Origin of the sequence: Paenibacillus sp. OK076 (genome assembly GCF_900110055.1) — a bacterium.
Lineage (GTDB): Bacteria > Bacillota > Bacilli > Paenibacillales > Paenibacillaceae > Paenibacillus.
The window spans coordinates 1-115,343 of the sequence record NZ_FOCH01000006.1 but is presented as its reverse complement, the minus strand read 5'-3'; the positions used below and the strand labels follow the sequence as shown (position 1 = coordinate 115,343).

At 47.0% G+C, this 115,343-nt stretch carries 108 protein-coding genes, 11 tRNA genes, 1 rRNA gene and 1 riboswitch (1 of these 121 running past the window's edge); of the genes, 32 read left to right on the top strand and 88 right to left on the bottom strand.

Translation table 11 applies throughout. From position 1 onward, the window contains the following. The 5 genes from BMY78_RS28880 to BMY78_RS28860 all read right to left on the bottom strand — a co-directional run. Positions 1–68, bottom strand: the 5' portion of a protein-coding gene (locus BMY78_RS28880; RefSeq protein ID WP_090904675.1) for a carbohydrate ABC transporter permease. It extends 835 nt beyond the left edge of the window; 68 of the gene's 903 nt are visible here — the first part of the coding sequence; its start codon is at positions 66–68; its stop codon lies off the left edge, out of view. Between the two features lie 15 nt (positions 69–83). After that, the gene (locus tag BMY78_RS28875; RefSeq protein ID WP_090904674.1) at positions 84–1,067 is read right to left on the bottom strand and encodes an ABC transporter permease; all 984 of its coding nucleotides are present in this window, start codon (positions 1,065–1,067) and stop codon (positions 84–86) included. A gap of 357 nt (positions 1,068–1,424) precedes the next feature. After that, entirely contained in the window at positions 1,425–3,029 is a 1,605-nt protein-coding gene (locus BMY78_RS28870) for a response regulator transcription factor (protein WP_177185908.1), read from the bottom strand. Continuing rightward, entirely contained in the window at positions 3,022–4,812 is a 1,791-nt protein-coding gene (locus BMY78_RS28865) for a sensor histidine kinase (RefSeq protein ID WP_090904672.1), read from the bottom strand. Before BMY78_RS28865 ends, BMY78_RS28870 begins: the two co-directional genes overlap by 8 nt. A 158-nt stretch (positions 4,813–4,970) precedes the next feature. Next, positions 4,971–5,429, bottom strand: a complete 459-nt coding sequence (locus BMY78_RS28860; RefSeq protein ID WP_090904671.1) for an Lrp/AsnC family transcriptional regulator — start codon at positions 5,427–5,429, stop codon at positions 4,971–4,973. Positions 5,430–5,570: 141 nt separating this feature from the next. On the opposite strand from BMY78_RS28860, the gene BMY78_RS28855 reads away from it, so the two are divergent. Then, entirely contained in the window at positions 5,571–5,996 is a 426-nt protein-coding gene (locus BMY78_RS28855) for a carboxymuconolactone decarboxylase family protein (protein ID WP_090904670.1), read from the top strand. A 43-nt stretch (positions 5,997–6,039) separates the two neighbouring features. Here BMY78_RS28855 and BMY78_RS28850 read toward each other — a convergent pair whose 3' ends face one another. Beyond that, positions 6,040–7,218: an MFS transporter gene (locus BMY78_RS28850; protein WP_090904669.1), complete on the bottom strand. Its 1,179-nt coding sequence runs from the start codon at positions 7,216–7,218 to the stop codon at positions 6,040–6,042. Positions 7,219–7,361: 143 nt separating this feature from the next. Here BMY78_RS28850 and BMY78_RS28845 point away from each other — a divergent pair, with 143 nt between their 5' ends. Further along, positions 7,362–7,973 (top strand): TetR/AcrR family transcriptional regulator, encoded by a 612-nt coding sequence (locus tag BMY78_RS28845; protein WP_090904668.1) that lies wholly within the window; start codon positions 7,362–7,364, stop codon positions 7,971–7,973. 93 nt (positions 7,974–8,066) lie between these two features. Here BMY78_RS28845 and BMY78_RS28840 read toward each other — a convergent pair whose 3' ends face one another. The 5 genes from BMY78_RS28840 to BMY78_RS28820 all read right to left on the bottom strand — a co-directional run bounded on the left by BMY78_RS28840 (position 8,067) and on the right by BMY78_RS28820 (position 11,590). Further along, entirely contained in the window at positions 8,067–8,489 is a 423-nt protein-coding gene (locus BMY78_RS28840) for an OsmC family protein (protein ID WP_024631426.1), read from the bottom strand. Positions 8,490–8,507: 18 nt separating this feature from the next. After that, the gene (locus tag BMY78_RS28835) at positions 8,508–9,254 is read right to left on the bottom strand and encodes an amino acid ABC transporter ATP-binding protein (RefSeq protein WP_090904667.1); all 747 of its coding nucleotides are present in this window, start codon (positions 9,252–9,254) and stop codon (positions 8,508–8,510) included. Between the two features lie 16 nt (positions 9,255–9,270). After that, positions 9,271–9,915 carry an amino acid ABC transporter permease gene (locus BMY78_RS28830; RefSeq protein WP_090904666.1) on the bottom strand — a complete coding sequence of 215 codons (645 nt, stop codon included), beginning with the start codon at positions 9,913–9,915 and terminating at the stop codon, positions 9,271–9,273. A 31-nt stretch (positions 9,916–9,946) separates the two neighbouring features. Next, the gene (locus tag BMY78_RS28825; protein ID WP_090904757.1) at positions 9,947–10,780 is read right to left on the bottom strand and encodes a substrate-binding periplasmic protein; all 834 of its coding nucleotides are present in this window, start codon (positions 10,778–10,780) and stop codon (positions 9,947–9,949) included. A 177-nt stretch (positions 10,781–10,957) separates the two neighbouring features. Then, positions 10,958–11,590 (bottom strand): TetR/AcrR family transcriptional regulator, encoded by a 633-nt coding sequence (locus BMY78_RS28820; RefSeq protein WP_090904665.1) that lies wholly within the window; start codon positions 11,588–11,590, stop codon positions 10,958–10,960. 239 nt (positions 11,591–11,829) lie between these two features. On the opposite strand from BMY78_RS28820, the gene BMY78_RS28815 reads away from it, so the two are divergent. Then, complete coding sequence (locus BMY78_RS28815; RefSeq protein ID WP_064641143.1) at positions 11,830–12,618, top strand: undecaprenyl-diphosphate phosphatase; 789 nt, start codon at positions 11,830–11,832, stop codon at positions 12,616–12,618. Between the two features lie 460 nt (positions 12,619–13,078). On the opposite strand, the gene BMY78_RS28805 is transcribed toward BMY78_RS28815, so the two are convergent. The 5 genes from BMY78_RS28805 to BMY78_RS28790 all read right to left on the bottom strand — a co-directional run bounded on the left by BMY78_RS28805 (position 13,079) and on the right by BMY78_RS28790 (position 16,372). Next, positions 13,079–13,405 carry a thioredoxin family protein gene (locus BMY78_RS28805; protein WP_024631432.1) on the bottom strand — a complete coding sequence of 109 codons (327 nt, stop codon included), beginning with the start codon at positions 13,403–13,405 and terminating at the stop codon, positions 13,079–13,081. An 85-nt stretch (positions 13,406–13,490) separates the two neighbouring features. Beyond that, positions 13,491–14,399 (bottom strand): aldo/keto reductase, encoded by a 909-nt coding sequence (locus tag BMY78_RS28800; protein ID WP_090904663.1) that lies wholly within the window; start codon positions 14,397–14,399, stop codon positions 13,491–13,493. A gap of 153 nt (positions 14,400–14,552) precedes the next feature. Continuing rightward, positions 14,553–14,726 carry a hypothetical protein gene (locus BMY78_RS33010; protein WP_167434840.1) on the bottom strand — a complete coding sequence of 58 codons (174 nt, stop codon included), beginning with the start codon at positions 14,724–14,726 and terminating at the stop codon, positions 14,553–14,555. A 245-nt stretch (positions 14,727–14,971) separates the two neighbouring features. Beyond that, the gene (gene gpmA, locus BMY78_RS28795) at positions 14,972–15,715 is read right to left on the bottom strand and encodes a 2,3-diphosphoglycerate-dependent phosphoglycerate mutase (RefSeq protein WP_090904662.1); all 744 of its coding nucleotides are present in this window, start codon (positions 15,713–15,715) and stop codon (positions 14,972–14,974) included. A gap of 72 nt (positions 15,716–15,787) precedes the next feature. Next, complete coding sequence (locus BMY78_RS28790) at positions 15,788–16,372, bottom strand: DUF420 domain-containing protein (protein WP_177185907.1); 585 nt, start codon at positions 16,370–16,372, stop codon at positions 15,788–15,790. Between the two features lie 376 nt (positions 16,373–16,748). Between BMY78_RS28790 and BMY78_RS28785 the strand changes: the two genes are divergently transcribed. Then, on the top strand, positions 16,749–17,939 hold the full coding sequence (locus BMY78_RS28785; RefSeq protein ID WP_090904661.1) for a cation:proton antiporter: 1,191 nt from the start codon (positions 16,749–16,751) through the stop codon (positions 17,937–17,939). A gap of 141 nt (positions 17,940–18,080) precedes the next feature. Here the strand turns inward: BMY78_RS28785 and BMY78_RS28780 are convergent, their stop codons facing one another. From BMY78_RS28780 to BMY78_RS28735, 10 genes are all read right to left on the bottom strand, one after another. Next, complete coding sequence (locus BMY78_RS28780; protein ID WP_053780148.1) at positions 18,081–18,566, bottom strand: DedA family protein; 486 nt, start codon at positions 18,564–18,566, stop codon at positions 18,081–18,083. A 13-nt stretch (positions 18,567–18,579) separates the two neighbouring features. Beyond that, entirely contained in the window at positions 18,580–19,125 is a 546-nt protein-coding gene (pssA, locus tag BMY78_RS28775) for a CDP-diacylglycerol--serine O-phosphatidyltransferase (RefSeq protein WP_090904660.1), read from the bottom strand. Positions 19,126–19,145: 20 nt separating this feature from the next. After that, positions 19,146–20,951: a sensor histidine kinase gene (locus tag BMY78_RS28770; protein WP_143067094.1), complete on the bottom strand. Its 1,806-nt coding sequence runs from the start codon at positions 20,949–20,951 to the stop codon at positions 19,146–19,148. After that, positions 20,900–21,580, bottom strand: coding sequence for a response regulator transcription factor (locus BMY78_RS28765; protein ID WP_090904658.1), 681 nt, complete (start codon positions 21,578–21,580; stop codon positions 20,900–20,902). The genes BMY78_RS28770 and BMY78_RS28765 overlap by 52 nt, the downstream gene beginning before the upstream one ends. A gap of 243 nt (positions 21,581–21,823) precedes the next feature. After that, positions 21,824–22,636: a bifunctional hydroxymethylpyrimidine kinase/phosphomethylpyrimidine kinase gene (gene thiD / locus BMY78_RS28760; protein ID WP_063567104.1), complete on the bottom strand. Its 813-nt coding sequence runs from the start codon at positions 22,634–22,636 to the stop codon at positions 21,824–21,826. 104 nt (positions 22,637–22,740) lie between these two features. Next, positions 22,741–23,439 (bottom strand): ABC transporter permease, encoded by a 699-nt coding sequence (locus tag BMY78_RS28755; protein ID WP_177185906.1) that lies wholly within the window; start codon positions 23,437–23,439, stop codon positions 22,741–22,743. Further along, positions 23,432–24,355, bottom strand: a complete 924-nt coding sequence (locus BMY78_RS28750) for an ABC transporter ATP-binding protein (protein WP_090904656.1) — start codon at positions 24,353–24,355, stop codon at positions 23,432–23,434. The genes BMY78_RS28755 and BMY78_RS28750 overlap by 8 nt, the downstream gene beginning before the upstream one ends. A 128-nt stretch (positions 24,356–24,483) precedes the next feature. Next, positions 24,484–25,416: a sensor histidine kinase gene (locus tag BMY78_RS28745; protein WP_090904655.1), complete on the bottom strand. Its 933-nt coding sequence runs from the start codon at positions 25,414–25,416 to the stop codon at positions 24,484–24,486. Beyond that, the gene (locus BMY78_RS28740) at positions 25,413–26,132 is read right to left on the bottom strand and encodes a response regulator transcription factor (RefSeq protein WP_090904654.1); all 720 of its coding nucleotides are present in this window, start codon (positions 26,130–26,132) and stop codon (positions 25,413–25,415) included. Before BMY78_RS28740 ends, BMY78_RS28745 begins: the two co-directional genes overlap by 4 nt. A 134-nt stretch (positions 26,133–26,266) precedes the next feature. Next, positions 26,267–27,109, bottom strand: a complete 843-nt coding sequence (locus BMY78_RS28735; protein ID WP_090904653.1) for a DegV family protein — start codon at positions 27,107–27,109, stop codon at positions 26,267–26,269. 305 nt (positions 27,110–27,414) lie between these two features. On the opposite strand from BMY78_RS28735, the gene BMY78_RS28730 reads away from it, so the two are divergent. The 4 genes from BMY78_RS28730 (at position 27,415) to BMY78_RS28715 (ending at position 30,752) form a co-directional block, all read left to right on the top strand. Next, positions 27,415–28,191, top strand: a complete 777-nt coding sequence (locus BMY78_RS28730; protein WP_024631448.1) for an ABC transporter permease — start codon at positions 27,415–27,417, stop codon at positions 28,189–28,191. After that, positions 28,188–28,988: an ABC transporter permease gene (locus tag BMY78_RS28725; protein WP_090904652.1), complete on the top strand. Its 801-nt coding sequence runs from the start codon at positions 28,188–28,190 to the stop codon at positions 28,986–28,988. Before BMY78_RS28730 ends, BMY78_RS28725 begins: the two co-directional genes overlap by 4 nt. Positions 28,989–29,010: 22 nt before the next feature. After that, positions 29,011–29,979, top strand: coding sequence for an ABC transporter ATP-binding protein (locus BMY78_RS28720; protein WP_090904756.1), 969 nt, complete (start codon positions 29,011–29,013; stop codon positions 29,977–29,979). A gap of 95 nt (positions 29,980–30,074) precedes the next feature. Beyond that, positions 30,075–30,752, top strand: a complete 678-nt coding sequence (locus BMY78_RS28715) for a succinylglutamate desuccinylase/aspartoacylase family protein (RefSeq protein WP_090904651.1) — start codon at positions 30,075–30,077, stop codon at positions 30,750–30,752. A 118-nt stretch (positions 30,753–30,870) separates the two neighbouring features. Here the strand turns inward: BMY78_RS28715 and BMY78_RS28710 are convergent, their stop codons facing one another. The 10 genes from BMY78_RS28710 to BMY78_RS28665 form a co-directional block, all read right to left on the bottom strand. Then, entirely contained in the window at positions 30,871–31,275 is a 405-nt protein-coding gene (locus BMY78_RS28710) for a MerR family transcriptional regulator (protein WP_090904650.1), read from the bottom strand. 24 nt (positions 31,276–31,299) lie between these two features. After that, positions 31,300–32,781 (bottom strand): alpha/beta hydrolase family protein, encoded by a 1,482-nt coding sequence (locus BMY78_RS28705; RefSeq protein ID WP_090904649.1) that lies wholly within the window; start codon positions 32,779–32,781, stop codon positions 31,300–31,302. Between the two features lie 216 nt (positions 32,782–32,997). Then, positions 32,998–34,617, bottom strand: a complete 1,620-nt coding sequence (locus BMY78_RS28700) for a glycoside hydrolase family 32 protein (RefSeq protein WP_090904648.1) — start codon at positions 34,615–34,617, stop codon at positions 32,998–33,000. A gap of 45 nt (positions 34,618–34,662) precedes the next feature. Next, the gene (locus BMY78_RS28695; RefSeq protein ID WP_090904647.1) at positions 34,663–35,490 is read right to left on the bottom strand and encodes a carbohydrate ABC transporter permease; all 828 of its coding nucleotides are present in this window, start codon (positions 35,488–35,490) and stop codon (positions 34,663–34,665) included. Further along, positions 35,490–36,374, bottom strand: a complete 885-nt coding sequence (locus BMY78_RS28690) for a carbohydrate ABC transporter permease (RefSeq protein WP_090904646.1) — start codon at positions 36,372–36,374, stop codon at positions 35,490–35,492. The genes BMY78_RS28695 and BMY78_RS28690 overlap by 1 nt, the downstream gene beginning before the upstream one ends. A 203-nt stretch (positions 36,375–36,577) precedes the next feature. Further along, a complete protein-coding gene (locus tag BMY78_RS28685) occupies positions 36,578–37,897 on the bottom strand; it encodes an ABC transporter substrate-binding protein (RefSeq protein ID WP_218152289.1) in 1,320 nt (439 codons plus the stop codon). Between the two features lie 168 nt (positions 37,898–38,065). Beyond that, positions 38,066–39,046 carry a LacI family DNA-binding transcriptional regulator gene (locus BMY78_RS28680; RefSeq protein ID WP_090904645.1) on the bottom strand — a complete coding sequence of 327 codons (981 nt, stop codon included), beginning with the start codon at positions 39,044–39,046 and terminating at the stop codon, positions 38,066–38,068. Between the two features lie 89 nt (positions 39,047–39,135). Next, positions 39,136–39,579, bottom strand: a complete 444-nt coding sequence (locus tag BMY78_RS28675; protein WP_090904644.1) for a FixH family protein — start codon at positions 39,577–39,579, stop codon at positions 39,136–39,138. Positions 39,580–39,596: 17 nt separating this feature from the next. After that, positions 39,597–40,049: a disulfide oxidoreductase gene (locus BMY78_RS28670; protein WP_076291195.1), complete on the bottom strand. Its 453-nt coding sequence runs from the start codon at positions 40,047–40,049 to the stop codon at positions 39,597–39,599. Between the two features lie 310 nt (positions 40,050–40,359). Further along, a complete protein-coding gene (locus BMY78_RS28665) occupies positions 40,360–41,994 on the bottom strand; it encodes a copper amine oxidase N-terminal domain-containing protein (RefSeq protein ID WP_256222500.1) in 1,635 nt (544 codons plus the stop codon). 327 nt (positions 41,995–42,321) lie between these two features. Here BMY78_RS28665 and BMY78_RS28660 point away from each other — a divergent pair, with 327 nt between their 5' ends. From BMY78_RS28660 to BMY78_RS28645, 3 genes are all read left to right on the top strand, one after another. Next, positions 42,322–42,528 (top strand): hypothetical protein, encoded by a 207-nt coding sequence (locus BMY78_RS28660; RefSeq protein ID WP_090904643.1) that lies wholly within the window; start codon positions 42,322–42,324, stop codon positions 42,526–42,528. A gap of 485 nt (positions 42,529–43,013) precedes the next feature. Next, positions 43,014–44,117, top strand: coding sequence for a stalk domain-containing protein (locus BMY78_RS28650; protein WP_090904641.1), 1,104 nt, complete (start codon positions 43,014–43,016; stop codon positions 44,115–44,117). A gap of 226 nt (positions 44,118–44,343) precedes the next feature. Continuing rightward, positions 44,344–44,619 carry a WXG100 family type VII secretion target gene (locus tag BMY78_RS28645; protein ID WP_090904640.1) on the top strand — a complete coding sequence of 92 codons (276 nt, stop codon included), beginning with the start codon at positions 44,344–44,346 and terminating at the stop codon, positions 44,617–44,619. A 92-nt stretch (positions 44,620–44,711) separates the two neighbouring features. Here the strand turns inward: BMY78_RS28645 and BMY78_RS28640 are convergent, their stop codons facing one another. The 9 genes from BMY78_RS28640 to BMY78_RS28600 all read right to left on the bottom strand — a co-directional run bounded on the left by BMY78_RS28640 (position 44,712) and on the right by BMY78_RS28600 (position 55,937). Further along, the gene (locus BMY78_RS28640) at positions 44,712–44,981 is read right to left on the bottom strand and encodes a DUF4176 domain-containing protein (RefSeq protein WP_090904639.1); all 270 of its coding nucleotides are present in this window, start codon (positions 44,979–44,981) and stop codon (positions 44,712–44,714) included. A gap of 18 nt (positions 44,982–44,999) precedes the next feature. Further along, complete coding sequence (locus tag BMY78_RS28635; RefSeq protein WP_090904753.1) at positions 45,000–45,686, bottom strand: hypothetical protein; 687 nt, start codon at positions 45,684–45,686, stop codon at positions 45,000–45,002. Positions 45,687–45,737: 51 nt separating this feature from the next. Next, the gene (locus BMY78_RS33560; protein WP_256222499.1) at positions 45,738–46,700 is read right to left on the bottom strand and encodes a hypothetical protein; all 963 of its coding nucleotides are present in this window, start codon (positions 46,698–46,700) and stop codon (positions 45,738–45,740) included. 42 nt (positions 46,701–46,742) lie between these two features. Next, on the bottom strand, positions 46,743–47,555 hold the full coding sequence (locus BMY78_RS28625) for a hypothetical protein (protein WP_090904638.1): 813 nt from the start codon (positions 47,553–47,555) through the stop codon (positions 46,743–46,745). 187 nt (positions 47,556–47,742) lie between these two features. After that, entirely contained in the window at positions 47,743–48,795 is a 1,053-nt protein-coding gene (locus BMY78_RS28620) for a hypothetical protein (RefSeq protein ID WP_090904637.1), read from the bottom strand. Between the two features lie 69 nt (positions 48,796–48,864). Continuing rightward, positions 48,865–50,553 carry a DUF6138 family protein gene (locus BMY78_RS28615; protein ID WP_090904636.1) on the bottom strand — a complete coding sequence of 563 codons (1,689 nt, stop codon included), beginning with the start codon at positions 50,551–50,553 and terminating at the stop codon, positions 48,865–48,867. A gap of 304 nt (positions 50,554–50,857) precedes the next feature. Beyond that, positions 50,858–52,510 (bottom strand): extracellular solute-binding protein, encoded by a 1,653-nt coding sequence (locus BMY78_RS28610; RefSeq protein ID WP_090904635.1) that lies wholly within the window; start codon positions 52,508–52,510, stop codon positions 50,858–50,860. Between the two features lie 99 nt (positions 52,511–52,609). Beyond that, on the bottom strand, positions 52,610–54,202 hold the full coding sequence (locus tag BMY78_RS28605) for a response regulator transcription factor (RefSeq protein WP_177185905.1): 1,593 nt from the start codon (positions 54,200–54,202) through the stop codon (positions 52,610–52,612). Beyond that, on the bottom strand, positions 54,177–55,937 hold the full coding sequence (locus BMY78_RS28600) for a sensor histidine kinase (protein WP_090904633.1): 1,761 nt from the start codon (positions 55,935–55,937) through the stop codon (positions 54,177–54,179). Before BMY78_RS28600 ends, BMY78_RS28605 begins: the two co-directional genes overlap by 26 nt. Before the next feature lie 264 nt (positions 55,938–56,201). Between BMY78_RS28600 and BMY78_RS28595 the strand changes: the two genes are divergently transcribed. Together BMY78_RS28595 and BMY78_RS28590 are read left to right on the top strand one after the other, a co-directional pair. Next, positions 56,202–57,161: an ABC transporter permease gene (locus BMY78_RS28595; RefSeq protein ID WP_024631474.1), complete on the top strand. Its 960-nt coding sequence runs from the start codon at positions 56,202–56,204 to the stop codon at positions 57,159–57,161. Positions 57,162–57,173: 12 nt separating this feature from the next. Beyond that, positions 57,174–58,052 (top strand): carbohydrate ABC transporter permease, encoded by an 879-nt coding sequence (locus BMY78_RS28590; protein WP_090904632.1) that lies wholly within the window; start codon positions 57,174–57,176, stop codon positions 58,050–58,052. 68 nt (positions 58,053–58,120) lie between these two features. On the opposite strand, the gene BMY78_RS28585 is transcribed toward BMY78_RS28590, so the two are convergent. Beyond that, entirely contained in the window at positions 58,121–58,303 is a 183-nt protein-coding gene (locus BMY78_RS28585; RefSeq protein WP_076291186.1) for an aspartyl-phosphate phosphatase Spo0E family protein, read from the bottom strand. Positions 58,304–58,585: 282 nt separating this feature from the next. Beyond that, positions 58,586–59,299, bottom strand: coding sequence for a MarR family transcriptional regulator (locus BMY78_RS28580; protein WP_090904631.1), 714 nt, complete (start codon positions 59,297–59,299; stop codon positions 58,586–58,588). Between the two features lie 177 nt (positions 59,300–59,476). Here BMY78_RS28580 and BMY78_RS28575 point away from each other — a divergent pair, with 177 nt between their 5' ends. Further along, on the top strand, positions 59,477–61,024 hold the full coding sequence (locus BMY78_RS28575) for an FAD-dependent monooxygenase (RefSeq protein ID WP_256222498.1): 1,548 nt from the start codon (positions 59,477–59,479) through the stop codon (positions 61,022–61,024). A gap of 186 nt (positions 61,025–61,210) precedes the next feature. Here the strand turns inward: BMY78_RS28575 and BMY78_RS28570 are convergent, their stop codons facing one another. The 5 genes from BMY78_RS28570 to BMY78_RS28550 form a co-directional block, all read right to left on the bottom strand. Next, the gene (locus BMY78_RS28570; RefSeq protein ID WP_090904630.1) at positions 61,211–62,227 is read right to left on the bottom strand and encodes a hypothetical protein; all 1,017 of its coding nucleotides are present in this window, start codon (positions 62,225–62,227) and stop codon (positions 61,211–61,213) included. A gap of 19 nt (positions 62,228–62,246) precedes the next feature. Then, the gene (locus BMY78_RS28565) at positions 62,247–63,245 is read right to left on the bottom strand and encodes a BtrH N-terminal domain-containing protein (RefSeq protein WP_256222497.1); all 999 of its coding nucleotides are present in this window, start codon (positions 63,243–63,245) and stop codon (positions 62,247–62,249) included. Positions 63,246–63,275: 30 nt separating this feature from the next. After that, on the bottom strand, positions 63,276–64,190 hold the full coding sequence (locus BMY78_RS28560) for a helix-turn-helix transcriptional regulator (protein ID WP_090904628.1): 915 nt from the start codon (positions 64,188–64,190) through the stop codon (positions 63,276–63,278). An 84-nt stretch (positions 64,191–64,274) separates the two neighbouring features. After that, on the bottom strand, positions 64,275–64,463 hold the full coding sequence (locus BMY78_RS28555) for a hypothetical protein (protein WP_076291183.1): 189 nt from the start codon (positions 64,461–64,463) through the stop codon (positions 64,275–64,277). Positions 64,464–64,605: 142 nt separating this feature from the next. Beyond that, the gene (locus BMY78_RS28550; protein WP_079350162.1) at positions 64,606–64,929 is read right to left on the bottom strand and encodes an ArsR/SmtB family transcription factor; all 324 of its coding nucleotides are present in this window, start codon (positions 64,927–64,929) and stop codon (positions 64,606–64,608) included. A 211-nt stretch (positions 64,930–65,140) separates the two neighbouring features. On the opposite strand from BMY78_RS28550, the gene BMY78_RS28545 reads away from it, so the two are divergent. After that, the gene (locus BMY78_RS28545) at positions 65,141–66,517 is read left to right on the top strand and encodes an MFS transporter (RefSeq protein ID WP_090904627.1); all 1,377 of its coding nucleotides are present in this window, start codon (positions 65,141–65,143) and stop codon (positions 66,515–66,517) included. Positions 66,518–66,725: 208 nt separating this feature from the next. Then, positions 66,726–67,940, top strand: a complete 1,215-nt coding sequence (locus tag BMY78_RS28540; RefSeq protein ID WP_090904626.1) for a sugar efflux transporter — start codon at positions 66,726–66,728, stop codon at positions 67,938–67,940. Positions 67,941–68,070: 130 nt separating this feature from the next. Here the strand turns inward: BMY78_RS28540 and BMY78_RS28535 are convergent, their stop codons facing one another. The 3 genes from BMY78_RS28535 to BMY78_RS28525 form a co-directional block, all read right to left on the bottom strand. Next, positions 68,071–68,520, bottom strand: a complete 450-nt coding sequence (locus tag BMY78_RS28535) for a nuclear transport factor 2 family protein (protein WP_090904625.1) — start codon at positions 68,518–68,520, stop codon at positions 68,071–68,073. A 215-nt stretch (positions 68,521–68,735) separates the two neighbouring features. Beyond that, positions 68,736–69,143: an Rrf2 family transcriptional regulator gene (locus tag BMY78_RS28530; protein ID WP_090904624.1), complete on the bottom strand. Its 408-nt coding sequence runs from the start codon at positions 69,141–69,143 to the stop codon at positions 68,736–68,738. A gap of 109 nt (positions 69,144–69,252) precedes the next feature. Beyond that, on the bottom strand, positions 69,253–70,089 hold the full coding sequence (locus BMY78_RS28525; protein ID WP_090904623.1) for an AraC family transcriptional regulator: 837 nt from the start codon (positions 70,087–70,089) through the stop codon (positions 69,253–69,255). Positions 70,090–70,207: 118 nt separating this feature from the next. On the opposite strand from BMY78_RS28525, the gene BMY78_RS28520 reads away from it, so the two are divergent. Together BMY78_RS28520 and BMY78_RS28515 are read left to right on the top strand one after the other, a co-directional pair. After that, positions 70,208–71,212, top strand: a complete 1,005-nt coding sequence (locus tag BMY78_RS28520) for a Gfo/Idh/MocA family protein (RefSeq protein ID WP_090904622.1) — start codon at positions 70,208–70,210, stop codon at positions 71,210–71,212. A 21-nt stretch (positions 71,213–71,233) separates the two neighbouring features. Continuing rightward, the gene (locus BMY78_RS28515; protein WP_090904621.1) at positions 71,234–72,181 is read left to right on the top strand and encodes an aldo/keto reductase; all 948 of its coding nucleotides are present in this window, start codon (positions 71,234–71,236) and stop codon (positions 72,179–72,181) included. A 246-nt stretch (positions 72,182–72,427) separates the two neighbouring features. Here BMY78_RS28515 and BMY78_RS28510 read toward each other — a convergent pair whose 3' ends face one another. Further along, positions 72,428–73,447: a Gfo/Idh/MocA family protein gene (locus tag BMY78_RS28510; protein ID WP_090904620.1), complete on the bottom strand. Its 1,020-nt coding sequence runs from the start codon at positions 73,445–73,447 to the stop codon at positions 72,428–72,430. 27 nt (positions 73,448–73,474) lie between these two features. Next, positions 73,475–74,251 carry a sugar phosphate isomerase/epimerase family protein gene (locus BMY78_RS28505; protein WP_090904619.1) on the bottom strand — a complete coding sequence of 259 codons (777 nt, stop codon included), beginning with the start codon at positions 74,249–74,251 and terminating at the stop codon, positions 73,475–73,477. A 143-nt stretch (positions 74,252–74,394) separates the two neighbouring features. Here BMY78_RS28505 and BMY78_RS28500 point away from each other — a divergent pair, with 143 nt between their 5' ends. The 6 genes from BMY78_RS28500 to BMY78_RS28475 all read left to right on the top strand — a co-directional run bounded on the left by BMY78_RS28500 (position 74,395) and on the right by BMY78_RS28475 (position 81,787). Next, the gene (locus BMY78_RS28500) at positions 74,395–75,213 is read left to right on the top strand and encodes a helix-turn-helix domain-containing protein (RefSeq protein ID WP_090904618.1); all 819 of its coding nucleotides are present in this window, start codon (positions 74,395–74,397) and stop codon (positions 75,211–75,213) included. Positions 75,214–75,426: 213 nt separating this feature from the next. After that, on the top strand, positions 75,427–76,125 hold the full coding sequence (locus tag BMY78_RS28495; RefSeq protein WP_090904617.1) for a response regulator transcription factor: 699 nt from the start codon (positions 75,427–75,429) through the stop codon (positions 76,123–76,125). A 20-nt stretch (positions 76,126–76,145) separates the two neighbouring features. After that, entirely contained in the window at positions 76,146–77,588 is a 1,443-nt protein-coding gene (locus BMY78_RS28490) for a sensor histidine kinase (protein WP_090904616.1), read from the top strand. Positions 77,589–77,729: 141 nt separating this feature from the next. Then, positions 77,730–78,488: an ABC transporter ATP-binding protein gene (locus BMY78_RS28485; RefSeq protein WP_177185904.1), complete on the top strand. Its 759-nt coding sequence runs from the start codon at positions 77,730–77,732 to the stop codon at positions 78,486–78,488. Positions 78,489–78,491: 3 nt separating this feature from the next. Next, positions 78,492–80,894 carry an ABC transporter permease gene (locus BMY78_RS28480; protein WP_090904615.1) on the top strand — a complete coding sequence of 801 codons (2,403 nt, stop codon included), beginning with the start codon at positions 78,492–78,494 and terminating at the stop codon, positions 80,892–80,894. Positions 80,895–80,929: 35 nt separating this feature from the next. Then, positions 80,930–81,787, top strand: a complete 858-nt coding sequence (locus BMY78_RS28475; RefSeq protein ID WP_090904614.1) for a hypothetical protein — start codon at positions 80,930–80,932, stop codon at positions 81,785–81,787. A 162-nt stretch (positions 81,788–81,949) separates the two neighbouring features. Here the strand turns inward: BMY78_RS28475 and mmuM are convergent, their stop codons facing one another. From mmuM to BMY78_RS28440, 7 genes are all read right to left on the bottom strand, one after another. Further along, positions 81,950–82,981, bottom strand: coding sequence for a homocysteine S-methyltransferase (mmuM, locus tag BMY78_RS28470; protein WP_090904613.1), 1,032 nt, complete (start codon positions 82,979–82,981; stop codon positions 81,950–81,952). Then, entirely contained in the window at positions 82,959–84,371 is a 1,413-nt protein-coding gene (gene mmuP, locus BMY78_RS28465; RefSeq protein WP_090904612.1) for an S-methylmethionine permease, read from the bottom strand. Before mmuP ends, mmuM begins: the two co-directional genes overlap by 23 nt. Positions 84,372–84,465: 94 nt before the next feature. After that, positions 84,466–84,568: riboswitch (SAM riboswitch) on the bottom strand. Between the two features lie 97 nt (positions 84,569–84,665). Further along, the gene (locus tag BMY78_RS28460; protein WP_090904611.1) at positions 84,666–85,868 is read right to left on the bottom strand and encodes a Ger(x)C family spore germination protein; all 1,203 of its coding nucleotides are present in this window, start codon (positions 85,866–85,868) and stop codon (positions 84,666–84,668) included. Then, positions 85,865–86,962 carry a spore germination protein gene (locus BMY78_RS28455; protein ID WP_090904610.1) on the bottom strand — a complete coding sequence of 366 codons (1,098 nt, stop codon included), beginning with the start codon at positions 86,960–86,962 and terminating at the stop codon, positions 85,865–85,867. The genes BMY78_RS28460 and BMY78_RS28455 overlap by 4 nt, the downstream gene beginning before the upstream one ends. A 27-nt stretch (positions 86,963–86,989) precedes the next feature. Continuing rightward, positions 86,990–88,684 carry a spore germination protein gene (locus BMY78_RS28450; protein ID WP_090904609.1) on the bottom strand — a complete coding sequence of 565 codons (1,695 nt, stop codon included), beginning with the start codon at positions 88,682–88,684 and terminating at the stop codon, positions 86,990–86,992. Positions 88,685–88,831: 147 nt separating this feature from the next. Beyond that, positions 88,832–89,782 carry a methyl-accepting chemotaxis protein gene (locus BMY78_RS28445; RefSeq protein ID WP_371129202.1) on the bottom strand — a complete coding sequence of 317 codons (951 nt, stop codon included), beginning with the start codon at positions 89,780–89,782 and terminating at the stop codon, positions 88,832–88,834. A 305-nt stretch (positions 89,783–90,087) separates the two neighbouring features. Then, positions 90,088–90,921: a MurR/RpiR family transcriptional regulator gene (locus tag BMY78_RS28440; protein WP_090904608.1), complete on the bottom strand. Its 834-nt coding sequence runs from the start codon at positions 90,919–90,921 to the stop codon at positions 90,088–90,090. A 204-nt stretch (positions 90,922–91,125) separates the two neighbouring features. On the opposite strand from BMY78_RS28440, the gene BMY78_RS28435 reads away from it, so the two are divergent. From BMY78_RS28435 to BMY78_RS28420, 4 genes are all read left to right on the top strand, one after another. Next, positions 91,126–92,013 (top strand): DUF8171 family membrane protein, encoded by an 888-nt coding sequence (locus BMY78_RS28435; protein WP_090904607.1) that lies wholly within the window; start codon positions 91,126–91,128, stop codon positions 92,011–92,013. After that, positions 92,006–93,892 (top strand): ABC transporter ATP-binding protein, encoded by a 1,887-nt coding sequence (locus BMY78_RS28430; RefSeq protein ID WP_090904606.1) that lies wholly within the window; start codon positions 92,006–92,008, stop codon positions 93,890–93,892. The genes BMY78_RS28435 and BMY78_RS28430 overlap by 8 nt, the downstream gene beginning before the upstream one ends. Then, entirely contained in the window at positions 93,867–94,694 is an 828-nt protein-coding gene (locus tag BMY78_RS28425; protein ID WP_090904605.1) for an energy-coupling factor transporter transmembrane component T family protein, read from the top strand. Before BMY78_RS28430 ends, BMY78_RS28425 begins: the two co-directional genes overlap by 26 nt. Before the next feature lie 64 nt (positions 94,695–94,758). After that, positions 94,759–95,538, top strand: a complete 780-nt coding sequence (locus tag BMY78_RS28420) for a PHP domain-containing protein (protein ID WP_090904604.1) — start codon at positions 94,759–94,761, stop codon at positions 95,536–95,538. A gap of 89 nt (positions 95,539–95,627) precedes the next feature. Here BMY78_RS28420 and BMY78_RS28415 read toward each other — a convergent pair whose 3' ends face one another. Next, entirely contained in the window at positions 95,628–96,071 is a 444-nt protein-coding gene (locus tag BMY78_RS28415) for a VOC family protein (RefSeq protein ID WP_090904603.1), read from the bottom strand. Positions 96,072–96,159: 88 nt separating this feature from the next. Between BMY78_RS28415 and BMY78_RS28410 the strand changes: the two genes are divergently transcribed. After that, positions 96,160–97,164, top strand: a complete 1,005-nt coding sequence (locus BMY78_RS28410; protein ID WP_090904602.1) for a helix-turn-helix transcriptional regulator — start codon at positions 96,160–96,162, stop codon at positions 97,162–97,164. 115 nt (positions 97,165–97,279) lie between these two features. On the opposite strand, the gene BMY78_RS28405 is transcribed toward BMY78_RS28410, so the two are convergent. After that, entirely contained in the window at positions 97,280–98,443 is a 1,164-nt protein-coding gene (locus BMY78_RS28405; protein ID WP_090904601.1) for an MFS transporter, read from the bottom strand. 161 nt (positions 98,444–98,604) lie between these two features. On the opposite strand from BMY78_RS28405, the gene BMY78_RS28400 reads away from it, so the two are divergent. Both BMY78_RS28400 and BMY78_RS28395 read left to right on the top strand, forming a co-directional pair. Beyond that, complete coding sequence (locus tag BMY78_RS28400; RefSeq protein ID WP_090904600.1) at positions 98,605–99,486, top strand: LysR family transcriptional regulator; 882 nt, start codon at positions 98,605–98,607, stop codon at positions 99,484–99,486. 22 nt (positions 99,487–99,508) lie between these two features. Then, positions 99,509–100,183 (top strand): VOC family protein, encoded by a 675-nt coding sequence (locus BMY78_RS28395; protein WP_090904599.1) that lies wholly within the window; start codon positions 99,509–99,511, stop codon positions 100,181–100,183. A 119-nt stretch (positions 100,184–100,302) separates the two neighbouring features. Here the strand turns inward: BMY78_RS28395 and BMY78_RS28390 are convergent, their stop codons facing one another. Together BMY78_RS28390 and BMY78_RS28385 are read right to left on the bottom strand one after the other, a co-directional pair. Continuing rightward, positions 100,303–100,605, bottom strand: a complete 303-nt coding sequence (locus BMY78_RS28390) for a monooxygenase (RefSeq protein WP_090904598.1) — start codon at positions 100,603–100,605, stop codon at positions 100,303–100,305. 17 nt (positions 100,606–100,622) lie between these two features. After that, positions 100,623–101,540: a DsbA family oxidoreductase gene (locus BMY78_RS28385; protein ID WP_090904748.1), complete on the bottom strand. Its 918-nt coding sequence runs from the start codon at positions 101,538–101,540 to the stop codon at positions 100,623–100,625. 287 nt (positions 101,541–101,827) lie between these two features. On the opposite strand from BMY78_RS28385, the gene BMY78_RS28380 reads away from it, so the two are divergent. Continuing rightward, complete coding sequence (locus tag BMY78_RS28380; RefSeq protein ID WP_090904597.1) at positions 101,828–102,181, top strand: winged helix-turn-helix transcriptional regulator; 354 nt, start codon at positions 101,828–101,830, stop codon at positions 102,179–102,181. A gap of 282 nt (positions 102,182–102,463) precedes the next feature. On the opposite strand, the gene glmS is transcribed toward BMY78_RS28380, so the two are convergent. The 20 genes from glmS to rrf all read right to left on the bottom strand — a co-directional run. Further along, the gene (gene glmS, locus BMY78_RS28375; protein WP_090904596.1) at positions 102,464–104,296 is read right to left on the bottom strand and encodes a glutamine--fructose-6-phosphate transaminase (isomerizing); all 1,833 of its coding nucleotides are present in this window, start codon (positions 104,294–104,296) and stop codon (positions 102,464–102,466) included. A gap of 168 nt (positions 104,297–104,464) precedes the next feature. Continuing rightward, entirely contained in the window at positions 104,465–104,722 is a 258-nt protein-coding gene (locus tag BMY78_RS28370; RefSeq protein WP_090904595.1) for a hypothetical protein, read from the bottom strand. Between the two features lie 315 nt (positions 104,723–105,037). Further along, entirely contained in the window at positions 105,038–106,378 is a 1,341-nt protein-coding gene (gene glmM / locus BMY78_RS28365; RefSeq protein WP_090904594.1) for a phosphoglucosamine mutase, read from the bottom strand. A gap of 74 nt (positions 106,379–106,452) precedes the next feature. Then, entirely contained in the window at positions 106,453–107,934 is a 1,482-nt protein-coding gene (locus tag BMY78_RS28360; protein ID WP_177185903.1) for a CdaR family protein, read from the bottom strand. Continuing rightward, a complete protein-coding gene (cdaA, locus tag BMY78_RS28355; RefSeq protein WP_063567044.1) occupies positions 107,927–108,766 on the bottom strand; it encodes a diadenylate cyclase CdaA in 840 nt (279 codons plus the stop codon). The genes BMY78_RS28360 and cdaA overlap by 8 nt, the downstream gene beginning before the upstream one ends. Before the next feature lie 426 nt (positions 108,767–109,192). Continuing rightward, positions 109,193–109,807, bottom strand: a complete 615-nt coding sequence (locus BMY78_RS28350; RefSeq protein WP_090904592.1) for a zf-HC2 domain-containing protein — start codon at positions 109,805–109,807, stop codon at positions 109,193–109,195. Positions 109,808–109,942: 135 nt separating this feature from the next. Further along, positions 109,943–110,509, bottom strand: coding sequence for an RNA polymerase sigma factor SigW (gene sigW, locus BMY78_RS28345; RefSeq protein WP_017692117.1), 567 nt, complete (start codon positions 110,507–110,509; stop codon positions 109,943–109,945). Between the two features lie 256 nt (positions 110,510–110,765). Then, positions 110,766–113,558: a phosphoenolpyruvate carboxylase gene (gene ppc / locus BMY78_RS28340; protein ID WP_090904591.1), complete on the bottom strand. Its 2,793-nt coding sequence runs from the start codon at positions 113,556–113,558 to the stop codon at positions 110,766–110,768. 573 nt (positions 113,559–114,131) lie between these two features. After that, positions 114,132–114,202 (bottom strand) — tRNA-Gly (locus BMY78_RS28335). A gap of 9 nt (positions 114,203–114,211) precedes the next feature. Further along, positions 114,212–114,285, bottom strand: a tRNA-Pro gene (locus BMY78_RS28330). A 16-nt stretch (positions 114,286–114,301) separates the two neighbouring features. After that, positions 114,302–114,378, bottom strand: a tRNA-Arg gene (locus tag BMY78_RS28325). 7 nt (positions 114,379–114,385) lie between these two features. After that, positions 114,386–114,460: transfer RNA gene (locus BMY78_RS28320), tRNA-Gly, on the bottom strand. Between the two features lie 10 nt (positions 114,461–114,470). Next, a tRNA-Leu gene (locus tag BMY78_RS28315) sits at positions 114,471–114,551 on the bottom strand. 6 nt (positions 114,552–114,557) lie between these two features. Further along, a tRNA-Lys gene (locus BMY78_RS28310) sits at positions 114,558–114,633 on the bottom strand. 16 nt (positions 114,634–114,649) lie between these two features. Then, positions 114,650–114,724: transfer RNA gene (locus tag BMY78_RS28305), tRNA-Gln, on the bottom strand. Positions 114,725–114,734: 10 nt separating this feature from the next. Beyond that, positions 114,735–114,810: transfer RNA gene (locus BMY78_RS28300), tRNA-Val, on the bottom strand. Positions 114,811–114,933: 123 nt separating this feature from the next. After that, positions 114,934–115,005, bottom strand: a tRNA-Glu gene (locus BMY78_RS28295). Between the two features lie 10 nt (positions 115,006–115,015). Continuing rightward, a tRNA-Thr gene (locus BMY78_RS28290) sits at positions 115,016–115,088 on the bottom strand. Between the two features lie 3 nt (positions 115,089–115,091). Further along, positions 115,092–115,167 (bottom strand) — tRNA-Asn (locus BMY78_RS28285). Positions 115,168–115,251: 84 nt separating this feature from the next. Beyond that, positions 115,252–115,343: ribosomal RNA gene (gene rrf / locus BMY78_RS28280) — 5S ribosomal RNA — on the bottom strand; the annotation flags it as partial.

Here is a 115,343-nt window from a genome sequence, read left to right as displayed (position 1 = left end):
ATCGCGAGGATGTTGAATATATCGAACAGCTTATCGCCCCGAGTAGCATTGAATGCTTTGTTCGCCATAATGTCGTCCCCTCCCTACATGATGCTTTCTTTGGTGAATTTTTTGAACAATCCGTTCGCTGTAAACAGAAGGATAATACTGACAACGGAGTTGAATATGCCTATGGCTGTACCATACGAGAATCGTCCCATATTTAAACCATAATTGAGCGCGTATAGATCAAGGACTTCAGAGTAATCTAGCACCAGACTGTTTTGCAGCAAAAATTGCTTCTCAAAACCGATACTGATCAGATGCCCGATCGACATGATGAAAAGTACGGAAATCGTGGTCCGTATGCCTGGCAGTGTAATGTGCCACATCTGTCTCCAGCGGTTTGCTCCGTCTACACGGGATGCTTCGTAAAGCTCCTGGTCAATACCGGTAATGGCCGCCAAATAGATGATGGCATTCCAACCGGTTTCCTTCCACATATCTGAAGCGGTTACAATGTACCAGAACAAGTTCCCCTTCGCCATGAACTGGATCGGCTGATCGATAATGTTTAGGTTTACCAAAAGATCATTGATAATCCCGCCATCGGTGGAGAGCATCTTGGTAATAATCCCTGCCACTACGACCCAGGATACAAAGTGAGGCAGATATGATACCGTTTGCACGGCGCGCTTAAAGAACATGCCTCTCATCTCATTCAAGAGAATCGCAAAGAAAATCGGCACGATAAAACCGACAACCAGTCCCATCAAGCTCATTGCGAGCGTATTTCGAAGTACCAGATAGAAGCGATCATCGCTGAACAGCTCTGCAAAGTGTTTAAAACCAACCCACTGTTGATCGCCGAACGATCTGGCCGGTTTATAGTTTTGGAAAGCCATCGTCCATCCCCATAGTGGCAGATAGTTAAATACAAAAACCCAAGCTACGAATGGCAATGACATGAGATAGAGATACTTTTGCTGTTTCATACTGTCCCAAACTCTGTTCCGCCGTTTTTGTGTTGACGGATTGGGGCCACTGCTTTTTTTCGCGGAAGCGGATTTTTCTGTTAGCGTTTCCATCTCCGTTCCCCCTCCTCTGATTTATAAAATAATCATACCTGATAGAGCGTTTTCAAAATACCATCTGGATTTTAGAGAAAATCATATAAAAATTAGATATACCCTTATAAAATCCGATATTATATCTATAAAATTAGTGATAATGACGCTGTCTATTATTAATTAATGAAATTAAAAGGGAATTTAATTTGAAAATGGTAATTTTCGAAAACGTTTTATAGAAACCGTTTACTTCATCTAAAATTAAAAAAAGGACCTCAAGGGTCCTTTAAATAAACGACAAGTCCGAAAACGTTTTATAATAATGTTAAAACAGGAGGAATGCCACACGATCAAGTAACCCATCTGAACTATGGGCTACTCCCGTTCGGGCTCTCCTGAAGAATCCTTGGACTGTGATCTGGCAAGCTCTCTCGCATGTTTGTAAGCGGAAGGTGATTCCCCTACATACTTTTTGAATTTGCCGTGGAAGTAATCCACGTTGGCATACCCTACTCTTGCGGCAACCTGATGTACCTTTAAGCCTTCATCGAGCAGTTCCTTCGCCTTCTCCATTCGTACCTTATCGAGAAATGCATTGAAATATTCCCCGGTATGGTTTTTGAACAGCTTGCCCAGATAACTGCTATTGTAGTTAAATACCTCAGCGAGTACCTCCAGCTTGAGATTTTCACCCGGATTACGACGGATAAATTCAATCATCTGTTTCAGTACCGTATCTTTGCTGCCTCCACCCATGCGTTGAATAAGCCGGTTCAGGTGTTCAGCGGCCATCACTTTGAGATCCATCAACGTTAATTGATGGTAAACCTCAGTAATGAGAACGGAATGCTCCTGCATAATGGATTGCATATGCTGATTGGCTGCCGCAAGTTTGTTAATCGCCAATGAAAACACTTGGGAGAACGCCGTTTTAATCGCCTGTTCTGTCTGATGATGAAGAATCAGGCGTTCCTCCATCTCGGTCAACACACGCATCACGGACTCGCTGCTCCGAATATCGAGCGCATAATACAGCTTGTCCGCCAGTTCTGCTTCATCCGGTTCACCACTTTCTTCCCCTATCGCAATAACAGGTTCTGAAGCACTTTTGCTCTTTTCGCCTTCGTTCCATAACATCACACGTTGTTCCGCAAACAGGAAACGTCCGCCCAGTACACCGTTGGCCTGGTTATAGGATTGGGCGATGTCTGCGGTGGAGTTTACAGGTTGACCTGCTGCCGCGTACATATGAATATTCCATTCTCCCAGCAGCCCTTCCAACTCATCATATAAACGCTGCGCAGATTGTACAGTCAGAATAGGGTCTTTACATAACAGTCCAAGTCCGGAATGGAACGAAAACACAATGCCCCGATCTTTCTGGTCAAAAGCTTCCGCCAGTCTGCGTTTCACCACACTGCCACGCTGTAAATCAGGTTCGGCATGCATCTCCAGCAGCACAACCTGATACTGCGACCAATTCAATCCTAGCGCATTTGCTTCCATTGTTTCCGTACCTTCCAGGCTATCCAAAAGCAACGCTTCAATCTGGTGCTCCCGGTAGGCTGTATCCTCACCAGCATGACGGGCCAGTGTCTCCCGTTCCCGTGTCAGCATCACAGAGATCCGCTCTAGCTCACTGATAATCTCCTCTTCATCCACCGGCTTGAGCAGATACCCATCCACGCCAAAGCTAATAGCTTTCTTGGCATAATCAAAATCGGCGTACCCGCTCAGAATTAGAAAGTGCGAACCCGGATGGTGCTGCCGCACTTCCTCAATGACATCCAGTCCGGTCATGCCGGGCATGCGAATATCGATGATTGTCAGGTCCGGTTCCAGTTCTTCGAAGCGGGTGATGGCCTCTCGCCCGCTCGCAGCTGTACCAAACACCTGAAAGCCGTATTTTTCCCAATCAATGATTGTTGTCAGTCCTTCACGTATGCTCGGTTCATCATCTACCAATAACACTTTATACATGCTGGTCTCCTCCTGCTGGCAAGGTGAAAGAAACCTCTGTTCCTTCCCCATACACACTCTTAATCTGTAATCCGTATGGCTCGCCGTAAGTCAACGTTAAACGTTGATGTACGTTACGCATGCCAATCCGGCTCTTCTCCTGTTCTTCCGGTCCACAGATGAACTGCATCACTTCAGCCAGACGCTCCGGCGTAATGCCTGCCCCATCGTCATCCACACACACCTGGACAACATCCTTCACCAAATGAATATTTATATTCACACGGACTGTGCCCTCTTTATTTTCCAAACCATGCACAATCGCATTCTCAACCAGAGGCTGAATGATCAAAGGAGGGATGTACATCTTCTCCACCTCCGGATCGATATGGATCTGGAAAGCAAGTCGGTCGCCGTAACGGAATTTCTGGATTTCCAGATAAGAACGTACCATCTCCAGTTCGGCTCTGAACGTCGTTTTGCCGCTGCCAATCTCAAGGCTCTTGCGCATCAGTTTGCCCAGCAGCCTGACGATATTGGCAATCTCCGCCTCACCTTTGATATGGGCTTTCATGCGGATCGACTCCAGCGCATTAAACAAAAAATGAGGATTGATCTGGCTGGCCATCATTTTCAGTTTAATCTCTTTCTGCGCGATTTCCAATTGATTGTTCTGTTCCGTTGCCTCCACGACCTGGGTCATCAGTTCATTAATGCTCTTCACCATGTAATTGAACTGCCTCGACAGTTGCCCGATCTCATCATTCCCGTCAATGCGGGAGGTGACATTCAGATCACCCAGTGCGAGCTTATTCAGGTGTTTGCTAAGGCGTAACAATCGGTTCGACGTGAGAAATGAAATGATATATACAAGCAACAATGCAATGACCAGCACAAGCGTAATAAAAAGCATACCGATCATGCTGATGGTATTGGCGTCCTTGACGATATTTTTGGTGGCAAAAACGGATATGATTTTCAGCCTATTCATGCTCGATCCAGGACTGATCTCATCAATGATAATGTTGGATGGCTCACCCTGAAAATCAGCTTCAAGTGTACCTTTGGCCTGGTTTTGCAGATCTACACCAAAATCAAGCTCGTTCAGCGTCTTGCCCACAAGTTCGGTATTCTTGGCAGCAACCACATAACCCTGTTCGTCCGTAATCAACGTCTCGAACGGTTCCTGACGTAACAATCCATTCAGCTCATCCTGATTGATTTCAATCATCAGTACACCCTCAGTCCGATATTCGGCAAAAGGCACTTTGCGAACCAGACTAAGCTTGTGCACCGGATTATCTCCCTTGTCAGGAATGTAGAACCAACCGATGCTCGTCGTTTGCAGCGCTTTCTGGTACCAGTAGCTCTCCTTGGTCTGCTTATCCACCGGAATGAACTCCAGATTGTTGATCAGCGTTGGATTGGTCGAGTAAAACCGGATGCCCGCAACCTCACGATACAGACGCTTATATTCCTGAAAATCTTTGTATGCGAGGTAAGCTGAGGTAAGCTCCACAACGCTTTGATAACGCTTGTTCACAATTTCCTTCAGTTCATTGTTGAACATCAGAATGTTGGAAATATCTGTGGGTACACGCAGCAGTGTGGCGGTCTGGCTTTTGACTTTATCCACGTTGTTGATCGTCTGTCCAATGGCATTGTCCAGCGCCTGCTTCCGAAAGTATCCGGTTACAGCAAGTCCAATAATCAGTACCGGAATCATGACGACAAGTACATAGGATATGAGCAATTTATGCTTTAATTTAAGATTGTTGGATGTTCGTATGAGCCTTCTAAACATATCTGCACCTTCCGCCCGCTTATAAGCGCTTACATATAAAGGTCAGTACATATTACGCCTGCCCTTCCAATTCATCATACCACATAACAGCAAAAGCCCTGCAAGAGGGCGCGGAAAAAGAGGGCAGATATGAACAGTGGACAAGGGACTGAAATGCTCTATATCTCTGGCTGATCATTGGGATCTAAAATAAGCATTGGCAGATCTACCTGTGAAAAAACAACATGAGTTACTGTCATTGCATACGGGGTCAACTCGGTAATACAAGATTCGATTTCAGACATCCCCGGTGCTGACAGCATCACCATAAAACAGGCCTTGCCTGCTACACGATAAGCAAATTCCGCCCAAGGCAATTGACGGATATAATTAGCAAAACGTTCATGCTCCCCATTTCGCAAAGTCACCTCGATCATACATCGAACCCCACAGCCCAGCTTGGAGCGAGCAATGTCTGCCCGGTATCCACGTATTATTCCCGTATCTTCCAGCTTGCGTACTCTTTCACTGACCGATGACGGCGAGAGGTTTACCTGCCGGGCCAATTCACGCATGGACAGACGGGCATCGTCGTGTAACAGTCTCAAAATATGATAATCCGTTCGATCCAGATTCATTTGTCTTCCCAGACTCCTTTTTTCAGCGCATATGTTTTAGATTAGCATACAATTTAATTCATTTGCAGTGGAGGTCAAGCGGATGATTTAGATAGAATTGGTTGTATCAGATTCCATATCCCTCAGAAGGAGTAAACCACGATGCCCATCATTTCATTTTCAACTCATGGGAAAACCCCATTCCAACGTCTGCTCGGCCATCAGCCTTCCCTGATGCAGCACTGGAATGCTTTAGGCGATGCGCTTGCTGGTGACAGCCTTTTATCAGCTCGGCTGAAAGAAGAAGTCAGACGCACCCTTGCTCAGCGAAACGGATGCATGTATTGCCGGGCCAAGGGACAGCCTGACCCCAAACCGGAAGAGGCCGCCATTAGTATGGCGACCGGACTTGCGGAATTATTTTTGCAGACGGGCGGCAATGTGGACTCTGCCGTCTTCCCTGTTCTACGGGAACATTTTTCTGATGCACAGCTCAGCGAGCTGTGTGCCTGGATCTGTTTCACCATCGCATCCCAGTGGTTTGGTGCCGCACTGAGGCTTGAACCTGAGAACGACGAGAGGAGATAAATAGATAGATTTTACTTGCTGACAAGAAAAAAAAAAAGATGGCTTAACGACTGCGTGCTGAGCGGAAACCATGTCCTTTGGCACGCAGCGCAACAATCAGAGCTACAAGTGATAGGAGCAGGATGGCCCAGGTAAAGGACGATGCTCCCCATTGATTCAGAAGCACACCTCCCGCCAATCCACCAATGGCAATAGCGAGATTCCACACGGTCGTATTAATCGGCATAACGATATCCACACCCTGCCCCCCCGCAGCTTGGGCAAGGGCGGTCTGCAACAGTGTAGCCGCACCACCAAAGGTCAGCCCCCACAGTGCAACAGAACCAAAGACAACGGCAACATGCTCGCTCCAAAGACCCAATACCAGAGAGATCAAGGCAAAGCCCGCAAGACTGATGAGAACCAACATTCGCAACCACCGATCAATAAAAATACCTGTAATCCAGATGCCCACCAATGCCATCAGGCCAAACACGAGTAACATAAGTCCAACCTTTGATTCCAGACCGACATTGGCGAGGAAAGGGGCGATATAGGTGTACAAAATATTATGAGCCAGCATCCAGGCCAGAACGACAGCCAGAATGGGGATTACGCCAGGGGTGAGCAGCACTTTTATCGAAGAAATCCGCTGATCAGCGGACTGCCCCGGGTAATCAGAAACTTTCCAGAGCACCCAGAAAATCAGTACAAACGCCAGCAGCGACATCAGCCAGAATACCGAACGCCAGCCCATAAAGGAACCCAGCAGCGTACCTGCAGGAACACCGAATGATAAGGCAATCGGTGTACCGATCATCGCAACAGCCATGCCCCTGCCCTTGAGATGATCAGGCACCATCCGTAGTGCATAACTACCAATGAGGCCCCAGGAGACACCGGCTGCAACACCGGCAAAAAACCGAGCGACAAGTGTAAGTACATAGTTTGAAGAGAGCGCTGTAATGGTATTGAAGACCAGAAAACCGATAATCGCCAGAAGTAAAAGCGGACGGCGTCGCCAGCCCCTTGTCAGCACAGCCACAGGTATGGCAGCAATCAGAGAACCTACTGCATAAAATGTAACAAGCTGCCCTGCCCCTGCCTCAGAGACCTGCAGTCCTTCCTTGATTTGCGGCAGCAACCCCGCGGGAAGAGTTTCAGTCATAATAGCTATAAAACCAGCCATAGCCAAGGCCAGCAGCCCCAACCATGGGAATCGTTGAGAAGATTTATCGGACATCGTTGCAGCTCCTTTTTAGATAATATATAATGAATAACCGAATTATGGATCGATCATTCCTTATATTATCCACCCTCTCCCACCTTGTCAACGACTTTTGGATCGATTAGTATATAATTAAGAAAAACGAGGGGGAATCTCTTATGGCAAGAACGGGACGTCCACGCATTTTTGATCGGGATGAAGCCCTGTTGCAGGCAATGATGCTCTTTTGGGAACAAGGATTCGAAGCCACCTCATTGCTTCAACTTCGAGCGGTTATGGGGGATATTTCAGCAGCCAGCTTCTATGCAGCCTTTGAATCCAAAGAAGCTCTTTATAAAGAAGCGGTAGAACGATATATGGGTTCGTTTGGACGCGTTACGGAAAGCTTCTCGGATCTTACGCTGTCTCCAAGAGAAGCGATTGAAACAACTCTAAGAAGTACTGCCAAAATGCAAACAGACAGCACGCATCCATCGGGTTGTTTAATTGTGCTGTCAGCCAGCACATGTTCTTCCAAAAACAATCATATCCGTGACATTACCGCCGAAAAAAGAAAGCTTACTCGCAACCGCCTGCAGGCTTGCATCCAGCGTGCTGTGGAAATCGGGCATCTGCCCGCCTCCACGAATGTCTCGATGCTGACCACTGTATTTGATACCTTTATGCAGGGTATTTCTACACAAGCCCGGGACGGCGTTCCTTATGCAACGCTTGATCAGGCTATCACGGAAATCATGGGCATCTGGGACCTTGCTCAACAACCAGCTTGACCTTACCTCCTAATGGTTGAAATGTTAGAACAGCCAAAAAAGGCACTCCCTAATTGGAAGTGCCTCTTCAATATATCATTTACCCATGTGCCGTTATGGACGTGGTGTGTCTACCCCGTTCAGAATCAGTTTGGGATGAATATCTGCGCTTAGCGAAGCGGAAACTGCGCAGTACTTCTCTTCAGCCATTTGAATGGCTTTCCAGATCCGGTAATCGGGGATATCGCCGTCCACCTTGAAGATCAGGTCAATGGAAGTAAAACCTTTTGGCATACCTTCACTGCGTGTACCTTGTGCTTCAATCTCGATGCCAGTAATTTTGTCCAGGAAAGCGTCCAGAATCATCGTGATATCGATCCCCATACAACCTCCGAGACCTGCCAGTAACAATTCCATGGGTGTAGCACCCTTGCTGTCACCACCATAGGCTGCTGTGGCATCCATGCCAACCGCATAGCCAGAAGGTCCTTCGGAAGTAAATGCGCGTTTGCCTTTCCATACCGTTGTTACATTCATGATGTTTATCCTTCTTTCTTAGAATTCAGTAATTTGCTGCAAGAAACGACGTGTCCGCTCTTGAGTCGGGTGTTCAAAAAAGGCCTGTGGACTTGCTTCTTCCACAATCGATCCATCCGCCATAAAGACAATTTTGTTCGCCACATTCCGGGCAAACTTCAATTCATGCGTAACGACCAGCATCGTCATACCTTCCTGTGCCAGCTCCTTCATAACAGAAAGTACCTCTCCCACCAGTTCGGGATCAAGGGCTGAGGTAGGCTCGTCAAACAGCATCACTTCAGGCTCCATCGCAAGTGCGCGCGCAATCGCTACGCGCTGCTGCTGTCCACCGGACAAACGAGATGGATATGCATCCTGCTTGTCCGATAGGCCGACTCGATCCAGCAGAATCCGGCCGCGTTCGGCCGCTTCATCCCGCTTGATTTTTTTCACAGTCACGAGCCCTTCCATCACATTGCCGAGCACCGTCTTGTGCGGATACAGATTGAACTGCTGGAATACCATACCGGTCTGCCGACGAATTTCCAGTACCCGTGCCCGCTGGATTCGCTGCGAGTCGGCACTGTCTACCACAACACCATTCACTTCAATCTTGCCGCCAGAGAGCTCTTCCAGACCGTTCAGACAGCGCAGCAGCGTACTTTTGCCTGATCCACTGGGTCCCAGTAGAACAACAATATCTTTCTCATCGACATGCAGATCTATATTTGTAAGAACTTCATTTTTCCCAAAATGCTTCGTCAGTCCTGTTGTTGTAATCACCGGTTCTCCCCTCCTATCAGTAAGCCCGGGCCAGCCGGCGCTCCACTTGTTCCAGAATGGCCGAGAATCCGATACTCATAATCCAGTAGATCACGCCAATCGCCAGATAAAACGGCATATTAACGTAATATTGCGCGACCAGCAGCTGTGCCGAGCGAAGCAATTCCGTAACCCCGAGGGCTGCCACAAGTGATGTTTCTTTCAGCATCCCGATAAACGTGTTGCCCATCGGAGGAATCGCAATTCGCACCGCTTGGGGGAAGATAATCCGTCTCATCGCTTGAGCCGGTGTCATTCCCGTTGCGTATGCAGCTTCCGTCTGCCCTTTTGGTACTGCCTGGATCGCTCCACGGAACGTTTCGGACAGAAATGCACCAGCATTCAGACTAAGCCCGAGACAGGCTGCGGTGAGCGAGCCCAAGGTTACGCCATAATCGACCAGCCCATAATAAATAACGAATAATTGCACCAGCAGCGGGGTCCCCCGCATGATGGATACATAAAACCTTGCGATCATTCTAAGCCACATCGGTCCTTTCAGACGCGCGATCGCGACGAGCACTCCGATGATAAAGGCAAAAAACATGGAGATCACAGTTACATACAGCGTATAGTAAGCCCCCTTCAGAAAGAAGGGGATATTTTCAAATACCAGTTCCATGGATCAAACTTCCCTTCGCCCTGCCGGTTCATTATTGCGCAGGCTCTTCACCGAACCATTTTTTGAAGATGGTATTGTACGTACCGTCATCCTTCATGCCTTTCAATGCCTCATTCAGTGCTGCTACAAGTTCCGGGTTGTCTTTGCGCACAGCAATACCTGCCTGGTCACTCTTAATCGGTTCACCTACGGCTTTGATGTTGAAGCCGTTGGCATCTACAATCGGTTTCAGCGCGTATAGGTTGTTGATCGTTGCATCGATCCGTCCAGCGTCCAGATCTTTCAATGATGTGATGACATCGTCATAGGTCTTGATGGTGAAATCGCCGACTTTAGGCAGTACTTCGTTACGCAAGTACGTTTCATCATTCGTACCCAGACCTACACCGATCGTTTTTCCTTTGAAATCTTCCAGCTTGGTAATGTCATTGTTATCTTTTTTCACAATGATTTTCACGTCGTTCGTAATATAGGGATCACTGAAATCCAATACTTTTTTGCGATCATCGGTAATCGTCATCTGGCTGACGATGGCATCCAGCTTTTTGGATTGCAGACTTGGTGTCAGGCCGGAGAACTCCTGGGATACAAATTCAACCTTAACCCCAAGGCGTTTGGCAACCTCACGAGCGATATCGGCATCGAAGCCATCCATTTCTTTCTTGTCATTCAGGAAGTTGTATGGAGGATAGGTCCCCATCATTCCGACTTTCATAGTACCAGCAGACTTGATCTGTTCCAGTTCATTGTTCGCCTGTGCTCCATTGCTGCTTCCATTGTCCGTAGCTTTACTGCCACAAGCGCTGAGTACCAGCACGGTCATTAGCAGCAGAGCCGTTAAAGTCCAGCCTTTGCGAGATTTCATTCCATATGTTTTGTTCATGTCATTAACTTCCTCTCATCCATGTAGTCATGTCTTGTTGAAACTTCTGTTTCCTGTCTTCCTCTACCGCAGTTGTACCCATTATTCCCTGCTGCTGGCTTAATCATGTGAATATTTAATCCAGTTGTTGAAAAATAGAACTGTGGGGCCAGCACATCTTTATGTGCCGAGCAGTCCGTAAAACTCAAAGCTTGCCGCCTCCGCAGCCAGCGTTGTTGCTGTCATTGACGAGAACTCGCTGTGCAGCTCCTCCGAGCCAAACAGCCAGCGCGTAATCATGCCTTCAATCATGCTAACCAGCAGCGCAGCACGGAGCGGTACATTCATGGAATCCGGAAGCATTCCCAGTTCAATAGCCCGTTGCATGTTGTGGCGAAACGCCTGCTCAACCGCACCCCGTGTCTCTTCGACCAGACGGCGTACCGAATCCTCTGACACGATGCCTTTAAGCAGCAACTCCATAAAATAACGATTGTCCGCTGCAAAGGAGAATAAATCGGTAAACAGCCGTTCCGAAGCTCTCACCATATCCTCAACCGATCCGGCATCCTTGCGGTAGCCTTGCCCGATAGCTTCAAGCAGCTCCTCTCTGCCGGTTACCACAATCTCCGAGGCAATGGCTTCCTTACTTTTGAAGTGCCAGTAAAAAGTGCCTTGCGCGACGCCGGCTTCCCGGACGATATCGGAAATTTTCGTCTGATGGTAGCCCTGAGTGGCAAAACGCTCCATCGCTATGCGTATAATTTGGTCCCGGCGTTCTTCTCCGGGTTCCAAATGATTGTTTTTAGACATTTGCCCATCCTCCCGATTGATCAGTCAGTCAGTTAATGTATATCCTATTGGATAACTAGGTTTTTGTCAATATAGTTTTAAACAATTCATTACAAGCATAAGTTGAAGTTGAGCGCATTTGTGATCATAATAGATGATAGCCTTGTTCTAATGAGCGGGCATTGTCACGCAGGACAGCCTGTATGCTATCATCTGCATTTCAAGGAGGAAGAGAATTGGACTTTATATCATCGATTATTATGGGCATCATCGAAGGTTTGACTGAGTTTTTGCCCGTGTCCTCGACCGGACACATGATTCTGACTGCCCACTTGCTGGGATTATCGGAGGACAACGAGTCAGTCAAAACGTTTGAGGTGGTTGTGCAACTCGGAGCTGTACTTGCTGTCGTTGTGCTGTACTGGAACAAATTCATTGATATGTTCCGCTTCACCGGAGGCAAAAGGAGCTACACCTCCCGTCTGAACCTCATACATATCTTTTTGGCGATGGTTCCAGCCGTGGTCATTGGACTTGTATTCCGGGACTGGATTAAGGCGCATCTGTTTGGAGCACAAACGGTGCTGTACAGTCTTGTCATTGGTGGTATTCTGATGATTGTCGCTGAACGTTGGAGCCACCGCAGCGAGCGCATTACAACCCATGATGTAGACGATATTACGTATAAACAGGCATTTGTAGTGGGTCTTTTTCAGATTCTCGCATTATGGCCAGGCTTCTCCCGTTCCGGTTCGACGATCTCCGGTGGACTGTTCGCAGGGGTAAGCCGGGTTGCAGCAGCGGAATTTACATTCCTGGTATCTGTGCCGATTATGATTGGAGCCACTGGATATGATCTATACAAAAGTATCGATCATCTGAATACCAGCGATTTCCCCATTTTCGCGATTGGATTCATTGCCGCATTTATCGTAGCCATGCTTGCAATTAAGACGTTCTTGTCCATTTTGAAAAAACTGAGTCTGACCGTCTTTGCAGTGTATCGCTTCGTGCTGGCAGCCGTATTCTTTATCATTTTAATGATGTAACCCTATCTTCAAGTCATGTAACCAAAAAACCAATGGCGACCTGTTCCTTTCCGAAACGGGTCGCCATTTTTATGTACTAGACTAAATCAGGACCACTTTCTTGCCTGAATTTTGTTTAATTTCTTTAAATGCCTAATTCTTTTGATAAGATGATTTCTATTACGCTTTCTTTCTTCCAACAGTTGCTTCACACCTCTCATCAATAAAAGGTATCTCAGTTCATCCTCATGGCTTAATTGGTGCATTTCTTTAAGAATCGTATTGCTCATATCCGTCTCTGTCACCCCAATATTTAGTTTATCCTGAACATTATACGAGGGCGTACTTAACAAACTCTCAACAATTCGATTTCATTTGTGAACAGCGCATTCTCCTTGCCCCAATAGCAAAAACGCCACCTATCACCGATAGGAGGCGTTTGTTTCGTATAACGAATGCGATTCATACAAACTGATTCCGGTTATACCTTGGACTCCAAAGTTTGCAGGTACTCCGAGATTTGTGCAGGCGTTTTTGCCCATTTGCTGTGCAGATGTGCAATTTTCTTACCGTTCTGGAATACGAGCAGGCTTGGAATGCCGCGTACACCGTTCTCTTCAGCAAACGGCAGGAACTCTTCTGCATCCAGGGCATAGAAGGTTTTATCCGCATGCTGGTCGATAACGTCCCCGATAAAGCGATCCAGGTTTTTGCAATCCGGACACCAGGTTGTATCAAATTTAATGACGGTCAGGCCGTCAGAATTGATTGTATCGCGATATTGTTGTTCACTTTGAATTCTTTCCATATGTTCTTCTCTCCCTTATTCACTTCTTTATGGTTGACCTTCATTGTACCTCGTATAGTTACAATTGAAAATAGGCTGCTAACGTTTAACGGTGCTGCTTGTACAGATTGGCCGGGCTGAGATCCCGTATTTCGTTAATCTCCGCAGCCGTAAGGGATGCGGATTCCGAAGCAGCAATATTATGCAACAACTGCTCTCTCGAACTTGCACCTGGCACAACAGCGGCAACAGCCGGATGCGCCAAAGCATAACGAATGGCCGTTTGAGCCATGCTGCGATTGTTCGTAACCAAACGGCCCAAGCCTTCGCGTATGATGTGCAACTCCTCAGGTGAATAATCCAGATAACCCTTATCTGCCTTGGCAGCACCAGAATCAGCGAGAACTCCACTTGCCACAGGTCCACGAGCAATAACACTAATACCCTTTTGCTCCAATAAAGGCAATACTTCCTCTTCGGCCCTGCGATCTGCAACACTGTATTGATTCATTACACTGACAATGGAAGCCCTTTGTACATATTCACGAATCACATTCGGCCGGATGGAGGATATACCGTAATACCGGATAAGACCTTCCTGCTTCAGTTCCTCAAAAGCTTCAATTGTCTCTTCGATTGGATCATCCAGAGTGCCGCCATGCAGCTGATACAGATCAATATAATCCGTCTGCAGCCGTTTCAGGCTGTCTCGTACAGCTTGTTTGATATAGACTTTGGACGGGTCCCATGACCAGCCTTCTTTTCCCGGTATGCGACGATTACCAACCTTGGTTGCCACAATGACCTGATCCCGGCGTCCCTGGATGGCCTGGCCCACGATTTCTTCGTTTAATCCTGCATCATACAGGTCAGCGGTATCCAGAAGATTAACGCCACGATCCAATGCTTCATGAATCAAGGCTACAGCAGATTTCACTTCAGTTCCAAGTGACATGCAGCCTAACCCAATTTCACCAACCATGAGTTCGGATGAACCCAGACGATTTTTCTTCATATGTTGTACATCCCCTTCCATACGTTCTGCAAGTTTCCATTGTATCATTCTTGCTGGCAAAAATCGCATATGACATATGCGCGCACACAAAAACCCGGGACTATACCAGCTCCGGGCTTCTCATGCTAATTGACTCCTATATCAACATCTATTTTAAATCACTCGTGAACCTTTTTTGCTTCCATAAGACGGTTTTGAAGATGAACTTGAATTTTTCATCAGTCCTGATACCGTACTGAACAGCTTATCCCTTGCTTGTTTGTTCCTCATCAAGTAAGTCACGCCTGCTCCAATAGCTGTTACAATAATTCCACTTTTTTTAGACATATGTTGTTCCTCCTTCAGGATTAATGTACATCGTGTCTTGCTTGAGATTACCCTGTAGGAGAAAAACGAAACGTCAGATGGAACGCTAAACGCTAAAATTAGAAAACGGCCTATTAAAGCGTAAAAAGATGGCCCCTGAGAATGGGAATTCAGGAGCCATCTCTTAACATACTGTGTACGTTGAACTAATCGTTACGAGTATAAACCTTCGCGGTCAGAACGATCTTCCGATCACTATTATCCGATCAATCGGACGGTGGTGCGACGTGAGTCATTTCCTCATGTTTGTATGTGGAGCCATCGGCAGTCAAGTAGAAATGCCCGATCGGATGCAGATCTTCATCCAGTTCATAGATCAACGGAATGCCTGTCGGGATATTAAGCGCCATTACGTCTGCTTCTGACATTTGGTCCAGATGCATGACAAGTGAACGGAGCGTATTGCCGTGCGCGGAGATCAGTACCCTTTTGCCTGCTGACACAACCGGTTTGATCTCTGCATTCCAATACTCCAGGACCCGCTTCGATGTATCCATCAAATTCTCGGTACGCGGGATGGTGCAGCCCAGCCGCTCATACTTGTCTTGATCCTGAACATAACGCTCATCTGTTTCGTCCAGGGCCGGGGGAGATACGCTAACGGAGCGTCTCCACTCCTTCACCTGCTCCTCACCGTACTTCAGCGCAGTCTGCTGTTTGTTCAGTCCTTGCAGTGCACCATAATGACGTTCGTTCAGCTTCCACGTCTTCGTGATCGGAATCCACATTCGGTCCATCTCATCAAGTGCAATATCCAGTGTTCGAATGGAGCGTTTAAGTACCGAAGCATAAGCGTAGTCAAAATCAAAACCCTGTTCCTTCAGGATTTTTCCCGCTTTACGCGCTTCTCCGTATCCATCGGTCGTCAGATCCACATCCGTCCAACCGGTAAAACGGTTCTCCACGTTCCACATACTCTGTCCATGGCGAATCAATACGACTCTGTACATAAGCGTGAATCCTCCTTCCATGAAACCATTACCCGCAAGGCGAGCCGGATATGCCCATGATTTTTGAAATTATCAATAGTAAGGTGCCATCATCAGATATACAACTACACCCGTTGAACTCACGTAGAGCCAGATTGGCATCGTCCAACGAGCAATTTTACGGTGTTTCTTCAATTGATTCGTCCAGCCCCATACCAGAGTGAACAAAGCAAGCGGAACAATAATGGCTGCCAGTATGCTGTGTGTAATCAGAATGAAGAAATAGATGGAACGAATGATGCCTTCTCCGCCGTATTTGGACGTTTCCGGAGACAAATAGTGGAACGACAGATACGTAACGAGAAATAACAGGGTCGTTGAAAATGCAGCAAGAATGAAACGTTTGTGCAATTTTACATTCCGCTTGATAATGGCAATCAAGGCCGCAAGCAGGAAGATGAAGGTGAAGCTGTTGAACACGGCGTTAAACCGCGGCAGCACGGTAATGTCAAAGGCCACATCGCCTTTGTATCCGATCGACGGTGCAAAGAACAACAATAAAATAATGACATTGGCGATAATGGAAATGGTAATAATAAGACCTGCAAAATTTTTATTACTGGTCGGGGCAATCTGATTGGATTGAATGTTTCGTTCCCCTTTGTCCTGTTTGCCCAATGAAAAATCCTCCTCATATCCTAACTTCTATGTTCTATCTCATTATATCTTGCCATTTCTCGACTGTTAAGTGACAACACTCTGAACAAAAGGCCTCGTCAGGTACCCTTAAAATGCCCACATAAGGCCAATTTCATTAAAAGCACACCTTCACTGGTTTACCCCATCCTGTATTTGTGGTATAATTAATGCAATTAATCAAATACGCGTTGAACTGGAGGAGCCTGTCACCAAGGGCCCTCCTTGTCTTTTTTAAGGCATAAAGCGGCACTATTACAAGCGCCGTTTTATGCCTTTTTTCTGTTCTTGAGGCCTGGAATGATGCGCCCTTGGACTGGTAATCCTATAAACGCTACTGCTGGAGAGGAGTACACCTATGGAATTTATTTTGGTTCTTGCACTTATTTTGATTTTCACCAAGCTGGCTGGTGATTTGTCCGTAAGACTTGGTCAGCCGTCGGTTCTGGGCAAATTGATTGTTGGTGTTATTCTTGGCCCCGCTCTGCTCGGTTGGGTACAACAAAGTGATTTCATCCATTACATGGCTGAAATCGGAGTACTGCTGCTTATGTTCATTGCCGGACTCGAAACGGATCTGGAACAATTGAAGAAAAATTGGAAGGCAGCCTTTGCTGTTGCCGTGGGTGGTATCATTTTACCATTCATCGGGGGATATGGAGCTGCCGCTGCTTTCGGCATGTCGCAGACACACGCTTTATTCTTTGGACTGTTGTTCTGTGCCACTTCGGTCAGCATCTCGGTCCAAACGCTCAAAGACATGAATCAGCTCAGCTCTCGTGAGGGTACAACGATTCTTGGAGCAGCTGTCGTCGATGATGTACTCGTTGTGGTCATCCTCGCAGTCATGATGAGTTTGCTCGGAACAGGCGCAACCGATACTTCAATCTCGCTGCTTATTGGCAAGAAGCTGCTATTCTTTGTAGTGATTATCGCTGCCAGCTGGTTCCTTGTTCCACGCATCATGAAGTGGATGGCACCGCTGAAGGTCACGGAGACCGTTATTACGGCCGGATTAATCATTTGTTTTGGCTTTTCGTACTTTGCCGAGTGGATGGGGGTTGCAGGCATTATCGGGGCTTTTGCGGCAGGTATCGCCATCTCCCAAACGAACTTCAAACATGAGGTCGAAACCAAGCTTGAGCCGATCGCGTACGGGATTTTTGTCCCAGTCTTCTTTGTAAGCATCGGCTTGAATGTAACTTTTGACGGCGTGGGTTCACAGATCTGGTTCATTATCGTCATCAGTCTCATTGCCATTGTAACCAAGCTTCTGGGTGGCGGAGCTGGTGCTCGACTGACTGGATTTGATCGGGCATCCTCTCTGGCTATTGGTTCGGGGATGATCTCCCGGGGGGAGGTCGCTCTTATTATCGCTTCAACCGGACTTGCTTCCGGCTTGCTCGATGCTGAGTATTTCACCAGTGTGGTCATTATGGTTATCGTTACAACGCTGGTTACGCCACCTTTGCTCAAAATCACCTTTGCACGCAAAAAAGGGGGAACTCGTGTTGAAAAAGGGATTGAGGAATCCCATCTAAGCGGGTAAACAAAATTTATAATCAGCTCACCGTGCATATTGCGGTGGGCTTTTCGTTTTTAATGGAGTCAATTAATACATAAACAAAAAAAGACCGCTCCATATACAAGAGGTCTTTATCCTTGCCTGTTCATAACAGGCTGTCCCATTTTAAGTTAACACACCTACGTAAAAGCCGATCGATATAAAGACAACACACCATATAAACGCGCCAATGCTGGAGACAAGCACGTATCGTCCTATGGCCATGCGGCTGATGCCGGAGAAGCAGCACATCAGATGACGAATGCCTGGAATGAAGTAGCCCAGTATGATAGACCAGTACCCGTATTTCAAAAACCAGGACTCCACCCTGCCCAGCCGTTTGGCGTTGACCCCAACCCATTTACCATACTTCTCAACCAGTGGCCGACCGGCCTTCTTGCCAATGGTGTAACTCAGAAGACCACCAGTAAACGCTCCACCAAAACTGACAACGATGGACACCGAATAATTCAGCACCGAGATGGAGGCGAGATAACCGACAAAGGTCATCATCACCTCATCCGGAATAGGCATGCCAATCACGCCAAGAGCCAGCAGTCCGTAAATTGCGAAATAACCGTATTGACCAATAAATTCTCTTGCAAATTCCATACTGACTCGCTCCTTATTTCGGTTCCACAATATCCTTCTCATGGGGGGCTAGCACTTGTTTTAGAGACGGGAATCGGATTTGGCTAACCATTAGACCGGATAATACGATAATGACAAGATAGGCTACACCATGAGTGAAATAAGGACTCCAGAGCGCGAAAAAGGACATAAGACCGCCTGCAAACGTAATCGGCATGCCCACAAAACCATGGCTTGCTGTCTTCTGGCAATTGTAACGGGCAAGACGCAATGCACCACAAACCGGGAATAATGCCGTCAGTGCCATACCCAGCGCATTTACCTCGTTCATGGAGTTCAAATACAGGATCAGCACGGGTGCTGTCCCGAAGGACACAACGTCAGCCAGTGAATCCAGCGCTTTCCCGAATTCACCCTCACAATGCAGCTTGCGGGCTGCAAACCCGTCAAACAGATCAAAGAACATGGCTACCCAGATCATCGTCACGGCCAGTGCAAATTCGCCATGGATAGCCATAATCACAGCCAGCATGCCTGAAGTTAAGTTGCCCAACGTTAGAATGGACGGTAAAGATTTCATAGACTTGACTCCCCTTCGTACTAAGCATTAGGAAAAATAATATAAAAACGGACTCCGTCCGGCGTGTTCTCCACACCATAACTGCATCCATGCAAATCGAGAATCTGCTTCGCGATGGCCAGGCCGAGACCGGTTCCCCCCATTTTGCGATTACGCGAGCGTTCCACACGGTAGAATCTTTCCCAGATGTACTGGCGCTCCGCTTCCGAAATCTGCTCACCCTGATTCTCGATGGAGATTCGAACCTGCCCTTCCGGCCTGCTGATCTCAATCATAATATCGGTCTTAGGGACAGCATGACGTATAGCATTCATCATCATATTATAGATGACTTGCTCCAACTTGCTGCGGTCTCCCTCAACGGTCTGCTCTGTGGTGGAAACCAGTACAACCTCCAGTTCCTTTTCCTTCAGTTGTGGTCCCAGACGACCGGCAATATCTTCAATCATATCTCCAAGAGCCACCGCATCGGTGTTCAGCTTAATCGCTTGGGATTCCAGCCGTACCAGATCCAGCATCTCTTCGACCATCGTTTCCATTTTGACCGCTTCATCGGCAATGATCTCGATGTAACGCTCACGTTTACTCTCACTGACTCCATCTTTCAACCCTTCGGAGTACCCTTTGATGATGCTGATAGGTGTCTTGAGTTCATGGGATGCATCGGCAAAAAACTCCCGCTGACGCTGTTCAATTCGCTGCTTCATCTCCATATCGGTACGCATCTGACTGTTCGCCTGCCTTAGTTCTTCCAAAGTCTGACCCAGTGTCGTTGACAGCGCGTTGAGACTGTTGGATAGACTGCCAATCTCGTCATTGCGGCGGATGGGCGATTTCACTGTAAAATCAAGGGTCGACATCTTTTTGGCAACATGGTTCAGGGCAAGCAACGGCTTGGTGACGATTCGGGACAGAAGCAGTGAAAGGAACACAATCAGCACAAATGCTGCAATACCAAAATACGCATAAAATAGCTGTGTAGCTTCACTCGCCTCCCTCATCTCCTGCAGAGACGTCAGGGAAAAAATGAGCTGCTGCTGGGGGCCGGCGCTGTGCACCGGAGCAATGGTAAGCACATTTCGTACACCGCTCCAGCTGTCGGTCCATTCCTCATTAATCATTTTTCCGTTGGCGAGACGGAGCTGGTCTTCCGTAGATAGTGGGAAGCGGCTATCCAAGGCCTGCACAAGCAAACCCTGTCTCTGGCTCCATGTTCCCAGGTTGGGAAGAACAACGTCCTGCAATGTACCTGACCATTCTTCTACCGGCTCCGTTAACTCCTGAAAATCTTCTGTTCCGCTGACCACAGAGCTCTGATCCTTTATCTTGAGCGGATAGACCATAGGATCATTCATGCCACTTGCCGAGCCTGTAACGGTCAATTGCTGACCATACTTCAAGTGTGAAGCAAGCCATCCTGCGTTCTCGCTGTTGATAAACAACGAAAGCGATATATTTACCTGCTTGCCATCCTCTTGCAGAAGAACAATGTGAAATGGATCATTAACCAGCTTGCCTGTATTCGTCAGGATAACCAGATGCGACTGATTCTGCCGCATGAACTTCCCGGTTTCCTTGGCCAACTGCACATCATTCCAATGTCCAGCGGAGTATTGTTGTTCAAACTTCGTTAATTTCTTCTTAATGCTGCTGATCTTCTGATGCTGGTAAAAGTCAGGGAACCAGACCAGTTGGGCAATCACGGTTGTTCCATATAGAAGAAGCAGAAATCCAGCCATGACCAGAAACAGTTTCATCGTTACACCGTTACGTCTCATGTCTCGGCCTCGAATCGATAACCCGTACCGATAACGGTTCGGATACACTTGGCTTCATCTCCAAGCTTGCTGCGAAGCTTTTTGATATGGGTATCGACCACACGCGAGTCGCCCTCAAAGTCGTATCCCCACACCCGGTTAAGAATGGCATCGCGGGACAGCACAATTCCCTGATTGCGAGTTAGATACAGCAGCAGGTCGTATTCTTTGGGAGCAAGCTCCACTTCGACTCCATCCTTCTCAAGCCGCCGCGCCCAGGGATCGAGTGTTGCGCCTCCAAACCGAATCACGGTCTGCTCCTTGCTAACGGCACCCTCCACCCGCTTCATTAATGTCTCTGCACGTGCCACCAGCACACGAGGACTGAATGGCTTCGTTACATAATCATCCACGCCGAGTTGAAAACCATGGATCTTGTCATCATCTTCCGATCGCGCAGTCAGCATTATAATAGGTACGGTCGACTGGGAACGAATATGCCCACAGAGGGTCCATCCATCCATTTCCGGCATCAGCACATCCAGAATGACCAGATCCACTTCATGCAGTTCCAGCAATTCCAGTGCCTCCACCCCATGTTCTGCTTCAATAACGTTCCATTGTTCTTTTATGAAATAATCGGCCACAATCTCACGAATGCGGCTTTCGTCTTCCACCAGAAGCACTGTTCTGACCATGGCCGACTCTCCTTTTAGCTTTCTGTTGTTAACATAACTATTCCGTGTGTCGTCCGTGTGTCCAGCCATGTTCTGGAATGAACTCCATCTTATATACGATTAATATATACCAGAAGTTACTAAATTCCATACATTTTCGCACAAAAAAGAAGCCGCCAACGAGCAATCCCCTGCTCATTGACAGCTACTTTCGGCTGAGACCACGTTATATCTCCGCGATTACACACTACATGTGCGCACCGCTCAGCGTTGGTTCTCCAGTCGGTGTGCTACATGCAACGTCGGGCCAACAAAGCGGTTGAGCGGGAATCCGCCAGCAATCGCTTTGGTCACGAAGGCTTTACCTTCACGAACAGCCTCTTTCACGGTAAGACCGCGCGCCAAACCTGCGGTAATTGCCGCAGATGTGGTGCAGCCTGCACCGTGTGTATATCCGGAGCCAACAACATCGGCTTCAAACCATTCGTAGTTCGTTCCGTCATAGAGAAGATCCATCGCTTTGCCCGGGTTAATCACGCCTCTGTCCTTGATCAGGACATGTTTCGCCCCATGATCGTGAATGACAGCTGCTGCAGCTTCCATCTGCTCCTTGGAGCGGATCAGTCCACTTTTCGCGAGCTGCGAAGCTTCAAACAGGTTCGGGGTAACCAGATCAGCACCCGGCAACAGGAATTCAATCATTGCTTCTGTATTTTCAGGTTGCAGCACTTCGTCCGTACCTTTGCAGACCATTACCGGATCGATAACGATCTGTGGCAGCCCGCTCCGGCGGATGTGCTTCGCAACCAATTCAATGATGTCTACAGAACCCAGCATCCCTGTCTTCATTGCATCAAAACCGATGCCATCCAGAACGGTGCGCAGTTGAGCCTCGACTACATTTAATTCCACAGGAAAGACCTGGTGATCCCACGTGTCAGGCTCCATAGCCACAACAGTGGTCAGCACAGTCATGCCATACACACCAAGCTCCTGAAAAGTTTTCAAATCTGCTTGAATCCCGGCACCGCCGCTCGTATCCGAACCAGCGATTGTTAATGTTTTTGGAATCGTCATGGTAGTTGCATTCTCCTTCGTCCTTCAGTTGACATTATCCTATCCCTTGTAAGAGCAGATGTCAATGCCATGTGAAGCCATACGGAGTATGGATTCCAAAGGAATCAGTTCACGTCTTTTGTCTCCAGACGAGTCATGGACAGCGAAGCTATCCACAGTCCAATTGCCCCCAGGGTCAGCGGAAGCACAATAAGTGTATTGATGGAGAACATTGGCCCGTTGAATCCTGAACATACTACAGAAACAAGCAGAATGGATGATACCAGTGTAGCCGTGACCGAATGTTTGCGCATCCCAAAGAATAGAGGGATCAGGGCCATGCCCGCAGCGGACAAGGAACTAATGGTGTACTTCAGCAACAGTACCAATGCTTCACGCATCGTCAATGTGTCGGGAATGAAGTCATAGAAGTGGTTTGCCACAACTAACAATGCCCCCATCAGCACATCGGTAAACAAAATCATCATGAAAGTAAAAACAAAGATGATGATCAGTTTGGCTGCAATGATTTTATGGCGCTTGATCGGATAGGTAAACATGACGTTCATTGTTTTATTTCGATACTCACTGATAATCAGTTTCCCTATCAGCGCACCACCAAAAATAATGAATACGGCTCTGGCAAACGTATCTACTAACATGAAGGAAACATCGTAATTTGCAAAAGCGTAATCTTCTGCCCCCTGATCGGTGAATCCAATCATGATGAGAAACAGGATGAGGACGAGATTGGCAATTCCTACCGCTCTGAAATTTCGGGCAAACCGATGTTTGCGCAGTTCCAGCTGGATCAGTTTAAGCAACGTCCCCATCCCCTTTCATTAGGTTCATGAAGTGTTCTTCCAATGAATGTGCCCGTTTGAAAATGGATTCAATCTCAACGCCATGCCCGATCAGCTTGCCTGTCAATTCCGATGGAGCAACGCCTGGATCATAGATGCGTACGGTATGGTCATCGATCAATTTATAATTTTTCAACCCCAGCTGATGTTCCATTACATAGGTCGCTTTACGCGAATCCATCGTTTGCAGCTCAATATACTCGCTGTGGCTCCCGCGAATGCTCTCCATGGATATTTCTTCAACCAGACGCCCATTTCGAATGACCCCAACGGTGTCCGCTACCTGTTCAATTTCCCCAAGGATATGGCTGGAGATTAGCAAGGTAATCCGATATTCGGAACTGAGACGTTTGAACAAATCACGCATCTCCTTGATGCCTAAGGGATCGAGTCCGTTGATCGGTTCATCCAGAATAAGCAGTTCCGGTGTTGTGATAAGCGCACGAGCAATGCCTAAACGCTGTTTCATCCCCAGCGAAAAGTCGCGAACTGGCTTCTTGCCTGTGTCCTTGAGACCTACATTCTCCATCATGTTATCAATGATCTTTTTGTTATAGAATCCCATGTATTCACAATGAAGCTCCAGATTTTCCCTGGCGGACAACTTATCGTAGAAGAAAGGATATTCAATGATGCTGCCCATTCGTTTCAGCAATTCATAAGAAGTAGGGGTGAGCTTTTCACCGAACAACTCAATCTCGCCTACAGTCGGCTTCACCAGGTTGGTGAGCATCTTCATCATTGTTGTTTTCCCCGCTCCATTCGGACCAAGAAACCCGTAAATCTCCCCTTGCTTGATACTCATATTGACGTTTGATACAACCTCTGTCCCTGCATACGTCTTGGTCACACCTATCGTCCGCGCAATATAGGTCATGTTGATATTCTCCTTTACGTTCGTCCCTGACGGGTTCTTATATCTGTATTGTAAAGAGAAAATTCTTCTTTTTTATTAATCAAATCTTACAAAAACCTTAAGCTTAACGGGAAAGTTGCAAAATGCGCCTAACAAGGTTTTAAAGAAACTGAAAATACAGTTCGTACAAAAGGTACACTATGCAGCTCAATACTTCCGCCCATCCGCTCCACCAGCCGCTTCGTAATGGTCAGACCCAGACCGCTGCCCTGATAGAGACGATTACGAGAATCCTCCAAGGTATACATACGTTCAAATACACGGCTGTGCTCCTGTTCAGGAATGCCCTTGCCCCGATCCCAGATGCTAAGAGTCACTTGTTCGCCTATTGAATAGTCGAGTGAAAGGCCAAGTACCTTGCCATCCGCTCCATATTTCATAGCATTAGTAATCAGATTATCCAGCACACGGTCCAGCGCTTCCTCATTGCCTTTCACGAAGACATCACTTTCAGGAATGGACAGCTCCACTTGCAGCCCCAGATTCGTTAACATGTCATAAAAAGAAATCATCTTCAAGCGACACAATTCGCTTACATTGACCCTGGTCAGTACAAGCTCGTTATCCCCGGACTCCAGCTTCGCCAGATCAAAAAAGGAATGAATCAGACGCAACACCTCCTGCGCCTTATCCTGGATTTTGCCGGTCATGATCACGCGTTCCTGATCGGTTAGGGAAGTGCTGTGCAGCAGCGTTTCACTATAACCAAGCACAACCGTAAGCGGCGTCTTCAGATCATGTGAGATATTGGAGAGCATGTTGCGCATCTCCTTCTCCTGATTGGCATAACCCGCCGTAGCCCGATGTGCATGATCCAGTAACTGATTCATGTCCTTAAGGAGCTGGCTGATTTGGGGGTCACTGTTGAAGACAAGCAGCCGCTCAAACGTACCTTTATCTATAATCGCGGTCAATTTCTCATGTATGTAGGTTAGATGGGTACTGCGTTTATGCAGCCTTACGCTCAACAAAATGACGACGAGAGCCAAGATCCCGGTAGAACAGGCCAAGATCAACGTCATGCCGGGTCCACCTCCAGCTTATAACCGATGCCCCACAATGTTTTGATATACCGGGGATTGGACGGGTCAACTTCCAGCTTCTCGCGCAGACGGCGCATATGAACATTAATGATATTTTCGTCGCCGTAATAGTGATCATTCCAGACAGAAGCGTAGATTTGAGCCTTGGTAAATACTTTGCCAGGGTGGGTGACAAACATTTTGAGAATGCCAAATTCCTTGGAAGTAAGCTTTACAGATATGCCATCACGCTCCACCTCATACGTATCCATATCGACCACAAGTCCGCCAATGTGAATGCGCTGTGCCTTCGGAGTAGTTGAAGCTGCAGGCTGTGCGGTATAGTTGGCACGACGAATAGCCGCCTTGATCCGAGCGGTCAGCTCGATCAACGAGAAGGGTTTGCTCAAGTAATCATCCGCGCCGAAGCCAAGGCCGAGGGCTTTGTCCACCTCTCCGTCCTTCGCAGACAGGATGAGCACTGGCACCAGACTGGTGGCACGGATGGTCTGGAGCACTTCCATCCCATTTTTATGTGGCAGCATCAGATCGAGAATGACCAAGTCATAACCTGACGGTGATTGGCTGAATTGACGTTCCGCCTCTAATCCGTCATATGCATAAGAGACGTCATAGCCCTCTTTTTCCAAATAAGGCCCTACCATTTCACTAATAGAGCGATCATCTTCAACAAGCAGCAAGCGATAACCTGACACGATATTCCCTCCAACTTGAACGTTTCCTTTATTACCTCACAGTTTGCATCAATTGGCAATGAAATACGAAAAACCCGGCAGGATCGCCACTTCATGTTTCAAAGTGAACCTCCTGCCAGGTCTCATGTACAACCTTATACCGTCTCGCTTCGTATCCAGCACAGCCCAATCGTTCCCGCCCCTGCATGAATGCCTACCACAGGGATAAAAGGCATAATTTCCGTCTTCAAGCGGGGAAGCAGATCTGCAATCTGCTGTTTGATCGTAACGGCTTCTTCCTGATTGTTCGCATGCATGATGCATACATGCTTCACTTTCCCCATATCCACCTTGAGCACATCCAGCATGCGCTGTTTGGCCCGTTTAAACGTACGAATTTTCTCATTCACAACCACTTTGCCCTCTTCGAATCGAAGCAGCAGATGAATTTTCAACAATTGGCTAAGAATAAGCTGGGTCCCCGACACCCGCCCACTGCGGTGCAAATGCTGAAGACTGGCCGGGATGAGGTAAAAGGACATGTTATCAATTATCTGTTCGATGTGAAGTTTGATTTCGGCGGCTGTATGGCCTTTCTTCTGCCATTCCAGTCCTTGCAAAATCATCTCCCGCAGCGGATACGCGCCTGCTCTGGAATCAATGGCGGTAACCGTCACCCCTGCGATCTCTGCAGCCTGCATTGATGTGTGCAGCGTACCGCTAAGCGCAGTGGAGCAATGAATGGTAATGATCTCATCGTACTGGCCTTTCAACGACTCATACAGTTCAATAAATTCACCAATCGGCGGCTGTGAACTGCTTGCACGTGAAGACCCCTCAAGTTTCTCATAGAACAATTCCGACGAGATGTCTTCTGTCTCCCGATAACATTCCTCTCCAAAAACGATGCGCAGAGGTACAATGTACACATGATTCTGCTCAGCAAATAGCGGATCGAGTGTGCTCGTACTGTCCGTGACCCATGCAATTTTCCTCATTCCAACCTTCTCTCTTGCCGGATTGTTGAAGCTGTATCCTCAATCGTCAGGCACATGCCCGGCGGATTATTTAAAATTTGAATAGTTTATATTGTAAACGTTTGCGTTCTTGCTCCCCAATTATAAAGGAACGGACAAACCGCTGTCTTGTGGCGCATTGTTGAACAGCCTCATTTCTTCCGGTATATGCCAAAAAAATGTCTTGCCTGTGAAGGAATTAATTGGTATGCTGTTGTCCTTCTCTCTTTTTCGCCTTGACTGAAGTGAACGGAACCGCCGTTCAACCAACTTATCGGAGGTGTCACATGCTTTATTTCACTCTGGCTTCCAAAGCCTACTCCCGGAATCTGCAATACCGCGGGGCCCACATGGTACATAACCTGGCAAGCGCTATGTTCGGTTACATGTATGCCTGTCTCTGGATTGGCATCGGGGCCGATCACTCTCTCGGAGAATACGGGACACAGGGGATGATCAGTTACATTGCGTTTACGCAATCCTCGCTCTGGATCTCGGGTTTTCTCACCAATGGACTTGGTATTCCACTCACGGTCAGGACAGGGCAGATCGCGCTTGATCTCATGAGGCCGGTTCATCTGTTTACCCACCTGATGGCACGTGAATGGGGGCAGATTGCCTACCAGTTCGTGTACAAAAGCATTCCGATTTACCTGCTCTTCTCCATCGTATTTTCTCTGCAATGGCCCTCAGAAGCTTCAACCCTGTTATTTGCCGCAATTGGTCTTGCCGGCGCATCCTATTTATCCATCTGTATGAATTACATTATTGGCGCCACCGCGATGTGGACGACGGAGTCCTCCTGGCTGCATTGGGGCAATCACGCCATGATGAATCTGCTCGCTGGTTTCTTCATTCCGCTGGAATGGCTGCCAGACTGGTTGGAACGAATCGCCTGGCTATCTCCCTATCCTTTCCTGCTCTATGTCCCGACCCGAATCTATCTGGGTTATGAAAATGGCTCCTTGTTATGGGGAACCTTGATTTGGTGCGTCCTCATGACATTCGTCTGTCTGGCGATCACCCAGGTACTGCGCCGTAAAGTGGAGGTGCAGGGCGGATGAAAACAACTTCCTGGTTCACTTTATATAAAATGCTCATTCGAACAAGCATCCGCAGTCGGATGCAATACAAGTTCAATTTCGTCATGGCCTCCGTTCTGGCCGCATTGATTCAAATTTCCGAGTTTCTGATGGTTGCTCTGGTGCTGCACAAATTCGGAGCCATTCAAGGCTGGTCCCTTCATGAAATCGGTTACCTCTTCGCGATCATGACCCTATCCAAGACACTATATCGATCGTTTGGCAACGAAGTGCATCATCTCGAAAAATATCTGGTCGGCGGCGAACTCGATCAACTGTTAACCCGTCCGATGCCCGTATTGCTGGCCTTACTGCCACAAAATTTCCGCATCATGGCTGGTGAAGTTTTGCAAGGCGGGTTTATTCTCTGTTGGTCTCTGGCAGGTATGATGCATAGCGGACAGATCGGCTGGACTGTCATCCCCTTCTCTCTGCTCGTTATCCTGACCGGTGCCATTATTCTATTTTCAATCGGGCTTGCCACGGCAACGCTTGGTTTCTGGACCACACGTATTGAGGAACTGCAGACCATCACCGAGGATGCGGCGCGAACAGCTGCCCAATATCCACTGACGTTGTATCCTAAATGGATGTCTGGCATTCTGCTGACCGTAATCCCGGTGGGTTTCGTCAACTATATTCCGTCACTCTATCTGCTTCGCGGCGAACTAGGTGCATGGGTTCTTGGTGCCATTGTCGTTGTGGCCGTCCTGAGTCTGGCCGCAAGTCTGCGTTTCTGGAAATTCGGGTTAACCAAATACCAAAGTACAGGCAGCTAAGGAGGAGAAAATCGACATGACTATGATTACAGCGCGGCATCTGCAAAAGGAGTTTAAAACCCCTGTGGTACGCGAGGGCCGGTTCTCCGGGCTTCGCACCTTGTTTTCACGTGAGTATCTGTCCAAGGAAGCAGTTCGAGACATTAGCTTTGATATTGGCAAAGGAGAATTTGTTGGATATATCGGCCCGAATGGGGCTGGCAAATCCACGACGATCAAAATGCTGACGGGTATCCTTCATCCGACCTCGGGAGAGGTCTTGCTCGGTGGCATGAACCCGCACCAGGAAAGACGGCGCACGGTTGGGCGCCTCGGTGTCGTGTTCGGACAGCGAAGCCAGCTCTGGTGGGATCTGCCCGTGAAGGATTCGTATGATATTTTGGCCGAGATGTACGGAGTTCCGGCCGAGGACAAAACGAAACGATTAGCCCAGTTCGCCGAGCTGCTGGATCTGGAATCATTCTGGGCTACGCCTGTCCGTAAGCTCTCGCTTGGACAGCGGATGCGTGCTGATCTGGCAGCTTCCATGCTGCATGACCCGGAACTGCTTTTTCTCGATGAACCGACGATTGGACTGGATGTGAACGCGAAGCGGAACATTCGTCAATTCCTTCGTACATTAAATGAAGAGTTTGGCAAAACGATTTTGCTAACCACCCATGACATGGACGACATTGAGCAGCTATGCAGTCGGGTGATGGTGATCAATCATGGTCAACTTACGTATGACGGCTCCATCCCATCTCTGCGTGACACCATCGGTCTGCCAACACTTATTCGCGTTACGTATCGCGGTTCATATCACATCCCGGATGCTATATCCTCCGCCATTCAGATCACAGGGGCAGAGAGCCAGATCGTCACTGTGGAGGTCAATCGAAAAGAGTGGAGCACGATGGACATTCTGAAGCAGCTCGAACAATGGGGCGAGATTGAGGATGTCGAGATGAAAGAACCGGATTTCGAGGATATTATTCATCGCGTGTACTGACTGGCCTATTTTATTCAGAACTGGATGAGGGCCTGTTCGAATGCCGTTACATGCGGGAAGGACATGACGTACTGTAATAGCGGAGGTGAAGTGTCATGCTTGTTACCAAACATACACTTGCTGCATCTAGTGCACACGCCACTCCCTATTACCTCATTCGAGGAACGAAGCCCGGACCCGTCATCATGATTACATCGGGCGTTCACGGAAATGAAACCGCCAGCATGGCCGCTGCGCAGAAGCTGGCTAATGACTGCATGGCAGGGCGTCGACACGTGGTTCGTGGACTCCTCATTATTATTCCACGAGTGAATCAGAAGGCTCACCGAAACAAAAGCCGAGGAAAACCTGATTTAAATCGCACGTTCCCGCGGCATATTTCTGGCAAAGCCAAACATCCGCTTGCTTCCGCTGTCTTTCGGCTTGCCCGTCAATATGGACCTGCCTGGTGGCTGGACCTCCATGAAGCCAACGGATTATCCCAACGCAGCTCACAGGTACTGGGGCAAACCTTGATTACCAATCCAGGCAGCAAGGCTGTACCGGTATGCAAACGAATTATAGGGCGAATGAACCGTTCGATTCCCATTCGTGACAGGCACTTCAATCTGAAGCAGCATGAGTTACCCGGTTCAGCACGAACAGCCGCAGCCCGCCTGCTTCAAGCCCGCTCGGTTACCGTAGAGACCTGCTGGAGTCTGAACCGATCAGACCGGATCAAGTATCAGACGGAAATTGTGAACTATTTCCTGCGCGAAGCAGGATTGCTATGAATTGCTTTGAATCGTTATGAACAGGCGGAAACATAAAAGACACCTTCAAAGATATCTCTCACGCCAAACGCGTCAGGGATGATCTTGGAAGGTGTTTATTGGTTAAAGGGTTATCTTATCAATTGCCATCTTGATTGTTGATTCGGAAAGATTCAATGTAATTGTGAATATCGTTCTCTGGCGTCAGGAGCAACCCGGCAAGAAGAGTCTGCATCCGCTGCAAGTTATCAATATGCAGCTGAATCTCTTCAATTCGGTCACGTACAAGTGTTTTTAGCGCTTCACTTTCCATGTCCTCCTGACTGAGCAGTTGCAACGTAGCCTGTATTTCCTTTAAGGAATATCCCAGCGATTGAGCATCCTTAATGAATTTGACCTTAACGAGATAGTCCTCGGTATACACACGGTATCCGTTAGACGAACGACGAGGAACAGGCAGAATTCCACTGTCCTCGTAATACCGGAGCGTTGCCATGCTCACCCCTGTACGTTTGGCTAACTCTCCTCTTGTCATGGTTTTCATGCTACTCCTCCATCCATCTCCGCGTTATTCTGCCTGATTGCTCCGCAGCTTGGTATACTTGGTGTCATAAGTTGCCTCGGGAAAACGGTCTGACGGCCCTTCCAGCAAAGGCTGCTGCTCTTCTCCCTTCAAATAACGGTCAAAGAATGCCAATGTATATGATCTGGTAATGTCCACATTATGCTCTGGTGTTATACCCTTGGCAAACATCTTGGGTGAGATTAAGGAAATATCGGTAAAACTCTGATGGAAGAAGCCATCCACGGTCAGATAATACGTGTCGTTGAGACTGCTTGTCATCACCCGGTCCAAATCCGGTTCAAACTCGGGATAGAATACTTTATCCTTCTCCGTGGCGTTCGGGTCCATACTTTTGGCTGTTTCACCTGACATGATATACATAAACGGCTGTTTCAAGGCTGTCGTGGATACGGTCCCCCAGAATCCGCCTTCCAAACTGAGTCCTGCTTTGAAACGGCTATCCTGTGCCAGCGCTTCCGCTGTTGTCGCACCTCCGTAGGAGTGACCAAAGATACCGACATGATCCAGATCAAGCTTGCCTGCGAGTAATTGATTCGGATCATGTGAATTCCACCGGGTGAGCGTATCCAGTACAAAGCTTGCGTCAGCTGCACGAATGCCAACACCTTCAATATTATGTTGATATAATTCCTCTGACGTTGGATAGTCAGGATCCGGCTCATACGAAGCAACATGTCCATCCGGGAATGTCACTTGAGCAGAAGTATACGGATGGTCGATCCCAACAACAATGTAGCCGTGGCTTACCAGTTCCTCAATCGCGGTCATACTTTGAAAGCGTGCTGAGCGTACGCCAGGTGAGAACAGCAACACTGGATACTTGCTCTGTGCGGCAGACACCTCAGCGCCTTTAACCACATGCGTGGGAATCGTATCAAGGTAACTGAACACCACTGGTGGAATGCCAAATACGAGACTGATCGCCTCTCCCAACTCGGCAGGATAATGCTCCAGCGGTAATCCTTTGGCTGTTTCCTGATCTACAGGATACCAGACATTAATCATAAGTTCCCGCTTGTCGCCCGCTTCAGCCGTCTTGGTTTCTTCGCGGGATTCATCCGTTAGCTGCTGCGAATAGGTGCCTATGGCGAATGAACCTGTCGGTTTAGGCATCGTAAATGCAGGGAAAAGCGACGTGAGCACCATTGAACCTGCACTGAGAGCTAGCACCAGAATGGATGCCAAGATGGTTTTAAACCACGAACGACGTTTCGGTTTTTGTATGTTCTGCATACGGCGTCCGGACTTCCACAGTTGAAAAGCCAATACAATCAGTAAAACAAGGACTACGATATAGGTGGGCAGCAGCTGCACACGAAAATGATCGATTACCCCATGCAATAGGACAACCAGTGCCAGTGCCGACAACGTACCCACTTTCACTGCCCGGCGTTTGGGTGAACTTAACATGACTACTGCGCTAATAACCGTCACAATGACCAACATCCATTCCAAAATTCTCATTGATTTTACCTCCAACTTGTTGTAATACAACAAGGATAAACCTTGAAGTATACTTCAAGGTCAAGGTATATTTTGATCTGAATTTCGATAAATCAAACAATATCTTAAACAAATTTCGTTTAAATCAAAAAGAACTGTTTTGGATCGAATACATCCACGTTAAACAGTTCTTTCTAATACAATTTAAGCAAGCATCTCTACAGAGCTCGAAAAATGCTATACCTTCAGATCCCACTTGCGAACTTCAGTCAAGGTACACTCTCCTGAGGAAAACGCTGTGATCCCGGTGGATTCCGGCCCTGGATAAATACGAGCTGTCATGACCTTCTCCCCACCTTGAATAAATACTTCAATCGACGAGACGTCCACAAAAATTCGCAGCTCCAGTCTACCGTCATGCAGCTGCACTTCAGCAGCACGTTCACCCCCGGGCCCGGCTCCTGCATGATCCCGATTGAGACAAAGTCTGCGCTCCCCTACTTGATAGGAGATGACTGTCTCTTCGCCTTCTCCTGTACGCAGCTTCAGTCCGAATTGGTCTGCCCGATCTGCTTCAAAGACGGCAAACAGTTCGTATCGATCTCCTTCCATCCCCAAGTCCCGTGTGCCGTTCAAGCGGATGTCATGTTGTTCAACCTCATTCGAACGATATTGCTCCAGCTCTGGGACTGGCAGGAAGAACAATCGCTCCCCCTTCAGAACAATCTCGCGCGGCAACGTCATCGCCCCTGCCCAGTGGTGACCCTGTTGGGTTGGGATATCCGTCTCCCATGTCTCCATCCACGCTACCATAATACGGCGTCCCTGCTCATCATCCGTTGTCTGTGGCGCATAAAAATCAAATCCGTAATCCAGCGGATGATATTGCTCATATTCCAATATGCCCCGCGATTCATCCAGTGTGCCAATCATGTAAACGGTGGAGTGCAAATTGCGATAGTTGTCCATCTGGGCTGGCATTCGCTGCGGAGACATGATCAGAATATCCCGGCCGCCGAGAGAAAACAAATCCGGACATTCCCAGTTGTCCCCGAGTGTGCCGTCACTTTGAGCGAGTATATTAACATAGCTCCACTGCTGCAGATTGGTCGAACGATATAGAAGGATTAAGCCACCGCCTTCCGTATCATTGGAACCCAGTACACAATAGTAGACGCCATTGCGCTCAAACACCTTGGGATCCCGGAAGTCCTTCGGACTCGTGTGTTCCGGAATCTGATCCAGACGGATGACCGGGTTCAGGGCACTTTTGACAAAATCCACCCCATTGTCCGAAGCAGCAATATTCTGCGTCTGTCGGTAATCGTTATCCTTGTCCGGTCCCGTCACGACATGTCCCGTGTACATGAGCAGCAGCTTGCCATCCTGAACAATCGCACTGCCAGAGAAACATCCTCCGCTGTCGTAGCTCTGATCCGGTGCGAGTGCGACCGGAAGATACGACCACGTGACCAGATCATGACTGACGGCATGACCCCAGTGCATGGGCCCCCATACCGGGGCATAGGGATAATGCTGATAGAACATGTGGTACATTCCGTTGTAGTATACAAAACCGTTCGGATCGTTCATCCAGCCTACTTCAGGCATCAAATGATACGCCATTCGATAGGTCGGATTAACCTGTTTCCGGTGTTCCTGGATGTAAACATCCGCCCGGGCAAGTGTATAGCTTTCCTGCGTCTGAGGCTGTGTATCTGGCAATGCGCCGTCTGACTCTTGTTCGTAATTTGACTTTTGTTTGAGGTCTAAATCCGTTTTAATTTGTGAACCCTTGTTTATGTCTGAATGCTTTTTTATGTTTGTTTCCTGTCTTACGTTCGGTTCCTGATTCATATGTCTATCACTCCTGTCTCTCTACCGCAATTTGCCTCAAACCGATTATTTAATGGACCCTTGCATCACACCCTGAATGATATACTTTTGCGCGAACAGATACACCACCAGCACAGGCAGCAGGGTCAGCACGAGACCAGCCATCAATGGGCCGTAATCGACCGTATAGGTCCCATAGAAATAAAAGGTGGATAACGGGAGCGTACGCTGCTCGGAAGAAGTCAATACCAGGGAAGGAAGCAAGAAATCATTCCAGATCCACAGGACGTTTAGCACGGCTATCGTCACGCTTGTAGGCAGCAGCACTGGCAATACGATGCGAAAGAAGGTCTGCACTCTGCCGCAGCCGTCCATTAATGCTGCTTCTTCCAACTCCAGCGGGATGCTCTTGATAAAGCCATGATAGATGAATACAGCCAGTGGACTGCCAAAGCCGATGTACATATAAATGAGCGACCATTTGTTATCCAGCAGACCGAGTGAACCGTATATTTTCACCAATGGGATCATAATGGCTTGAAAAGGAATAATCATGGCCGCTACCATCAGGAAAAAAAGATATTGGTTCAGCTTGCTGTTATGCCGTACAAAATAATGAGCCGTCATCGCTGCGAGCAGGGCGATCAGCAGTACACCTGCCACTGTAATCAGCAACGAATTCCCGAATGCCGATATATATCCCATTTTATCAAAGGCGCTAACGTAGTTATCCCATTGAAAGGACGCTGGAAGACCTAGTGGGTCCGATGTGATGGCTTGATTGGCCTTGAACGAATTCGTGATGAGCAGCAAAAACGGAAAAATGAACAACACGAGCGCTACCATTAATGAAAGCAGCTTAGCCCATCCAAAAATTCGAGATTGTCCAGCCATTATGCCTCCACCTCCAGTTTTTTGCTGAAATACACCTGGAGCAGTGTTATGGTGGCCACCAGGATAAACAGGACAAACGCCTCTGCTTGGCCAAGCCCGTAATCACGAGCCAGAAAAGCCTGTTCATATACATGCATGGACACCATTTCCGTGCTTTTGAACGGTCCGCCGCTGGTTAGAGAGACGTTGAGATCATAGACCATAAAGCCCCGCTGGAGTGACAGGAACACGCACACGATAAACGAAGGCACCATCAGCGGCAATACAATCCGTGCGAGCATCTTGCGGTTGCTTGCCCCGTCAATACTGGCCGCTTCCATCACATCCTTGGGCACATTCATCAGCCCTGCAATATATATGACCATCATATACCCGGCATATTGCCATACGGTAACGACGATCAGGGCCCAGAAAGCTTTGTCGGGGTCTGACAGCCATGAGGCTGCGAACAACGGGATGTTCATTTTCTGTCCGGCAAATACCAGCACCTGATTAAAAATAAACTGCCATATAAAGCCGAGCACAATTCCACCGACGAGATTAGGCAGGAAGAAGCCCGCTCGGAACCAGCCCTGCGCCTTCATGCCCCGTGTTACCGCGTAGGCAAGCAGGAATGCAACCGCATTGGTTAGTACTACCGTAATAAATACGTATTCCAGCGTCATCCCGAATGATGTCCAGAACACGGTGTCCTTGAACACGCCGACATAATTGTCCCAACCCACAAGACTTTGCTCCACAGCAATGCCATCCCAGTTCGTAAACGTCAAATAGATGCCGTACAAAAACGGAATAATCATGACGGTAGCGAACGCAAACAGCGTCGGTCCGGTAAAAATCAGTCGGGTACGTAGACGGGTCCATAATCCTTTTTCGGTCAGCATTGTCATCCTCCACTCTGTCCAACTGTATTGACTGCCGGTTAGCCGTAGACGGGAATGGCAGTTCGAAAATCCTCATCGCCCCACCTCTTGTTCCCGGCATACCATCCATTCTCTATGTGCAACAACAGAAGCCCGGAGGGCAGCAGGTAAGAAATGTTCCTCGCCTGTGCCCTGAGCTACTCTGGTTTATTTTGACGTTGAATTTATTTTACCTTGGTCCAATAGTCTTGAATTTCCTTGGCAAGTCCGCCCCGATCAATAACATCAGCAAAATATTTCTGCATGGAAGCACCCAGTTTGGACCAATGGTCGGCTGGAAGTGTGCTCATTGATTCCTCGATTTTACCTGCCTTAATGTAATCGCCAATCGACTTGCCGAGCGGATCAGCCGGTTCTAGAGTGATATTGCTAAATGCCGGAATAATGGTCGCCTGATTCACCAGGAAATCCTGCCCTTTGGCCTCATAGACAATCCAGTCCAGAAATTTCTTGGCAGCTTCCTGCTGCGCAGGTGTGCTCTTTTCCTTGTCGATCAGAATGCGTTTGGATACGGCTGCCGAAATTTGCGTGTTGCCAAAATCGTCCGGATTGTTGCTCACAGGAACCGGCAGGAAGCCATATTTTCCATCCGCTGTATCAAAGCTGTGAATTTGAGGCCAAGCCCAGTTCCCCTGGAACCAGATGCCAACCTCCCCTTTGCCCAGCACTTCGGGTCCACGCTCATACGTCCCGGATAACGGGGAAGCTTTGTCGATGTTATAAGTCTTCATCAGGTCAAACGTATCCATCAGGCCATTGAAGACGGTGTTGGAAGCCAAATCCACCTTGCCTGCCTTGAGGTCACTAATGAATTGATCAACCTTGGCGCGATCCGGGGACTGTCCACCGTACGCAAGCCCAAGGTAGTGGGCACCGAGCGACCAATCCATCGGAGAGACGATCAAAGGTGACTTTCCAGTGGCTGCAATCTTTTGGAACAGCTGCTCAAGCTGATCAGTGGTCTGTACGGATTGAGGATCAAATGTGCCACCTACAGCCTGATCCAGCACTTGCTGATTGTAGATGAAACCGTATCCCTCAATGGAGAAAGGAAATGCATAGTTTTTGCCATCAAATGTGGTAGCTGATGTGCTGTTCTCGACAGCATCCTTCATCCACTTCTCTGAAGTGAGATCCAGAACGCGATCCTTGAATTTCTCAACATCCCCTGTATCCAGCATCATCATCGTTGTCGGGTTACCGGATGCATACAGCGCCGAGGCTTTCTCAAATGGGGATTGACCGTTGCCTACAGGCACAATCTCCAGCGTAATACCGGGATTCTCGGACTGAAAATCCTTGGCTGCCTGTTCCAACTGACTGTTAATCTCCGCTTTGGAATTCAGAAGCGTGATTTTGACCTCACCGTCCGATGAGGATGATCCTGAGCCTGTTTCTGTCTTCGCACCGCCACATGCGGATAACATCACAACCATAATTAAAGATAATACCGATAATTTCATCCATTTCTGCTCTCTTTTCATCTGTCATGGCCCCCGTTCATTAATATAAAAGGAAACGCTTACAAAACAGATTATAATGTCAAAGGTTTGACATGTCAATCGTTTGACATAAAAATAAACAAGTTTCCTTCCCTATTGATTTTTACAATATTTTAGACGAATCAAAGAATGCAAAAAAAACGACCTTGCTCAGGTCGTCTCCCTCTCCACCAGTGTGACTGGTAAAATATGCTCCATCCCGATCTCTTCCTCAGCGATCTGACTTCGGATCAATTCGACTGCAAGCTCAGCCATGGCCTCCATTGGCTGCCTTATGGTTGTAATGCCTGGCATCGCATAACCCGCCGCCTGGATGTCGTCATAACCAACAATTGCGATATCCTCGGGAACTTTGCGACCCTGAAGCACGATCTGCTTCAAGGCATGAATGGCCATCAGATCACTGGTGACGAACAGTCCATCCACTTCGGGATGCTCAGCAAGCAGTTTTCCGACCAATTCAGTGTACTGATGCTGACTGAACACATTAAGGTCGGTTTCATGAATCATGACCGGCTGGATTCCATGTGCCTTCAGTGTGTCCGTGAAACCTGTCGTTCTGCGATTGGACAGCATTTGCAGCCCTAGATTGCCGCAGATATGCGCAACGTGTCGTCTGCCTTTGGAGAGCAGTAATTCGGCTGCCATAACCCCGCCCTGATAATTATCAGATGAGATGAACGGGATGTCGGTACCAATCTGCCGGTCCAATGTAACAATGGGAGAATGCAGATTCATGTACTCATCCACTTCGAGCGTATGGCTTCCCATAATAATTCCGTCGACCCGGTTACCCTTGAGCATTTCCACATACTCTCGCTCTTTGGAAGGGTCCATGTGTGAGTTGCACAGCATCATTTTTAACCCGTTCCGGTATGCATGAAACTCAATATAATTCGCCAGTTCACCAAAAAACGGATGTGACACATCAGGAATAATCAAGCCGATGACATTGGACTGCTTACGCAGCAGAGAACGGGCAATTTCATTGGGACGATAATTCAGTTCGTTCATGGTCTGATACACTTTATCCCGGGTCTTCTGACTGATGTAACCCCGATTGTTTAATACACGCGAGACGGTAGTTACGGAAACGCCTGCTTTGAGTGCAACATCATGAATTGTTGCCATAACAACCTCTTTTCCTACAACATTCTTCATATCTTAATGATTATATACGTATTTCCAGCCCGGAACCAATCCCCACGCCCGTCTTCGCTTTACTTCGCCTGGATCTTCGCTCTGGGCATACTGTGCATAGCCCCTTGTGTCACATGGGCCTGCACCACATACGTACCTGGCTGCTCAAAAGTATACTGCACCTCATACAGACCATTCTCAACCTCGCTTGCCTTCAAAGCGCCTTGTTCCTCCAGCTTCTCCTCAGTCATCATTCCTAATTCAGGCGAGACTGCTGGGGCATCCTCAAGCTCATCCCAGATCTGGAATTGAACTTGATCCGCATTGCTTACCGGGACATCACCCTGAGTGAGCTTCACCTGCAAGGTCACGGGCTTATGGAGGGAAGCCTTGTCAGGGACCATGAGCTTCACCTTAATCATCTCCGGCATCTCACCTGACTGGGACTGCTTCTGTTCCGAACATCCCGCAATCAGGAGGGTCAGAATGATGAAGGGCATGAACCAACGGACTTGTCCGCTCATCAATGATCTGTCCTTTCTTATGAAGAAGATTTTGGTGTTTTGCCAATTCCCCACAGCATAACAATAATGATGATAAATGCGATCAGTGCAAGTAACGGAATGGTGATAAAACCAAACCAGTTCAAATAATCGGTATAACACGGAATTTGTCCGCATGCCACTGAACTTCCTGTAGCCGAGTAGATACGCTGAATTGTTACATGGTATAACGAGATTCCACCTCCGATGAAACTAAGCGGAAGAACATATTTGGTAATGCCCACGTCATCCTTGAAGTAGGCAATGCCGAGTAGAATCGTTAACGGATACATGAAGATCCGTTGGAACCAGCACAGATCACAGGGGATGTATCCCTTAATCTCACTAAAATAAAGGCTGCCTCCAGTCGCAATGACTGATACGGCCCAGGCAATAAACAGACGGGTATCAATATGTTTTGCCCGTCGCTCAGGCTTTGAAGCTGTGTCCATCCGCTTGAACCCCCTTTTCTTGTTTGATCATACCGAATAATAATACAACATACATGACTCCAACGGGCTAATGAATACAATTATGTACAGTCCACCACTGTACCGTGAGCAAAAACACGTGTCGAGGTTGCTGACTGCTTTGATTATACCAAATATTTGAATATTTTGATGTGGCCTTTTTGCGTCCATGTGATACAGATTGGATTGCAGGTTCAATAAGTAAGATGAAGGTAAAGGCACTGAACCTACAATAAAAAAGCTGCCGTATGGGGCAGCTTTTTTCGTTCTTCTTTTTATAAAGAGTTAGTGATTACATGGATTTAGTTAGCGTGATGGAGCCATTTTTTTGCGCCCATTTTACATCCCAGCCAAGAAGCTCAGCGATGAAGCGCAGTGGCACTTGTGTACGTCCATCTTTGTTAACAAAGACCGTTGCACCCACATTTTTCTTCATGCCGTTCACTTCCATAACGTTGTTGTTCACCCAGAACTTCAGTGTATCATTGCCAGCCATTACCGTTACTTGTTGTGCTTTTTTATCCCATTTCACGGTTGCACCAATTCCTTCGCTCAGGAAGCGCAGTGGAATATAGGTTGTGTTTTTCCAAAGCATTGGCGTGGTGTCCATGTTGGTTGTTTTGTCATTGATTTTCAGCGTTTTGCTGTTCAGCTGCATCCATACAGTTGTTGTACTTGTTTCGGGCATTGTCGGTGTAGTGGGTTGCTCTTGGAATTTATCATTGAATTGAGTCACAATTGCATTACCCAGGGCTTGACCTACACCAAACATAACTTTGAATCCTTCACGGTTAGTCGTGTACGAACCTTCGTAGTTAGCCGCAGCATATTGATCCAATACTTGTTGTACTTGCTTCTCATGTGTCGTCAATGCTTGTTGTCCGGCAGCTTTTGGCAGGTTACCCGCTGTAGCGGAATCCAGGAACGTCGCGAACTCCGTTGTAAATCCGTCAATACGTTTCTCCACAGCTGCACGAGCTGTTGCATCATTGTTTTTAACCGCTGTTACATAGTCGCTTTGTGCATTCACGTGGTTGGTTACCCAAATTTTCTCGAACGCATTGGCACCGTCATTACCGTAAATGGAAGAAATCGCTGCCTTGAAATCCGCTGTGTTTCCAGCTTCAGCTGTAACCAGTGCATTGGATGCTGCTGTGCGGCCATCGTATTGCTCTTGCATTTGCAGAGCCGACAGAGCGAAGTGCTCGGAAGCCAAGTGGTTCAGTGCAGATCTCAGATTAGCTGCTGGTGTATCCGCTTTGCTGTTCTCGAATTTCTCAGGCATTTGTGTTGTGATTGCTGTGGAAAGTGCTTTACTCACGTCGAACATTTCTTTGAAACCTTTACGGTAAGCTTTGTATGCATCGGTGTAGTCACCTGCTACATATTCATCAAATACTTTTTGCACGAGATCTTCATGTACTTTCAAAGCATTTTTGGCTGCTTCTTTTGGCAATTTGCCTTCCGTTGCGGTGCTGAGGAATGTAGAGAATTCTTCTACAAAACCGTTGATATTATTCTGAGCCTGTTTGATTCCAGCCTGGTTACCCATCTTAGTTGCTTTCACAAGATCATCTGTATATTTGTTATGAGCGCGGAAGATACGTTCGAATTCTTTGGCTCCTGCATCACCGTAAAGGGAAGCGATTGCCGGCTGCATGTCCAATGCATTTTGGTCGAGTGCTTTGTAAGCTGCGTCTGCATCTTTTGCTCCGTCATATGCCTTCGCCATTGCGGTTACTGCGAGTGCAAAGTGTTCGGATAACAGGTGATCCAGGCTCGCTCTCAGGTCAGCAGCAGGTGTATTGACACTTGCCTTCATTGTAGTCATTGGTGTCTGTGGTGCTGCAGCAGCCCCGGCGATTCCCGGCATTAATAACGTCAAGCTCAGCATCGGTGCGATAAATTTCTTCATTTTCATTTTCATTACGTGTCACTCCTCGGTTAGTTTTGTTTATCCTTTGTTTCCTCGTCGTCGTCTTCATAGGGTATAACGCAGGGTTCTTCAATCTGGATCACTCTCTGGGCAAAAAAAATTGCAGCCTCCGCTCAGGAAAGCCGCAAATACGCGTCACAACAAGGTTTATCTCAAATTTAAAATTTTAAAATTATAGTGATCCGCTCCATTTAGCACCGCATACATACTGTAAGAGAAGGACTTTATTTTCCTTTATTTATCAATAAAAACTTACATCCAAGGTAAACTTGAAGTACAATGAAAAGAACGATTGATTTCAATGAAGGAGGTCATCGCATGACATTGCTGCCCTATATTTTAATTGTTGGCATTGCCCTATTCGGTGGAATTGCTACCATGATCATCGGGAATTCAAAAGCGAATCAGACCAGCAACCCCGAGTATGATCGCAGGACCAGGCAAAATCTGAGCAAACTTACCTATGTATACGTTGGTGCCATCGTTCTCGGTATAGGCGGTTTCATCCTGTATTTAGTGAATTGAAGAGCCCTTAATCTCAGCAAAGTAAAGTACATGTCTGAACTTTTCGAGTAATTTAAGGTTTCATTGTACATATGGGATGGTGTGGCGAACCATTCCCTTCTCTCTTAGGATGGCCAAGAGTCCACGTATCACCCACATATGCATTTGTTCATAAAGACTTTTCCTGCTGAAAGAATTACCTTCCTGTGTATATCCCTGCTCAAAATCAGCTGCAATCTCTGACAGTTCTCTCTCTGTAACAGATGTGGGAATGAAGGAAGTCAGCGCGGCTGCCTGATCGAAATGAATATCCCCTCTCCTTGCTTCTCCAACATCAATAATGTGAATGCTCTCCTCTAAACAACAAATTCCAAATGAAAAATCCTTACACATGTTTACAAGTTCGAGATAATTCAGAATTATTCTGGATATGTTCCGCGGGTAATATAAAGCCATAAGGACAGCAAGCCATTATAAAAAACACAATTTAAAGGAGAGTTATACACATGAAGAAAAACTTGAAGAAATCCGCAGCAACGATGATGGTACTGGGCATGACATTAACAGGAGCAACGGGCGTGTTCGCAGGCACTCAGCTGGAGAAAATCTCGGCATATCTCAACCATGGGATCAGCTTCAATGTAGACGGTGCGGCGTACTCACCAACGGATGGCAATGGCAACAAACTGGCTCCAATCACTTACAATAATTCAACTTATCTGCCTGTACGTGCCATTGCTGATGCGCTGCATGTACCTGTATCGTATGACGGTAAAAAAGGACAGGTGATCATCGGAGAAGCTATAAGCAATCCTTCCACATTGAACAATGTAACCTATAGCGCAGCGCAAAAAGAAGCCATTCAAAAGGCATTTGCACAGTTCGATGGCTTCGAGACAGCATACGCTCCTGAGCAGATGATTGCAGGTGATACGTTCAAAAGTGTAGGTGCTGGCGGCGATGGAGTGAGCTTTACATTTAATCATATGAAAGTGGATGTGTCTCCAAGAGATTATTCGGACGGTTACAATGGCAAAGATGTCAAACTGTCCAATGGCGTCACAGCCAAGTGGTACACACCGGATCAAACGGGTATGCTCACGTTCAAACTGGATGATCGTTACGTCACAATAAGCTCACCTGACCATAAGCTGTCTCAGGCTCAGTTGCAGCAAGTGGCTGTATCTGTGCAAAAGGTTCAAGGCAATGATCAAGGCGTTACGGGCTTCGCTGATGTGAAATATACCCAAGAACAATCAGCTGCCATCCGCAAAGCCTTTGCGAAATTCCAAGGATTTGAGACTGCGTACGCACCACAACACATGATTGCCGGGGATTCATTCAAAAGTGTGGCTGCAGGTGGCGATGGTGTAAACTTTGTCTTCAATCACATGAATGTCACGGTGTCGCCTAAAGACTACTCCTTCAGCTATGATGGCAAAAATGTTAAATTGCCCAACGGAGTTACCGCCAAATGGTACACACCGGATCAAACCGACATGCTGACATTCAAACTGGATGATCGCTATGTGACCCTCAGCTCAACAAATAACGCTTTGACTCATACACAGCTGGAGCAAATGGCTGTATCTGTACAAAAAGTGAAATAATTTCGCAGCTAGAATCATAGAAACACACTGAAAATCATAAAACTAACAAACACACATCATTCTGTTCTTCCTGTGGTCAGGGACAGATTCAATGTGTGTTTTGTCCTATACAAGATGATTGCTATGATTCTGAAAACACTGCTTTCGTCCGGATTCATTTCATAATGAATAGCGTTATAATGAAGTATACTGCATCTAACAGAAGAAAAGATAAGGAGTGTACTTCATGAACCAACGGATCGATTTATCCCCGGAGCAACTGCAGCAACTTGCAGGTGAATTTAACAAGGCCTCGCAGAACGGGCATGCTATCCTTACGCAGCTCAAAACGATGATGGATCAGTCTGAGGGTCAGTGGGAAGGTGAGCGTCAGCGTGAGTTTCTACAACGAATGAATGATAGCCTGACGTCTGTGAGCCATTATTTGCGTGGTTTGCAGGAAACAAGCAATAGTCTTCAGCAGACGGCGACCCGTTTTCGTGAAGCGGATCAGTCCCGATAGGCAAAAGCACATGCCACATCACATTGCTTTAAAAAAACCATGTACCCGAAGATGAGTTATCATTCCTTCAAGGCCATGGCTTTTTGCATTTTCTATGATTCACTCAAACTTACAGCAAACGCCTCTTCTTCCTCATCTGCATAACCCCTGAAAATAATCTCTTCGATATCTTCATGATTAAATACATAGGTATAATCCGCATTGATATACCCTTCCGGGTACAAACAGCCAATATAATCGAACTGACGTGGTGGTTCCGTCATCAACATTTGCTTGCGTCCATAGATGACCAGCTTTTTGGTGCCTTCTTTTAAAAGGATGACGGAGCCAGTAGGCAATAAAGTGGATGTTTCTTTTTCCATAGTGATTGTCCTCCTTTATCATTTTATGTTTTTATTATTGGCATGAACCTCATCAGACTTGTTCAACACCTGGCGAAGCCAGTAGTATCGGTGCACATCCATAATAAAGTGAAATACAACAAAAGCCAGCATAATATAGACACAGATGAGCACGACAGCTACGGTCTGCTGCGTAACAAACGCCAGTGAAATGTTAGCCAGAAGATATCCACCCCCCGTTAACATCGTTAGCGTAGCTACTGGCATTCTAGCGCCCTTATCCCCTTTTTTCCGCTGAGGATACTGTTGCAGTTTACGCAAGTGAAACTTCGCATACTGATATAATGCAAATCCATATAAAACAAATGATCCAATGGCGTACCACGGCGTTGTAAGGCCTAACATGCCGTATGCGAACTTTTGCACAATGACCATAAAACCCAAAGAACAGACGATCCCAAACACACCCCGAAACAGGACATAATTCACCTGCAACCTTCGTGGTGCCACAATCAACGCGATGGCCCACACATTCATCACCGCTAGCAACGGTAGGAGAATATAGGCGTATGCGGATTGGAACGGAGCACTGAACACGGGAATTAACAGGAATATATTAAGAAAGAAAAGCACCAGCGTACCCGCACTGAATCGAATGCCATCTACCGCATATACAGCCAGATAATTTTCGAATGTATCCCGATGATAGGACGTTCCTTCATACATCGTAGAAACCGAGGCGCTGGTCGTTGAAGTTTTACGTTTTTTGCTTGCCATTTATTTAAACCACCCCGCTACTGTAGACCAGGCTTTCTTTGCACCATGCTTAACGACATCCTTCACAGAATCATCCTTCCCATCGCCATCCAAATCCATATTCATGGTTATCCCTTCCGCAAGATAAGTCAGGCCTACGGATACGCCTAAACCAACTGCGCCTACTGCCAACACAGGTGCTGCTGCAGGCAGAATAGCCGCTGTCAGAAGTGTCGCGCCAACGGTTGTTGCCCCGCCGACAACAACGTTACCGATGATATCGCCAGCAACTTTGTCACTAGACGCATTATGGCTAATGTTCTCCTGGGTATCAGTGAAAACATCAATGCCAACACTTGCCCATCCCAATTTGTCCGTTAATGCAGATTTGACCGCATAACCCGGCTTGACCATAGAGGCTATTTCCTTGATCTGCGGGGTAGCGGTTCCATTAGTAAGTTTGGCTTCGATGTCACGGACATAATGAATTTTGTAGTCTCTTGGTCTTCCGTTCACAATCTTGTTATCTTTGACCGAATCGTAACTTTCACGAACCAAAATACGCGGCGTATTCCGGTCCAGCTGCGGCTTGACCATGTAGCCATTTTTCACGCGATATCCCAACCGGGCAACAGCCGCGGCTCCCGTCAGTGTTCCTACCGTGCTTCCTGGTCCGTCAAATGGAGCGATTGGATTAATTCCGGTCAGCCCAAATGTACCACCTGATTGATCCTCCTGTTCCATTCGCTCACGGGTGGTTTTCACAAATGCCGCCAGTTGCTGCATATTCTGTCCAGCGTTCTGAAACCGTTGCTGGTGTGTCTGGTATAAACCGATGATAGTTTGACGATTCCCCGACTGCCAGACTGCACCCTGAATGGAACGTTGCAGAGCGCCATCCACCTGCTGCAGTTGTGCGGTAACCTGTTCAATCTGCTGTGCGAGGGAGTTCAGGTAGTCCGCTTTCATGATAATTTTGGTCAATTGGAATTCCTCCTTCGACTTGCGTAGATGATTACACGTGGTTTAGACCAGAGGCAACATAGATAATGAACGTGTCGTTAGCAAAAATAGACTCTGCACCACCTCTTCTTCGGTCACCTTGAATGCGGTCAGATCTGTATCTTTCCCTTCAAGGAATAACCAATTGCCACCGGTACTGCCCAGAAAATAAATGGTTTGCGGCTTGCCCTCCGTCCCGCGAGTGTACACATCAAACTGCCCCTGTCTTAAGATCGTCACGAAAGCATGGGATAACTCGTTGATCAACGACTCATTGAGGTGATGGTCCTGCTGTAAAATCGATTGAGTGGACTCGACGTCTGATCCGATCGGTAACGCGAATAGTTGCTGCAACGTTTCTGCCTGAATGGCTGTGCGCAACATTTCCTCTGCCGTATTGGGCAACTCAATCCGGTTCCCCATGAGTTGGAACAGATCCTGTAATTCTTTGAAAGAAGACAGTACCGCCTGATCCCGTGCGGGCATCCATACCCATTCCACAATTTGCATGCCTGATAAAAAACCATAAGTCACGGACGATTCACCATCCACGATATGCAGTTCAAGCCGGATAACTGCACTACTGAGCTTACACCCCATCAGCAGGTTATGTACTTGCCGATCTATAGTGACTTGCCCATCCTCTACTTCAATGACACTATCTTTAACCAGACGGTTAACAACTTGTTTATACATACCCTCCGCCTGCTCACCCTCCAAGGAAGGATTATTGAGATCCCGGAGAAGCTGTTCTGCTTCGGGAATATTCATCAGTTGAAACAGAAACAAGGCCTCTCGGCCAGAACATTCAAACGATGTATATGAAGGCAAAGTCATTCCCCTTTTCCTTAATATAAGATTGAACATGTTATGTAAAAGTCTATCATTTTATTGTAAAAGGATATGCAGCTGTGCTCAATGCGCCCACGCTCCTGATATTGGGATGATCAACCTGATTATATTTACCCAAAAAATGAATAGAGGCACAGCAAATGCTGCTGTACCCTTACTAATTTATTAACACTCAAAATTCCCTTGCCAAGTCAGTTAAACGAATCACTCTCCGATAGTTCATGTAATCGATCATATCCTCCCAGTCCAACTCACCTGCATTACCATCACGATAGTATACGGCCGCAGCCGGTAGGAAGCCGACCAACGGTCCCATCCCACCACAGATCATCGCGCCACCGTCGCCACCTTTGGGCATCATGTTTCCAGATCCATCAAGCGTAAGCTCATAATTATAGGGATCTCCAGCAAACTGGACACCAAAAAAGTTGGGCAGCTCCAAATCATACGGACGGTCATTCTCGACGAATAGGGAAGGGTCCGGCTCTATCGATTCATCCACAATTCCCTCCACCTCTTCGAGGCTTCCAAAATGCTTCAATTTCAACGTGTAGTCGAAGCTGTCTCCCCATGGAAATAACGTGCGGCAGCCCCCTCCGTACAGATACTCCCACTCATCTTCAGTAAGCAAACCAAAACCTGCTTTTTCTTCTTCATCGATGAGGTACTCCAGCGTCAAATCTTCATTGAACCAAAATATCTGTACTGCCTCATTTTGACGAACCAGACGGAACTCTTGATGCAGTTCATACTGGTTCAGATCGGACAACTTAAACTTCTCCAATTCTTCTGCAAAATAGGCATTCTCCTGCGCCATCGCTTCAGCTTCCGTCACTTCAATCCAACCAAGGGAATGGCTGCTGCACTCCACCAGCATGGGAGCAATGTGCACGTCCCTAACCGGAGACATCTGGCTACTTAAAAAAGAATCCACATCCTCCACACCATACTCACTGACCGTCTCCAGAAAATCTGAGGAAGTCTCCTCGTTCATCCCATCCTGCCAACGATCCCATCCAAGTGTCACCCGATCACCAGGCACAAACACAAATCGCTGCTCATCATACGAAAATACACCTGTCTCGATTCGCTGACCGAATCGTTCAAATGTCTCCAATCCCTCATACTTCATACCTTTGGGAAAATGATTGACCAAATCACGCAGCCGCTTCTCTTTTTCCTGAGCAGATAAGCCTTTCCATGCATCCCGATTCAATGGCCCCATATACTCACCCACCTTTACCTGTATCCTCATACATCACATTAACCTTGAAAAGTCCTCACGGATATATCCTTATTTCCCTGCAGCTTTTAACAGCTCTAGCAGCAACTCTTTCCGTCTACCATCCGCCTTGCGTGCCAGCGTTGCAAGCTTCTCTACCTTCCCCCAAATCGGATACAGCACACGCTCCACTTCATAGGTTTCCATCCCATGCAACGATTGGACCAAAAGTTCAAGCTTATCCTCATTCTCCAACTCTGGCTGAATCTTCAGCTTCAAAGAATCCGTAGAACGAAGCAAACAGGCAACTAATGCAGGTACCGTGCTTGCCGTTACACCTTGTGTCTCAGCAAAGGCAGCGGTGAATTTATCCTGTACCAACTGGTGCTCATCATCCACTTCTCCCATGTAATATTCAACCAACGGGAAATACCGTTCATCTGCCAGTCCAAGTCCGAAGGTTGCGTAACTGCCTGGCATACAGTTCTTTTCACCCTCTGTATCCGCATAAAATTCGAACTCTTCGATCGCTGTACGTGCATATTCTTCCAGCAGCGGATGCAGTTCCGGGTACTCAAGTAGGTTTGCGAAAAATCGATGGGTATCCGACTTCGCGAGACCTTTAATAGGCAGATACTGCTTCACGCTGGATTTGAGCTTGATCTTGTAACTCTTGGGGAAACCCTGCTTCAGCAAACGGGTGATAAAAGCAATGGCTTGTTCGTAGGCAGCTGCTTCTTCCTTGCGAATGATGATGGTAATGATCGAGAACACATCGTTGGCTGTGCATTCCACATGCTCATTTTTCAAATAGATATCTTCCTTAGCATAGGTTCCGCTACCTTCCGTCATCATGCGCGCTGCTCGGTTACTGCCAAGCTGTTTCGCCAGCTCCAGGAAGTTGAGGCCTTTCGGTTTACTGTAACTAGGCTCATATCGAAGAATCATCACGGCTGCATACAGCAGCAGATCAATAGGCTGTACCACATGATGCCCATGCCCACTCTGAAGCTGGTCCTCCTCCAAAGAAGCACCTGGCTTAAGTGTATATACATTGGTGCTGTACGCAGAAGGCTGTACATCAAAGTAGCGTGGCAAAAAATAATGCTCTGCCCATGACGTTATTGCACGAATAATATCACCACGATGCTCCGCCAGGGCTTCCTGACGTCCTTTATTTAACTCCTGAATACGATCATATTGCCCTATAGTCCACGCTACGTCCAGTTCAGGGAACAATTTCGGGTCAAGCAGGTGACGCGTCAAAAAAAAGGATTCCAACGGCTTTGTTGGATATGTACCATTCAGCAGCTTTTGGTCTACGTATGTATGAATGCGCTCAAGCAACTGCTGCCTTTTCCCTTCGTTGATATATTCGAGCATAGTCACTTGCAGCTTTCCTTCTGTCGTTGGGAATTTCCCGCGAAAGGTAAACCGATAGTCGATCAACGGTGTATCCGCCAGCTTGTCTAATTTTCCTTGAACCACTTCTACAAGCTTGGGCTGAATTTCATTCCGCACCTGTTCCTCGGTAAATGGGCCTGCATTCTTTGATTTCAATCCTTCATCCAATCCAAGGTCCACACTGTCTAACGTAGTCCGTCCAGGTCTGTAATCCAGCAAAATATCATTAAAGATTCCCATTTGCAGCGTTGTTCGCTTCACTGCCTTTTCCAGGTCATCCCGCTTCAACTGTTCATCAAACCATTGTTCAATTACCTCAATCATCTCTTCCATTGCCTGATCATAGCGTGTACTCATGCTTCGACCGCCTTCCCATTAATCAGATCATTGCTCAAACCATCTATGCTAAAAATACGTATTGATGTTCGTATAATACTTATTATTCTACTCTCTCGCGCATCTACGAAACAATAAGTCTTACGCACGGTTGTACGTCAAGAAATGAATGGATAAGCTCTTCCATACATGTCTATGCATTCCCCACGCAAAACAAAAACACCGGAATTCAGGCGATTTCCCGCCCAAATCCGGTGTATTTACGAAATACTTCTTCCTTCTTGTATTACTTTAGTATGATTCATCTCGTAAACCATTCACGGTATTAATTGACTGTTTTGAACCATTCATTGACTTCCGTTGTGATTTGATCGCCACCCATGGATTTCCACTTCGTTACGAACGCGTCGAATTCATCGATGCCAATCTGACCATAAATGATTTTGCTGAACGTATCTTTCTCCAACTTGTCGAGTGCATCTTTTTTCATCTTCATCGTATCCGTCGGTGCACCCGTGAATTTGTTCTTGATTGCATCATCCTTATGAGCTACCACGACTTGGGCCGCTGCAAACACTTCCGGTTTGTTGGCAATCTTCGTGTTTTTCTCAAAAGGCGTCTCAGGCTCCTTGCCTGTAGCAAGCTCCGCCAGCGTATCCATCATCAGGTTCGGAATCCGTGCACCGTCATACGTAATTGTGTATTTGAGGGGGGATACCCCATCTTTCACTTCAGCTTCACCAAGCACTTTACCATCTACGATATCAAAGTCATATCCTTGGGCAAAGCCATGTTCGAACTCCCCACCCACTTCTGGATTAGCGAAGTTATCGAACAAATAATTTTGATATGTGAAGAAAATTTCTGGGTTTGCCATATCCTTGTTGATCAACACAACCCCGTTGCTGGCACCTGAACCGTGGTGATGGCTCTCGCCAGTCGGTCCGGTTGGCAGGGCAATGGCTTTGTAGGTAGCGCCGTCCACATTTTTCTTCACATCATCGATCGGCCAGTTCGGCATCCAGTGTGGTCCCACAATGATTCCGGCTTTGCCTGCTGTAAACAGTTCAGCTGCCTTGATCTCATCATATACGCCGGCTTCCTTCGGCAGATAGCCTTTGGACAACCAGTCTTTCATCGTTGCAAGTCCTTCTTTCACACCCGGTTGAACCGAGCCGTATTCCAGTGTTCCTTCTGCATTCAGATTCCACTGTCCTGGCATCGTGTTGTACATGCCGAAGATCCAGCCGGATTCAGTCATCCAGGTATTGAGGGCATTTTTCATGCCGACCGTCAGACCGTACGTATCCTTTTTACCGTTACCATCCGGGTCCTGATTCGTAAATGCATCCATCACCGTCACGAGCTCATCGATCGTTTTGGGTTCTTCCAGTCCCAGCTTCTTCAGCCAGTCTTCACGGATAAACATAACCGGGTCGCCGTTGTAAGCATAGTCAAAGATCGGAATACCATACCGTTTGCCTTCATACATGTACGGGTACCACTCTTCCGGTGCGGATTCAGCAGCCCCTTTCCATGTGTCGGATGCATACTTGTCGAACAGTTCACCTGCATCGGCGAATTTACCCGACTCAATCAACTCACGCACCAGATTGTAGTCCCCACGGATGGAGACGATATCCGGCATCTCCTCGTTAGCCGACAGGGAGAGACGAAGCTTCGTATAAAAAGCATCATTGGTCACGGACACAGCCCAAGGCGTGGTCAGGTCGATGCCCAGACGCTCTTTGGCCCATTTGGTGTGCACGTTGTTCTGTGCAGTCTCTCCGTTCTTGAACTTTGTATCATCATTCCAGGCTCGCAAATAGCTCATCTGAACCGCAGGTTCATACTTACCGTCTTGCAGCGCAAGTCGCGCAGCCGCTTCCTTGGATGGTTCTTCCTTTGCCCCCGAACTGCATGCCGTTACGGCAACCATCGTCAGTGCAAGCAATGCAGTCATCATTTTTCTATACATGAAACCCCTCCTCAATCACTTTGAATGCCCTTACATGAAAAGGATAGTGCAGCCGGGGAAGCAAACATATATCACAATTTCAATGTTCATATTGATTTGTTAACCGTTCCGAAAATCCTGCGGGGTCAGGCCATAATGTTTGCGGAAGACTTGAATGAAATAAGGGGTATTGTTATATCCCACTTCCTGACCGACTTCATAAATCTTCATAGCCGTGTGCTTCAGCAAGTGAACAGCACGTTCCATTCGGGAACGGATAATGTAATCACTGATGCCTTCACCCGTCGATTGTTTATACATTTTGGACAAGTAAACCGGGTGCAGATGCACTTCCCCGGCTATAACCTGCAAGGAAAGATCTTCGCCCAGATGGTGGTCAATCCATTGCTGGACCTGTCTGATCATGTTCGATCCATTTTCCTGGCCTGTGTCCGTTGTGCTTCGAGCCCATTGTTCCATCACGCTACGGGTCCAGGCTTCCAGACTCCGAAGTGACACGCCGTAGCCGTCCTTCAACAGTTGCTGATACTGCTCACCGAGGACATCGGACAACTGCCTGCCCTCCCGATGAGCCATGTACGAGAAGGCTGCTGCGAGATAGTGAAAAGCAACATAGACATGCTCCGGGAACACACTATCCGATAACTCGGCGAAAATCGAATCAATCTTGTTACTCGCGTCCTCCATCCGTCCTGCTTCCAGCAGTGCGGTCAGTCCGGGTGGCTCATAGAGCGCCGAAAGTGATTTCAATGTTGCTCCATGGGAGCCGGCAGCCGCATTGAGATGCAGTCCTTTGCCCGCTTCCGCCTGCTTGCGCAAGGCACTTACAGCCTGATGATATAATTGTGGAACCTGATCCGGAAAACGGCCTATCCGGCTGACTGACAGTGAAATGGTGGCGTTTAAATACTGCTTCACACTGTGAAGCAGCCGTTCTCCGAGCCGCCCCATCAGCAGTTCAGGTTCAGACTGTGCCTGTTTCGGACTTGCCATGAAGACGAGATCATCATACGCATCATCCGTATGGCAGAGATGATAGCTGCTGCCAAAAATTTCTTCCACCACGTTGGAGATGGCGTATTTCATCAGACGGAATGCCTTGTGTGTGGGCTGTGGGTCATCATAGCGGATGAGCAGCAGCTGCATTTTATCCTGGGGACGGAATCCAATCTCCAATTGCTCCAGCTTCTCCGCAAGTTCGCTCTCTGCAAATTTATGTCCAAGCAGTACATCCTTCATTAATCCCGCCCGCTTCTCGGGTAAATGTTCCCTCACCGAATACATGGCGCGCTGATGCATCAACTGTTTCTCTCCCTCCAGCCGAATCTGGACGGAGGCCTGCTGCACCGCTTCGATCAGCTCCTCATCCCGTACGGGCTTCAGCAGGTAACTTACTGTTCCATGACGGAGTGCCTGCTTCGCATAATCAAAGGACGCGTGTCCGGATAAAATGATACATTTGGTCCGCTCCCACTTTTGCCGAATATGACTTACCAGATCCAGACCGGACAAGCCCGGCATACGAATATCGGTGATGATAATATGGACCTGATGTGCCGTCATTTGCTGTAATGCCTCTTTCACCGAGTACGCCTTGTATACGTGTCCAATCCCATGTTCCCTCCACGGTATGGAGGATGCAATCGATTCCACCGCTGAATGTTCATCATCCACGACCATTAGATTCATCATTAGGGTATTCCTCCTCAAACCATCGTATTTCCACACTGAGACCCCCATATGGGATCGCTCCAAAATGAAGCCCCGAAGAATGACCATATCGTGTAATGAGCCGCTGGTGTACATTCCAGGTGCCCGTGCCAATTTCTTCACCCATCGGTTCATTGATCTCCCGTTCTAGACCGGCGATCTCTTCCTCCGTCAAAGTAACACCGTCGTTATCGACAAACAGACTGTATCGTGTGAAGTTCCTTCCATCGATTTGTTCTTGTACTGCCATGCCTGTAACCACAATGTGACCGCTGCCCTCCATCGGTTCAATGCCGTGAATGACAGCATTCTCCACGATAGGCTGGATCAGCAGCCTTGGAATGTGCTGCTGCATCAGTTCCTGCGGTACGGCGATCTCATACGACAAACGGTTGGTGCGCATCTGTTGGATGGACAAATAATTGTCCAGCAGCCTAATTTCCTCTTCCACGGTGGTCATATCGTTCTCATCACGTGTGATGTAGCGATAGTAATCACCCAGGCTGAGCGACATGGCAATAACCGCTTCGCGGTTGCCGAGCTGCGTCATATTTTTAATATAAAACAGACAATTGTACAGGAAATGAGGATTAATCTGTGATTGCAGATGCTTCAACGTCGCTTCCCGTGAACGGATGCGTTCCTCATATACCTTTTCGATCAGCTCCTGAATCTGCTCGGCCATGTGATTGAAGCTCTGAGTTAGGTACGCGAATTCATCACGGGAGTGATCGACCGGAATTCGTGTGGACAGCTGTCCTTTGCGAATCTGCTGCAGCCCTCTCATCAGACGTTGTATCGGCACCTGTACCTTTCGGTATAACAACAGTGCAGCGCCAATACTGAGCACGAGCAGCAGCAAAATCGAGGTTATAAACATATTTCGGCTCTTGTCCATAGGCGTTAGCAAGTCATCCAGCACAACCGGGTTAACATAGATTCCGTTCAGCTGTTTGGAGAGCACATAACTGACCAAGTACTTCTTGCCCCCCACCTCCAGCTGATGGTTGCCTTCACTATCCAGTTCGGTTAGTGGCATGTCCCGCATTACGGCTTCTACTAGCTCGGGGTCCGCACTGCGATTTAATAGAGGCTCGTTGCCCGGGACGAGTAGAAATGGATCTCCTCCCTGTGCCTCTTTGAAATCATCCAGCATGGCAACAATATTCATCGGATCAAAATTAATCTCCATCACCGTCCGTACATCCGTGGTCACAGGTTTTTCATTCCACTCGTAGTTATCCGTAAAGAAATAAGTAAAGCTGCCTTTGTTCAACTGCCATCGGCCTGGCTGTGGGAACTTCAACATCTTCTCATTAAAGACCGTCCGGTTCGACATGGTGGACAATACCAACTCTGCCTGAGGAAGCACAATGGTAATATCGTTCTTCCAACGGCTGGTGGACTGGTATAGTGACAATTTGTCGAGAATATCGAGATAGATGCTGTTTTTCTCATATTGGCTGGTTGATTCTGTCATGTAACGATAGTGTAAAATGCTTGGATCACGCAGTAAAGTCAGGCCGTAGAGCGAAAGCTGCTCAATATTTTTATCCACCTGAGAGCTAAAATAGTTGAACTGGTTCAAGCTGGACTGCTGCTTCTCCTCCACGATCATGTCCACGTTCGCCTGATTCGCGTAGGTATAGAGCAGCAAAATGGGTACCAGCAAGCAGACCAGCAGCATAACTGTTTTTGAGAATACTGTAAATTTCATTGCTTCACCCTGTCCCGGTTAAAGTAAAGAACCATATCGAAGTCCTATTTTATATTGAAACCCCTTACATATCTATACTGAATTTCAAATGAGTCACTATTCGGTATACGTTTTCAACAAGTTAATAAATCAACATCCGCCTTGAAATGTTGTTCTATAGCCCGCCCGTTTCCATTGCTATAATTCAGTTGCTCCACTATTTGCAGAGGCTGACTGGCCTCATTATGCAGAGGCTGGACGATATAAAGGAGGGACCTGATGGCTATGGAACAACCACTAACGACCAATACGCCGGTGCGGCAGGCAACACACAATCCACGCAAACGTACCCGCTGGAATTTCAAACGCAATTGGCCGCTGCATCTGATGCTGCTGCCTTCGGTACTGCTCACATTGCTGTTCGCCTATGTGCCTATGGGCGGCATTATTATTGCTTTTCAGGATTTCAAACCTTGGCTGGGATTCACCGGCTCCAAATGGGTAGGATGGGATAACTTCCGATTCATGTTCGAATATCCGGACAGTGTTCAGGTCATCTGGAACACCGTGCTGATTGCTGCCATGAAAATTGTGGCCGGACTCGTGGCCCCAGTTGTGTTTGCCATTTTGCTGAATGAAGTACGGAACTCCACGTTCAAAAGGTTCTCACAGACGTTGGTATACCTGCCCCACTTCCTGTCTTGGGTTGTACTGGGCGGCATCCTGCTAGACATGCTTTCACCCGAAGGTGGACTGATTAACCAAGTACTGGCGGCTGTTGGCATTGAACCAATCTTCTTTCTGGGAGATGGCGACTGGTTCCGTGTAACCGTAGTCATTAGTGATGTATGGAAGGAATTTGGATTTGGTACCATTGTCTTTCTTGCAGCTCTCGCGGGTATCAACCCTGCTCTGTATGAAGCTTCCGAAGTTGACGGGGCAACACGGCTTAAGCAGACCTTGCACATTACGCTGCCTGCACTCGTGCCGATGATTATTGTGGTGGGAACACTATCACTGGGGAACATTCTTAATGCCGGATTTGACCAGATCTTCAACCTGTACAATCCACTTGTATATGATAAAGGCGATATTATTGACACGTTTGTTTACCGGATGGGTATTTTGAATGGCAAAATGAGCTTCGCGACTGCGGTTGGTTTGTTTAAATCCTTTGTCGCCATGTTCCTCGTTATTACGGCCTACCGGATGGCTTACAAAATCGCCAACTACCGCATTTTCTAAGGAGGAATTAAGGTGTATCACAAAACGACCGGATACCGTATATTTAACGGCTTCAACCTGTTCTTCATCGCGGCCGTCTCGCTGCTGTGTGTGCTGCCGCTTATCCACATTCTGGCGGTTTCCTTCAGCGGTAAAGCGGCAGCTTCCGCCAATCTGGTAACGCTCTGGCCGATTGATTTTACAGTCGACGCCTATACCAAAACGTTTGGTAACAGCAACTTTCTCAGCGCGCTCTGGATTTCGGTGCAACGTACTGTGTTCGGAACACTGCTCAGTATGGTGCTGGTCATCCTGACGGCCTATCCTTTATCCAAGGAAAGTCTGAATTTCAAGGGACGTTCGCTGTACGCGTGGTTCTTCATCTTCACGATGCTGTTCAGCGGCGGACTGATCCCGTCCTATATCCTGATTCAAAAGCTGGGACTGATCAACACCCTGTGGGCTCTGATTTTACCTGGCGCTGTGGCGGTCTGGAACCTAATTCTCATGATGAACTTCTTCCGTAACGTGCCGAAAGAGCTCGAAGAAGCGGCGTTCATCGATGGTGCCAACCATATCACCACATTGTTCCGCATCTATCTGCCTGTGTCCATGCCGGCCATTGCTACGATCTCCCTGTTCACCATGGTGGGGCAGTGGAATTCCTGGTTCGACGGCTTGATCTATATGAATGACGCAGCCAAATATCCACTCGCTACGTTAATGCAGACCATTATCGTGCAGCAGGATTTCTCCAATATGAATGTTGATGCAACGCAGCTTCAGAACATGTCGCAGCGTACGGTTAACGCAGCCCAGATCTTTATCGGGGCATTGCCAATCCTGCTCGTGTATCCATTCTTGCAGCGATTCTTTGTCAAAGGAATTGTGCTTGGGGCTGTAAAAGAATAGGGGTCGTACGTTTACTGAACCTGAATGCATTCGCATCATCATTTCATCCCGAGGTTTATAACGCGCCGTTACTTACTTCGGGATGATTTTCCGCGAATGGCATTGTTATATTGATTAATGAGTTCATCCAGAACCATCGATTGACGAATGACCTCCGGATGCCAAAGTTCTTTATGAGCGTTTGCAATCTGGTAGAGCCTCTGTCGTGCCTTTTCGATACATTCCTGAATGGTTTCCGGATTATGCACCATACTCCCGCCCCCTGTTGTCCTTCAATATCCTCCATCCAAAAAAGACCATCTATTATAATATTCGGAACAAAGGGAGCTGCACATTACCCCAAAAATCAAATTTATGGTTATTTTTTCTTGTCCAGGTTGAAATAAGGATGAGCTATGGAGTCAGATGGTGCAAAATACGAAAAAATACCGGATAGGCTTATCAGCCTTATCCGGTATTTTGTTATAGCTACATTTTGCTCGAAGAATCCTTCAGGCTTCAGGCCAATTCCATATGAAATAAGCTGCTGCTAGCTAGTCCTCATAATCTGCAAAAAAAACATCATTCAAAATCGTTTTGGCTTTCTTCAAATTACGGGAATCCAACTTGTTGAGCATAGACATGATTTCGTTCATTTCATCGGTCAATGAAGAAGAGTGATTAGCCTTATAAGCTTCTGAAACCTTGCTTGTAGGTGCATCTCTTGGGGCGGATTCAATAGCCTCGTCCTCCTCTGTCTCCAAATGAATCCATGATGTATGCAGCATCTTCTTGAGGGTGTTGACGAGAAACTGTAACTCATCTTCGGTATACCGTTGCAAGAAATGATGAACCCCAAGATCAATTTGATGATGCAGGCCCTGATGCAAACGATAAATCTCTTTTCCAAGCGTTGTGGTACGGAACAGAACTTCTTTTTTGTTATCCGGAAGTGACTCGGTTACGATGATGTTTTGAGACACGAGTCTTCTCGTAATCTTGGAGACTGTCCCTTTGGAGAAACCGAATTGCTTTGAAATGGTTATGCCGTTTACTGGCTCGAGTGTACCAATAGCATCCAGCACATGCAGCATCGTCACCGTCATTTCTTTGATTAGCTCTTCAACAGCCGAATTAGGACTATTTTGGATCAGCCACTGTTTTTCTTCATCTTCTTCTGCTTGGAATCTGATCTGTATATCTTTCACTGCTTCCAATACTTCTTGGATTAATTGATCTCTATTTTGATTTTCCGATGGGTTGATCATTCCATTTTCCTCCAACGATTGTTAGCTTAACACCAGTATATCAGGGTATGTTCGACAATTAAAGTTTCTTGGAAACAATATTGACAGCAGTAAGGGGTTGAATTATTATTGTTTCATAGGAAATTAAAAAGTTTCCAAGAAACATTAAACCGAATATGATATCTCATCCATTGCGATATGGGTGATCAGGAGGAGATTCAACTGACCCAACATTACGATATTGACGTACTCATCGCTGGAGCTGGCCCAACTGGCTCCGCTCTTGCAATCGACCTGCTACGACGCGGCCTTCATGTTCGACTGGCTGACAAATCCCCTCACGCCTTTCAAGGCTCCCGTGCCAAGGGAGTTCAACCAAGAACCCAGGAGGTTTTGGGAGACTTCGGCGTGCTGGAAGAGGCTCAGTCAGAGGGAAGTATTTACCCGCTTGCGGGTTTTCATATTGGACCGTTAACTGTGCCTTGGCGCATGCAGCAGCAAAATAAACCAACACCGAGCGATCCGTATCCAAACATTCTCCTGTTGGCGCAACACCGAACGGATGCCATCTTACATCGCCTGCTCAAACGTCTCGGCTTAACCATTGAATTTAACAACGGGTTGGAGCAATTCGAACAGAATGCCGATGGAGTGACGGTGACTCTCTCTTCCGGGGAGAAGGTGCGCAGCAGATATCTCGTCGGAGCAGATGGAGGTTCGAGCATCGTTCGCAAAGGGGCAGGTATCCGATTTATTGGAGAGACTACCGACTCTGACCGCACACTCATCGTGGACGGCTCGATCGACAAACTGTCTCGCAATAGGTGGCATATGTGGCCACGCACACGTGGCACGTTTGTCGGAGCCTGCCCGCTGCCACACTCCGACCAGTTCCAAGTCATGATCAGGCTGGCACCAGATGAAAAGCCTAACCTTGACGAAGCCTCACTGGCCGCTCAATTCCACAAACTCACAGGTTTGCGTCTCCACCACATCACTTGGAGTTCGGTGTTTCGTCCCAACGTTCGGCTGGCTGAGCACTATCGGTCTGGTCGCGTCTTCATTGCAGGCGATGCTGCTCATGTGCACACCCCGGCCGGAGCACAGGGTCTCAATACGGGTATACAGGACGCCTATAACCTCGGTTGGAAAATAGGGCAGGTCATTGCTGGGGCACCCGATCGTCTGCTTGACAGCTACGAGGCTGAGCGTCAACCGATTGCCGCTCGTGTCCTCAGCAAATCCAGCGAGCTGTACGCCAGTCTAGATAAAAATCGCCTGGCTAGCCTCAAGCGTGGAGACGAGGAGCGACAGCTTAGACTTTCGTACCATGGTGGGCCGCTCGCATCTAGCGAAGAATCGGCTACAAAAAACCTTCATGTAGGTGACCGGGCGCCAGATGCTCCTTGCACCGGTCCTAGTGGGGAACGTTGTCTGTTCGACATCTATCAAGGGCCTCACTTCACTTTGCTTGCCTTTGGCCCTAACGCTGCCAAGGTACTCCCCAAGTTGAACTGGCCAACCAGCGGTGCCGAATTACACTGCTACGTCGTTGGTACCGCACACGAATCCAATCAGAACGTCCTCCATGACTCCAGCGGCAAATTGACCCGTACCTACGGCATTACCAGCGACACGCTGGTCCTGATTCGCCCAGATGGTTACATCGGGAGCATCATCACGGCCGATTGGCAGACAAACTTCGACAACGTAGCCAGAATGTTGGCCCCGCCGCAAATCATCTGAGCCAACTCGAATTGAAGCTCATGCGAGACTATGAATGCTAGGGCAGCTAATGTATGAGGGCGTCATTACGGCCATAGATGTGGCTAAGCTAAACGCAAATAAAACCGGAAACGACCGCATTCAGGGTCTTTTCCGGTTTTATTTTATCTGTACTTTTTCCATTTTGAACTATGTACACTGCTCCATTCATCTTAATCCAATGTCCTCAAAACGATTGCCAATCGTCTCTGGGAAGGCCTGCTTAATGGCATCAATGGCACGCTGTTCCGTTTCCCCTGCTTGCTCAATCAGATGGATCACCCTTAACAGATGCCCTGGTTCCTTCGCATCCCATGCTGTTGAATCCTCAACCTTCTCCATCATCTGAGCATATAGGTCTGCGAGTAACGCATACTCCTGGACCACATGATTCATCTGAATGGACAAATGCTTAAGCTCTGCAACATAAGAAGCCATATCCTTTCTTGAATTAGCATAATAGCGCAAAACCATGGCAGCTTGATCTGTTTCATATGCACCAGATTGTAGGGCATCAGCAATGGCTGCATATGCAGCAGCTCCGCAGGCGTAATCCTGAGGTGGCAGCATGTAATCATGGGTCTCCCATTTGTACACAGCCTGAATTAATGATTCCTTGCACACTTCCCATATGTCTACGGTTGTATGGGATTCAAGCACCTGATAGTACCAGTATGGTGTACTGTTCCGACCAAAAGAATCATAGGGCAGACAAATGACTTCATTTTCTTGACTCTCACAAATGAACAGCATCTGCTCCCCATCATCATATCCAGCACAAATAACAAACTGATCATGCCACAGAATAGCGCCCACACCCCGGTCAATAGAAGCCTTGATATCCAGCAGGGCCTGCTTCTGATAGAGCGGAAAGGTCGGCTCGAACGAAAATCCCCCGTGTTGTCCGGTCGTGACGCCAATGAAATCAGAAGCTACAAAGTTCTCGGCCATCCAGTTGTATGCTGAGATCGATTCTGTCGTTAGACGCCGATCTACCACTAATCGAAACACACTTGCGGTCATACCCGCAATCATGTGACGCGGTAAATCCGTCCACTGCTTGTGCATCAGAATGCTATACATCGCATCGATGTACGAGCCTGCACCGCTCCAGGATCGTTGTTCATCTGCCAAATTCTCAGTCTGTGGAAAACGAATCAAATCCGGCAGTATTTTACTCCTCATCACCTTATCCTCCCTCCCCCTACCTTGCTGAATGTGCTCCCCAACGTGGTACAGTGTTGCGTTTACGATCAGGATACTTCGAGGAGATCAAACGAAAATAATCAACAGCCTGCTCTTCCAATGCTTTCGCTTCCAATAAAACCTGTGCCAGCTTCTCTGTGGCGTCTGCCTGCATAATCCTTCTGTTATGTTCCTGAATCATGCATCCCTTCATCTGTATAATCAATGCTCCAAGCTGTTCATAACATGCATAGGCTTGGTCCAGTTCGGGCCATATCCCCCGCACATCCTGCAAATACATCTGAATTTCAGTTCGGGACTGGCAATAGGATTCCAAAATATACACAGCACCCGATGCATCGTAATCTTCACCCCGAAGGGCTTGCACCCACACATCATAAGCCATTCTGCCCGAAATGATATTCCGATCAGGCAGTAGACGATAAGGGATATCCCAATCCTCAATTGCTAATCTCAATGATTCCAATAGCTTCTCTTGTTCAGGGATATGTACCTGGTCACCAAAGACCTGACAATACCAGAACCCGGTGAAGTTTAATCCGAAATTGTCATACAACAAAATCTGTGATTCCTTGCTCCAGCCATCTTGCACATAAAAGATGCGATCACAGTCATCATACCCATGAATAACGCCAAATTCCGGAAGCCAGTAGATTACCCCGATGCCTGCATCCAGGCTACGTTTCACCCAATTCACCGCATCCCGCTGGTAATACCCAAATGTGGGATGACGTGTCCGTCCCCCATCCCAGATCGTGAATATCCCCAAGTTGTCGATCCCAGGGCGATGAGATTCTCCCCATTGACCATAGGCTGTAACCGACATGGGCAGTAGTCTGCGATGCACTGAAAGTTTGAATGCCATACCTGTATACCCAGCGAGCACATACTTGGAACCCTGAAACAGACCCGCATGGGTCAATATAGCGTGTAGGCTATCCACATATGATTTGGACTCCCGCTTCATGATCAGGTTGTCTAACACAACTTCAGTCAAAAAAAATCCCCTCTCCATGGTTGTTCTAATTCACGTTTGCCTTGCGCTTATGGCAAGCCTGTCGATTATTCCTTCAGCACTTTGCTGAAACTTTCGTCTAAGCCACATTGGAGACAACAGTTCCTCCCACTCGCTAATGAACAAATGCTGTAGGAAAGCATCCGTATCATAAAATTCAATCCAGTGAACCTGACCTTGCTTCTCTCGAATCCGATATCCATGCCACAGCTCTGTTTGCCGCACTTCTCTCAGTCTTATCTCAGCGACAAACGGTTTACGGACAGGCAGCGCCTCTTCCCATGAACCCAGCAACCCGTCTGTCTGACACTGAAACGTCTCGTTCGTCATCTGCACATGAATCATGCCCTCCAGCCGGATGGCCGTTTGCTGTAAAGGGTCCATTTCATAACCAACCACGTAATCTGCGTTGAACTGGGACAGCATCTTCAATGGACACCAGGTAAATTGCCGTTCTCCGGCATGATCTCTGTAATGGATATGTACTTTGCGGGATTCGGTAATCGCATGGGACAGAATCTCAAAGAACTGAAGCTGCTGCGGATCTGCTTTAAACACAGGAAGCTGACTGCTCTCCATCTGCTGTTCCTCGAGCGTAAAACGCTCCAGTAAATGCGCCACACGCTTTACCGCATCTGACTGATCATAATTGTAATGCCGATAACGATGCGCCAGATACTTAAGCACCCGCTGTTCTTCTTCCGTCATATATAAATGGGGCAGCCGGTAGGTCTGATCCTCGTAACAATACCCCCGATATTTTGCGATATACACCAGAGGGGCACGCAGAGAAATCGTCATATATTCAATATCACGCTGGGCCTGGCGCCGGGATATTTCAAATTCACGTGCAAGCCAGCTGCTGTTCGGAAAACGTCCACTCCGAATCTGCTCGTCAAACCAGTGAATACGATGCATATTGCTCATTTCCCCGCCCCCTGGCTCATTCCGTATTTCGTAATTATATTATACCAAAAGACATGGCCCGTTCCGAAGAACAGGCCTGTTATGTTATACGGTTGCCTTATCCACTCTGGACTGCACAGCTTTGGAACATTTCTTGCATACTTTCAGACTCGTACCATCTGTTTTCGTTTGCGAATACAACAATTTAATCCGGGTGCTGCTGCACACCGGGCATGTTCCTCTTCCTCGGGATGGTAGATTCCACAGGACGCGTCCTCTTTTTGTTTTTGCCAACGTTTGTGAACCTCTTTTCGATATGGTTTGTGTGTTTCCCCGTTATTATAGAGGAAGTGGTACGACATAGAATGTCGCAGCAGTATGGAACATGCCACATATAAAAAAATGTCCCCTCTTCGACTTGAAGAAAGGACATTTTTTAGGATTCATGTATTTCAGACTGAGCTGCCGCTTGTAACAACGGCTGCAACAGACCAGGAAAACGCACTTCCAGATCCTCGGATCTTAGCGTCAGGAAATGCTGTGTACCTTGCACTCTCACCCGAATGACTCCGGCTTCCCGCAGGGTCCGAATATGGTGTGACATCGTGGATTTCACAACAGGTGCACGAAAATGACTGCAGGGCTGCTCACCATTTCTGGCTGCTTCGGTTACGATCCCAAGACGAATGGGATCACTTAAAGCGTACAATACGGAAGAAAGTTCAATATCCTCCACTTGAGGATGGTGCAAAATTTTCATCGTTGTAGTCTCCTTTTTTTCAGACTATCCATTGTATTTTAGCACAGTTCCATGATATATTTCTAATGTTCGATACCAATCGAACTTACAAATCTATTTCGTTTATATATCCCCTGCTGTCAGGCATGGGATTCACTCTATACCACATTTTGCAAATGTTACACACCGTTTCTGAAATGTTGCGAAATACACATCAATCTAGGAGGTTTTTATGAACAACACCGCAACTGCATCATCTGGGGAACGGACAGCAGGAATACAGGAAGGGTTAATCGTAAGTCTGCTTGGCTTCACGGTTGTGCTTGTCGTTATGAATACGATGATGTTCAATCTGGCCCTGCCCAAAATTGCAGCTGAATTTATGCTCTCATCTGTCTCTTCTTCCTGGATTGTCACCGGTTATTCTATCGTTTTTGCCATTTCCTCGATCACGTTCTCACGTCTATCGGATTTTATTCCGATTCGCACCCTGTTTACGACCGGTCTTACACTGCTTGGTGCGGCATCCGTTCTTGGTTTCTTCAGTAACCATTTTATCCTTCTGCTCATTGCACGTCTGATTCAGGCTGCGGGTGCAGCTTCTGTACCAGGGCTAGCTATCGTTCTTATTACTCGTTACATTCCAAGTGACCGCCGGGGTAAATCCATGGCTGTTGTCATGTCGGCCAGTTCACTGGGTCTTGGACTCGGGCCTGTGATCGGCGGCAGTATTACACAGTTTCTCGGATGGCATGATCTGTTCATCGTTACCGGACTAACCTTGTTTCTGATCCCTGTATTTTTCAAATTGCTTCCAAGTGAGATGCCGCAAAAGGGTTCATTCGACTTGCTCGGCGCACTGTTACTGGCGATCGGAACAACTGGCGTTCTGCTATTCCTGACTTCGCGTGAATGGATAACCCTCGTTATTGGTGCGGCTGCACTGGTTCTGTTCTGGTTACGAATTCGCCGTGCGGCTGATCCCTTTGTCCAACCGGCCCTGTTCAAAAACAAAAAATATATGATGCTCAGCTCCCTGGGGATTGTATCGTACATTAACAACTTCTCGACGCTGTTCCTGCTGCCGCAAATTCTGGCACATCTGTATGGCCTGACTCCGGCCCAGTCAGGGCTTGTCATCTTTCCGGGTGCAATCGTGTCCATGCTGTTATCCAATCGGATTGGCCGCATGATTGACCGACACGGCAATACTCAACTGCTCAAGTTCGCACCATGGTTGCTGCTCGCTGCTGCCGGACTGTTTGCTCTTTTTGCAGACGACAGCATCTATGCCATTATGGCCGTATACATTCTGCTTAGCGTAGGCTTCTCTGCACTAACAACGAGTGTATCCAATGAGTTGTCGGGCAATCTGACGATGGATCAGGTTGGTGCTGGCATGGGACTGTTCCAGCTCAGCCAGTTCTTCAGCGGTGCATTTAGTGTTGCGGTAACCGGCGTGGCATTGACAGCCATGCAGCAATTGCCATTAGCCTCGGCGTACACCAACATTTTCTGGGGTATGACCGTAGTTGCTCTGGCATCCATTATTTTCTCCCAGGTGTATCTGAGAATGCAGTCACGGAAGAAAACCGTCGCTTCACACTAAACAGGTTTCAAAGGATCTTACTTTTAATAGACTCTTCATACAAAAAAGCGAGGGATTGGACCGATAGAGTCTGATCTCTCGCTTTTTCTGTTTGTTATTAGACTAAAAGAAATCAATAAATATTACTTTATCTCTGTTATTCTTATATTATAACCAGATCGTATATATATTTTGAAAATGATAAAACCAAGGGGATGTCTACTCACATATGAAACTTCAAAAGTTTAATTCACTATTTCGTATCCCTACATACCGGCTGTTTCTCGTTTGTATGTTGTTGCAAGGCATGGCGATTTCAATCAGCGCTCCCTTTCTGGCGGTCTACTTTACAACCCGTCTCGAAGTATCCATCGCTACATTCGGATTATTCACTGCAGTAACACTTATGGCGGGTGTGTTGTTCAGTACCTGGATCGCCAGACGATCGGATCAACCCGGGGCTCGCAAAAAAATTCTGGTGTCTGCCATGATTTGCAATGCTCTTGCTTTTGCCGGGTATCTGTGGATTCACGACTTCACTTTATTATTCATCTATATGACGGTGCTGACTGCACTCGGATCTCCCGCCATGCCACAATTGTTTGCAGCTGCAAGAGAAGCGGTCAATACCGCAACGAACGTCGATCATGCTGTAGCCAATTCAACCCTGCGCTCCGCGTTTTCACTGGGGTTTATTACGGGACCTTTACTCGGGACTTTACTGATTGCATATATTGGGTACACCGGCATCTTCAGTTCAACGTGTATTATTTTTTTGATCAATGCGTTATTATTTTTCTTTCTCTTACAAAAGGCTCCCGAGCCTTCTACCCTCCGTGCATCAACAGGTGGCATACATATGAAATTGCATCAGGATGCAAGAATCTATATGCCTTTTCTCATTACTACACTCCTGTATATGGCACATTGGATGAATAATCTGAATGCATCACTGTTCATTATTCACCATCTGGGCGGTGGAACCCGGGAAGTTGGCTGGATCTCCAGTCTATGCGCGGGGCTTGAAATTCCGATTATGTTAGGCTTGGGTCTGCTCGCTTCAAGATATCCCAACCGCACACTCATGTTATGGGGCGCTCTGATGGGTGCCGCTTATTATGTAATAGTATTGTTCTCCACGGAACTGTGGCACTTGCTGGCCGGACAACTTTTGCTCGCATTCTTTGTCGCCGTCATCTCTGCTATCGGGATCAGTTACATGCAGGATCTGCTTCCGTCCATGCCCGGCTATGCGTCAACACTCTATTCCAATGCCTCCACGTTGGGAAGATTATTTGGCAGCTTGGTGGGGGGATGGACAGCCGGAGCGTGGGGGTATCGGAATGCTTATTGGGTGTGTCTGATGCTCGTTCTGCTTTCGTTAGGCATGCTTGTTATCACTCAACAATTGTCAAAAGAAAAGCGTCAGACCCTTTCACTCTAATCAGATCCTCGGAAGCAAGCCTGAGTAAAAGTAAAAGCTTGAACATACCAAAGCCCCAAGGACGCAGCTATAGCGCTCTTGGGGCTTTGGTTATCATCGTTGTAATCTTCTTTATATGAATAAGAGAACACTATTCAAACAGATCCAGACGTAGACGCTTCAGGCTGGTATGCTGGATGAGCCATTGACCATCGATTTTGACAAACGTCTCATGGTAGTGTCCAAATCCGTGAAAGGATTTATTGTCATTGCCTTCGGGGAATGTCACCCAATCTTCCATTGGAGAGATGACTTTGGCTTCATTCTCGGATACAAATTCAACTTCGGCGCTATGTACGTGATGCACCGTTACGGCAACATCCACCAAATCCCGGAATACTTGAACGATGGTGTCACGGCCGGTTAATACCGGTATTGGATTGCCTTCTGTACTGAAATCAGCTACGGCACCCGGAGCAAACACCTCACCCAACGTATCCCACTGCTTCGTGTCAATATAACGGCAATAACGCGCTTTGGTGTTCCGAATGTTTTCCAGTGCAAGCAGTTGTTCCAGTCCTGTGATGGTTGATTGGCTCATGTGTTGTCCCTCCAGAAATCTAAGATGTAAGCAAATATGTATTAACAACTTCCTTCCTTATTGTACCATTCCGCTCATATTCGGTACAATCTCTTCAATCCTCATCCGAGTACAGCAAAAAAATCCTTCCAACTCCCTTAAACAGGGAAGAGAAGGATTTGAAATTCGCGCTTCAACGGGCGCAGCGAGAGGATCAACTGGACCTCTGATTTAGGTTATAAAGAATGTGCAGCTTTCATCTGGGCAGCCAGCTCAGACATTTTTTTATTGTGCAAATAGCTCTCCATCTCTTCTTCCGCACGAACCATCACCTGCTGAATCAGGCAGCCTTCGTTATGATCCTGCGAGCATTCGAACAGGGAAGCCTGTCCTTCAATGGCATGGATAATCTCCAGAAATGAAGGGTCGGGATTCTTCCGGCTAAGCCGATAACCACCATTGGCACCGGAAGTTGATTCGATCATGCCGGCTTTGACCAGCTTGGTCAATATTTTAGATAAGTAGGTTGGAGATACTTTCTGCATCTCAGCTAACTGATGTACACTGACCAGTTGTTCCGGTTCGGTCGCAACCAGGAAAAGCATGGTATGCAGGGCATAGTTTGTAGCTTTCGAATATTTCATGAGGGCACCTCATTATATACGGATTTAATTTATCTATAATAGACTTGATTGAACGCTCTGTCAAACGTCGTAAGTTCCCGCATAATCAAATAAATGAACATCATTACATCTAAATGTGGTAAAGCCCGCGATATTCCGTTGGAGTCATGCCTTCATGGGCCAAGAACTGGCGGTTAAAATAACTGGCATTGGGATACCCCGCCTCCTCTGCGATCTGTCCAATGTTGGCCGTAGGCCGTTCCAGCAGCCACTGCTTTGCCATCTGTAACCGCGAACGGGTTATAAATTCCATCGGGGTCATCTCCACAGCACTCTTAAACATTTTGCAAAAGTAATACGAACTCACACCCGCCATATCCGCCCAATCCTGTAACAAAAACGGTTGGCATGCCTCCTGCTGCATCTGTGGAAGCAGTGCAAGGATACGACTCTCAGCCTTGCTTGTGCGTGTGCTTTTCAGTGGAACAGCATGCTGTACGAACTCGGCCAGCACAGCGTAGGTCAGGGTAGATAGTTGGGCAGGACGCAGCATCCGGTTCTGCTCGGCTTCATTTAATAGAGCCATATGTGCTTCTTCCCATGGAGCCTGCTGCCGCAGCGTCCACAACAGATTGCGGTGCAACCCCCGCTCAATCATATAATCATGCAGACGTTCACCGTAAAAATGAACCCATCGCACATCCCATGGATCATCCTCACTACTGTAGTAATGCTGCCGCTGCTGCGGGAAATACAGTACAGCCTGACCCGCACGAAGCTCATGCACTACCCCATCCACTTCCACGTACCCCTTGCCCGCAGCAACATAGTGGATATTGAAGTTGTTCAGTGCGCCAGCCTCCCGTAATACAGTGTGCTCGGGGTGGTCGACATAAAGTCCAACGGATTCTGGATAACAAAAATACGGAATATCCTGTAGGGTTAGCAATACAGTCTGTCTCATCATAGCCTATTCTCTTTTCTCAACAATATTGTGTTAACTCATTTCAATATATTATCATTTTCATTCATTCATCTATTACTTATAATCACAATATACATTCATTCATAGGAGGAAACAACAAATGAATTCAGATCGAAAATTGCGCTGGGGAATTATTGGTAGCGCTAGCATTGCCGTGCGATCCGTTATTCCAGGTTTGCAGCAATCCGAGTTGAATGAAGTAACCGCCATTGCCAGCCGGGATGAAGAAAAAGCGAAACAAACCGCTGACCAACTCGGCATTTCTCAAGCCTATGGCAGCTATGAAGCTTTACTTGCTGACGATTCCATTGATGCGGTCTACATTCCGCTTCCGAACCATCTGCACCGGGAATGGACACTCCGTGCCGCAGAAGCCGGTAAACATATTTTGTGTGAGAAGCCACTGGCACTGACGGAGCAGGAAGCTCAGGAGATGGTGCAAGCCTGCGAAGACGCTGGTGTGCATCTCGCTGAGGCTCTCATGTACCGACACCATCCACGTTATGATCAAATTAAAGATATTATCGCCAGCGGAGAAATTGGTGAGATCCGCGGCATTCATAGTACATTTTCGTTCAACAGTTCCGGTGCGACAGGTAATGTTCGCTTCCGGCGTGATTGGGGCGGCGGTTCACTGTATGATATCGGCTGTTATTCCATCAGTGCAGCACGCTTGCTGCTTGGCCAAGAGCCATCCGCGGCAACCGTCATTGGCATGTTCTCCCCTGAGCATGGTCATGTGGATATGATGGCTTCCGGCCTGCTTGAGTTTGACAATCATATTGGCGTAACCTTTGACAGCAGCATGTGGGCAGCCTTCCGCAACACACTGGAAGTGCTTGGATCAGATGGCATCATCGAGGTTCCTTCTGCTTATATCAGCAATCCGGACCGGGGCTCCAACTTCTTCGTAACTGTTGACGGTGAGCGTAAGGAGATTGAAGTTCCACAGGTGAATCACTACTCCCTCCAGGGAGACGACATGGCACGAGCTGTACTTCAAGGTAAAGCTCTGCGCTTCGCTCCATCCGATGCTGTAGCCAATATGAAAGTACTCGAAGCTTGTCTTCGTTCAGCAGAAGAACGTACACGAATTACACTATAAAAAGAGAGGATGAACTGAATTATGGAATACATTGAAATTGCTGGTGCAGGCAAACCTATCTCCCGATTAATTAAAGGAACCGATTATTTCTACCATGATGCCTATGAAAAAGCAGCTACGAACATGGATGCATTCCTGGCGATTGGCGGTAATACCGTTGACTCCGCGCATATTTATTGTGGCGGGCAGAGTGAAGAAGTGCTCGGACGTTATATGCAGGAACGGGGTAACCGTAACGAGATCGTTATTTTGACCAAAGGTGCGCATCATGACCAGAACGGCCCACGCGTTAACGCTGATGCTATCCGCAGCGACCTTCTTACCAGTCTGGAACGGTTGCAAACGGAACATGTGGAGCTATATGCCCTGCATCGGGACGATCCCAACATTCCGGTTGGCGTAATTCTCGAAGCGTTGAATGAACATATTGAATCCGGCAAAATCGGCGCGATTGGCGCCTCCAACTGGACCTGGCAGCGGCTGGAGGAAGCTAACGCTTATGCTGCAGCTAACGGTCTGAAAGGTTTCACATTCAGCAGTCCTAACCTCAGTCTTGCCAAAGCAAACGAACCGTTCTGGGCAGGATGTGTATCGGCAGACGAAGAAACGTTGGCATGGCATGAGCGCACCAAGCTTCCATTGCTGTCTTGGTCATCCCAGGCTCGCGGCTTCTTTACCGGACGATTCACACCTGAAGTGCGGGATAATGAAGATCTTGTTCGTGTATTTTACAGTGACGGCAACTGGGAACGTTTGCACCGGGCGGAACAATTGGCAGCGTCGAAAAATACCACGCCAATTCAGATTGCACTTGCTTATGTATTGAACCAACCCTTCCCGACATGTGCGCTGATTGGCGCTCAAAATCGGGCGGAACTGCTCTCCTGTGACGAAGGTTCTCGCATCACATTAACCCGTGAGGAACTGGATTGGCTGGACCTGGGCAGTCATGTGAAGCCAAGCGTTTAAATTTAAATATGCTTTGTGACCCAACCTTAAAGGTTAAGGGGCTGACTTATCCGCAATGTCGCGGTGGTCAGTCCCTTTTGAGATTCCAACTATCGGTTTAACATCATTACGTATTCAACCCATCCTGGTTGTCATGAGAAAAGTAATAAAAAGAGACTACCCGCCAGAAATATTTCTCTGGAGGTAACCCCTTTTTAATATTAGATAGTCAAACGAATTAAAGTAATGACGATGATATCGTTACGATTACAGCTTCACGATCTGACCCGTTTTTTCGGATTCGAATGCTGCCAGAATCACTTGCAGGGAACGCAGACCTTCTTCACCGGAAATGCTTGGCGGTGTTTGCGTTACAATCGACTCTACAAATGCGTCAATAACGCCGCTCGGTACTTGTTTCTCGTTGGTAGCCATTGCGCCAACTTTGTATGTTTCAACCGTACCGTTAGTCAGCTCAACAATAACCTCGTCGCCTTCTACCGTTCCGATCTTCATCACACCATTTTCACACCACAGAACCGTACTGTTATCTCCTGCTCTGTATTGTGTCCAGCTCGCTACCAGCGTACCGATTGCACCGCTCTTCATACGAAGCAAGCATGTCGCGTTATCGTCCACTTTGGTGTTTTCCTTGTGCAATGTGCTGATAAAACCAGCAACTTCGGATACTTCGTCATTCAACAAATAACGAATAAAGTCCGATTTGTGCACGCCCAGGTCACCCATGGCACCCATAATCGCTTCTTCTTTGCGGAAGAACCAGCTTTCTGCACCGTCTACGCTCCAGCCTTCCGGACCCGGATGACCAAAGGAAGTACGGAAATTCAGGACTTTGCCAAGTTTGCCGGAGTCCAAGATTTCTTTGGCTTTCACGTGTGGAGGCATCAAGCGCTGGTTGTGTCCAACCATCAGATACACACCGTTTTTCTTGGCAGCTTCAATCATTTGCTCGCCTTCTTCGGTTGTAACCGCCATCGGTTTTTCCACCAGTACATGTTTACCGGCATTTGCAGCAGCAATGGCCATCGAGGCATGCAGATAGTTCGGCGTACAAACGCTGACTGCATCCACTTCTTCGTTTGCAAGCAATTCTTCGTAGCTGGAGTAAGCTTTACCGCCGTAAGTTTCGGCCATCTTCTCCGCACGCTCCACGATCGGATCGGCAAATGCGACAAGTTCTACGTTCTCATTGGCAGCATACTCTGGAATATGTCTGCGCTCGGCAATAGCACCACAGCCGAATACAGCAACTTTAATTTTACTCATGTATAAATGTCTCCTTTGACAATTAAATTAGAATTGGTTCAAGTAATTTTGCTTCAACCAGTTGTGGCTGTTGGCTACGCTTTCAAGCGGTGGATTCTGGCAAACGTCCTGTTCCACGATCAGCCACTCTACACCTGCACTTGTAGCCGCTTCAATAACAGCTGGCAGATTAACGGAACCTTGTCCCAGTTCCAATGTCTTCATCTGGCCCTGTTCATCTTTGCTGAAGTCTTTCAAGTGAAGCAACGGCAGACGGCCTGCATATTTGTTGATATACTCAATCGGATTTTGTCCGGCAAATTGTACCCAACATACGTCCATTTCCACTTGAACCGCTTCAGGTGTCGTTTGAGCAAACATCGCATCAAAGGCATTTTCGTCGCCAACCTGACCGTGGAATTCGAAATCATGGTTGTGATAACCGAAGATCAGACCTTGTTTAGTCGCTTCAGCACCATATTGCTGCAATTCGTTGAACAGTTTGGTCCAGCCTTCTGCATTCTCTGGACGATCTTCAGGCATCAGGTAAGGGCAGATCATATATTGAGCCCCAATCGTTTTGAGGTAATCGATTTGTTGTTGCAAATCTTCACGCATGGCATGCAATGAAACGTGGCTGCTAAAACCTTTTAGGCCAAGCTCATCCAATAGCGCTTTCATTTCTTCGGCAGGAATGTCACCATATCCAGCGAATTCAACACCTTCATAACCAAGCTGAGCTACTTTGCGCAACGTTCCACGGAAATCTGCTGCAGTTTCATCACGGAGTGTAAACAATTGCAAACCAATATTAAGTTTTTTCATAATAGATGCACCTCTGCTCTCAAATTTGCTTTCATTGCTCTATCTGGTATCATCCTAACGCAAAACAGGCTAGAATGAACATATACAATATCGTCAGAACATGAACTATCTGATCAAATTTTTAAATTTGGAGGATACATCATTTGGAAACCTCAGTGCTGATCTGTGATTACTCATATCATTACAAGGCGTTCAACCATAATATGAAGGGCGAGTTGCAGACTTATCTGTTCCGTCTGCAAACTGAAGGTTCTTGCAAGGTATATGTGCAGGATGAAGAATTTAAGATGACTGGCGGGGATTTACTGCTGCTCAAACCCGGGGACGATTATCACCTTGTGGTAGAAGAGCCTCACAAGGAGGGCAGGTTGTCCAGCGGAGACTATTACTTGTTCTGTGAAGGGGAATGGATTGATAGCTGGTGGAAGCGTCACCATCGATCCACGGTGAGCCACATCGGACTGGATGATAAATTGATCAGCCTCTGGCGCAATATGCTCCTGGAGAAACGGCGTGGACCGCTGGAGGAAAATATAGAACTGAGTGATGCACTGCTGCGCGGTTTGTGCCTGTATATTGATCGGGCCATCAAGGAGAATATCCAGACGGATCGTTCTGTGTCCTCGACACTGAAGCTGAAACGATTCATTGAAGAACATGCCACCGTGACCTTCAAACTCGAAGAAGCCGCCCGCTACGCAGGACTAAGCCTGTCTCGTGCAGTTCGATTGTTCAAGGAGCACTATGGACAAACGATGATTCAGTATGCAATTGAGATTCGGTTGAACGCTGCCTTGGAGCGTATGAAGTACAGTGATATGACCTTGGAGCATATTGCGGAAACATGCGGCTTTGCAAGCTATTCCTATTTTCATCGGGTATTCCGATCCCATTTTGGAATGTCCCCGGCTGAATATCTCAAATCCCAGGCCCATCAATCCATTGATTTGGAGCATGTCTAGGTGCCGTTGAATTTCAAATTCCCTCCTTATTTCAGGATGAAAGCAGCTGATTTTCAATCGGCTGCTTTCTTTTTCCTAAACTTCTTCCCAAAACCTCTTTCACTTCCCATGACTTCATGGGAACAAACCAGTATAGTTAAAATATAGTATTCTTACAAATTCATACATAGGTTAGTCTTATACTCTACCACTCTACTATCTGGAGCGATTAACATGAATTCTAAACGTAAAATTCTCATTATCGAGGATGAGCACGATATCTCGCGTATTCTACGAGACTACTTGACGAAGAATCAGTATGAAGCGGCAGTAGCCGGTAATGGTCAGGACGGCCTGCAGATGATGGAAATGCTGCAGCCGGATTATATCATTCTGGACATCATGCTTCCGGATATGGATGGCATTGATGTATGCCGCGAAATTCGGAGACGAAATAACATCCCCATTCTCATTCTGAGTGCGAGGGGAAGTGATACGGATAAGGTGCTCGGGCTTGGATTCGGGGCGGATGACTATATGACCAAACCATTCTCCCTAAGCGAGTTACTGGCCCGCATCAATGCTCATTTCAGACGATATGATAGTGTGAGCACAGAACAAGATCACACCCATATACTGCGTCTGGGTAACCTCCAAATTGACAAGAAAGCCTATAAGGTCACCGTCGACGGGAATGAGGTTTCTCTCTCCGCTAAGGAGTTTGAATTGCTGTTTCATCTGGCAAATCACAAAAATCAGGTTTTTTCCAAATCCCAATTGCTTGATGCGATCTGGGGATATGCCGCCTACGGCGATGAGAATACCGTTACTGTGTACATACGCAGATTGAGAGAGAAAATTGAGGCAGACCCTTCCCATCCTTCTGTTCTGAAGACGGTGTGGGGCGTCGGATACAAATTCAATTATGAATAAGCAGGAATGGAGACCACTACATGTCATTATCCACCTGGACCAAACGCTGGCTCAAAACTTCATTGACTCTCCTAGTTATTCTGATTGGATGCAGCCTTGTCTTCTTTCTTAATTTGCTCATTGGAAGACACTCAGGTGAGACAAATCTGGCCATCAATCAGGTTCGTCTCAGGGTTAACCCGATTCTGCTTCAACTGGAGCAAAACCATGAACGATTAAATGAGCCGGATCTTCGAGATCAACTGCGCTTCATCGCTGAGAAAAGCGGCCTTGACTTCGACTATGTCGGATTGGACGGAATGGTGATACTGTCCTCCTCTCCTTCCTCCGAGGGAACACAGATCAATTTGCGATCTGCTTTGCATTATGATCTGAATCATGCATTGGTGGCCATGGACGGAAGCCAGTCGCTGAACCTTGCCTTTCCTGTGATGGATGGACCGGGTGGCGGGCAGATTGGCAATGCCATTTTTACGATTCCACAATCACTTGTCATCGTCCAAAAGTCCTCTACATTCACTTTTTTCGTTCTGGGAACCCTGGTTATCATCTCTATCCTCCTAGGATTCCTCCTCATATTCATGAAGCGTAAGATCAGAAAACGGATGTTGTCCCCCATCCATCAGTTGAAACAACATGCGGAATCCATTCTCAAAGGGCAGTATAATGACCAGATTCAGTATAACCGGATGGATGAGATGGGCGAACTTTATGCCATGCTGGATTTGATGCGCACGGAAATCATGCATTTGAGTGAGCAGCGTATTAGACAAGAAAAAGCACAAAAAGAACTGATTACGAATATATCCCATGAACTCAAAACCCCGATTACAACGGTAAAAGCATACATAGAAGCCATTCTTGAAGGACTGTGCTCTGATGAGGAGACGCTGAAGGAATATATGGAGATCATGCGTACACATACAGACAAAACAGCCCGTCTTGTCGAGGACCTTCTTGTTCATGCATTACAGGAGCTGGGGCAGATTTCTGTGGAGCCGCGTGAGGTTTACAGTCGATCCGCATTTGAAACGATGTTGAACCCTATTGGACATATCGTACGAATGAACGGTCTGATTTATGAAGAGCCGGAGCATTTCCCCAATGTTCTTATCCGAATGGACCCTATACGAATTGAACAGGTCCTGTCCAATCTGGTTTCCAATGCGCTCAAACATACCGTCCCGGGAGATTCTATTCGGATTAACGCGGAACTTGATATAGGTAAATTGAGGATTAGTATCGCCGATTCAGGGCAGGGAATCCGAGCTCAAGATATGCCTTTTGTATTTGAACGATATTTCAGGGGAAATGCCTCACCTTCCGCAAGGAATATACATGAGGGTACCGGTCTCGGTTTGTCCATCTGCAAAAGTATAATCGAAGCCCATGGAGGACATATTTCCTTTTCCAGCAAAGAGGGTCAGGGCACCCTGTTTCAGTTTACTCTTCCAATCTGCTGAGCATAGAAGTTCATTTCCAACCTTCTTTTCATCTCAATCCATTTACCAATAGGGCTGTAATACTTTATTCATAATTTGATAAGTCTTTCTCAACATCCCCCTATTAGAATGAATCGTATACTGTCATGGGGAGTGATCTGCTTGACCAAAACATCCATTATCCGCGCTCAAAACTTATGCAAGACATATAATACTGGAAGCGAACAATATCATGCCATACGCAATGTTGATCTTGATATTTATGAAGGGGATTTCACCGTCATCATGGGTAATTCCGGATCAGGCAAATCAACGCTGCTCTATCTGTTAAGCGGACTGGACCAAGTAACAGCCGGCGAGGTTTATTTTCAGGATCAGCGTATTGACGCCTATAGTGAGCGGGAAATGTCCGAATTCCGTACTCGTAGAATCGGCTACATCTACCAAAGTATCAATCTGGTGCCCGATCTTTCCATCCAGGATAACATCGCTTTGCCAGGTTACATTGCCGGAAGCAAAAAAAGTGAGGTCAAGGCACGTTCCACCCACCTCATGAAGGCAATGGATATCGATGGACAGAATAGCCGTCTCCCCTCCCAAACCTCGGGTGGCCAGCAGCAACGAGCAGCTATTGCACGGGCGCTGATCAATTCACCAGACATCATCTTTGCAGATGAACCCACGGGAAGCCTCAACTATGAGCACGGGAAAGCCGTGCTGGATATCCTGACCGATATCAACCGAAAGGGACAGTCTGTTGTGATGGTTACGCATGATATCAAGGCAGCCTGCCGGGCGGATCGTCTGATCTTTATCCGGGATGGCAAGGTTGGAGGTATTCTCGAGTTTGACAAATATGACGAACACCAGATCCAAGATCGGGAATCGATGGTCTTCGCGTTTGTGTCGGGAAAGGAGTAATTTATGGCTGCTATGTTGAAACTGAGCCTTTCCTACCTGAGCAAAAATAAGACACAGAATCTGTTTATCACCTTGCTCATTTTGCTATCTACACTACTGGTATCTACTGCGGTTATTATTCTGGCCAACACGGGCAATCTGTTCAACGAAATGCACACCCGGACCAACGGGTCCCATCAAATATTGACGTTTGATAAAGGACTGAATGACCCTAAAGCCGTCTATGACTGGTGGGCTGAACAGGATGGAGTTGAGGTTTCACCTTTGCTCACGTATCGTACCTTATCCGGAATCGCCTTCAAAGGCATGGACATTCCCAACCTTTATCTGTACATGATGAATACCCCTCAGCCGCCCTGGGCCGTCGATGAACTGATCTTTTCGAGTGGTGCGCAGAGTTCGGCTCCCGAACAAGGGAGCGTATGGATTCCCACTTCAATGGCGAATGCCTATGATATAGCCGTAGGAGATACCGTTAATTTCAAAACAGGGTCCTCCGCGCTTGATCTTCGGGTATCCGCGATTGTAGTCGATGTACCTTACGGTGCACCATTCACCAATGCGGCAAGGATCTGGATGAACAGTACAGACTACCAGAATGACTTCCAGGCACTCGCAGGAAAAGATAATTATATGATGGGTATCCATTTTGATGATTATCGAACCAACTCCAGCTATTGGGATCGTTACAACAGTGAGACCCATACCCCTTTCTTGGAAACCAAGATGGAGTTTGAGAGTATCTCTTCCTTCTATCTGATTATCAATCAGATTATTGGATTCATTATGATTTTCCTGGGTGCTGTCATGATGGTTATCGCTCTCATCACCATTGGATTTACCATTTCGGATGCCATTCTGGCCAACTACAAAACAATAGGGATTCTGAAATCACTGGGATTGACCTCCGGGAGAACAATCGGTACCTATGTTATTCAATATGCTTTGCTGTCCATCATTGCCGTTATTCCAGGACTGGCGCTGAGCGTGTTTGTATCCAAATTCATTATCAACATTTCTGTGTCTTCTCTGCGAACTGGCAATGGAGATGTACCGATGGAAGGCATCGGAGCAGCCATGTTAGTCGGCATACTGCTGTTTGCGCTGGTAATATTATTCGTTGTGTTGTACACCAAAAAGGCGCGCAGTATCGAGCCTGTTCAAGCCATCCGCTACGGTATGTCGGAAACAGAAAATACCCGCTTGGCCCGACGAATGAATTCGCCTCTAGCCAACCGGGTTGGATTTGCCCGGCTGCCAGTAGCCGCCGTCATTGGCATTCGAAATCTGATCAAGAATACCAAGAGCTCTGTTCTGATGCTGCTGTTAACCACGATGGCTGCCTCTGTGCTTGTCCTTGGATATGTTGTACTGACGAGCATTACCGGAATTTATCAGACGGCGGCCAAATGGGGTTATGACAATGCTAACATTGCCGCCGTCGTGGTGAACAAATCTACCTTCCCCAAGGATGAGTTAAAGCAGGTGCTGGAAAAGGACCCTCGCATCAAAAATGTGGGCTGGCAAGGGAACATCACAGGGGTCGTCAGTCCCGAGTCATCAGCGAAAATGGCCGGCCAATCCACCAGTCTCTACCTGAGTGTACTTGATGGGAATTACAAAGAGCTTGGATTCGAAACATTGAGAGGTACCAATCCTGAACGTGAAAATGAAATTTCGATTGGTGTAGGTGTTGCACGCATGTTGAACAAGGATTTGGGCGACCTGATCGACCTTTATATCGAGGGTGAACAGCGTACGTTCATGATCACAGGCGTCTACCAGGCTATCTCCAACCTGTCTATATCTGGGCGTATTACCGTTGATGCTGTGCGAAGTGTGAACCCCAATTATGAGGATGTCAATGTAGCCTTTATCAATGTCAATGATCCATCGCAGGCAGAGACCATTGCGCAGCAGTTAAACGAACAATTCAAAGACTCTGCTTCCATCGTCACGCAGAAAACCCTGCTTGATTCCGTATATGCTGAAGCTGCAAGCATTTTCGTTTACCCCATGGCTCTCATCGGTCTGTTGTTTATTCTCGTTACGTTCATCATCATTTTTAGTACCTGCCGAATCAGTATTCGTAAAGAAAGCAAAACCTACGGTATTTACAAGTCCATAGGCATGACTTCTAGAAGAATTCGATTGTCCGTTGCCATGGGCGTTGCAGCTATATCCACCATCGGCGCAGTACTTGGAGTCGTTGTCGGTGTGTACGTGCTGCCGCGTCTGCTTGAAAAAGTCCTATCGGGATACGGGATTGTACAGATTCCCCTTATCCTGAATTGGGGAGGAATCATATTATTTGCCTGCTTGAGTATTCTTGCCGCAGCTCTTGGCTCCTGGGTATCCTCGAGAGTGATCCGAGATGCATCCCCACGTATCCTGGTCGTTGAATAACACATGAACATATGAAGGATGAAGGAGACAAGAACATGCGAAGAGTATACAAAAAGCTTCTGGTTGCCCTGAGTTCAGTCAGTCTGTTGGCTGCATGCACGAATAACCCCATCACATCACCATCCGAAGGCAGCACTTCACAAGGTGCAGAGTCCGGATGGATGAAGTTGATTAGCAGCAACGCCATAGACAAGGAGCTTGCTGAAGCAAGCCTGCAAGAGGTTTCCAATACACTGATTATTGAAAATTCCGTTGGAAATATTGAGATACGTCGCGGTGAAGACAGCGGGCTTCATGTCCGCACAACCCTTCAGGCATTAAACAATCGTTCTGGTGAATCTACGCTGGAAGAACTCGGCCAGAATGCGGAAGTCTCCTTGATAACCAAAGGGAAGAGGACGTCCGTCCAGCTTCAAGCCAAAGGACAGGATGGAACGGATATATGGTCCTGGGCCAACAAAAATCTGGGGAACTCCCATTTTACTGTTAACTATGTTGTGGAAGTTCCTGCCCAAGTCGCGGAGTATGAGATATCCACCGAGGTAGGCACTATTTCACTCACCGGTCTGAAAGGCAGTTATGATGTATCCAACAATACGGGATCGATTGAACTTGCCGAAGTTGAAGTGGACGGAAAATCATCGATTACATCCGATGCAGGCACTATTCGTCTCGATCTGAACAACCTTGCCGAAGGAAGCCAGTTCAAAGCTTCAACAGAAGTAGGCACGGTCACAGCCATTCTCCCAGCCAACCTTGCATACACGTTGAAAACAGCGACAGATTTGGGGAAAGTCTCGGGTGCGGCGAAAGGAAAAACAGACATTAATGGCGGCGGACCTTTGCTCTCCTTACAGACTTCCTTGGGTTCCATTTCAGTGGAGAACAAATAATTGGATATGCTCAATAGCTGATGGCAATCCGTTTATCTTTAATCCAGCGAAGAGATTCTGGGCTTGAGTCCTTCGAAAAAGACGCAAAAAGAGTCCTCTCAAATCCGTTAACGGATAGAGAGGGCTCTTTCCTGTACAAGATATAACTCACATTTCAGAAAGTCATCTTTGACTCCGCCACTTTTTCGCCAGTTCTTCAATCTGACGTGGCGTAGTGCGGCAACAGCCGCCAATAATTTTCGCACCTGCCGCCACCCACTGCTCTGAAGCATCGCTCATACTGCCACATGTACCGTGACCACTCCATGTCTTCGTTACTGGATCGTATACCTCACCCGAGTTCGGGTATACAATAATCGGTTTATCGCTGGCACGGCTCAGAATACCTACCGCTTCCGTTACCAGTTCCATGGGAGCACAATTCAGCCCAATCGCAGCAATCTGAGGTTCAGCTCCTAACAATTGTGCACACTCTTCCAATGGCGTGCCTTCACTGATCGCTGTCCCGTCTTTTAATGAGAAGGAGAGCCATGCATAGGCGTTCGGAAATTCTTTTAATAAATCGATCAGTACCTGTGCTTCCTGCAAGGATGGGATCGTCTCAAAGGCCAGAATATCCGCCCCTGCTTCCAGCAAGGCTGTGATCCGTGGACGATGAAACGCGCTCAACGTCTCGTCCGAGACACCATAGTGACCGACATACTCCGAGCCATCTGCCAGATATGCGCCGTACGGTCCAACGGATGCAGCAACAATCGGTCTTGGACGAGCCGATGCCCTATTTCCCATGGCAACTGCCGTTTGTTTTTTACCGTTTAAATCATTGCCGGATACATGCTCTGCGGCTTCACCTTGCACTTCTGCCCAGACATCATCTCGCGCCTGCACAGCCAACTCCACCGTCTTGCGAATCAGCTCCAGCGACTGCTGCTCTCCGATGCCTCGCTTGCCGAAGCCTTCCACCGTCGCCTGATAACTGGATGTAATCGCACAGTCGGCTCCAGCGCGAAAATAATCTGCATGGACCTGAAGGATCACGTCCGGATTCTCCAGTAACACACGTGCAGACCAGAGCGGATCATCCAGATCACAGCCATGCTGTTCCAGTTCGGTTGCCAGCGCCCCATCCAGAATCATGACCGGATACTCACGCAGGATCTGTTCTATGGGATTAGTCTGTTGTACTTGCGTCATGTACTTGTCCTCTTTTCTTATTCACACGTTCTGTCAGATAATAAACTGCGTAACACACTGCAATGAATGGAACTCCGCAATACAGCGCTATTCGCTGTGTCGGGTCAAAAGCAATGCCTATACATGAAGCCAGGCACAATATAAATGAAATAATCGGTACCGCCGGGTACAGTGGTGTGCGGTAGACCAGATCTTTGACCGCATGTCCTTCCCGGATATACTGTCTGCGGAACATATACTGTGAAGCACTGATGCTCATCCATACCGCAACAACAGCCAGACCTGAAATGGAAACCAGTGTAATATATACGGTACCTGGCGCAATGATACTGGACAGCAAAGCCAGACCGCCCCCAACCATACTGATCAAGAGCGCATTCAGCGGCACACCACGTTTGGTCAATGTGGCAAACCATGGGGAGATCGTCTTTTTATCAGCCAGAGACCAGAGCATCCGTGAAGATGCATACAACCCCGAATTAGCCGCAGACAGAATCGCCGTCAAAATAACAAAGTTCATAATGTCTGCTGCATAGGGTACTCCCACCCGCTCCATGACCGCCACAAACGGACTTTCGAGCACACTCGCATCCGACATCGGAAGCAGTGCCGAGAGAATGACAATTGTTCCGATGAAAAAGATAATTAAACGCCACAGTGTGGTATGGATCGCTTTTGGAATCGTCTTCTCCGGATTCTCTGTTTCCCCGGCAGCAATCCCAATCAATTCGGTACCCGAGAACGCAAAGTTTACGGCAAGCATCGTCATTAGTATCGCAGTAGCCCCATTGGGGAACCAACCCGATGCTGTAATATTGGATAGAAACGGTGCAGGTTCCGAATCTGCCATTGGAATAATACCAAATACGGCTGCGCCCCCAAGAATAATGAAGACTACAATTGTAAGGACTTTAACTGCGGAAAACCAGAACTCCGATTCCGCAAAAAATTTGACAGTCAGCGCGTTGAACAGGAAGATCATAAGCGCAAACAATGCGCTCCAGATCCAAACATTCACTGAAGGGAACCAGCGCTGCATCAACAGCCCGGCCGCTGTAAATTCGGAACCGAGGGCAACCGTCCAGGTTAGCCAATACAACCAGGCTACTGTGTATCCTGTTGCTGGTCCGATGTATTTTGCCGCATAGCTATGAAACGCCCCTGTCTCTGGCATATGAACAGAAAGTTCACCTAGACAGAGCATGACCAGATAGACGACAATCGCTCCGATCAGATAAGACAGAATGGTACCGATCGGTCCTGCCTGCTGGATAGTATAACCCGAACTTAGAAATAACCCTGTACCGATGACTCCACCGAGTGAGAGCATAACTACATGCCGTGCCTGCATTTTACGCTGAAAATGCCCCGTATCTTTGTTGTTATTCATGCCTGCTCCCCTACTTCTTCATCCAGAAAACAACAAAACAAAAAGACACACTCTTCCTGAAGAGTGCGCCGTTACTGACAAATAAAAACAAACGCTCCTATCTATCAGGCTGTTCACCCGCTGGAATTAGCACAGTATCCTTCAGATCTGTTGCTGAGGTTTCTAAGGGCCAGTCCCTCCACCTCTCTGGATAAGAAAATGATTTTTTATAAATATAGCGATCTATCATGTTTGTGTCAACTATTAAATATCATCATCCACTTTGTAGAGTAAAGAGAATCTTATTCCTTGTGATTAATCCGTCGATGATCCAGAATCTTTAATATTCAGTTTCACATCATAGGTTACGGGAACGTGACTGAATGTTTCATCCCAATCTTTTTTCACTTTTTTCCACACCTTCGGATATTTGATCCTCAGCTCTTCACCAAATCCGGCCACGTCCACCCGATAGGTACGCTGCATTTTATTCATAACCTGCTGTATTTGTTCTTTGATTGTATCCGCAAACTGTATCTCCAATTTACGAATATACTTGTCCGTTGAAGGGATTTCCGGGGAACTCCAATCTTCCATGAGTTGGCCTTCTGATTCAATCTTTACATGAAAAGAGATGTTGTTGCCTTGAACCAGTGGTATGATTTTACTCTTGGTAGACTTGATTTCATAGGTTACCGTATGGCCATTGGGTGGAGCGTATGATTTAACAGCTCCTTGCTGGGCCTTCCCTGTGATCCATGACAATCCTTCGAGTTCAATCTGATTTATAGAGCCGATCCATTTTTTCGTCTCTCCTTTGTAGATCCCTGCCCCTGAGAATTTATGCTCACCCTCGGCTGTAAGGACATTCTGCAACAAAAAGCTTGACCCGGACTGCATTTTCCCGTCAAGCTTCGCAAGAGACACAGGAGGAAGGATCTTGTTGGAACGGTACGAATTCCCTACCACTCCCTTTAAATAAAAGGCCGGAACTTCTCCCGGCTCTATAGAACTAAGAGCTTCGTGAGCTGTTCCATGGCTTACTAAAACCAGACAACTGGGGCGGATATCATTATCACGCAAAATAAAGTCAAGCAGCTGCTCCAAACTATATTTCTTGGACAACTCATGAGAAACAACGATGACCTTTAAATGATGACCAATGAGTGGACGGTCTCTTCTTAGAGCAAACTGACGAAAGATCTGAAACAGGGAATCTCCAGTCAACCTTTCATTCAAAAAAGATTGCCCTTCGGAAGCACCTGTGCCTTTTTGAGTATCCTGTTTGGGGCCGATTCGTGGAACAATCTGTACGGTAGCCGTTAAATTGTTGTTTTTGGGATAATGGCCTCCTTGTTCATTAATACTCTTTTCAAATTTCGATTCCTCAGCCACGTCCAGTCCCACACCCACATAAACGCTTAGATCTTCAATCTCTTTACTGCTCCAACATCCTGAGGTAAACATTAGCAGCAACCCCGATAACCCAATGGTTAATTGTCTTCTGAATCTGCTCAATTGTGTTTCCCTCCTTTTTTTCGGATCATGCTCAACAGTAAAAGTAATAACGGTACGACACCAAACAGATAAATGGACACATTCCCGACCGCATCTCCCAGTTTGAACGTGTCGTTCGCATTATCCGGTAACATAGCAATGATGTAAATGATGGGAAGCAAAATGATCATCCAAGACAGCTGCTTTTTCTTAAACAATTGCGAACATCCGAGAGAAGCGGCATAATGGGTAATGGTAAACGTAGAGAAAATCTGCATAATCCAGATCACCAGCAGCAAGGATTCAAATCGTTCAAAGACCAATCCCTCAATCTCAAAGCTTCGCATCAAGTCAAGTGTTGGCCACGTTCTTGTTTTCATGCCTTCAATGGATAAGCTGCCAATGACCATAACCAAGGTGATGAAATAGATCCCCATAGGAATAAGGATGCCCCAGACCATGGCCTTTTTCCCCTTCTCCGGGTTTTTCATAAAAGCCATAATCACAAACATGATTTCATACCCCGTATACGCCAGTGTCGTAGGTTTAATTCCTTTAACAACAGGCATAATTCCATCTCCCAGCACAGGTCTCAAATTGTTGATCTCAAACAATTCACTGCTCAAAAAAATGGCCAGCACAAAAAGAATAAGCGTAATGGGTAAAATGATCTCATACAAGCGAGCCATGGAGTTGACTCCACCTGTGATGAGATAAAAACCGACCCACATAAACACCATGACAATGGCCCATACCGGGGTGCCCTCCAATAAATATAATCCGGTGACATCAGCCATTACCCTGATCTCAAAAGCAGCGATGATAATGAAATACACGATGATCGTTATTCCCAAAATATAAGCGATCCACTTGCCTGTAATTTCCTCAGTGAACTGGAATACCGTCTTCCCTGGAAATCGTCGGCACAGAGTCACCAGGATTATACCCATCACCATAACTAACAGACCGGATAATATTATTGAAATCCATACGTCAGGCGTACCTGCAGCCGTCACCGTGGTTCGAGGAAGTGTCAGGATTCCTGCCCCCAACATGTAGTTGATGATAAAGGCTGCGGCTTGAACTGTCGTCAGTTGGTCTTGTTTACGATTCATGGTTCACCTCCTGAATATCCGATATGCCTACTTTTTGCGATCAGGGTCTTTGGGATGCATCATACTTGGACGCTTCTTCATCATTCCTAAAGGTGCCCGAATAAAGAAATCTTTCCAATCCGATAAGCTGTAAGGCACAGCCGGAGTGACATAAGGTACTCCAAAGCTTTTTAACCGAACGAGATGACTGCAGAGCAACAAGAAAAACATGACTACTCCAAACAATCCATAGATCGCCGCACTGAACATTCCTACAAAGCGCAATATACGAAGTGTTATCCCGGCACTATATGTAGGGATGGAGAACGAAGAAATCGCAGTGACTGCCACAACAATAACCAGAAACGGGCTGACAATTCCGGCCTGTACTGCGGCATCCCCAATAATCAGACCACCTACGATACCCATTGCGGGTCCAATTGGCTTGGGTAGACGAATGCCTGCTTCCCGCAAAATTTCAATCGAGGTCTCCATAATCAGCGCCTCAATAACAGACGGGAAAGGCACACCTTGTCTGGTTTGAATAATGGTTAAAGCTAGCTTGGTCGGAATAAGACCCGGATGGAATGAGATAAAGGAGATATACAAAGCAGGTGCTAGCAGTGCAATCGTAGCAGCCAAGAAACGAAGCATACGCAGAAATGTCCCCGGAATCCAGCGCTCGTAATAATCTTCGGGAGATTGAAGCAGCATGCTAAAAGTCGATGGCACTATTAATGCAAATGGTGTCCCATCCAGTAAAATAGCTACACGCCCTTCTAACAACCCACTGACTACGCGGTCGGGCCTCTCTGTATTCTGTACCTGTTGGAAGGGGCTAAGCTCATCATCTTCAATCAGTTGCTCCACATATCCGGATTCCAGCATGATATCCATATCCAGGTCCTGCACTCGTTTTTCCACCTCAGCGACAAGGTCGGCATTGGCAATGTCCTCAATATACGCAATAACCAGTTCCCTTTTCACCCTGGTACCCACCTGGTGTTTGGTCATAAACAAGGCATTGTTGCCTCCGAATTGCCGCAATATTCCGGTATTATCGCTTAACCGCTCGGTAAAACCGATCCTTGGCCCGCGAAGCAATGCCTCCGAGACCGGCTCTTCCAGACTGCGGCTTTTCCCCTTGGCTGAACCAACAATAAAAGCTCCGGAAATACCTTCAATAAGTAGAGCATTTTTACCATGAAGCACTGCTTGTGCTGCTTCTTGCAGTGTCTCGACTTCCAGTAGTTCACCAACCGGTAAAAGACTACACCTGACGTAAGCTCTGAGTTCATTTTCTTCTATCGGTTCTTCAAATATATTCTGCTCTGTGTCGGGGACCCCCCTAATCATTAGAGGCGTGAAGATGTGAGTATCTAACCGATCATGATCGACCAATCCTTCCACATAGATAACAGCCGCTGGGGTATTCGTTCCTCTTATAGCAAACTCCCGTATACATACGTCTGAATTTTGACCAAATGTAGTTTTTACACTAATCAGATCCTTAGCATAATCCCCGGTAAGTCGAATATTTGCGTAACTTCCTGTCTCTTCATTAGAAGAAGTTTTGGACGATTCCTCCTGATTGGAATGAACATTATTTGAAAAGGTTCCTTTTTTTAAGGATGATCGCAACCACTGGTATCCTTTCATACACAATATCGGCACCAAAAATAATAAAAAGGCCTGTGCCCAAATAGGCCAATCCGGCAAATAAGAAAGTATTTTCGACCACATCCGGCTCACCCCATTATCTAGACTTCCTTGGTATCACTGAGTATTGTTTCCTTGATTGCTCACAATAATTCCCGTTTATTGAACAACAAAAAAGCAGATGCCTCTATTGGCACCCGCTTCCCTACAGAGTTATGGAGTTTATCATATCTATACGATTTTGGTTACGTGTTGCGCCTTCGCATCCAGTAAATGTGCAGACGCCGCAATGGTTGTAAAATCATTCAACGCCACCTCAATTTGCTGCTGACTTCGCTCCACGTAACCTTCAACCTCCTGTGTCCCGCCAGAGATGTTCGTAATTTCTTTGGTGATCCCATTCACACTATCCCGAATCTCATTAATGGAATTTTCGACCATGGCCGAAAGTTTCCGTACTTCCTTGGCTACAACATCGAACCCGCGACCATATTCGCCTGCATGAGCTGCTTCAATCGCAGCGTTCAGGGCCAGAAGCTGGGTCTGCGACGCAATTTCGCGAATCGTTTTGACAACTCCCTGGATAGAACGAGCCTGTTCTTGCAAGTGATTCAGTGTCGCTCGATTGTGGGCGGAAACTTCAGATATATACATGATACTGGACATCAACTCACGGCTTCGCTCAATACCGATATCGGCATGTTCGTTCAAATCATGTGACATCGTCTTCAGTTCATTAACTACAGCTGAAATATTGTTCTGACGGGTCGTGATGTTTGTCGCTATTTTGGACACACCTAGTATGTTCTGGTTCATTTCATCATAGACAGGCATATATGTTGCCTCAAGCCATACGGGATTTCCCTTTGCATCTTTGCGTTCAACCTTGTCCTGGAAGCTGGTACCGTTAAAAATACTGCTCCAAAACGCATTATAGTCAGGGCTTTTCACGAATTCATCGAAACAAAATTGCTCATGCTGCATACCATACATCTCGCCTACCGTATAACCCATCGTCTGGGCAAAGACTTCATTTACATACGTAACCCGTCGCTCCATATCGAATCGAATGATAGCCAGACTTTTCTCCATGGCCTTAATGACCAACGCATCGGTGACAACATCTTTTTTTTCCATATCTACTATAGGCAAAGCGATCCCCACTCCCTGACTTCTTCCCATGATTAAACCGTTCTCATTCTGGCAGTTCCTGCTGTATTGCAATTATGTATCCAACTGAATAGAGACGACTCTATTATTGTATACTCCAATTGCAGTCAATTGGATCACTCCCAAATCAATTTTTAACAATGCGGTTACGGTTTGCCTTTTTATACCCAATAAACTAACCGTCTAAACATTATTTTTCATGAGGAAATTCTAACACAAAAAGAGGCGGAGTAACCGCCCCTAATTATGGTATAACCTTCCATACCTCTGATGTTATCTGTAGTCGTTTCTGTGCATTAAGCTGCTCTGTTCATCTATCAGCCTCGCGGCAATTTGTCTGCATATCGACTGCGCAGATCAGCGAGTCGTTCCAGCTTGGACAGCGCATGCTCCTTCTGCCTCAAACCCACCGCCAGTACCAGTTGTTCCATCAACAGGAGTGGAGTAACCATGGAATGAAATTCGCCAAGCTCCCCTCTGCTAACGTAAAAAGATAACTCCGTCGCCAAGCCATACAACAGGTCTTCCCGATCTGTTACAAGTACGGCTTTGCTGCCTGTATCTCTGGCATAATCCAAAATGACCTCTGCCTCAGGCAAGAGCCTTGTAAAGCACATCAGCAGCACAACATCCTCCCGCTGCATGTGCATCAGTGATTCCAATAATTCATGACCACCTCCGGCGAGGTGGATGACGGTCAATCCGAATCGGGATAGCCGAAAGGACAATAATTCCGCCAAACCAGCGGAAGGTCCTGGAGCATATACATATACTCTTCGTGCTTCTGCAAGGATGGCTGCTGCGTGCTCCAGATCTCCATGCTTCATATGAGACAACGTCTCCTGCAAATGGCTGACGGAGGCCTCCAGTAACTGAACGGGAAGGCTGTCCGTATCCATACGGGATATGGTTTTATTTAATTTGAGCGCAGGTGTAGTGTCTTCGGATGTACGAAGCCGGATTTTGAACGCTTTGGCATTATCATATCCAACCGCCCGCCAGAAACGAGATACGGTCGCAATACTGACCCCCAGCCTGTCGGCAATCTCTTGTTCTGTCATGAACAGAATCTCTTCCGGATTGCGTTCAACAAAATCAGCAATTTTCAGATGGCCTGGAGACAGCTGTTCTTTATGAGTAAACAAATTCATTCCGTATGCACTCCTTTTCTCGCTCTGCACTCAGTATATCAGTTGAGAGAATAAGAAGTGGTTTATGTTTGTAATATTTTTTTCATCAATTTTAGATTATGTAATAAAAATTACATTTGATTTACAAATGTCTTCTTTCCCGTTAATACTCCGCCCCTAGACTGTGGCTATGATGATCACCAACTTTCAGGGAGGTATGTAACGATGAAGAAGATGACTGAGCGTTATACGCTGACGTCTTCACAGAAAATGATGGTGTTTGTGCTTTCCATGTCACTGTACGGCTTGTCCAACATGTTCACAGAGCTTATTCCCAAGCTCCAACTTGGACCGATTGAATTGTCTGTTGAGTACTTTGCCTTCATTCCGTTGACACTTTGCATTTTGTTCCACCCCATGATTGCTGCCCTTGGTGCGGCTCTTGGTGAAGTGATCTTCGGTGAGCTGATGCTGGGGCAATTCGGCGGACTGGGCGAGCTGGAGAAATTCATTACCTTTTCCTTTGCCATGTATGTCGCAGGGCGTATGGTCAGTGATCCTCGCAACCGCAGACAGGTCGGAATCGCAGCCATGACGGGAGTCGTCATTCATCAGTTCCTCAGTTCACTGGTGGATATCGGTAAAGTGTGGATTGGTGTAGAGCAGCTGGAAGCTGTCCCTGGCCTTGCGGAAAGTGTTGTACTGATCGAAGGGGTTGGCTTTCTGAATGACGTACTGTTCTCAGGCATCCTGTTCGCTCTGCTGCCTACGCTGTATCTCGTACCTCTGCTCTATGGCAAAATTGAACCCCTGCTCGGCATCAAACCTCGTAATCCAGGGATGAAATATGAAGGAATCGGCTTCTTCCGTCCGAAACTGATCCTGATTGGTGTGCTGCTGCTTGCACTTGCCTTTGGAGCGGAATCCCTGTCCGAAATGGATATCAACTTCGCTGTTTGGGAGACGGACTATGCAGATCAATATGGTTCGGCATCAATCTGGATTAGTATCGGAGCTGCCGCACTGGTTGCCGTGGTGACATTACTGGTCATGCGTGCTAAACGGAGCAAAAACAAAACGGTACCTGGTACGGAGAACAGCCCTTATGCATAATGAAATGTCCACACCATCTTCTGTTACCCCATCGGATTCTGCCATTTCCATTCAAAATGTCATCTTTACGTATCCTGGCTCGGAAGAGCCTGTCCTGAACGGAGCTTCGCTTGAACTCCCACGAGGCAGTTTTACAGCCATTATTGGGGGCAACGGCTGCGGCAAATCCACCCTGTGCAAGTTGTTCAATGGCCTTATTCCTCAATTCTACACAGGAGACTTCTCCGGTGAAGTTAATGTACTTGGCATGTCTGCCGAAGGCCGAAGTGTTGCAGACCTGTCCAGAAAGATCGGTTACGTCTATCAGGATTTCGACAACCAGCTCGTACGGCCCACCGTCTTGGACGAGGCTTGCTTTGCACCACTCAATTACGGACTGCCCAACTATCGGGAGCTCGGTGAACGCGCACTTGCCATGTGTGGGCTGGATGCCATTCATAACCGATTCATCTGGGAATTGAGTGGTGGGCAAAAACATCTGCTCGCTCTGGCCGGAGCTCTGTCGCTCGACCCGGATATCCTGATCGTGGATGAACCTGTCTCACAGCTTGACCCGCAGCATGCGAGACTCATCTATGAGTGCCTTTCCAGATTGAATATGGAATATGGTAAGACGATTATCGTCATCGAACACCATACTGAATTTATCGCTGACTTTTGCGCAGATGTGGTACTGATGGACAAAGGCCGGGTCTTGTGGAATCTTCCTGTTAGGGAAGGCTTGAATCGCATTACTGATCTGGAGCAGCTGGGCATTCAACCTCCTGAGGTGACACGTGCCTCTATCCAGGCTGCGGAGTTAACGCAGGGAATAAAAACAAATGCGGACCCGTCAAGTTCAGGACAACGCTTCCCAATTACGGTGGAAGAAGCAAACGTTTATTTTGCCGACAATTACCTATCCATTCCATCCGTTTCTTTGCAAAATAAACCTTCATCCGATTCGAACTTGGCACGCGACGTTCCCAATCAGTTGGTGAATTCCGAGCGCCTAACGATTGCTTCTGCGGCTGAACCGTTGATCCCTATTGTACAGTTTCATCAAACCCGACTGCGTTACAGAGGACTGGGCAAAAAAGAACATGAAGTCATTCGTGGTGTTAATATTTCACTCCATGAAGGAGAACGGATTGCCTTGATTGGCAACAATGGTGCCGGCAAATCCTCCTTACTGAAGCTGATGGCTGGTATTAGCCTGCCTCAGGAAGGCACCGTCAGTGTTCTGGGTGAAGTTACGCACCGTTCCTCTTTGGAGCAGCTGGCGGGTAAAGTCGCCTATATTTTTCAGAACTCTTCTGAAATGTTCATCGAGGACAGTGTTCGCAAAGAAGTTGCGTATTTCCTGAAGAACCGTCGCATCCCGGATGCTGACCAGCAAGTTGCACATGTACTGGATCGTTTTCGACTTACTCCGCTGCAAGAGCGGGATGCCCGGCTTCTCAGTGGTGGACAACAGCGACGCGTCACACTCGCCATCGGGGCAGCCATGAAACCTTCTCTTATGCTGCTGGATGAGCCCACCGCCAATCTGGACCTTGCCACTCGCGAGGAACTGATAGGTGTACTGGATGAGCTGGACCAACATGTGCGAACAACCGTGATTGCCACGCATGACATGCAGCTGGTTACCCAGTGGGCCAGTCGGGTTATCGTGCTTCACCATGGTCAGGTGGAAGCAGAGGGCACACCTGCTGACGTGTTTGCGGATGAATCCCTTCTGCGCCGCTCCGGACTTGCGCTTACACAGATCATGGAGCTCTCCCATCGAATGGGACTGCCGACACTTTCACCGACAACCGAGGCTTTTGTTGATAACCTGTTGACTCAATCACTCACCAAGGAGGATATGCATCATGCAGCTTGTCCGCAACTGGTTTGACAAAATATCCATTGAACGCATTCAGCTTGAGCTGATGAATACTGTATATGGCAGCGGGCATGCCAGCCTGTCGCGGATTGATCCTCGTGTCATGCTGATCTGGTATCTCTTTTTTGCCATCGTTCCCTGGTTTGTTCATAACGGGACTGTGCTGCTCGGCATGTTTCTGTTGATGGTGACTACCACCATACTGTCCAGAGCCGCTCCTTTTATCATTATCATTCTTTGCCTGGGGTTGATCGGTCAGGTCGGGTGGATGTTTATCATCTCACTGTTCTTCGGTGGCAACCTGGAATCTGCATTGCCCCTGCTGCTGCTTACCCTGAAGCTGTCGATTGTCTCGCTGGCGAGTATCACCGTCTTTTCGGGCATGGACCCGGAACGGATTGGCGATGGGTTGCTTGCGCTCGGCATGCCTGCGACGTTCTCCTTCAGCCTCTCTTATGCTTACCGCATATTGCCGGTGTTGTTCGGTGAATTCCGCAACATCATGCTGTCCTACAGACTGCGGGGTCAGGTTCCCTCCCGGCACGGATGGCTCTACTGGCGGCTCGTTGTCTACTATATGAAGCTATTCGTCGTGTCCTTCTTCCCACTCATGCTGGCTACCGCCAAACGTTCTCGCACAACGGTGGAAGCACTGGAGACACGCGGTTTCTCGTACGGCATGAAGCATCCTGAGTCCAAACGCCTGAAGCTCGCCCATCTGAAAATCACCTCACGTGACCTCGGATTTCTCGCCGGATCGGCAATCTATGTTGTACTGCTGTTTTGGGTCGGCGGGTATTACGAGATTCTGTAATTCAAAATAAAATGCAGTAACTATTCATACCATTAACCATTCATGGAATAAAGGAGTGTCTTCTATGCGCATTGATCTTCATACTCACGGCAAATTATCCAAAAACTCTGATTTCTCGGTTGATTACTTCACCGAAATGGTCAACGAAGCCAAAGCCAGCGGGCTCGAAGCCCTCGCGCTCACTGAACATTTTAACACCCGCAACTTCTACGAGGTCTATGAGACGCTGGATCGTCTCTATCCATATAACGGAGAGTACTACGAGGCAGATGGACTGCGCATTTTTCCTGGCATGGAAGTGGATATTCAGGAGACAGGACATATTTTGCTGGTGGGCCAAAAAGAACATATCCTTGCCGTCCGCAGCGGCCTGGAACCATATACAGCCAAAGGTTCATTCATTCCTTTTGCAGAACTCTTGGATTTGGCCGAAGCCTGGCCATTGCTCAAAATTGGCGCACACCCTTTCCGCGAATCCACCCCGCTGTATCAACTGGACCGTGATTTGTTGGGACGTTTGGACGCTTTTGATCTGAACGCCAAGGATATGTACCAATACGGCATCGAGACGTGCCGCGGGCAGGTTGAACCATTCGCCCAGTCCCTCGGCAAACCGGTCACTGCCGGAAGCGATACCCACCAGTGTCTGCAATACGGCAGTGTATTCAATGTGCTGGATCGTCCATGCGCGTCGGTTGCCGAGCTTAAAGAGCAGATTCTCGCTGGTACGTACAGCATCGAAATCTCCAACGATCTTCCTCTCCGTGTCAAAGCCTCCGTTATGCTGAAGAAAGTGATGAAACGTCTCGCCAAGCTGGAAGCTGCCCTTTTGCAGAAAGTTTAGAGAAAAGAAAACGATAACTTCTAAAGGATTCAAAATGAGCCCAAAGGATATACATCCTTCAGGCTCATTACGGATTCACTTTTACCTCATTAAAAATCATGCACCGTCACACAAAGCTGAATCACGATTCCGAACGGATCACGCACAATTCCATACCCCGGACTAAACTCATTTTGCTCATAAGGCACCAACACCGTAACCTCATCATGTTGAACCAGCGAATGATACAGCTCCGTCATCGTACTTTTGTCTTTCGATTGAATGCATAGTGACGTGCTGTTTCCCAGCTGCCACGGTCGACTCGTATCCATTTCTTCCTCAGCAATCATCAATTTGTTTACCCCGATCTGGAGTACCGAATGTGTAATATATTCATCCTGCCCTTCAGGACACTCGAACCCCGGATTCATTTCCTTCATCTCTTTGTAATCTTTCTTGAACAACACCTTAGCCCCCAGGTACTTTTCATAAAAAGCAATGGCTGCCGCAGCGTCTCCATTCATCGACAGAAACGGGATCACTTCAAAATTCATCTATGTTGCCTCCTTCGTTTGATTGGCTTACACTGTTTACTATAACGAAAAAAGGTGCCAACCTATGGCACCATTGAGAGGTTTGTTTATGAAAAAATCAGAACGCATGAACCAGATGCTGCGCTTTATCAATCAAAAACAGCACTTCACCCTGCAAGATCTCATGCAGGAGTTTCAGATATCCAAGAGAACCGCATTACGAGATATCGCGTCATTGGAAGAAATCGGTGCTCCCCTTTATGCCGAATATGGACGTTATGGGGGATATCGTTTGCTTCAGCAAATGCAGCTGCCGCCCATTTCGTTTAATACGAGTGAGCTTCATGCTCTATACTTTGCCATGCAGGCATTGCGCAGCTTTACCAACCTGCCCTTTCAGGTCTCTTTTCGCTCCATTCACGAGAAGTTTCTAAGTGCCCTCTCCGAAAACCAGAGACAGGATATTGAACAAATCCAGCATCGAGTCTCTTTTCGACACACCGAGCAAATCCGGGATAGTGAACATCTGGAGTTTCTATTAATGGCCGCTGTTCAGAATATAGTGATACAGATTACGTATCAGCACATTCGCAGCAGCAGCAGTAGCCCAGACAACAATTCCAATCCCGACAAACCCAAGCCCGGCATACGCACCATTCAGCCAATCGCCCTCTATGCGATGAAAGGCTACTGGTATTGCCAGGCGTATGATCTGGGTAAACAGGCGTACCGTGTGTTCCGATGTGACCGAATCACCTCATGCGAGGTGACAGATATCGAACCTATTCCACATATTAATGAACTCAATCTACAGGATACCCACTCGTTATGGAAACCCTCAGCTGATGCCATCCCATTCAAATGTCTGATCAATGAAGCCGGGGTTGAGCTGTTCCAGCAAGAACCGTTTCCATCCATGCGGATCATTCACGAATCTGGAACTGATACTGGACTTACTGGATACGCCTATTTAGTCGGGTCGTATGAAGCCCATGAGCTTGAGTTCATCATTCGTTATCTCGCCAGCTTCGGCAAGACCATCAAGATCATGGAGCCCAATACCTTAAGAGAATCCTTAAGACAGCACTATCTGGATTTACTCGACCATGTTTAACTCTCGCCGCCAACTAACCACTTGCAATGTTTGCCCGCAACAGGAACGATGATACCTCAAGAGACCTCATCGCACATCGATATCCATCTTTTTTCGTCAAACTCTGGACTCTGATTTACCATGCGCTTTTTTTATTGCCTATCGCCAACTGAACCATGATTTGCAGCACAATGATTATAGCCAGACCATAGAACGCTTGAACAAAGCTGCCTGTGGTATCATGGAGCCAGCCGATCGCCAGTGGACCAAGCGCGCCCAGAATGTAACCGCCCGATTGGGTCATGGCTGACCAGGCGCTGGCTTCCTGAGCATTATTTGTCTCATCAATCGGCAGCATCAGAGCGATCGGGAACAGTCCCCCGGCCCCAATGCCGAGTGGGATTGCGGCCAGCCAAGGACTGACGGACAGGTTCAGCATTAAAACTCCTATCAACTCCATTAACGCACATCCAACAAGCCAGAATACACGTCTTTGGTAACGGTGAACGAGCATTGGAATGAATAACGTAGATGGCAATGAAATTAACGTAAATAACGTTTGGATGCTGCCGGCAGTCTCTTTCGTATATCCTTGGCTCTGGATCGCAGGCGCAAGCCATGCAGTCAATGAATAGAAGATCGCTGCCATCAATCCGAAGAACAATGTCAGTACCCATGCTCGACTATTTTTCACTGGAAGAGCTTCAACATTCACAGTAGAAATCTGCCCCGTTTGTCGATCCTTTCGTGCTGACAAGGCTAATTTCATCCAGACGGGCAAAGCAATGACGGCGAGCAATGCCCACATCGCTAACGATCCCTTCCACGAACCCCCCAGGAGATTTTGAAGGGGAACCGATAGTCCAACACTAATGCTGGCCCCCACAACCATTGCTGTAGAGTAGATCCCCACCATGGCAGCAACTCGCGTAGGGAAGTACTGCTTGATAAAGCTAGACAACAACGGACCAGCCAATGCAATCCCTACACCGGATAGAAATGAAGTAAACATCATCAGAGGTGCTGCACCCACGAACAACCGCAATGCCGTACCTATTCCAATGAGGATTAATGCCAAAACGATCGCGCCTTCATTCCCCCACCTCCTGCTTAGCTTTACGGAAAATGGAGCGAATATACCCATACATAATACGGGAAGCGTAGTTAACAGACTTGCTGCAATTCCGCTAATACCCAGATCACTTTGTATGGTACTCATTAAGGGAGAAATGGATGTAATGGGTGGTCGCAGATTCAATGAAGCCAGAATAAGCGCCAGAACGATATAAAACAGTTTCACTATGGATCACCTCATGTATTGTTATATAGCTGCATTCACTAATGATCCAGGCTGTAGATCTTTTTGTGGTGCAAGACTAGTATAGAATTATTATAATGATTGAACAATACAATAGTTTCTATTAAAATGATTATAAAAACCAATGATTAGAGGGGAAGCATATGGAAATCCGTCAAATGGAGAACTTTATCGTCGTTTGTGAGGAACTCCATTTCACACGTGCAGCAGATAAAATCGGCATTTCTCAACCTACCTTGAGTCAACAGATTCGAGCGCTGGAGGATGAGTTGGGTGTTCCCTTGTTTGACCGGGTGGGCAAAAAGATTGTGATGACTCAGGCGGGAACGTTGTTCCTGGAGCATTGTGTACAAATGGTTCGCCATTTACAGAATACCCAGGATGCGTTAGCTGAATTCCGCAATGATCAGCGAGGTAAGCTAGTGATTGGAGTCCTGCCCTCCGATTTGGACTACCGTCTTACTCCATTGCTCGTTAACTTTCATGCCCGTTTTCCTAAAGTAAAATTAAAAGTTATATCTTCAATTTATGTATTGAATCAAGTGCTGGATAACGAAGTCGACATCGGCATCGAGCTCACTTCGATTTCTGATGACCGTCTTGTCCGCATTCCTTTATGTAGTGAAGAATACGTACTCGTCGTTTCGGAGAACCACGCTTGGGCTGAACGAAATGAGATTGGCATCAGGGAACTGCGCGATATTCAGACCGTAATGTTTCCGGAAGGGTTCACAGGCAGAGAACTGGTTGATGGCTATTGCCGGAAATATGGCTTTACCTTGAATACGATCATGGAGACTAGTTCGGCAACCTCTATTATTAGTCTGGTCAAAGCTAACGTTGGCGGTACGATACTACCCTATCCACTGATCAAGGCAATGAATGAACCGACACTACGCATCATCCGAATCACGGACGATGCCCCATACCGTCACTTTGAGATCATTCATCGGTCCGACCGTTACCTGACCCAATCTGCCAAAGCATTTATAGAGAAAACCATTGATTATTTTAATCAAGGATAAGTTCAGAGGGAGAGTGACTTGCATGCAAATAAAAGAGGTTAACTTGTTCACCCATCAAATGGAGGCCATGAAGCCGTTTTACGGTAATCTATTGGAATTGGAGCTACTGGAGGAGAATACAACGTCCGTATCGCTTCGCACAGGAAATTCGATCCTTTCATTTCAGCAAGCTCCTGGCCAGGAAAAGCCCTTCTATCATGTGGCGTTTACGATTCCTACAAACCAACTCGCTCAAGCCAAGAAGTGGGTTCAAGATCGAAACATCACTTTGCTTTCCAAGGATGATAAAGACGAGTTCTATTTCCCCTACTGGGACGCTACTGCTTTTTATTTCTATGACCCGAGTGGTAATTTGATGGAGTTCATCGCTCACCATTCGTTGGATAATGCAGTCGAAGGAACCTTTGATTCTAGGCAACTGCTATGCATTAGCGAGATTGGTCTGCCTGTCGATGATGTTCCTGATACCATAAGCAAAATGAATGGGCACTATCACCTTGAACCCTTTGCCGGAGATGGAAAGCAATTTGCCCCCATCGGTGACGCAGAAGGCATGTTTATTGTAATCGACAAAGAGATGCCCTGGTTCCCAGACGGACGCAAACCTGGGGTATTTGCCACTGAGTTAAAGGTTGAAACTGGACGGGCAGGAAGCATTTCATTGCAGAATGGTTTGTACTCTATTGTTTCGGTCTGAGCATGGAAGTATGTAGTCCTATCTTGTATATAGATTTTTCTTTCTCTTTGTACGATTACGTACACCCCATGTGCAAACTAAGCAAAATAAATCGACACAAGTCGATTTATTTTGGTTGGTTAACTCAATCCCTTATTAATTAAAGACAATTTCTCATTGACCTTGAATATTTTCACGTTCGACTCCTCTATCCCGAACCCGCGGAGTCTTTCTAAATGCATTTTCAGATAGTTTTCTGCATCTTCCTCGGTTTCAAAGTGATAATGCCCACCAGCTTCTGTCCTTGCTTCACTTTCAGTCCATACTTTCTTAATGAATCCTTTTTCTAAATTGATGCTTTCAGCCAACTTCTCAAATTCCATTGACATGGCTTCTCCAAAAGGACCTTTAAATTTGAAATCTATTTGCAAAACATAAGACATATTTTTTCACCTCTTTCTTAGTTTCGTTTAATATATACTTCATTCATAATTTCGTTAAGTTGATATGCGTCTTCAGCCAGTTCTTCCTGAACAAATTCTGTAACTTTACTTTGTTGAATATCGTACATTACCTCAATCTCTCTGGAAAAGAGGATATGTCCTGGTTTAAGCAACCGTGATAAGCTTGCTTTCTTTTTAGGTTTAGGATCTTCGTTAAGGATTTGTTTTAGAGCAGCCTCATATATTTCTATAGATCTTGCACCAACAATCTTAACTCCCTTGTTCTCTTCGTTCATCAAAATAATTGTAGGAAAGCCTCTTACACCGAGTTTTGCCACCATATCAAAATCTTCTTCTAATAAATCTTGAGCCGATTGCTCACTCGCCTTTTCTACAATATCCTTTCCGTGAAGTCCTGTTTTATTAACAATTTCAATCAATACATCGTCTTGTCCAATATTTCGATTGAAGGCAAAAACAGCTTCCCGAGCATTCCGAAGAAAATCTATTTCTTTACCTGCATGGTTTTGCTGGATGACTTTAAATACTCTGGATGGAGGATAGGATGAAAGAATAGGATCAGAGTACCAAAGCGATCCATCGATTGGCATCCGAGAATGCTCCCCAACTTCCTTCCAGTGCTCTGCAACATCAGATGGTTTCTGTATCCCATTTCCACCATCCGAGAACCCATGCCAACTTGGAAGTAATCCGCCCATTAATGTTTCCGTTTTAAAATATTGATCGTATTCCTCAACAAACCGATTCAATACCGGTTCAAGAGCCCAACAGTGTGAACAGATGGGGTCTGTAACATAATACATCGTTACTGTTTTCTCTTTGTGATTGAAATCAATTACTTCCATTGGTTCATCCTCAGCGACACCACATACACCCGTTTCAAGATCACATACCATATTATTTTGATCACTCATATTCATTACCGCCTTTCTGAATTTCTCTGATGTAAAGATCAGCGATGAACTCTCATCCCTAATCACCAAGTGCATCCTTGTTTTGTTTGTTATCTCAAAGTTTCAATGCACCAGACCATACAACTACTTGATCAAGCATTTGGTCAATTGTCTTTTTATGATTTTATCAAAAGGGGTCTTTGGTGAATTACCTTTGTATAGTATGATTATAATACTTAGAACAACTTCAACAAGTACAATTGTTTTTCATACTAAGCATTAAAAAGTATACTAATGGAGGAAACCTGATGAAATACGACTTTGATTTAAAAAAAATGTGCCCCGCGACCTACGCTTTCCATGTAATCGGAGGGAAATGGAACTTGCCAATCCTGGCAATCCTAAGTGAAAATGAAACGATCAGATATAATGAACTGAAGAGAAGACTTCATGGAATTACGAGTACCATGCTCACCAATTGTTTAAAGGAATTAATAGATTATGGGATTGTCCATAGGGAGCAATTTAATGAAGTCCCACCAAGAGTGGAGTATTCGCTTACCCCTTCGGGAATGAAATTAGTTCCTTTAATTGAATCGATTGTAGGTTGGGGTCAAGATAACATGATGTCCAGCTTGAACAACACAAGTTCTACTTATTAAAGGCTGCTTATAATAACGCTACTTTTGCAATGTCCATTGTTTCTCCAATTCTGCCCAATGGGATTGAAGCAGTAATAGATTTTGCGTTCCCTCTGTCTGCACGATGCCTCGTGACATACATTGGCTGTAATATTGTATCTTGCATACTCTTGTGCATGTGCCAATAGTGCACAAATGAATACCTCCTCAAATTAAAAAAAGTCCTGATGACATTTAGTCATCAGGACTCCTTGATATTGCTTTCTGAACATGAACACGGCATTAAGCTTAAAGATTAACCCCTTACTCTACCGTTACACTTTTCGCCAGGTTACGTGGTTTATCCACATCGTGACCCAGTGCCAGCGAAGCGTAGTATGCAAGCAATTGCAATGCAACCACAGACAAAGCCGGGCTAAGCAATGGCAACGTCTTAGGAATTGCAAACGCTTGGTCAACGGATTTCAGCAATGGTGCTACGTGCTCTTCGTACGTAATTGCCAGTACGTCTGCACCACGTGCTTTTACCTCTTTAATGTTGCTCACCGTTTTCTCCAGAACGTTCTCCTGTGTTGCCAGAGCAATGACAGGGATACCTTCTTCGATCAATGCAAGCGTACCATGTTTTAACTCACCCGCAGCATACGCTTCGGAGTGAATATAAGAAATCTCTTTCAGTTTCAACGATCCTTCTTGTGCTACTGCATAATCTAGACCGCGGCCGATAAAGAAGAGGTGTTCATGTTTGGAGATTTGTTCTGCATATCCTTTAATAGCTTCCGCTTGCTCCAGCATGGATTCAACTTGCTCAGGCAATGCTTGCATTGCTGCCAGCGTGTGAGCAATCTCTTCTGCTGTTTGTGTGCCACGAACTTGTGCAAGGTACAGACCTAGCAGGTTGAACGCGATCAATTGCGAAGTGTACGCTTTAGTGGAAGCTACAGCAATTTCCGGTCCTGCCAGTGTTGCAATCACATCGTCTGCATCACGTGCAATGGAGCTGCCTACAACGTTAGTGATGGCGAGTACATGTGCACCATTGGACTGTGCTTCACGCAGTGCAGCAAGTGTATCAGCCGTTTCACCTGATTGGCTCACCACGATCACAAGTGTATCTTTGCTTACGATCGGGGAACGGTAGCGGTACTCGGAAGCAACATCTGTTTCTACCGGAATACGTACCAATTGCTCGATTACAGTACGTCCAACCAGACCTGCATGGTACGCTGTACCACAAGCGATGATTTGAACGTTACGGATATTTTTAATTTGCTCTTCGGTCATTTTCAACTCAGGAAGTTGAACTTTTTTGCCTTCATTGTCGATGCGACCCAGCATTGTATCACGGTATGCTTTTGGTTGCTCATGAATTTCTTTCAGCATGAAGTGCTCGAATCCGCCTTTTTCTGCAGTTACAGCATCCCAATCGACATGAATCATTTCCCGAGAAATAAAGTTGCCTTCAATCGTCATCAATTCGACAGCATCATGTGTCAAAACAGCCATCTCACCGTCATTCAGAATGTATACATTGCGTGTATGTTCCAGAATTGCCGGGATATCAGAACCGATAAAGTTCTCGCCTTCACCAATACCGATAATAAGTGGACTTGCTTGACGCACAGCTACGAGTTTCTCAGGCTCATACTCTGTCAGAACACCCAGCGCGAATGCTCCACGCATTAACGTGATCACTTTTTGCACAGCTTTAACGATATCTCCATCGTATTCACGTGCAATCAGGTGGGAGATGACTTCAGTATCTGTCTCGGATGTGAAGGTGTGGCCTTGAGCAATCAGTTCGTCTTTCAGATCCAGATAGTTCTCGATAATTCCGTTATGAACAACAGAGAACTTCTGGCTTCCATCCGTGTGTGGATGGGAGTTCTCATCTGACGGTTTACCATGAGTAGCCCAGCGAGTGTGTCCGATTCCGGCATTACCTACCAGCGGAGCACCCTCCAGTTTGGCTTCAAGGTTCGCAAGACGTCCCAGAGCTTTGGAGATTTGCAGACCATCCGGTGTAAATACCGCAATACCTGCAGAATCATAACCACGATACTCAAGCTTTTTCAGTCCTTCGATCAATACCGATTGAGTGTTCTTATTACCAATATATCCAACAATACCGCACATAGTTTAGTTCCTCCGATTGTATATGAATACTGTGTCACGAAGAGAAACAGGCTGGCACGGCATATCGGAAAAATGAAAATGATTGCCTAACGTATCATGAATACTTTCAATTATTCAATTATCAATGATCAGAGCAGCCTCTTGCCGCTCCGCAGTCATAAGCTGTTATTAGATGCAATCATGAATGTACATCATTTTCCCGTCCGCGCACTGTTCACGCTCTTCGCGCACATTCATTTGAATTTTAGTTGACTCTGCACCTACCGGCGCGTTGTGTGGACAGTCACCCATCCATTTTCCGCAATCCGATTTACGGCTCTGGTGCATCACCGGGAGGTCCCCGCCGAACAATCCGAACACCTCCACCTCGTCAGCTTGATTGCCGTCGATCTTGCTCAGTATCATCTTCATTGTTTCAAGATTCATACCGATCAAAATCCTTCCCGCGCAACTTCAAGCTCTGGCGCTTGTGTAACTAATACCTTACGATCCTCACTTTCTGTGTCTGAATGACGACTCCACTCATTATATGCACGTTAGGTTCATTTTGCAATGGAGCAAAGTACCTGTGACAATTTCGGCATATTTACCCACAATCCCGACCGTATAAACAGACCCATGGTCTCACTAGGTCGGGACGTAGGAATATGGGTTTGTTTGGCATAAACCCTGTTAGATTAAACCTTATGAGACAGTGATTCCCTTGAAACAACTGTGTTTGGAAGGCCTATCGATCAGGTCCTATACCAGTTCTTTTTGCACAACATCTGCAATTTGAGATACGAATTGTTCAAGTTCATCCTTATCTGGTCCTTCCGCCATAACGCGGATCAGGGATTCAGTCCCGGACGCACGTACAAGTACACGTCCATTATCGCCCAGATGCTGCTCCACTGTAGCAATCGCCTGCTCAATCGCAGAATTGCCCTCGTATTTGCTCTTATCTTCAACACGCACGTTCACCAATACTTGTGGGTACTGGGTCATCAGCGCCTTAAGTTCACTCAGTTTTTTACCAGAAGCCTTCATCGTGTCCACGAGCTGGATCGCTGTCAGCATGCCATCGCCTGTTGTATTGTAATCCAGGAAAATAACATGTCCGGATTGCTCTCCACCCAGGTTATAACCCCCACGGCGCATTTCTTCCATCACATAACGGTCACCCACAGCAGTCTTTGCTGTTTTCAGTGCCAGCTTCTCCGTTGCTTTGTAGAATCCGATGTTACTCATTACGGTAGATACCACGGTACTGTCTTTCAGCTTGCCTGCACGATTCATCGCATCACCGCAGATACACAGAATAAAGTCACCATCGACCTCAGCGCCTGTCTCATCAATCGCAATCAGACGATCCGCATCCCCGTCAAAAGCAAGGCCCAGATCAGCTTTATGTTTCAGCACCTCTTGTTTCAAATGCTCCGGGTGAGTTGACCCGCATTGCTCATTGATATTCAGGCCGTTAGGCTCAGCGCCAATGGCAATGACTTCTGCACCAAGTTCTCTGAACAATTTGGGTGCAAGCTCATAAGCTGCTCCGTTAGCGCAGTCCAGAACAATTTTGAGTCCTGAGAACGATTCATTTACTGTTGTTTTCAGGTAGTCCAAATAACGATAACGGGATTCTTCATCCACAGTAACGGTACCCAAACCACCACCCACAGGGCGCGGCAATTGATCCGTTTCTGCATCCATCAGTTCTTCGATCCGGTTCTCCGTCTCATCCGAGAGTTTGAAGCCATCTCCCCCAAAAAATTTGATTCCATTATCCTCAACCGGATTGTGGGAAGCCGAGATCATTACCCCTGCATCGGCTTTCAGCAGACGAGCAATATACGCCACTCCAGGAGTGGATACAACTCCCAGACGAATTACATCGGCGCCAATGGACAGCAAACCTGCAACCAGTGCGGATTCCAGCATAAGCCCCGAGATTCGGGTATCCATACCGATAACCACTTTTGGTCTTTCCACACCGCCTGCAAGCACATAACCACCACAACGCCCGATGCTGTAAGCCAGCTCCGCCGTCAACTCTTTATTGGCAACACCTCTTACGCCGTCTGTACCAAAATATTTCCCCATGATCTAACTCCTTCTATTCGCATCATATAAGAGCATAAACGTTATTTTTAAATTTCTGAATTGAACATGTTCTTTTACGGATTGGAGCCATTATTACTGCTGCCGCTGTTATTAGAGTTACCTCGACTGTTATTCCCCTGCTGGCTCTGCTCCTGATTGTCCGTATTCGATTCTGTTTCTTCTTCTCCAGGAGCAGTTTCGGTATCTCCATTCTCGACTTCGGCTGGTGAAGGCTCAGGCCCCACAGTCCCTTCATCGTTCGGATCTTCGCCGGGAGCAACCGTTGTATCATCAGCCTTTTCGCTGATTTTGACGGTAGCACTAAGATCAACTGATGACTCATCCAGTTTGGCAAAACGAGGCAAGTCAGCCTCAAGCTTTATTTCATGCGTGCCTACCGCAAGTCCAGCAAGATCCGCAGTCAACTTGATATCATCACTACTTAGACCTTCAAGCATCGTTGAAGATCCTCTAAGCGTAATATTCAAGCCACCACTTTTGGGAGTAACCAGTGCCCCTTCCAGCCCGTTCCCCGCACCAGCAAGCGTGATAGGTACGTTCGAAAAGACTTTGGTCGTCTCCTGAAGCTCATCGTAAGGCGATACCGTCACCTTAAGCTGAATCGAACTAGGCTCGATTTTCTCAAAACCGGGAGGCGGCGTCAAGTCCACGTTAACTGTCGACGTCCCTGCCTCATCGAACTGTGTAAGATCAAGGGTTACTTGGTCGTAGGACTGTATACCCGCAAGCGCATCCTCAGTTCCGTAAACCGAGACTTCTTTCACGCTTGGCTCAACCGTGGAGAGCACCATTCCCTCCGGCAGCTGTCCCGAATATTTGATTCTTAAGGGCACAGTTGTATAGGGCTGACTGACCGGAATACGGACTTCTACGGTTTCTGGTGTAACAATCGCATTTTCAATGACCTTGCCTTCCGCATCATACGCCTGAAGCTTCACTTTTTTCTGCGTCACGTCATCCTTCGCATCCTTCACGCTCACACTGCCCTGAACCTTCGCTACGGCGTCAAGCTGCCCTTCCGGCAGAGTAACCTTAACTGGACCTGAAGGCTCAACAACGGGCGTTCCAGCGTTGTATCCGGCGGATGGTTCTCCTTCGGGTACAATATTCACATTAAACGATTTGGTGCCCAATTTTTCCACGTTGACCGTAACCATGGAAGGCTCCATGCTGACTACCTCAACCCCGGAAGGCAGATCAGGCACCAGTGGCAGTGTATTGGATCCATCCTTCACCTGACTAAGATCCACTAGCACTTTATAATCATCATTCGTAAAAATCGAAGTTAACATTGAACGCTGCCCTTTAATCTCCAGACGGACCTCATCCGTACTTAATGAAGTGAGCACGTAGGAGTTACTGTCGAGTCCATAAGGCTGAACAGGCACAGTGCGCTCCACAACCTTATTGGTCGTCCCCGTCGAGATTGTTGGCGTAGTTGGTACTTCATCCAGATGTATCATGAACCAGAGCAACAAACTCACCGCCAGGGCAAGAATCTTGGCAAAATTGTTGTTGTTGAACCATTTATCCATTTTTACGTCCCCCCTTCCGTTTCCAGAAGGTAGTCCAACCATTCTTTTTAGTTAGATTGGATGTTGGACGCAATTCTTCGTATAGTTTGGCGATCAGTGATTCTTCCTTAATATCACGAACAACCTGTCCATTCATCGCAAGCGACACTTGTCCTGTCTCCTCCGAAACAACCAAACAGATCGCATCCGCAACCTCGGTAATCCCGATTGCTGCACGGTGACGCGTTCCTAACTCTTTACTAATAAACGGATTCTCGGACAAAGGCAAATAACAGGCTGCCGCCGAAATCTGTTTGCCCTGTATAATGACGGCTCCATCATGGAGCGGTGTATTCGGAATAAAAATGTTAATCATCAGCTCTGAGCTGACCAGTGATTGCATCTGGATGCCGGACTCTGTGTAATCGTTCAGACCCGTTTCCCGTTCGAATACAACCAATGCACCAATTTTACGCCGTGACAAATAATTTACGGACTTAATAATCTCACCAATTAACACCGTTAATTCTTCATCACTTGCTGCTGCCGAGCGTCCAAACAGCTTGCCACGACCCAATTGCTCCAGACCACGACGCAGTTCCGGTTGAAAAATAATAAAGACCGCAACGACACCAAACGTAAACATCTGGTTCATCAGCCATTTGAGTGTGTAGAGGTTTAGCCACGTACTTAGTGCCCAGATCACCACAAGGAACAAAATACCTTTGAGCAGCTGAACCGCACGGGTACCCCGCACAAGCAAAATCAATTTGTACATAATATAGGTAACGATCAATATATCGATAACGTCCTTAATGGACTCTTTCCACGTTAAGTCAGCAAAATAGTTCATAAGCCAGCCCCCGCTATCCCCATTGATGAGTAAACCCTGCTCTCATATTAACCCATTAGGATTTAAATAATCCTTTTTTTTCGCATTTGCATGATCCATTCAGGCTCGTCCTCAAGTACAAAAGTTGGCCAAGAAGCAGCCTCCGATCCAACCAGCGTATAGACGTATAGAATCATTTCGATCTATATTTTGCTGATTAAAAGACGCTCTTTGGATTTATGCAAAAAGCTTATCTATATGTAGTAGTATGTTCTCTTTAGTATCTAGGTTATAACGTTAACGTTCAGGTTGCAAGTTACGGGAGTCACAAACTGCGCAGAAACAACACAAATCCCATAAATTACAAATTCATCAGATAAAAAAAGAGTACCCCAGCAATCTGGAGGTACCCTGCTTGGTATATACCATTGAAGAATTCACCCTGTTTTAGCGATAAGCCACTTCATTTACCATATTGGTTATTTTGTACCAGAACCAGTCCAGCGCCTGATCAATACTTTTCACCTGACCGGAAATATGTGCCGTTGAGGCCTGAAACAACTGTCCGTCGATGACCGTTAGATTGCCATTTACATCACCGTATACCTGAGCAGTTCCATTCTCTATCGTAAGATCGCCAGCAATGGACTTGCCCTCCGGAACAATAACCGTGTTTCCTTCAATCACGATCTGGTCCAGATTATTTCCCTTAACGACCATTTCGTTATTCTGATTCCAGAAATTCCAGGCGCTAAAGAGCATCACGACCAAAAAGAAGGCTGCCGCCGTCAGCGCGGGATGTCCTTTGACCCATTTGAGCCATACTTGCTGTCTCTTGGGCTGGGGCAGAGCATTCATAATTCGATTGGTCAGCTCATCCGAGGCAGACGGTGAATAGTGTTTCATGGCAAAGAGTAGCATTTCCGTCTGTTCCAACTCTTTAAAGCGCATGCGACAATCCGGACAGGTCACAAGGTGACTTTTCAGTTCAACCTTCTGGGCCGGGGACAACGACTCATCCAAACATTCATGCATTAAAGAGACGGCCGAGTTGCAATCCATATGAGAGCCAATCCTTTCTTAGATCACTTAGTCCTTGCATCGCCAAAAAGCACGCATAAGACTTGCATACATTACATACGCATCCGTTTCGGATATGTTTCAAATAATTTCGCCCAAAATAAAGACGTTAACCATTTACAACTTATACTCCAGTTTTTTACGCAAAAAATCACGACCCCGATGAACACGAGTTTTAATCGTTGTTACGGGCATACCTGTCACATCACTGATTTCCTGTAGCGACAAGTCCTGTAAATATCTCAAAATCATGACTGATTTATACTTGGCCGGCAAACTGTCAATCGCTTCACGGATTAGTGTCTGTGTTTCAGACAAAAGTGCTTCACTCTCTGGTGTACGATCATCGCTTGGAAGCATCGCATAACCGTCAGATCCTTCCTGATCATTCAGCTCTGCATCCAATGAATAAGAAGGTTTTTTCCGCCGTAAGCGGTCAATACACAGATTGGTTGCAATCCGGTATATCCAGGTTGAGAACTTCTGATTCGGATCATACTTTTCCATATTGCGAAACACACGCAAAAACGTCTCCTGTACAACGTCTTCGGCTTCATGACGATTGTTCAGCATCCGGTATGCCAGATGAAACAGCTTGTCCTTGTATAATTCAACGATTTCTGCAAAGGCCCGCTGGTCACCCTTCAGTACCAGCTTAACAAGCCTGTTCTCCAAATTGTCCACCCTTATTCCCCCAGACATGCTGATGGGTCTTCCGCCTTCTGATACCCGTCCACACTTGTAATTCACCAATCAAATCGTAAATCAACTTTGGTCAAAAATCAAGACTGTGCCGGAAAATATCCGCCAAAAACAGTAAAAACGGGAACTCCCGAAGGAGTCCCGTTTCATCTCTCACTCGAGTTGAGGAGAGAATTAAGCTTTTTGCTATCTGTTTGGCTGGAAAATTCACTTCATTTATGGTTAAGCAGGTTAATGATCAGCCCGTATTCCGAAGCCCTGCAGCAATGCCGTTAATCGTAAGCAACACTTCTCGCAGCAACTCTGTGTCGTCCTCGCCGCGCTCACGCATGTCTCTGAGCTCACTCAGAAGTTGGACCTGCATGTAGGACAAAGGATCGACATACGGATTACGCAGTCGGATCGACTCTTGAATTACCGGTACATCATCCAGAATTTCAGCTTCTCCGGTAATTTTCAGAATCAGCTCTTTGGTGAGCTTGAATTCCGATTCAATCTGACCATAGATGCGATCACGTGCTTCCTCATTGGAAGTCATGGCTGAGTATTCCTTCGCAATAACCAGATCTGCTTTGGCAACAGCCATCTGCACCGTATCAATTAGTGTACGGAAGAATGGGAAGTTTTCATACATTTCTTTCAGGACAACCAGATTTTCTTCTTTATCCTGATAGTAGCTTTGCAGTCCCGTTCCTGCCGCATACCATGCGGGAAGCAGATAACGACTTTGGGTCCAGGCAAATACCCAAGGGATCGCTCTCAAATCCTCGAACTTGTCGCTGTTTTTCCGTTTGGATGGACGTGAACCAATATTCAGTTCCCCAACCTCAGGCAGCGGTGTCGATTCCTTGAAGAAGGTAAAGAAGTCTGGATCACGGAAAATAAGATCCTGGTATTTGGTCAGGGATACTTCGGAAATATCTTTGATGATGCTATCCCAATGACGCTCTGATGCCGACTCTTGCGGCTCCAGACCGTTTAATGCAGCTGTAATCAAAGCTGATGTAGCCTGCTCAAGACTGCGGTATGCAATTCCCTGAAGGGAATAACGGGAAGAGATAACCTCACCCTGCTCTGTAATCTTGATCCCCCCACCAATGGTGTGTGGTGGTTGAGCAAGAATACTGCGGTTGAGAGGCATGCCTCCACGTCCGAGCGCCCCACCTCTACCATGGAAGAACTTCAGCTTAACGCCGTGTTTATTACCAACATCGGTGATGGCATTCATCGCTACACGCAGCTCCCAGTTGGCTGTAACAACCCCGCCATCCTTGTTGCTGTCCGAGTAGCCCAACATGATTTCATGCAGTTCATTCCGCCCGCTCACACTTGCGCGATATACCGGAAGGTTGAACAGCTTCTCCATAATTTCCGAAGCGGCATGAAGATCATCAATCGTTTCAAACAGTGGAACCGCTTGAAGCGTAGATACCACTTCACCGTTATGTTCTTTGCGGAACAAACCTACTTCTTTGGCAAATACCATAACCTCAAGCAGATCACTTGCTCCTTGGGTCATACTAATCAGGTAGCTTGTGATACAACCGGCCCCAAACTCACTCTGAGCACGTTTGATCGTACGGAATACATCCAGACATTCTTTGGTCCCCTCTGTGTACTGATGATAAGGGGAAGTCAGTGGACGAGGATCATCCAGCAAACGAGCCAGTAAATCGATTTTTCCATCTTCCGTCAAACGAGCATAATCTTCTACGATGTTCATTTTGGCCAAAATCTCCGACATCGCATTTTCATGCTCTTTACTATGCTGACGCACATCCAATGCAGCTGTATGGAAACCGAACAGCTCCACTTGACGAATCATTTTGCGAATGGTCGTATCTGCTACATAGTCTGCAAAGTGATGACGCAGGCTGCGATCGATAATCATCAGATCATCCATCAGTCCTTGAGCGCTGTCATAGCGGTCAGGCTGTCCTACTTTGTTCTCATCCAGAACATTGTTCAGCTTGGCAATCATATAAGCCAATTTAATACGATATGGCTCTTTTTCATTCCGCCACATATCCACTTTTTTCAACGTTACACAACTACGGTCTTGCTCAATCGACTGCACCAGCTCATCCGATACGTGGATGATGTTCGTGCTGAAGCTGAGATGTCCCATAAGTTCAATCATAATCCGTTGATACTCACGTAAAGCGAGCTTACGCTGCATTAACAGTGTCTGCCATGTTACATCTGAAGTTACCGAAGGATTTCCATCCCGGTCTCCACCGATCCAGGAACCGAACCGCAAATACGTCGGCACATGCCAGTCATGGTCAGGATAAAATTTATTCAGGCAGCGTTCAAGCTCCTGGTATACATCCGGAAGTACATGGAACAACGTTTCATGAAAGTAATACATTCCGTTCCGTACTTCATCAAGCACAGTCGGTTTACGGTCACGAAGCTCATCAGTCTGCCATAGTGTAATGACTTCGTTCAACAGCTTCTCCCGCAACTGTTCACGTTCACGCAACGTCAGCGTAGGATTATCAAGTGACATGACATCTTCGGATATCCGTTTGTGGATGTCCAGTATAACCCGACGCATGGCTTCGGTTGGATGAGCTGTCATCACCAATTCCAGCGATAACTCGTCTAGAATATCCTCTACTTCCGTGTGAGACAATCCGCGTTCCTTCAGATCTTGTACTGCTTTTTCAATCGATCCTGGCTGCACAGCATCCCCTGCAGAACGTTCATAATCCCGTTTACGCCGGATCCGATGGTTTTGTTCAGCAATGTTAACTAATTGAAAATAAATCGCAAAAGCTCGAATCACCTGATGGCGATTTTCCGAGTCTAATTCCTGGATCATCGTTTTGAACTCTGCATAAAGTTCTGGCAAGAACTCTGCACGCAACGATTTGCTCGTTTCCCGAATCTTCTCAACGATATCGAGAAGCTCCGTGCCTCCTTGATGGACAAGAACTTCTCCGAGTATGTTGCCCAGGAACCGCACGTCTCGCCGAAGCAGGTTGTTGGATTGGCTTTTGCTGGCGGTTACCATAGTTTCAGTCATGCTTATCCTCCCATCTGATCGTTCCATTCGTACACGTAAATTTGACACCTTCATAACATCATACAATAAAATGGTACGAAAATCTTTATTTTTCTACTAGTAAAAATGGGGATTTACCCTGATTTACAGCACAAAAACACGCTTTATTATTCATTTTCTTGTTCTGCTTCGATTAATGGTCAAATGCTGTCGCATGATACCTTTTTCACGTACTTTTCATACCTCGAATAACTCATACCTATTCTTAATTTTTCATAAATATACAGTTAGACTGGTAATGTTCATTGCACCTGAATGTATTCATATCTGCATGATTTCCATTGTTACAAACCAGACGAAACATAAAGAAACATGACCGGCAAAGCAAGCTTTTGTATACTTTATCACACTGACGCAATAAATTAAAGAGTGTATTTATAATTTTTTGTTTCTTTTAGCAGAAATGAATGCAGAGGTTCGAGGAATTATTGCACTTATCATCTGAATATAGAGGAGATCGGTATTTTAATGAGGTGTTGTTTCAATAAATAAAAGAAAAGCCTCTGTATACAGAGGCTTTTCAATGAATCATGAAGCGGGTGATGGGAATCGAACCCACGCTATTAGCTTGGAAGGCTAAAGTTCTACCATTGAACTACACCCGCAAATAAAAATCGGGATGACACGATTTGAACATGCGACCCCCTGGTCCCAAACCAGGTGCTCTACCAAGCTGAGCTACATCCCGATACTTATGAAAATAATGGCGCGCCCTGAGAGATTCGAACTCCCGGCCTTTTGATTCGTAGTCAAACGCTCTATCCAGCTGAGCTAAGGGCGCAAAATATTGGAGCGGACGACGGGAATCGAACCCGCGACCCTCGCCTTGGCAAGGCGATGCTCTACCGCTGAGCCACGTCCGCTTATAAAGGATGCGCGTGGAGGGACTTGAACCCCCACGTCAAAGACGCTAGATCCTAAGTCTAGTGCGTCTGCCAATTCCGCCACACGCGCATATCATGGTGAGTCATGAAGGGCTCGAACCTTCGACACCCTGATTAAAAGTCAGGTGCTCTACCAACTGAGCTAATGACTCAAACTAAAAATTAAAATGGCTGGGGATATAGGATTTGAACCTATGCATGACGGAGTCAAAGTCCGTTGCCTTACCGCTTGGCTAATCCCCATTAAGTTAATTGGTGGAGGCTGAGGGGATCGAACCCCCGACCCTCTGCTTGTAAGGCAGATGCTCTCCCAGCTGAGCTAAGCCTCCATCCTATGACCCGTAGGGGATACTCTTACTTCGTTCGAGACTGCGAAGCCATTGCTAACGAAGTTTATCCTCCGACGAACCTTTGGGATTCTCATCCCTTTTTTAAGCTAATAAATATAGCTATGACCCGTAGGGGATTCGAACCCCTGTTACCTCCGTGAAAGGGAGGTGTCTTAACCCCTTGACCAACGGGCCCCATTTCCAAAGCTCTCAACCGGGATCGAACCGGTGACCTCATCCTTACCATGGATGCACTCTACCTACTGAGCTATGAGAGCAAATGGCTCCCCGAACAGGGCTCGAACCTGTGACAACTCGATTAACAGTCGAGTGCTCTACCAACTGAGCTATCAGGGAATAATATGCATTTGCAGGGCAAATGCAATTCATCATACAACGCTAACATGCAGAGCCTGTTTTCTATGTAAGATGAAAGAGTTCGCTTGGCGGCGTCCTACTCTCCCAGGACCCTGCGGTCCAAGTACCATCGGCGCTAGAGGGCTTAACGGTCGTGTTCGGGATGGGTACGTGTG

Coding starts and splice junctions, on each gene's coding strand:
- BMY78_RS28875 (WP_090904674.1), bottom strand. CDS start 1,067: ATGGAAACGCTAACAGAAAAATCCGCTTCCGCGAAAAAAAGCAGTGGC.
- BMY78_RS28870 (WP_177185908.1), bottom strand. CDS start 3,029: ATGTATAAAGTGTTATTGGTAGATGATGAACCGAGCATACGTGAAGGA.
- BMY78_RS28865 (WP_090904672.1), bottom strand. CDS start 4,812: ATGTTTAGAAGGCTCATACGAACATCCAACAATCTTAAATTAAAGCAT.
- BMY78_RS28860 (WP_090904671.1), bottom strand. CDS start 5,429: ATGAATCTGGATCGAACGGATTATCATATTTTGAGACTGTTACACGAC.
- BMY78_RS28855 (WP_090904670.1), top strand. CDS start 5,571: ATGCCCATCATTTCATTTTCAACTCATGGGAAAACCCCATTCCAACGT.
- BMY78_RS28850 (WP_090904669.1), bottom strand. CDS start 7,218: ATGTCCGATAAATCTTCTCAACGATTCCCATGGTTGGGGCTGCTGGCC.
- BMY78_RS28845 (WP_090904668.1), top strand. CDS start 7,362: ATGGCAAGAACGGGACGTCCACGCATTTTTGATCGGGATGAAGCCCTG.
- BMY78_RS28840 (WP_024631426.1), bottom strand. CDS start 8,489: ATGAATGTAACAACGGTATGGAAAGGCAAACGCGCATTTACTTCCGAA.
- BMY78_RS28830 (WP_090904666.1), bottom strand. CDS start 9,915: ATGGAACTGGTATTTGAAAATATCCCCTTCTTTCTGAAGGGGGCTTAC.
- BMY78_RS28825 (WP_090904757.1), bottom strand. CDS start 10,780: ATGAAATCTCGCAAAGGCTGGACTTTAACGGCTCTGCTGCTAATGACC.
- BMY78_RS28820 (WP_090904665.1), bottom strand. CDS start 11,590: ATGTCTAAAAACAATCATTTGGAACCCGGAGAAGAACGCCGGGACCAA.
- BMY78_RS28815 (WP_064641143.1), top strand. CDS start 11,830: ATGGGCATCATCGAAGGTTTGACTGAGTTTTTGCCCGTGTCCTCGACC.
- BMY78_RS28805 (WP_024631432.1), bottom strand. CDS start 13,405: ATGGAAAGAATTCAAAGTGAACAACAATATCGCGATACAATCAATTCT.
- BMY78_RS28800 (WP_090904663.1), bottom strand. CDS start 14,399: ATGAAGAAAAATCGTCTGGGTTCATCCGAACTCATGGTTGGTGAAATT.
- BMY78_RS33010 (WP_167434840.1), bottom strand. CDS start 14,726: ATGTCTAAAAAAAGTGGAATTATTGTAACAGCTATTGGAGCAGGCGTG.
- gpmA (WP_090904662.1), bottom strand. CDS start 15,715: ATGTACAGAGTCGTATTGATTCGCCATGGACAGAGTATGTGGAACGTG.
- BMY78_RS28785 (WP_090904661.1), top strand. CDS start 16,749: ATGGAATTTATTTTGGTTCTTGCACTTATTTTGATTTTCACCAAGCTG.
- BMY78_RS28780 (WP_053780148.1), bottom strand. CDS start 18,566: ATGGAATTTGCAAGAGAATTTATTGGTCAATACGGTTATTTCGCAATT.
- pssA (WP_090904660.1), bottom strand. CDS start 19,125: ATGAAATCTTTACCGTCCATTCTAACGTTGGGCAACTTAACTTCAGGC.
- BMY78_RS28765 (WP_090904658.1), bottom strand. CDS start 21,580: ATGGTCAGAACAGTGCTTCTGGTGGAAGACGAAAGCCGCATTCGTGAG.
- thiD (WP_063567104.1), bottom strand. CDS start 22,636: ATGACGATTCCAAAAACATTAACAATCGCTGGTTCGGATACGAGCGGC.
- BMY78_RS28750 (WP_090904656.1), bottom strand. CDS start 24,355: ATGACCTATATTGCGCGGACGATAGGTGTGACCAAGACGTATGCAGGG.
- BMY78_RS28745 (WP_090904655.1), bottom strand. CDS start 25,416: ATGACGTTGATCTTGGCCTGTTCTACCGGGATCTTGGCTCTCGTCGTC.
- BMY78_RS28735 (WP_090904653.1), bottom strand. CDS start 27,109: ATGAGGAAAATTGCATGGGTCACGGACAGTACGAGCACACTCGATCCG.
- BMY78_RS28730 (WP_024631448.1), top strand. CDS start 27,415: ATGCTTTATTTCACTCTGGCTTCCAAAGCCTACTCCCGGAATCTGCAA.
- BMY78_RS28725 (WP_090904652.1), top strand. CDS start 28,188: ATGAAAACAACTTCCTGGTTCACTTTATATAAAATGCTCATTCGAACA.
- BMY78_RS28720 (WP_090904756.1), top strand. CDS start 29,011: ATGATTACAGCGCGGCATCTGCAAAAGGAGTTTAAAACCCCTGTGGTA.
- BMY78_RS28715 (WP_090904651.1), top strand. CDS start 30,075: ATGCTTGTTACCAAACATACACTTGCTGCATCTAGTGCACACGCCACT.
- BMY78_RS28710 (WP_090904650.1), bottom strand. CDS start 31,275: ATGAAAACCATGACAAGAGGAGAGTTAGCCAAACGTACAGGGGTGAGC.
- BMY78_RS28705 (WP_090904649.1), bottom strand. CDS start 32,781: ATGAGAATTTTGGAATGGATGTTGGTCATTGTGACGGTTATTAGCGCA.
- BMY78_RS28700 (WP_090904648.1), bottom strand. CDS start 34,617: ATGAATCAGGAACCGAACGTAAGACAGGAAACAAACATAAAAAAGCAT.
- BMY78_RS28695 (WP_090904647.1), bottom strand. CDS start 35,490: ATGGCTGGACAATCTCGAATTTTTGGATGGGCTAAGCTGCTTTCATTA.
- BMY78_RS28690 (WP_090904646.1), bottom strand. CDS start 36,374: ATGCTGACCGAAAAAGGATTATGGACCCGTCTACGTACCCGACTGATT.
- BMY78_RS28685 (WP_218152289.1), bottom strand. CDS start 37,897: ATGAAAAGAGAGCAGAAATGGATGAAATTATCGGTATTATCTTTAATT.
- BMY78_RS28680 (WP_090904645.1), bottom strand. CDS start 39,046: ATGGCAACAATTCATGATGTTGCACTCAAAGCAGGCGTTTCCGTAACT.
- BMY78_RS28675 (WP_090904644.1), bottom strand. CDS start 39,579: ATGAGCGGACAAGTCCGTTGGTTCATGCCCTTCATCATTCTGACCCTC.
- BMY78_RS28670 (WP_076291195.1), bottom strand. CDS start 40,049: ATGGACACAGCTTCAAAGCCTGAGCGACGGGCAAAACATATTGATACC.
- BMY78_RS28665 (WP_256222500.1), bottom strand. CDS start 41,994: ATGAAAATGAAAATGAAGAAATTTATCGCACCGATGCTGAGCTTGACG.
- BMY78_RS28660 (WP_090904643.1), top strand. CDS start 42,322: ATGACATTGCTGCCCTATATTTTAATTGTTGGCATTGCCCTATTCGGT.
- BMY78_RS28650 (WP_090904641.1), top strand. CDS start 43,014: ATGAAGAAAAACTTGAAGAAATCCGCAGCAACGATGATGGTACTGGGC.
- BMY78_RS28645 (WP_090904640.1), top strand. CDS start 44,344: ATGAACCAACGGATCGATTTATCCCCGGAGCAACTGCAGCAACTTGCA.
- BMY78_RS28640 (WP_090904639.1), bottom strand. CDS start 44,981: ATGGAAAAAGAAACATCCACTTTATTGCCTACTGGCTCCGTCATCCTT.
- BMY78_RS28635 (WP_090904753.1), bottom strand. CDS start 45,686: ATGTATGAAGGAACGTCCTATCATCGGGATACATTCGAAAATTATCTG.
- BMY78_RS28625 (WP_090904638.1), bottom strand. CDS start 47,555: ATGACTTTGCCTTCATATACATCGTTTGAATGTTCTGGCCGAGAGGCC.
- BMY78_RS28620 (WP_090904637.1), bottom strand. CDS start 48,795: ATGGGGCCATTGAATCGGGATGCATGGAAAGGCTTATCTGCTCAGGAA.
- BMY78_RS28615 (WP_090904636.1), bottom strand. CDS start 50,553: ATGAGTACACGCTATGATCAGGCAATGGAAGAGATGATTGAGGTAATT.
- BMY78_RS28610 (WP_090904635.1), bottom strand. CDS start 52,510: ATGTATAGAAAAATGATGACTGCATTGCTTGCACTGACGATGGTTGCC.
- BMY78_RS28605 (WP_177185905.1), bottom strand. CDS start 54,202: ATGATGAATCTAATGGTCGTGGATGATGAACATTCAGCGGTGGAATCG.
- BMY78_RS28600 (WP_090904633.1), bottom strand. CDS start 55,937: ATGAAATTTACAGTATTCTCAAAAACAGTTATGCTGCTGGTCTGCTTG.
- BMY78_RS28595 (WP_024631474.1), top strand. CDS start 56,202: ATGGAACAACCACTAACGACCAATACGCCGGTGCGGCAGGCAACACAC.
- BMY78_RS28585 (WP_076291186.1), bottom strand. CDS start 58,303: ATGGTGCATAATCCGGAAACCATTCAGGAATGTATCGAAAAGGCACGA.
- BMY78_RS28580 (WP_090904631.1), bottom strand. CDS start 59,299: ATGATCAACCCATCGGAAAATCAAAATAGAGATCAATTAATCCAAGAA.
- BMY78_RS28575 (WP_256222498.1), top strand. CDS start 59,477: ATGGGTGATCAGGAGGAGATTCAACTGACCCAACATTACGATATTGAC.
- BMY78_RS28570 (WP_090904630.1), bottom strand. CDS start 62,227: ATGAGGAGTAAAATACTGCCGGATTTGATTCGTTTTCCACAGACTGAG.
- BMY78_RS28560 (WP_090904628.1), bottom strand. CDS start 64,190: ATGAGCAATATGCATCGTATTCACTGGTTTGACGAGCAGATTCGGAGT.
- BMY78_RS28550 (WP_079350162.1), bottom strand. CDS start 64,929: ATGAAAATTTTGCACCATCCTCAAGTGGAGGATATTGAACTTTCTTCC.
- BMY78_RS28545 (WP_090904627.1), top strand. CDS start 65,141: ATGAACAACACCGCAACTGCATCATCTGGGGAACGGACAGCAGGAATA.
- BMY78_RS28540 (WP_090904626.1), top strand. CDS start 66,726: ATGAAACTTCAAAAGTTTAATTCACTATTTCGTATCCCTACATACCGG.
- BMY78_RS28535 (WP_090904625.1), bottom strand. CDS start 68,520: ATGAGCCAATCAACCATCACAGGACTGGAACAACTGCTTGCACTGGAA.
- BMY78_RS28530 (WP_090904624.1), bottom strand. CDS start 69,143: ATGAAATATTCGAAAGCTACAAACTATGCCCTGCATACCATGCTTTTC.
- BMY78_RS28525 (WP_090904623.1), bottom strand. CDS start 70,089: ATGATGAGACAGACTGTATTGCTAACCCTACAGGATATTCCGTATTTT.
- BMY78_RS28520 (WP_090904622.1), top strand. CDS start 70,208: ATGAATTCAGATCGAAAATTGCGCTGGGGAATTATTGGTAGCGCTAGC.
- BMY78_RS28515 (WP_090904621.1), top strand. CDS start 71,234: ATGGAATACATTGAAATTGCTGGTGCAGGCAAACCTATCTCCCGATTA.
- BMY78_RS28510 (WP_090904620.1), bottom strand. CDS start 73,447: ATGAGTAAAATTAAAGTTGCTGTATTCGGCTGTGGTGCTATTGCCGAG.
- BMY78_RS28505 (WP_090904619.1), bottom strand. CDS start 74,251: ATGAAAAAACTTAATATTGGTTTGCAATTGTTTACACTCCGTGATGAA.
- BMY78_RS28495 (WP_090904617.1), top strand. CDS start 75,427: ATGAATTCTAAACGTAAAATTCTCATTATCGAGGATGAGCACGATATC.
- BMY78_RS28490 (WP_090904616.1), top strand. CDS start 76,146: ATGTCATTATCCACCTGGACCAAACGCTGGCTCAAAACTTCATTGACT.
- BMY78_RS28480 (WP_090904615.1), top strand. CDS start 78,492: ATGGCTGCTATGTTGAAACTGAGCCTTTCCTACCTGAGCAAAAATAAG.
- BMY78_RS28475 (WP_090904614.1), top strand. CDS start 80,930: ATGCGAAGAGTATACAAAAAGCTTCTGGTTGCCCTGAGTTCAGTCAGT.
- mmuM (WP_090904613.1), bottom strand. CDS start 82,981: ATGACGCAAGTACAACAGACTAATCCCATAGAACAGATCCTGCGTGAG.
- mmuP (WP_090904612.1), bottom strand. CDS start 84,371: ATGAATAACAACAAAGATACGGGGCATTTTCAGCGTAAAATGCAGGCA.
- BMY78_RS28455 (WP_090904610.1), bottom strand. CDS start 86,962: ATGAATCGTAAACAAGACCAACTGACGACAGTTCAAGCCGCAGCCTTT.
- BMY78_RS28450 (WP_090904609.1), bottom strand. CDS start 88,684: ATGTGGTCGAAAATACTTTCTTATTTGCCGGATTGGCCTATTTGGGCA.
- BMY78_RS28445 (WP_371129202.1), bottom strand. CDS start 89,782: ATGGGAAGAAGTCAGGGAGTGGGGATCGCTTTGCCTATAGTAGATATG.
- BMY78_RS28440 (WP_090904608.1), bottom strand. CDS start 90,921: ATGAATTTGTTTACTCATAAAGAACAGCTGTCTCCAGGCCATCTGAAA.
- BMY78_RS28435 (WP_090904607.1), top strand. CDS start 91,126: ATGAAGAAGATGACTGAGCGTTATACGCTGACGTCTTCACAGAAAATG.
- BMY78_RS28430 (WP_090904606.1), top strand. CDS start 92,006: ATGCATAATGAAATGTCCACACCATCTTCTGTTACCCCATCGGATTCT.
- BMY78_RS28425 (WP_090904605.1), top strand. CDS start 93,867: ATGCAGCTTGTCCGCAACTGGTTTGACAAAATATCCATTGAACGCATT.
- BMY78_RS28420 (WP_090904604.1), top strand. CDS start 94,759: ATGCGCATTGATCTTCATACTCACGGCAAATTATCCAAAAACTCTGAT.
- BMY78_RS28415 (WP_090904603.1), bottom strand. CDS start 96,071: ATGAATTTTGAAGTGATCCCGTTTCTGTCGATGAATGGAGACGCTGCG.
- BMY78_RS28410 (WP_090904602.1), top strand. CDS start 96,160: ATGAAAAAATCAGAACGCATGAACCAGATGCTGCGCTTTATCAATCAA.
- BMY78_RS28400 (WP_090904600.1), top strand. CDS start 98,605: ATGGAAATCCGTCAAATGGAGAACTTTATCGTCGTTTGTGAGGAACTC.
- BMY78_RS28395 (WP_090904599.1), top strand. CDS start 99,509: ATGCAAATAAAAGAGGTTAACTTGTTCACCCATCAAATGGAGGCCATG.
- BMY78_RS28390 (WP_090904598.1), bottom strand. CDS start 100,605: ATGTCTTATGTTTTGCAAATAGATTTCAAATTTAAAGGTCCTTTTGGA.
- BMY78_RS28385 (WP_090904748.1), bottom strand. CDS start 101,540: ATGAGTGATCAAAATAATATGGTATGTGATCTTGAAACGGGTGTATGT.
- BMY78_RS28380 (WP_090904597.1), top strand. CDS start 101,828: ATGAAATACGACTTTGATTTAAAAAAAATGTGCCCCGCGACCTACGCT.
- glmS (WP_090904596.1), bottom strand. CDS start 104,296: ATGTGCGGTATTGTTGGATATATTGGTAATAAGAACACTCAATCGGTA.
- BMY78_RS28370 (WP_090904595.1), bottom strand. CDS start 104,722: ATGAATCTTGAAACAATGAAGATGATACTGAGCAAGATCGACGGCAAT.
- glmM (WP_090904594.1), bottom strand. CDS start 106,378: ATGGGGAAATATTTTGGTACAGACGGCGTAAGAGGTGTTGCCAATAAA.
- BMY78_RS28360 (WP_177185903.1), bottom strand. CDS start 107,934: ATGGATAAATGGTTCAACAACAACAATTTTGCCAAGATTCTTGCCCTG.
- cdaA (WP_063567044.1), bottom strand. CDS start 108,766: ATGAACTATTTTGCTGACTTAACGTGGAAAGAGTCCATTAAGGACGTT.
- BMY78_RS28350 (WP_090904592.1), bottom strand. CDS start 109,807: ATGGATTGCAACTCGGCCGTCTCTTTAATGCATGAATGTTTGGATGAG.
- ppc (WP_090904591.1), bottom strand. CDS start 113,558: ATGACTGAAACTATGGTAACCGCCAGCAAAAGCCAATCCAACAACCTG.